This is a genomic window from Micromonospora sp. SL4-19, assembly GCF_047921475.1.
Classification (GTDB): Bacteria; Actinomycetota; Actinomycetes; order Mycobacteriales; family Micromonosporaceae; genus Micromonospora.
The window spans coordinates 1-113,403 of the sequence record NZ_JBLROB010000013.1 but is presented as its reverse complement, the minus strand read 5'-3'; the positions used below and the strand labels follow the sequence as shown (position 1 = coordinate 113,403).

Annotated in this window: 100 protein-coding genes, 2 pseudogenes and 1 riboswitch (1 of these 103 only partly in view); of the genes and pseudogenes, 52 read left to right on the top strand and 50 right to left on the bottom strand. The window is 72.9% G+C overall.

Annotated features, from left to right (window positions below):
- A protein-coding gene (locus ACNAVT_RS18135; RefSeq protein WP_416297718.1) for a 2'-5' RNA ligase family protein crosses the window boundary here: on the bottom strand, positions 1–181 show its beginning. Its footprint begins 335 nt before the window's first position; only the first 181 of its 516 coding nucleotides appear in the window; its start codon is at positions 179–181; its stop codon lies off the left edge, out of view.
- Positions 182–263: 82 nt separating this feature from the next.
- On the opposite strand from ACNAVT_RS18135, the gene ACNAVT_RS18130 reads away from it, so the two are divergent.
- From ACNAVT_RS18130 to ACNAVT_RS18120, 3 genes are all read left to right on the top strand, one after another.
- Positions 264–773: a mycothiol transferase gene (locus ACNAVT_RS18130; RefSeq protein ID WP_416297716.1), complete on the top strand. Its 510-nt coding sequence runs from the start codon at positions 264–266 to the stop codon at positions 771–773.
- A 111-nt stretch (positions 774–884) separates the two neighbouring features.
- Positions 885–1,283: an SCP2 sterol-binding domain-containing protein gene (locus ACNAVT_RS18125; protein WP_416297714.1), complete on the top strand. Its 399-nt coding sequence runs from the start codon at positions 885–887 to the stop codon at positions 1,281–1,283.
- Positions 1,280–3,337, top strand: coding sequence for a glycogen debranching N-terminal domain-containing protein (locus ACNAVT_RS18120; RefSeq protein ID WP_416297712.1), 2,058 nt, complete (start codon positions 1,280–1,282; stop codon positions 3,335–3,337). Before ACNAVT_RS18125 ends, ACNAVT_RS18120 begins: the two co-directional genes overlap by 4 nt.
- Before the next feature lie 5 nt (positions 3,338–3,342).
- Here ACNAVT_RS18120 and ACNAVT_RS18115 read toward each other — a convergent pair whose 3' ends face one another.
- From ACNAVT_RS18115 to ACNAVT_RS18095, 5 genes are all read right to left on the bottom strand, one after another.
- Positions 3,343–4,047: a hypothetical protein gene (locus ACNAVT_RS18115; protein ID WP_416297711.1), complete on the bottom strand. Its 705-nt coding sequence runs from the start codon at positions 4,045–4,047 to the stop codon at positions 3,343–3,345.
- A gap of 95 nt (positions 4,048–4,142) precedes the next feature.
- Positions 4,143–4,649, bottom strand: a complete 507-nt coding sequence (locus ACNAVT_RS18110) for a DinB family protein (RefSeq protein ID WP_416297709.1) — start codon at positions 4,647–4,649, stop codon at positions 4,143–4,145.
- Between the two features lie 147 nt (positions 4,650–4,796).
- Entirely contained in the window at positions 4,797–5,189 is a 393-nt protein-coding gene (locus ACNAVT_RS18105) for a hypothetical protein (RefSeq protein ID WP_416297707.1), read from the bottom strand.
- 116 nt (positions 5,190–5,305) lie between these two features.
- A complete protein-coding gene (locus ACNAVT_RS18100) occupies positions 5,306–6,034 on the bottom strand; it encodes a hypothetical protein (RefSeq protein WP_416297705.1) in 729 nt (242 codons plus the stop codon).
- 125 nt (positions 6,035–6,159) lie between these two features.
- Positions 6,160–7,014 (bottom strand): alpha/beta fold hydrolase, encoded by an 855-nt coding sequence (locus tag ACNAVT_RS18095; protein WP_416297704.1) that lies wholly within the window; start codon positions 7,012–7,014, stop codon positions 6,160–6,162.
- A 251-nt stretch (positions 7,015–7,265) separates the two neighbouring features.
- Between ACNAVT_RS18095 and ACNAVT_RS18090 the strand changes: the two genes are divergently transcribed.
- Both ACNAVT_RS18090 and ACNAVT_RS18085 read left to right on the top strand, forming a co-directional pair.
- Positions 7,266–7,595 (top strand): cupin domain-containing protein, encoded by a 330-nt coding sequence (locus tag ACNAVT_RS18090; RefSeq protein WP_416297702.1) that lies wholly within the window; start codon positions 7,266–7,268, stop codon positions 7,593–7,595.
- Positions 7,592–8,440 carry a YwiC-like family protein gene (locus tag ACNAVT_RS18085; protein ID WP_416297700.1) on the top strand — a complete coding sequence of 283 codons (849 nt, stop codon included), beginning with the start codon at positions 7,592–7,594 and terminating at the stop codon, positions 8,438–8,440. Before ACNAVT_RS18090 ends, ACNAVT_RS18085 begins: the two co-directional genes overlap by 4 nt.
- Positions 8,441–8,532: 92 nt before the next feature.
- Here the strand turns inward: ACNAVT_RS18085 and ACNAVT_RS18080 are convergent, their stop codons facing one another.
- Entirely contained in the window at positions 8,533–9,747 is a 1,215-nt protein-coding gene (locus tag ACNAVT_RS18080; protein ID WP_416297698.1) for a globin domain-containing protein, read from the bottom strand.
- Between the two features lie 164 nt (positions 9,748–9,911).
- Here ACNAVT_RS18080 and ACNAVT_RS18075 point away from each other — a divergent pair, with 164 nt between their 5' ends.
- Positions 9,912–10,349, top strand: coding sequence for an RrF2 family transcriptional regulator (locus ACNAVT_RS18075; RefSeq protein WP_416297696.1), 438 nt, complete (start codon positions 9,912–9,914; stop codon positions 10,347–10,349).
- A gap of 22 nt (positions 10,350–10,371) precedes the next feature.
- A complete protein-coding gene (locus ACNAVT_RS18070) occupies positions 10,372–11,001 on the top strand; it encodes a class I SAM-dependent methyltransferase (protein ID WP_416297694.1) in 630 nt (209 codons plus the stop codon).
- Between the two features lie 71 nt (positions 11,002–11,072).
- Here ACNAVT_RS18070 and ACNAVT_RS18065 read toward each other — a convergent pair whose 3' ends face one another.
- Complete coding sequence (locus tag ACNAVT_RS18065) at positions 11,073–11,726, bottom strand: class I SAM-dependent methyltransferase (RefSeq protein WP_416297693.1); 654 nt, start codon at positions 11,724–11,726, stop codon at positions 11,073–11,075.
- A gap of 97 nt (positions 11,727–11,823) precedes the next feature.
- Here ACNAVT_RS18065 and ACNAVT_RS18060 point away from each other — a divergent pair, with 97 nt between their 5' ends.
- The 4 genes and pseudogenes from ACNAVT_RS18060 (at position 11,824) to ACNAVT_RS18045 (ending at position 17,809) form a co-directional block, all read left to right on the top strand.
- Positions 11,824–13,992, top strand: a complete 2,169-nt coding sequence (locus ACNAVT_RS18060; RefSeq protein ID WP_416297775.1) for a DNA gyrase/topoisomerase IV subunit B — start codon at positions 11,824–11,826, stop codon at positions 13,990–13,992.
- A 31-nt stretch (positions 13,993–14,023) separates the two neighbouring features.
- Positions 14,024–14,287 (top strand): annotated as a pseudogene (locus tag ACNAVT_RS18055) (DNA gyrase subunit A); the annotation flags it as partial.
- 69 nt (positions 14,288–14,356) lie between these two features.
- Positions 14,357–15,085, top strand: a pseudogene (locus tag ACNAVT_RS18050) (LAGLIDADG family homing endonuclease); the annotation flags it as partial.
- On the top strand, positions 15,065–17,809 hold the full coding sequence (locus ACNAVT_RS18045; RefSeq protein ID WP_416297773.1) for a DNA topoisomerase (ATP-hydrolyzing): 2,745 nt from the start codon (positions 15,065–15,067) through the stop codon (positions 17,807–17,809). The pseudogene ACNAVT_RS18050 and the gene ACNAVT_RS18045, both read left to right, overlap by 21 nt.
- Positions 17,810–17,831: 22 nt before the next feature.
- On the opposite strand, the gene ACNAVT_RS18040 is transcribed toward ACNAVT_RS18045, so the two are convergent.
- Complete coding sequence (locus ACNAVT_RS18040; protein WP_416297691.1) at positions 17,832–18,467, bottom strand: alpha-ketoglutarate-dependent dioxygenase AlkB; 636 nt, start codon at positions 18,465–18,467, stop codon at positions 17,832–17,834.
- A 188-nt stretch (positions 18,468–18,655) separates the two neighbouring features.
- Here ACNAVT_RS18040 and ACNAVT_RS18035 point away from each other — a divergent pair, with 188 nt between their 5' ends.
- The 5 genes from ACNAVT_RS18035 to ACNAVT_RS18015 all read left to right on the top strand — a co-directional run bounded on the left by ACNAVT_RS18035 (position 18,656) and on the right by ACNAVT_RS18015 (position 23,786).
- Complete coding sequence (locus ACNAVT_RS18035) at positions 18,656–19,846, top strand: acyltransferase family protein (RefSeq protein WP_416297689.1); 1,191 nt, start codon at positions 18,656–18,658, stop codon at positions 19,844–19,846.
- Positions 19,847–19,943: 97 nt separating this feature from the next.
- Positions 19,944–20,465 carry a hypothetical protein gene (locus tag ACNAVT_RS18030; protein ID WP_416297688.1) on the top strand — a complete coding sequence of 174 codons (522 nt, stop codon included), beginning with the start codon at positions 19,944–19,946 and terminating at the stop codon, positions 20,463–20,465.
- A gap of 151 nt (positions 20,466–20,616) precedes the next feature.
- A complete protein-coding gene (locus ACNAVT_RS18025; protein WP_416297686.1) occupies positions 20,617–21,402 on the top strand; it encodes a hypothetical protein in 786 nt (261 codons plus the stop codon).
- A gap of 287 nt (positions 21,403–21,689) precedes the next feature.
- Positions 21,690–21,831: riboswitch (cyclic di-AMP (ydaO/yuaA leader) on the top strand.
- A 205-nt stretch (positions 21,832–22,036) separates the two neighbouring features.
- Positions 22,037–22,924, top strand: coding sequence for a C39 family peptidase (locus ACNAVT_RS18020; RefSeq protein ID WP_416297684.1), 888 nt, complete (start codon positions 22,037–22,039; stop codon positions 22,922–22,924).
- 109 nt (positions 22,925–23,033) lie between these two features.
- The gene (locus ACNAVT_RS18015) at positions 23,034–23,786 is read left to right on the top strand and encodes an alpha/beta fold hydrolase (RefSeq protein ID WP_416297682.1); all 753 of its coding nucleotides are present in this window, start codon (positions 23,034–23,036) and stop codon (positions 23,784–23,786) included.
- A gap of 7 nt (positions 23,787–23,793) precedes the next feature.
- Here ACNAVT_RS18015 and ACNAVT_RS18010 read toward each other — a convergent pair whose 3' ends face one another.
- The 4 genes from ACNAVT_RS18010 to ACNAVT_RS17995 all read right to left on the bottom strand — a co-directional run bounded on the left by ACNAVT_RS18010 (position 23,794) and on the right by ACNAVT_RS17995 (position 28,918).
- Positions 23,794–25,497, bottom strand: coding sequence for a CDP-glycerol glycerophosphotransferase family protein (locus tag ACNAVT_RS18010; RefSeq protein WP_416297681.1), 1,704 nt, complete (start codon positions 25,495–25,497; stop codon positions 23,794–23,796).
- A gap of 30 nt (positions 25,498–25,527) precedes the next feature.
- The gene (locus ACNAVT_RS18005; RefSeq protein ID WP_416297679.1) at positions 25,528–27,084 is read right to left on the bottom strand and encodes a D-ribitol-5-phosphate cytidylyltransferase; all 1,557 of its coding nucleotides are present in this window, start codon (positions 27,082–27,084) and stop codon (positions 25,528–25,530) included.
- A gap of 138 nt (positions 27,085–27,222) precedes the next feature.
- The gene (locus ACNAVT_RS18000; protein ID WP_416297677.1) at positions 27,223–28,023 is read right to left on the bottom strand and encodes an ABC transporter ATP-binding protein; all 801 of its coding nucleotides are present in this window, start codon (positions 28,021–28,023) and stop codon (positions 27,223–27,225) included.
- Entirely contained in the window at positions 28,016–28,918 is a 903-nt protein-coding gene (locus ACNAVT_RS17995) for an ABC transporter permease (RefSeq protein ID WP_416297676.1), read from the bottom strand. Before ACNAVT_RS17995 ends, ACNAVT_RS18000 begins: the two co-directional genes overlap by 8 nt.
- A gap of 163 nt (positions 28,919–29,081) precedes the next feature.
- On the opposite strand from ACNAVT_RS17995, the gene ACNAVT_RS17990 reads away from it, so the two are divergent.
- The 3 genes from ACNAVT_RS17990 (at position 29,082) to ACNAVT_RS17980 (ending at position 32,009) form a co-directional block, all read left to right on the top strand.
- On the top strand, positions 29,082–29,714 hold the full coding sequence (locus ACNAVT_RS17990; RefSeq protein ID WP_416297674.1) for a TetR/AcrR family transcriptional regulator: 633 nt from the start codon (positions 29,082–29,084) through the stop codon (positions 29,712–29,714).
- A gap of 160 nt (positions 29,715–29,874) precedes the next feature.
- Positions 29,875–30,984, top strand: a complete 1,110-nt coding sequence (locus ACNAVT_RS17985; protein WP_416297672.1) for a DegT/DnrJ/EryC1/StrS family aminotransferase — start codon at positions 29,875–29,877, stop codon at positions 30,982–30,984.
- Positions 30,981–32,009 (top strand): Gfo/Idh/MocA family protein, encoded by a 1,029-nt coding sequence (locus tag ACNAVT_RS17980; protein ID WP_416297671.1) that lies wholly within the window; start codon positions 30,981–30,983, stop codon positions 32,007–32,009. The genes ACNAVT_RS17985 and ACNAVT_RS17980 overlap by 4 nt, the downstream gene beginning before the upstream one ends.
- 110 nt (positions 32,010–32,119) lie before the next feature.
- On the opposite strand, the gene ACNAVT_RS17975 is transcribed toward ACNAVT_RS17980, so the two are convergent.
- Together ACNAVT_RS17975 and ACNAVT_RS17970 are read right to left on the bottom strand one after the other, a co-directional pair.
- Positions 32,120–32,968, bottom strand: coding sequence for a hypothetical protein (locus tag ACNAVT_RS17975; protein ID WP_416297670.1), 849 nt, complete (start codon positions 32,966–32,968; stop codon positions 32,120–32,122).
- The gene (locus ACNAVT_RS17970) at positions 32,965–34,392 is read right to left on the bottom strand and encodes a glycosyltransferase (protein ID WP_416297668.1); all 1,428 of its coding nucleotides are present in this window, start codon (positions 34,390–34,392) and stop codon (positions 32,965–32,967) included. The genes ACNAVT_RS17975 and ACNAVT_RS17970 overlap by 4 nt, the downstream gene beginning before the upstream one ends.
- Before the next feature lie 545 nt (positions 34,393–34,937).
- Here ACNAVT_RS17970 and ACNAVT_RS17965 point away from each other — a divergent pair.
- The 4 genes from ACNAVT_RS17965 to ACNAVT_RS17950 all read left to right on the top strand — a co-directional run bounded on the left by ACNAVT_RS17965 (position 34,938) and on the right by ACNAVT_RS17950 (position 41,715).
- Positions 34,938–36,602 carry a glycosyltransferase gene (locus tag ACNAVT_RS17965; protein WP_416297666.1) on the top strand — a complete coding sequence of 555 codons (1,665 nt, stop codon included), beginning with the start codon at positions 34,938–34,940 and terminating at the stop codon, positions 36,600–36,602.
- An 89-nt stretch (positions 36,603–36,691) separates the two neighbouring features.
- The gene (locus ACNAVT_RS17960) at positions 36,692–38,284 is read left to right on the top strand and encodes a glycosyltransferase family 4 protein (RefSeq protein WP_416297664.1); all 1,593 of its coding nucleotides are present in this window, start codon (positions 36,692–36,694) and stop codon (positions 38,282–38,284) included.
- 152 nt (positions 38,285–38,436) lie between these two features.
- Positions 38,437–39,693, top strand: a complete 1,257-nt coding sequence (locus ACNAVT_RS17955; protein ID WP_416297663.1) for a nucleotide sugar dehydrogenase — start codon at positions 38,437–38,439, stop codon at positions 39,691–39,693.
- 108 nt (positions 39,694–39,801) lie between these two features.
- Complete coding sequence (locus tag ACNAVT_RS17950) at positions 39,802–41,715, top strand: hypothetical protein (RefSeq protein WP_416297661.1); 1,914 nt, start codon at positions 39,802–39,804, stop codon at positions 41,713–41,715.
- Between the two features lie 39 nt (positions 41,716–41,754).
- Here ACNAVT_RS17950 and ACNAVT_RS17945 read toward each other — a convergent pair whose 3' ends face one another.
- Complete coding sequence (locus ACNAVT_RS17945) at positions 41,755–42,933, bottom strand: hypothetical protein (protein WP_416297660.1); 1,179 nt, start codon at positions 42,931–42,933, stop codon at positions 41,755–41,757.
- Between the two features lie 295 nt (positions 42,934–43,228).
- Between ACNAVT_RS17945 and ACNAVT_RS17940 the strand changes: the two genes are divergently transcribed.
- From ACNAVT_RS17940 to ACNAVT_RS17925, 4 genes are all read left to right on the top strand, one after another.
- The gene (locus ACNAVT_RS17940) at positions 43,229–44,788 is read left to right on the top strand and encodes a glycosyltransferase family 4 protein (RefSeq protein ID WP_416297771.1); all 1,560 of its coding nucleotides are present in this window, start codon (positions 43,229–43,231) and stop codon (positions 44,786–44,788) included.
- Positions 44,785–46,365 carry a glycosyltransferase family 2 protein gene (locus tag ACNAVT_RS17935; RefSeq protein WP_416297658.1) on the top strand — a complete coding sequence of 527 codons (1,581 nt, stop codon included), beginning with the start codon at positions 44,785–44,787 and terminating at the stop codon, positions 46,363–46,365. The genes ACNAVT_RS17940 and ACNAVT_RS17935 overlap by 4 nt, the downstream gene beginning before the upstream one ends.
- Positions 46,362–47,645, top strand: coding sequence for a nucleotide sugar dehydrogenase (locus ACNAVT_RS17930; RefSeq protein WP_416297657.1), 1,284 nt, complete (start codon positions 46,362–46,364; stop codon positions 47,643–47,645). Before ACNAVT_RS17935 ends, ACNAVT_RS17930 begins: the two co-directional genes overlap by 4 nt.
- A 198-nt stretch (positions 47,646–47,843) precedes the next feature.
- Positions 47,844–49,589 carry a CDP-glycerol glycerophosphotransferase family protein gene (locus ACNAVT_RS17925; protein ID WP_416297655.1) on the top strand — a complete coding sequence of 582 codons (1,746 nt, stop codon included), beginning with the start codon at positions 47,844–47,846 and terminating at the stop codon, positions 49,587–49,589.
- 60 nt (positions 49,590–49,649) lie between these two features.
- Here the strand turns inward: ACNAVT_RS17925 and ACNAVT_RS17920 are convergent, their stop codons facing one another.
- Together ACNAVT_RS17920 and ACNAVT_RS17915 are read right to left on the bottom strand one after the other, a co-directional pair.
- Positions 49,650–50,192: an acyltransferase gene (locus ACNAVT_RS17920; protein ID WP_416297653.1), complete on the bottom strand. Its 543-nt coding sequence runs from the start codon at positions 50,190–50,192 to the stop codon at positions 49,650–49,652.
- 151 nt (positions 50,193–50,343) lie between these two features.
- A complete protein-coding gene (locus ACNAVT_RS17915; protein WP_416297651.1) occupies positions 50,344–50,682 on the bottom strand; it encodes a DUF952 domain-containing protein in 339 nt (112 codons plus the stop codon).
- 111 nt (positions 50,683–50,793) lie between these two features.
- On the opposite strand from ACNAVT_RS17915, the gene ACNAVT_RS17910 reads away from it, so the two are divergent.
- The 3 genes from ACNAVT_RS17910 (at position 50,794) to ACNAVT_RS17900 (ending at position 53,286) form a co-directional block, all read left to right on the top strand.
- The gene (locus ACNAVT_RS17910) at positions 50,794–51,105 is read left to right on the top strand and encodes a hypothetical protein (RefSeq protein ID WP_416297649.1); all 312 of its coding nucleotides are present in this window, start codon (positions 50,794–50,796) and stop codon (positions 51,103–51,105) included.
- Positions 51,106–51,183: 78 nt separating this feature from the next.
- Positions 51,184–51,840: a response regulator transcription factor gene (locus ACNAVT_RS17905; protein WP_416297648.1), complete on the top strand. Its 657-nt coding sequence runs from the start codon at positions 51,184–51,186 to the stop codon at positions 51,838–51,840.
- Positions 51,841–51,849: 9 nt separating this feature from the next.
- Positions 51,850–53,286 (top strand): ATP-binding protein, encoded by a 1,437-nt coding sequence (locus ACNAVT_RS17900; RefSeq protein ID WP_416297646.1) that lies wholly within the window; start codon positions 51,850–51,852, stop codon positions 53,284–53,286.
- 36 nt (positions 53,287–53,322) lie between these two features.
- Here the strand turns inward: ACNAVT_RS17900 and ACNAVT_RS17895 are convergent, their stop codons facing one another.
- The 4 genes from ACNAVT_RS17895 to ACNAVT_RS17880 form a co-directional block, all read right to left on the bottom strand.
- Positions 53,323–54,222 (bottom strand): TAXI family TRAP transporter solute-binding subunit, encoded by a 900-nt coding sequence (locus ACNAVT_RS17895; RefSeq protein WP_416297769.1) that lies wholly within the window; start codon positions 54,220–54,222, stop codon positions 53,323–53,325.
- Between the two features lie 133 nt (positions 54,223–54,355).
- A complete protein-coding gene (locus tag ACNAVT_RS17890; protein ID WP_416297644.1) occupies positions 54,356–55,024 on the bottom strand; it encodes a hypothetical protein in 669 nt (222 codons plus the stop codon).
- A 94-nt stretch (positions 55,025–55,118) separates the two neighbouring features.
- The gene (gene yaaA / locus ACNAVT_RS17885) at positions 55,119–55,916 is read right to left on the bottom strand and encodes a peroxide stress protein YaaA (RefSeq protein ID WP_416297642.1); all 798 of its coding nucleotides are present in this window, start codon (positions 55,914–55,916) and stop codon (positions 55,119–55,121) included.
- Between the two features lie 22 nt (positions 55,917–55,938).
- Entirely contained in the window at positions 55,939–57,543 is a 1,605-nt protein-coding gene (locus ACNAVT_RS17880) for an ArnT family glycosyltransferase (protein ID WP_416297640.1), read from the bottom strand.
- A gap of 119 nt (positions 57,544–57,662) precedes the next feature.
- Between ACNAVT_RS17880 and ACNAVT_RS17875 the strand changes: the two genes are divergently transcribed.
- Positions 57,663–58,703 (top strand): App1 family protein, encoded by a 1,041-nt coding sequence (locus tag ACNAVT_RS17875; RefSeq protein ID WP_416297638.1) that lies wholly within the window; start codon positions 57,663–57,665, stop codon positions 58,701–58,703.
- 23 nt (positions 58,704–58,726) lie between these two features.
- Here ACNAVT_RS17875 and glgB read toward each other — a convergent pair whose 3' ends face one another.
- From glgB to ACNAVT_RS17855, 4 genes are read right to left on the bottom strand one after another with little or no spacing between them, the layout of a single operon-like run.
- A complete protein-coding gene (gene glgB, locus ACNAVT_RS17870) occupies positions 58,727–60,829 on the bottom strand; it encodes a 1,4-alpha-glucan branching protein GlgB (protein WP_416297636.1) in 2,103 nt (700 codons plus the stop codon).
- Positions 60,817–62,910, bottom strand: a complete 2,094-nt coding sequence (locus ACNAVT_RS17865) for a maltotransferase domain-containing protein (RefSeq protein ID WP_416297634.1) — start codon at positions 62,908–62,910, stop codon at positions 60,817–60,819. The genes glgB and ACNAVT_RS17865 overlap by 13 nt, the downstream gene beginning before the upstream one ends.
- A gap of 38 nt (positions 62,911–62,948) precedes the next feature.
- Positions 62,949–64,001, bottom strand: coding sequence for a hypothetical protein (locus ACNAVT_RS17860; protein ID WP_416297633.1), 1,053 nt, complete (start codon positions 63,999–64,001; stop codon positions 62,949–62,951).
- The gene (locus ACNAVT_RS17855) at positions 63,998–64,342 is read right to left on the bottom strand and encodes a PadR family transcriptional regulator (protein ID WP_416297631.1); all 345 of its coding nucleotides are present in this window, start codon (positions 64,340–64,342) and stop codon (positions 63,998–64,000) included. Before ACNAVT_RS17855 ends, ACNAVT_RS17860 begins: the two co-directional genes overlap by 4 nt.
- Before the next feature lie 165 nt (positions 64,343–64,507).
- On the opposite strand from ACNAVT_RS17855, the gene ACNAVT_RS17850 reads away from it, so the two are divergent.
- Complete coding sequence (locus ACNAVT_RS17850) at positions 64,508–64,747, top strand: AbrB/MazE/SpoVT family DNA-binding domain-containing protein (protein WP_416297629.1); 240 nt, start codon at positions 64,508–64,510, stop codon at positions 64,745–64,747.
- A 13-nt stretch (positions 64,748–64,760) separates the two neighbouring features.
- The gene (locus ACNAVT_RS17845) at positions 64,761–65,192 is read left to right on the top strand and encodes a type II toxin-antitoxin system VapC family toxin (protein WP_416297627.1); all 432 of its coding nucleotides are present in this window, start codon (positions 64,761–64,763) and stop codon (positions 65,190–65,192) included.
- A gap of 264 nt (positions 65,193–65,456) precedes the next feature.
- Here ACNAVT_RS17845 and glgA read toward each other — a convergent pair whose 3' ends face one another.
- Entirely contained in the window at positions 65,457–66,665 is a 1,209-nt protein-coding gene (gene glgA, locus ACNAVT_RS17840; protein WP_416297625.1) for a glycogen synthase, read from the bottom strand.
- 95 nt (positions 66,666–66,760) lie between these two features.
- Between glgA and glgC the strand changes: the two genes are divergently transcribed.
- Together glgC and pgm are read left to right on the top strand one after the other, a co-directional pair.
- Complete coding sequence (gene glgC / locus ACNAVT_RS17835; protein ID WP_416297623.1) at positions 66,761–67,993, top strand: glucose-1-phosphate adenylyltransferase; 1,233 nt, start codon at positions 66,761–66,763, stop codon at positions 67,991–67,993.
- A 52-nt stretch (positions 67,994–68,045) separates the two neighbouring features.
- Positions 68,046–69,689, top strand: coding sequence for a phosphoglucomutase (alpha-D-glucose-1,6-bisphosphate-dependent) (gene pgm, locus ACNAVT_RS17830; RefSeq protein ID WP_416297621.1), 1,644 nt, complete (start codon positions 68,046–68,048; stop codon positions 69,687–69,689).
- A gap of 75 nt (positions 69,690–69,764) precedes the next feature.
- Here the strand turns inward: pgm and ACNAVT_RS17825 are convergent, their stop codons facing one another.
- Positions 69,765–70,694 (bottom strand): NAD(+)/NADH kinase, encoded by a 930-nt coding sequence (locus tag ACNAVT_RS17825; RefSeq protein ID WP_416297619.1) that lies wholly within the window; start codon positions 70,692–70,694, stop codon positions 69,765–69,767.
- A gap of 178 nt (positions 70,695–70,872) precedes the next feature.
- On the opposite strand from ACNAVT_RS17825, the gene ACNAVT_RS17820 reads away from it, so the two are divergent.
- Positions 70,873–71,883, top strand: coding sequence for a DUF389 domain-containing protein (locus ACNAVT_RS17820; RefSeq protein ID WP_416297617.1), 1,011 nt, complete (start codon positions 70,873–70,875; stop codon positions 71,881–71,883).
- On the opposite strand, the gene ACNAVT_RS17815 is transcribed toward ACNAVT_RS17820, so the two are convergent.
- The gene (locus tag ACNAVT_RS17815) at positions 71,846–72,277 is read right to left on the bottom strand and encodes a hypothetical protein (RefSeq protein ID WP_416297615.1); all 432 of its coding nucleotides are present in this window, start codon (positions 72,275–72,277) and stop codon (positions 71,846–71,848) included. The genes ACNAVT_RS17820 and ACNAVT_RS17815 overlap by 38 nt on opposite strands.
- Positions 72,278–72,353: 76 nt before the next feature.
- Entirely contained in the window at positions 72,354–74,801 is a 2,448-nt protein-coding gene (locus tag ACNAVT_RS17810; protein WP_416297613.1) for a Tex family protein, read from the bottom strand.
- A 170-nt stretch (positions 74,802–74,971) separates the two neighbouring features.
- Between ACNAVT_RS17810 and ACNAVT_RS17805 the strand changes: the two genes are divergently transcribed.
- Complete coding sequence (locus tag ACNAVT_RS17805; protein WP_416297611.1) at positions 74,972–76,483, top strand: deoxyguanosinetriphosphate triphosphohydrolase family protein; 1,512 nt, start codon at positions 74,972–74,974, stop codon at positions 76,481–76,483.
- 26 nt (positions 76,484–76,509) lie between these two features.
- On the opposite strand, the gene ACNAVT_RS17800 is transcribed toward ACNAVT_RS17805, so the two are convergent.
- The 4 genes from ACNAVT_RS17800 to ACNAVT_RS17785 all read right to left on the bottom strand — a co-directional run bounded on the left by ACNAVT_RS17800 (position 76,510) and on the right by ACNAVT_RS17785 (position 81,661).
- Positions 76,510–77,649, bottom strand: a complete 1,140-nt coding sequence (locus ACNAVT_RS17800; protein ID WP_416297609.1) for an MBL fold metallo-hydrolase — start codon at positions 77,647–77,649, stop codon at positions 76,510–76,512.
- A gap of 586 nt (positions 77,650–78,235) precedes the next feature.
- Positions 78,236–78,997, bottom strand: a complete 762-nt coding sequence (locus ACNAVT_RS17795) for a succinate dehydrogenase/fumarate reductase iron-sulfur subunit (RefSeq protein WP_416297607.1) — start codon at positions 78,995–78,997, stop codon at positions 78,236–78,238.
- On the bottom strand, positions 78,994–80,928 hold the full coding sequence (locus ACNAVT_RS17790; protein ID WP_416297605.1) for a fumarate reductase/succinate dehydrogenase flavoprotein subunit: 1,935 nt from the start codon (positions 80,926–80,928) through the stop codon (positions 78,994–78,996). Before ACNAVT_RS17790 ends, ACNAVT_RS17795 begins: the two co-directional genes overlap by 4 nt.
- 1 nt (position 80,929) lies before the next feature.
- Positions 80,930–81,661 (bottom strand): succinate dehydrogenase cytochrome b subunit, encoded by a 732-nt coding sequence (locus ACNAVT_RS17785; protein ID WP_416297603.1) that lies wholly within the window; start codon positions 81,659–81,661, stop codon positions 80,930–80,932.
- Positions 81,662–81,690: 29 nt separating this feature from the next.
- Between ACNAVT_RS17785 and ACNAVT_RS17780 the strand changes: the two genes are divergently transcribed.
- On the top strand, positions 81,691–82,629 hold the full coding sequence (locus ACNAVT_RS17780; protein WP_416297768.1) for a LysR family transcriptional regulator: 939 nt from the start codon (positions 81,691–81,693) through the stop codon (positions 82,627–82,629).
- Here ACNAVT_RS17780 and hrpA read toward each other — a convergent pair.
- Positions 82,626–86,663 (bottom strand): ATP-dependent RNA helicase HrpA, encoded by a 4,038-nt coding sequence (hrpA, locus tag ACNAVT_RS17775; RefSeq protein ID WP_416297602.1) that lies wholly within the window; start codon positions 86,661–86,663, stop codon positions 82,626–82,628. The two genes, ACNAVT_RS17780 and hrpA, sit on opposite strands and share 4 nt — an antisense overlap.
- A gap of 182 nt (positions 86,664–86,845) precedes the next feature.
- On the opposite strand from hrpA, the gene ACNAVT_RS17770 reads away from it, so the two are divergent.
- Complete coding sequence (locus ACNAVT_RS17770; protein ID WP_416297600.1) at positions 86,846–87,313, top strand: cytidine deaminase family protein; 468 nt, start codon at positions 86,846–86,848, stop codon at positions 87,311–87,313.
- A 35-nt stretch (positions 87,314–87,348) separates the two neighbouring features.
- Here the strand turns inward: ACNAVT_RS17770 and ACNAVT_RS17765 are convergent, their stop codons facing one another.
- Both ACNAVT_RS17765 and ACNAVT_RS17760 read right to left on the bottom strand, forming a co-directional pair.
- Positions 87,349–87,708, bottom strand: a complete 360-nt coding sequence (locus ACNAVT_RS17765) for a YciI family protein (RefSeq protein WP_416297598.1) — start codon at positions 87,706–87,708, stop codon at positions 87,349–87,351.
- Between the two features lie 37 nt (positions 87,709–87,745).
- Entirely contained in the window at positions 87,746–88,684 is a 939-nt protein-coding gene (locus ACNAVT_RS17760; protein ID WP_416297596.1) for a MerR family transcriptional regulator, read from the bottom strand.
- A 131-nt stretch (positions 88,685–88,815) separates the two neighbouring features.
- Here ACNAVT_RS17760 and ACNAVT_RS17755 point away from each other — a divergent pair, with 131 nt between their 5' ends.
- The 4 genes from ACNAVT_RS17755 to ACNAVT_RS17740 are packed head-to-tail and all read left to right on the top strand — an operon-like array spanning position 88,816 to position 92,757.
- On the top strand, positions 88,816–89,862 hold the full coding sequence (locus tag ACNAVT_RS17755) for a FecCD family ABC transporter permease (protein WP_416297595.1): 1,047 nt from the start codon (positions 88,816–88,818) through the stop codon (positions 89,860–89,862).
- Positions 89,863–89,917: 55 nt separating this feature from the next.
- Positions 89,918–90,958: a FecCD family ABC transporter permease gene (locus ACNAVT_RS17750; protein ID WP_416297593.1), complete on the top strand. Its 1,041-nt coding sequence runs from the start codon at positions 89,918–89,920 to the stop codon at positions 90,956–90,958.
- 5 nt (positions 90,959–90,963) lie between these two features.
- Complete coding sequence (locus ACNAVT_RS17745; RefSeq protein ID WP_416297767.1) at positions 90,964–91,779, top strand: ABC transporter ATP-binding protein; 816 nt, start codon at positions 90,964–90,966, stop codon at positions 91,777–91,779.
- Positions 91,780–91,812: 33 nt separating this feature from the next.
- The gene (locus ACNAVT_RS17740; protein WP_416297592.1) at positions 91,813–92,757 is read left to right on the top strand and encodes an ABC transporter substrate-binding protein; all 945 of its coding nucleotides are present in this window, start codon (positions 91,813–91,815) and stop codon (positions 92,755–92,757) included.
- A 112-nt stretch (positions 92,758–92,869) separates the two neighbouring features.
- Here the strand turns inward: ACNAVT_RS17740 and ACNAVT_RS17735 are convergent, their stop codons facing one another.
- The 4 genes from ACNAVT_RS17735 to trmB all read right to left on the bottom strand — a co-directional run bounded on the left by ACNAVT_RS17735 (position 92,870) and on the right by trmB (position 97,616).
- Positions 92,870–93,223 (bottom strand): endonuclease domain-containing protein, encoded by a 354-nt coding sequence (locus ACNAVT_RS17735; RefSeq protein ID WP_416297590.1) that lies wholly within the window; start codon positions 93,221–93,223, stop codon positions 92,870–92,872.
- Positions 93,224–93,523: 300 nt separating this feature from the next.
- Positions 93,524–94,171, bottom strand: coding sequence for a hypothetical protein (locus ACNAVT_RS17730; protein ID WP_416297588.1), 648 nt, complete (start codon positions 94,169–94,171; stop codon positions 93,524–93,526).
- Positions 94,172–94,291: 120 nt separating this feature from the next.
- Positions 94,292–96,796, bottom strand: a complete 2,505-nt coding sequence (locus ACNAVT_RS17725; protein WP_416297586.1) for a DEAD/DEAH box helicase — start codon at positions 96,794–96,796, stop codon at positions 94,292–94,294.
- 115 nt (positions 96,797–96,911) lie between these two features.
- Entirely contained in the window at positions 96,912–97,616 is a 705-nt protein-coding gene (gene trmB, locus ACNAVT_RS17720; RefSeq protein WP_416297584.1) for a tRNA (guanosine(46)-N7)-methyltransferase TrmB, read from the bottom strand.
- 180 nt (positions 97,617–97,796) lie between these two features.
- On the opposite strand from trmB, the gene ACNAVT_RS17715 reads away from it, so the two are divergent.
- Both ACNAVT_RS17715 and ACNAVT_RS17710 read left to right on the top strand, forming a co-directional pair.
- A complete protein-coding gene (locus tag ACNAVT_RS17715; RefSeq protein WP_416297583.1) occupies positions 97,797–98,381 on the top strand; it encodes a hypothetical protein in 585 nt (194 codons plus the stop codon).
- Between the two features lie 8 nt (positions 98,382–98,389).
- On the top strand, positions 98,390–99,049 hold the full coding sequence (locus ACNAVT_RS17710; protein ID WP_416297581.1) for a class F sortase: 660 nt from the start codon (positions 98,390–98,392) through the stop codon (positions 99,047–99,049).
- Here the strand turns inward: ACNAVT_RS17710 and ACNAVT_RS17705 are convergent.
- The 4 genes from ACNAVT_RS17705 to ACNAVT_RS17690 form a co-directional block, all read right to left on the bottom strand.
- Positions 99,001–99,423, bottom strand: a complete 423-nt coding sequence (locus tag ACNAVT_RS17705) for a hypothetical protein (protein WP_416297579.1) — start codon at positions 99,421–99,423, stop codon at positions 99,001–99,003. The genes ACNAVT_RS17710 and ACNAVT_RS17705 overlap by 49 nt on opposite strands.
- A 71-nt stretch (positions 99,424–99,494) precedes the next feature.
- On the bottom strand, positions 99,495–99,815 hold the full coding sequence (locus tag ACNAVT_RS17700; RefSeq protein WP_416297577.1) for an antibiotic biosynthesis monooxygenase family protein: 321 nt from the start codon (positions 99,813–99,815) through the stop codon (positions 99,495–99,497).
- 49 nt (positions 99,816–99,864) lie between these two features.
- The gene (locus tag ACNAVT_RS17695) at positions 99,865–100,662 is read right to left on the bottom strand and encodes an exodeoxyribonuclease III (RefSeq protein WP_416297575.1); all 798 of its coding nucleotides are present in this window, start codon (positions 100,660–100,662) and stop codon (positions 99,865–99,867) included.
- A 65-nt stretch (positions 100,663–100,727) separates the two neighbouring features.
- Positions 100,728–101,648: a proteasome assembly chaperone family protein gene (locus tag ACNAVT_RS17690; protein ID WP_416297573.1), complete on the bottom strand. Its 921-nt coding sequence runs from the start codon at positions 101,646–101,648 to the stop codon at positions 100,728–100,730.
- Between the two features lie 422 nt (positions 101,649–102,070).
- Between ACNAVT_RS17690 and ACNAVT_RS17685 the strand changes: the two genes are divergently transcribed.
- Together ACNAVT_RS17685 and ACNAVT_RS17680 are read left to right on the top strand one after the other, a co-directional pair.
- Positions 102,071–103,000: a peptidase M23 gene (locus ACNAVT_RS17685; protein WP_416297571.1), complete on the top strand. Its 930-nt coding sequence runs from the start codon at positions 102,071–102,073 to the stop codon at positions 102,998–103,000.
- A gap of 199 nt (positions 103,001–103,199) precedes the next feature.
- Positions 103,200–103,937 (top strand): EcsC family protein, encoded by a 738-nt coding sequence (locus ACNAVT_RS17680; RefSeq protein ID WP_416297569.1) that lies wholly within the window; start codon positions 103,200–103,202, stop codon positions 103,935–103,937.
- A gap of 39 nt (positions 103,938–103,976) precedes the next feature.
- Here the strand turns inward: ACNAVT_RS17680 and ACNAVT_RS17675 are convergent, their stop codons facing one another.
- Positions 103,977–104,591 carry an antibiotic biosynthesis monooxygenase gene (locus ACNAVT_RS17675; protein ID WP_416297568.1) on the bottom strand — a complete coding sequence of 205 codons (615 nt, stop codon included), beginning with the start codon at positions 104,589–104,591 and terminating at the stop codon, positions 103,977–103,979.
- Between the two features lie 227 nt (positions 104,592–104,818).
- On the opposite strand from ACNAVT_RS17675, the gene ACNAVT_RS17670 reads away from it, so the two are divergent.
- The 4 genes from ACNAVT_RS17670 to ACNAVT_RS17655 all read left to right on the top strand — a co-directional run bounded on the left by ACNAVT_RS17670 (position 104,819) and on the right by ACNAVT_RS17655 (position 108,413).
- Positions 104,819–105,082, top strand: a complete 264-nt coding sequence (locus ACNAVT_RS17670) for a DUF6343 family protein (RefSeq protein WP_416297566.1) — start codon at positions 104,819–104,821, stop codon at positions 105,080–105,082.
- Positions 105,083–105,094: 12 nt separating this feature from the next.
- Positions 105,095–106,507 carry an NADP-dependent succinic semialdehyde dehydrogenase gene (locus ACNAVT_RS17665; protein WP_416297564.1) on the top strand — a complete coding sequence of 471 codons (1,413 nt, stop codon included), beginning with the start codon at positions 105,095–105,097 and terminating at the stop codon, positions 106,505–106,507.
- 71 nt (positions 106,508–106,578) lie between these two features.
- Positions 106,579–108,156 (top strand): Na+/H+ antiporter, encoded by a 1,578-nt coding sequence (locus ACNAVT_RS17660; protein ID WP_416297563.1) that lies wholly within the window; start codon positions 106,579–106,581, stop codon positions 108,154–108,156.
- On the top strand, positions 108,156–108,413 hold the full coding sequence (locus ACNAVT_RS17655; protein ID WP_416297562.1) for a UBP-type zinc finger domain-containing protein: 258 nt from the start codon (positions 108,156–108,158) through the stop codon (positions 108,411–108,413). Before ACNAVT_RS17660 ends, ACNAVT_RS17655 begins: the two co-directional genes overlap by 1 nt.
- An 8-nt stretch (positions 108,414–108,421) precedes the next feature.
- Here the strand turns inward: ACNAVT_RS17655 and ACNAVT_RS17650 are convergent, their stop codons facing one another.
- Both ACNAVT_RS17650 and ACNAVT_RS17645 read right to left on the bottom strand, forming a co-directional pair.
- Positions 108,422–108,955, bottom strand: coding sequence for a GNAT family N-acetyltransferase (locus tag ACNAVT_RS17650; RefSeq protein ID WP_416297560.1), 534 nt, complete (start codon positions 108,953–108,955; stop codon positions 108,422–108,424).
- Between the two features lie 64 nt (positions 108,956–109,019).
- Complete coding sequence (locus ACNAVT_RS17645) at positions 109,020–109,622, bottom strand: HAD family hydrolase (protein WP_416297558.1); 603 nt, start codon at positions 109,620–109,622, stop codon at positions 109,020–109,022.
- A gap of 77 nt (positions 109,623–109,699) precedes the next feature.
- On the opposite strand from ACNAVT_RS17645, the gene ACNAVT_RS17640 reads away from it, so the two are divergent.
- Complete coding sequence (locus tag ACNAVT_RS17640; protein WP_416297556.1) at positions 109,700–110,212, top strand: GNAT family N-acetyltransferase; 513 nt, start codon at positions 109,700–109,702, stop codon at positions 110,210–110,212.
- Positions 110,213–110,294: 82 nt separating this feature from the next.
- On the opposite strand, the gene ACNAVT_RS17635 is transcribed toward ACNAVT_RS17640, so the two are convergent.
- Together ACNAVT_RS17635 and ACNAVT_RS17630 are read right to left on the bottom strand one after the other, a co-directional pair.
- Positions 110,295–110,615 (bottom strand): DMT family transporter, encoded by a 321-nt coding sequence (locus ACNAVT_RS17635; protein WP_416297555.1) that lies wholly within the window; start codon positions 110,613–110,615, stop codon positions 110,295–110,297.
- A gap of 173 nt (positions 110,616–110,788) precedes the next feature.
- Entirely contained in the window at positions 110,789–113,398 is a 2,610-nt protein-coding gene (locus ACNAVT_RS17630) for a glycoside hydrolase family 9 protein (protein ID WP_416297765.1), read from the bottom strand.
- Positions 113,399–113,403: the final 5 nt, after the last annotated feature.

Here is a 113,403-nt window from a genome sequence, read left to right as displayed (position 1 = left end):
GGGCCTCGGACACCTGGTCCGGGTCGAAGCGCGGCGCCACCGCCAGCGAGACGTGCGGTCGGTGCCGCTGTTCCAGCAGCGACCGCATGCTCTGCACGCCCTCGGACTCCAACGCGTCCCAGAGCACCCGGATCCGCCGGCTGGCGTCGGTGTCGAGATACAGCTCCAGCGCCGCGACCACGCGATCACCCTAGAGGTCAGGTTTGCCCGGCCCGCTGGGCGGTACAGCCCGGGTGGCACCAACGGTGGAGGAGCGTGGACCCGTGGACGTGAACGACCTGCTGACGGAGGCGTACGACCGGCTGCCCGACCTGGTCGAGTCGGCCGTCGCCGGGCTGAGCCCGGAGCAACTGCGCCGAGCCCCGGCGGCCGGGGCGAACCCGGTCGGCTGGCTGGTCTGGCACCTGACCCGGATCCAGGACCACCACGTCGCCGACCTGTTGGGGGAGGAGCAGCTCTGGGTCACCGGCGACTGGGCGCCACGGCTCGGGCGGAGCGCGGAGCCGGACGACACCGGCTTCGGGCACGGCCCCGAGCAGATCGCCGCCCTCCGACCGGAGAGCGGCCAGGTGCTCCTCGACTACCACCGCGCGGTGGCCGACCGGACCCGGGCGTACCTGCGCGGGCTGCGCCCGGCCGACCTGGACCGGGTGGTCGACGAGAACTGGGATCCGCCGGTCACCCTCGGCGTCCGGCTGATCAGCGTGCTGGAGGACGACCTCCAGCACGCCGGCCAGGCCGCGTACGTGCGCGGGCTCGTCGAGCGGGGATGACCGCCGGTACGCCGTCCGTGGGTCAATCCCGACTCACCCGATTCGGGTGAGTTGAGCTCACCCGTCGGGCGGGGAAGCTGCTGCGGACCATCGGACACGGGGAGGGGACGGATGGGCGGTTCGATCACGGAGCACCTGATAGAGCAGGTCGCCGGCCGGCACCCCGAGATCCCGGAGAACACGGCCGGCACGGTCCGCCTCGACCTGCACGACGGCGGAAGCACCGAACACTGGTATCTGACCATCGACCACCAGGACGTCCGGGTGGCCCGCGCTGCCGGCGACGCAGACATGGTCGTCCACGTCGACCGCGAGGTCTTCGAGCGGATCGCCACCGGCAGCCCACGACTGGTGTCGGCGTTGCTGCGCAACGACATAACCGTGCAGGGCGACGTGCGGCTGCTGTTGACGCTGCGCCGGCTCTTCCCGGGCCCGCCCGGGGCCCAGGACCCGCGCGGGGCCGGCCGGGGCGCGGGGCGCACGCCCGCGCCCGGGGCGGAGGCACGATGAGCACGGACCTGGTGCACGTCCTCGCCGGCAACTCGTTCGCGCTCAGCGACACGGAGGGCGACATGGAGGTCGACCCGCGGGTGCCGGCCGGCCTGTTCTCCTTCGACACCCGGTTCCTGTCCCGCTGGGTACTCACCCTCGACGGGGAGCGACTGCACGCCCTGTCGCGGGACGACCTGGCCTACTTCGAGACCCGGTTCGTGGTGGTCCCCGGGGCGGCCAGCCACTACGTGGACGCCGACGTGTCGGTGATCCGGCACCGGATCATCGACCGCGGCCTGCACGAGCGCATCACCGTGCTCAACCATTCGGCGGAGCCCGCCGAGATCACCGTGCGGATGGCGATCGCCAACGACTTCGCCGACACCGCCGAGATCCGCCAGCCGCGGCCGCGCCGACCGGTGGTCACCGCCAATTCGGCCCGCAGGCAGCTGCGGCTCTGCTACCAGCGCGATCGGTTCGTGCGGGAAACCGTCGTCACCAGCACCGCCGAGGTGGACGTCGACCAGGACGGCATGACCTTCCGGATCCGCATCGACCCGGACGGCGAGTGGCACACCGACCTGCAAGTCGAGATGATCATCCACGGTGCCGGCGACGAGGACGTGCGACGCAGCCTGGCGGCCCACCGCCAGGGGGTACACGATGACATGCACGAGGACCTCGGGCGGTGGCTCGGCCGCGCGCCGCAGCTCAGCGGCGAGCGGAAGGCCCTCGTGACGGCGTACGACCAGGCGCTGGCCGACCTGGCGGCGCTGCGCTACCTGCCGTGGTCGTTCGGCGAGCGGGTGCCGGTGGGCGGGCTGCCCTGGGCGATGGCGCTGTACGGCCGGGACGCCATCCTCACCTGCCTGGAGACGCTGCCGTTCACCCCCGAGCTGGCCCCCGCCACGCTGCGCATGTTGGCCCTGACCCAGGGCAGCCAGCTCGACGACCTGCACGACGAGGAGCCGGGCAAGATTCTCGCCGAGCTCAGGTACGGCGAGTCGGCCGCCTTCGAGGAGCAACCCACCGCGCCCTACTACGGCGCGGTCGACACCACCCCGCTCTTCGTTGTCCTGCTCGACGAGTACGAGCGCTGGAGCGGCGACACCGACCTGGTCCGGGAGCTGCGCCACCCGGCCCGGATGGCGCTGGACTGGATCGACGAGTACGGCGACCCGATCGGCGACGGTTACCTGCGCTACCAGCCGCGCAACACCGTCAGCGGGGTGGCCAACCAGGTGTGGCGGAACTCGCCGGACGCCGTCGTCGACCGGCACGGCCGCCAACCCGCGTTCCCCCGGGCCACCTGCGAGCTGCAGGGGTACGCGTACGACGCGAAGATCCGGGGCGCCCGGCTGGCCCGGGAGGTCTGGGGCGACCCGGCGTACGCCGACCGCCTGGAGGCCGACGCGGCGGCGCTGCGCAGCCGGTTCGACCGCGACTTCTGGCTGCCGGAGCAGGGGTACTACGCCCTCGCACTGGCCCCGGACGGGGAGCCGGTCGACGCGCTCACCTCCAACATCGGCCACCTGCTGTGGAGCGGGATCGTCGAGCCGGAGCGAGCCGATCCGCTCGTCAGGCACCTGTTCGGACCGGACCTGTTCTCCGGCTGGGGGGTGCGGACGTACGCCGTCGGCCAGCGCCCGTACAACCCGGTCGGCGCGCACCTGGGGGCGGTCTGGCCGTCGGACAACGCGATCGTCGCCGCCGGCCTGCGCCGCTACGGGTACGACGCCGAGGCGGCCCGGGTCGCGGCCGGGATGTTCGCCGTGGTGGAGACGCTCGGCGGCTCGGTGCCCGAGGCGATCGCCGGCTATCCGCGCCAGCTGACCAAGTACCCGGTCCAGCTCCCGATGGCCGGTCGGCCGCAGTCGTGGTCCTCCGGTGCGCTGCTGATGCTGCTCGCCACCATGCTCGGGCTGCGCCCCTGCGGCGACGACCTGCTGGTGGACCCGGCGCTCCCCGAGGAGTACGGCCTCATCGAGCTGCTGGACGTGCCGGGCCGCTGGGGACGCGCCGACGCGTACGGCCGGGGCCGGGCCACCCGCCGGCGCCCGTCGGTGCGCTGAGTGGGTCAGGGCCGGCCGTTGGCCTGGCCGGGCGGATCGGGGTCGGACCGCTCAGTCGGGTCGGCATGTGGCCCCTGTTGCTTGTCCCGCCCGTCGAGCAGCCGGTCGCAGTACCCGGCGACCTTCTCCGGCCCGCCGGCGGCCGAGACCAGGTCGGCGAACGGTGGGGCCTCCAACGGATGACGTCGCTGGCCCACCTGTGCCCGGTACGCCGTGCAGAGCCCGGCCAGCGACGCCGGCCTGCCCGGCCGGTCGGACGGGCCGGGGGCCGGGGTGGGTGGGGAGGGATCCGGTGCCGGCGAAAGGTGCGGGCCGGCTGCCGGCGCGGATCCGCTCCCGGTGCCGGCGCTCGGCGTCGCCGTGGCGTCATGGGCACCACCTGAAGGCCAGGGCCGGGCGCCGGTGGTGGCGGCCACCGCCACGCCGGCGGTGGTGGCCGCCAGCAGGGCGGCGAGCGTGACCTTCGCGCTGAACCAGCCGGCGCGGAACCGGTGCGCGGGAGGAGACACGACCACCGGGGCCGATCCGTCGAGCATCGCCCGGAACCCCCGCACGGCGGCAGCCTCGCCGCTGAGTTCATGCGTGCGGGGGGCGGACCGGACGGCGGCGAGGAGACGGATGAGCACCTCCGGACCCTGTTGCGGCGCGTCGCCGACAGGGCCGACGAGCAGACACTCGGCCTGCTCCTGGTCCATGTGGTGTGTGTCCATCTCGTGTCCCTCAGCGCCGGCACCGGTCGCGCCGTCACATCGGAAACCCGCTTGAACCCCCGGGCCAGGCAGTGAGATCGGTCACCCGGTGCGGCTCAGCCCATCGTCTTCGCCCCGTCGATCGCCTCGCGGATGATGTCGGCGTGGCCCGCGTGCTGTGCGGTCTCGGCGATGACGTGCAGCAGGACCCGGCGCACCGACCAGCTGGCCCCGGGCTCGAACCAGGGGGCGACCGGCAGCGGGTGGGCGGCGTCCAGGTCGAGGGTGGCGACCAGCGCATCGGTCTCCCCGGCAACCCGGTCGAACTCGGCCAGCAGCCCGGCGAGGCTCTCGCCTTCGGCCATCCGGAACTGCCCGACCCAGTCGATCGGCTCGCTCTGCATCGCCTCGGCGCCGCCCACGGCGAACCACATCCACCGTTCCTCTGTGGTCGCCACGTGCTTGATCAACCCGCCGAGGCAGAGCTCGCTGACCGTGCTGCGCTGGGCGGCCTGCGCGTCGGTCAGGCCCTGGACGGTCTGCCGGAGGAAGCCGCGGTGCCGGCGCAGGGAGGCGAGCAGATCCGCCCGCTCACCGGTGATGACCTGTTCGGACACGCTCATGCCGCCCGCCTTTCGATTGAGGACCGCGGACACCGTACGGCCCGCCACCGACAGTTTCCGCACCCCGCACAGATCGAGGAGGTCAACGCCGCGTACGCGTCGAGCCCGCCCGGGAGCGGGCGGGCTCGACGCGTGACCGGATGGGGTTCAGCCGCGCCAGGTGACCCCTTCCGAGTGCATTCCGGTGGCTTCCTCCAGCGCGTTGTCCGGCAGGTCGCCCTCGGCTTTGTCGTCGGGGAAGGTCCGTGTGGACGGCGCCGGATCCGGCGGTGCGCCCGGTCCCGCCTCGGCGACGCGGGTGGGCTCCACCGAGCCGAAGCCGTGCCGGCCGGCCGGCCGGCCGCCCTTCGCCGCCCCGGCCGCCCGGCGCTCACCGCGCCGCCCCTCGGGAACGGCCGGTTCCTCGCTGCCCTCGTCCATCGGTGCGTCCTCGCCGGCGCCCCACGGCGGATCGGCGTCGAAGCCGTCGGTGGTGCCCCACGGCGCGGCCGACTCCGGCCCCCGTCCCTCGCCCCTACGTGGGCGGTTCTTGCTGCTCATCGCCACCTCACCTGGCTGGGTTCCCGTGAATGCCCGTTACCGGCCGGGTCATGCCGGTTCGGCGTTCCCACCGCGCGGCCGGCGACCACGCCGTTGTGTGCCGCCGGCCGCGCGGGTCAGCGGCCGGCCCCGACCAGGTGCCGGGTCGCCATGCCCATGGCAGCCACCTTGCCGATCTTTGGGGCGCCGAACGCGGCGGCCTTGCCGATCTTCGGGGCGCCGAACGCGGCGGCCTTGCCGATCTTCGGGGCGCCTATCCCGATGACCTTGGCGACCATCACCGGCGACGACATCAGCCCTCCGGCCCGGAGGAGCATGCCCCGGAGCACCTGGCCCGGCTTCTGCTGCTCGCTCATGTAGGCGGTGACCACCACCAGCGCGCCGGTCAGCGCCGGCACCGCCCACTGGAGCAGCTTCATCTGCCGCTGACAGGAGGCGATGTTCGCCGGGGTCTGGTGGTTCGGTTCGGTGATTCCGTCGACCGGTGGGCCACCAGCACTCTGCAGCTTCATGCCGAGGAATCGGCTGTATCCGGTCACCGCCAGCGCGCCCAGGGTGAGCGCGGTCTTCACCGCGGTGGCCTTGCCGACCCCGGCCTGCCGGGCCATCCGCGGGGTCTCCGTGACCAGCTCGCCGACCGCGCCGGCGAGGTGCGCGCCGATCGCCGCCGCGTTGACCGGGGTCCAGCGCGCCCAGCCCGCCGACGCCACCGGCAGCCGTTGCGTGGCGTCGTCGATCTTCGCCGCCGCGCCGTTGACGCCGAGTGCCCCCATCAATGATCCGCCGAACCAGGCCGCCAGGCCCAGATCGTGCATCGAGCGCAACGCCGTGTGCCGTTCGGACATCTGATCCCCCTCCGCCGTGTTCGGGCGGTGCGGCTTACCCAGGTTCCGGCCGGCTACGCCCCCGGTCACCGAACGCTCCCGCCGCGGGTCACGTCGTCCGCACCCGCCCGTCGGGGGCGTCCGACTCAGCGTGGCAGGGTGGCGGCGAACGCGGCGACCCGGGCGGCCAGCGGGGCGGCGGCGCGTACCCAGGTGAAGTGGTCCAGCGGGGCGCCCGCCTCGGCCACGGTGTAGCGGTGCCGGGTCACCGGGGCGGCGGTGAGCTTGGCGCAGATGTGGTCCAGCGTTTCGTGCGGGGTGTACTGGTCGTCGTCGACGCTGACCGCGAGGACCGGGGTGCGCACCCGCCGGACCGCCGTCTCGGTGTCGACCCCGTCGAGCATCGGGAACCGGCCGGTTCGAGCCGTGTACGCCCAGTCCCGGATCACTCCGCGCGCCTGCCGGCCGCCGAACCCCCAGCCCGGCCAGACCCCGAGCAGCCGGGCCGCCGCCGCGATCCCCTGGGTGTACGGCAGGACACCCCACCCGCGCAGCCCCGGGTACCCGCGCCACCAGGGCAGGCCGACCGCCACCAGGGCCAGGCCGTCCACCGCGTCGGCGTCGTGCAGGGCCTGGTGCAGCACCGCGGCCTGCCCACCGAGGGAGTGCCCGAGCAGCATCCGGGCGCGCCCGTCGAGTCGGGGCTTGAGCGCGTCGAGCACCGCGCCCACGTCGGCGGCGAGTTCGGCGTACCCGTACCGGCAGGTGCGGGCGGGCGGCGGGGTGCTCTCGCCGGTGCCGCGCAGGTCGGCCACGATCACGGCCAGGCCGGCGTTGCGCAGCGCGGCCGCGAACGGCCGGTAGTAGCGGGCCCGCACCCCCATGGCCGGCCAGATCACCACCACCGGCGCGCCGGGTGGCCCGTCGGGCTCCGGATAGACCTGGACGCCGAGGCGCGCCCCGTCGACGTCGACGTACTCCTGCACGTACTCCCGGCTCATCGGCCCAGGCTACGGCGGCAGGCTACCGCCGGGTAGCCAAGGGTGCGCCGGCGTGCGCGGCACCCGTGCGCGAGCGGCGGGTCCGCCGGGTCGGCCGGCTCCGGCGGTGCGACAGGATCCGTCGGGTCGGAGATCTGATTCGGGGACCAAAGCCCCTGGTCGGAAGCGCGCGAAACGACGAAGCTAGAAAAGAGGAACAGGAGGCTCCTGTTTTGTGGCCCCTGGCCCGAACCCATCTCCGGGAGGTGCCCGTGTCCCCGTCATCGCTCTCCGCGCTGTCCGAGGAGCAACTCACCCTGGCCTACGCGACCGACAGCGGACGCAGCGCCCGGACCGTGCACGGCGGCGCGGCCTCGCCGCTGCGGCAGACGCTGATCGCCCTGGTCGCCGGAAACGCGCTGGCGGAGCACGCCAGCCCCGGCGACGCGACGCTCCAGGTGCTGCGCGGCCGGGTCCGGCTGGTTGCCCAGGACCGGTCCTGGTCCGGGGAGGCAGGGGACCTGCTGGCGATCCCGGACGCCCGGCACGCGTTGCACGCCGACGAGGACTCGGTGGTGCTGCTCACGGTTGCCCGCGGATGAGCGCCCCGCTGCCCCGGCCGGCCGGTGACGTCGTCGGCCGCCCTGCCGCCTCGCCGGCCCGGCCCGCCCCGCCACCGGCGGCGGCCCGGCCGGCACCGCCACCGGGAGCCGCCCGACCCGCCCGGTCCCGCCGGCACCGCTTCCTGCCGCCGCAGCACGGCGCCTGGGCGATGCTGCTCCTCCCGTACGCCGCGGCGGTCTGCGTCACCGGCCTCCGGTGGCCGGATCTTCCGCTGCTCGGTGCCTGGCTGGCCGGCTACCTCTTCTCCTACTACGCCCTGCTGGCCGTGAAGACCGGCCGCACCGACCGGGTACGCCCGCAACTGCTCGCCTACGGCGGCGCGGCCGCGCTGCTCGCGGCACCGGTGCTGCTCGCCCGGCCCGCGGTCCTCGGCTACGCCCCGCTCTACGCCCTCCTCGTCGCGGTGAACGTCTGGTACGCCCGGCGGCGCCGGGAGCGGGCCCTGGCCAACGACCTCGCCTCGGTGGCACAGAGCGTGCTGATGGTGTTCGTGCTGGCCACCGTCGCCGGGGTGTCGCCCGCCGCCCTGACCGGCGTCGCCGGCGCCGTGGCCGCGTACCTGGTCGGCACGGTCCTGTACGTCAAGACGATGATCCGGGAGCGCGGGAGCGCCGGCTACCGGTGGGCGTCGCTGGCGTACCACCTGGCCGCGCTGCTGGTCGCGGTGGTCTGGTGGGGGCTGGCGGTGGCCGTGGTGTTCGCGCTGCTGCTGCTGCGCGCGGCGGTGCTGCCCGGCCGGCGGCTGACCCCGGTCCGGGTCGGGATGATCGAGCTGGTCGGCTGCCTGTCGGTGCTCGCCGTGGTCGTCGGGCACTGGGCCTGACGGCCCGGCGTGACGGCCGTCGACAACGCGAAGGGCCGGTGCCGGGCACGTACGCCCGGCACCGGCCCCGACCACTGCGGGGGCGACGGAACTCAGCCGCGCAGCATGCCCGGACCGAACACCTCGTAGGCGATTCGCTCCGTGGGTACGCCCCGGCGCAGCAACCCGCCCCGCACCGTGGCCATGAACGGCACCGGTCCGCAGAGGTGCACCTGCGCCCCGGGGGAGAGCGGGATCAGGTCCGGGTCGACGAGGCCGCCGGCGACGTCCGCCTTCAACCCGGCCAGCTCGCCGTCGGCGGCGTCCTCGTACCAGAGGCGCACCGACAGGTTCGGCAGCCGCTCCTGGAGCCCGGGCAGCTCGTCGCGTCGGGCATGGGTGGCGCCGGCGCGGTCGGCGTGCACGAGCACCACCGGGCGCTCGGGCTCGGTGGCGGCCAGGTGCTCCAGGGCCGCCATCGCCGGGGTGACGCCGATGCCGGCGCTGACCAGTAGCAGCGGTTCGCCCTCGCCGATCGCGCTGACCTCACCGAACGGTGGGCTGAGCCGGAGCGTGTCGCCGACGGACACCTGCTCGTGCAGGTGGGTGGAGACCATGCCGTCGGGCGCGCCGGCGGTGCCGCGTACCCGCTTGACGGTGATCTGCCAGTGATCGACGCCGGGCCGGCCGGAGAGGCTGTACTGCCGGATCTGCTGCCCCCGGTCACCGTCCAGGTCGACCGCGACCGAGACGTACTGGCCCGGGGTGAAGGTGGACACCGGGGCGCCGTCGGCCGGGACCAGGGTGAACGACACGACGTCGGCGGTCTCCCGGGCCTTCTCCGCCACTCGCCAGTCCCGCCACACCGCGCCGTCCTCCGCGACCCCGGCGACGGTGTAGAGCCGCGCCTCCCGGGCGATCAGCTCGCAGGCCAGCAGCCAGTACACCTCGTCCCAGGCGGCGGCGACCTCCGGCGTGACGGCGTCGCCGAGCACCTCGCCGACCGCGGCGAGCAGGTGCCGCCCGACGATCGGGTACTGGGCGGCGGTGATGCCCAGCGAGGCGTGCTTGTGCGCGATCCGGTCCAGGATCGGGCCCCACGGCATGCCACTGCTGCCGCCGGTCAGGTGCTCGGCGTACGCGGCCACGGCGGCGGCGAGCGCGGCCTTCTGCTGCCCGGTGGCCTGGTTGCCCCGGTTGAAGATGTCCAGCAGCTCCGGGTGGGCGTCGAACATGCGCTGGTAGAACCGGCCGGTGATGGCCTCACCGTGGGCCTGCACGGCGGGCAGGGTCGCCGCCACCACCGCTGCTGAGGATTCCGAGAGCACTACTACTCCTTCGGGCTTCTGACTGGGTCGAGCCCCACTGAACAGGCATCTAGGATTCCTCTTCAGGGTCGAAGGTCCCGGGTGCCGCGTAGCCCTGGTCACATCGCCGCAGCCGACCAGGTCGGCCGGTGTCGCGGGTTGCCGCCGCTGGTTAGGGTCGAGCGGTGAAGCTCAACCGGTCGACGGACATGGCGTTGCGGATCGCGATGCTCACCGCCGCGTCTCCGGCCCGGACGACCGTCGACGAGATCGCCACCCGGCTGGCGCTGCCCCGCAGCCACGTCGCCAAAGTGGTGCAGCGGTTGCAGCGGCTCGGCGTGCTGGTGACCGTCCGGGGCCGCTCCGGCGGCGTGGCCTTCGCCGAGCACGCCGGGGAGCTGACCGTCGGGCAGGTGGTCCGGGCCTTCGAGGGGGACGACGAGGTGGTCTCCTGCCAGCAGTCGGCGTGCCCGCTGATCCCCGGCTGCCGGCTCCGCGGGGAGCTGCGCCGGGCCCAGGCCGCCTTCCTCGGCGTGCTCGACGGGGTACGCCTCGGCGACCTGGTCGACGGCGCGGCCGGTCCGCTACTGCTCGCCCTCGGCGCGTCGGCGGCACGCGGCTGAGGCTTCGACCGTGGGAGGATCAATGAGCGTCTCGCATCCGGTGTTCGCCCGGGCTTTCATCCGGGCCAGTGTGGCGATGGACCAGGCCGGCGTGGCCGAGCACCGCCATCGCCTGGTCGCCGGATTGCGGGGCCGGGTGGTCGAGGTGGGCGCCGGCAACGGCCGGAATTTCCCGCACTACCCGTCGACCGTCACGAGCGTGCTCGCGGTCGAGCCGGAGCCGCGGCTCCGCGCCGCCGCCCGCGCCGCGGTGGCCGACGCCCCGGTCGCGGTCACCGTGACCGACGGCCTCGCCGAGGCGCTGCCGGTCGCCGACGCCTCCGTCGACGCGGTGGTGTTCTCGCTGGTGCTCTGCTCGGTGTCGGACCAGGCCGTCGTGCTGCGTGAGGCGCGTCGGGTGCTGCGCCCGGGCGGGCAGCTCCGCTTCTACGAGCACGTCGTCGCCGACACCCCGGGGCTGCGTCGCGCCCAGCGCTGGGCGGACGCGACGATCTGGCCGCTGTTCTGCGCCGGCTGCCACACCGGCCGCGACACGGTGGCGGCGATCCGGGCCGCCGGCTTCACCGTCGGTGAGCTGGACCGGTTCCGCTTTCCGCCCTCGGGGATCCCGATGCCCGCGTCGCCGCACGTGCTCGGCACCGCGCGCACCTGACATCGTCGCGTCCGGCCGCCGGCTCGACCCTCGCGCCACCCGGCCTGGGGGCGGCCCGCCCGTCACCAACCTCAGGCCCGGTGGAACTCCGCGCGCCAGCGGATCCCACCGTCGGTGGCGACGATCTCCTCGACCCCTGCCGGGGTCAGCGGGCCGGCGGCGAAGGCGTCGACCTCGGCCCGGATCAGCGGCCAGGGCGGGCCCTCGACCGCCTCGTCGTCCCGCCGGCCGGCGGCGATCACCAGCAGCGTCCCGCCCGGCGCGACCAACCGGCCGACCGCCGGGATCGCCCGCTGCCGCAGCTCGGCCGGCAGTGCCTGCACGTTCATGCTCTCCAGCACGAAATCGAACCCGTCCAGCCAGCCACCGGGCGGGTCGAGCAGGTCGGCGGTCTCGTACCGGACGGGCGAGCCGGGGTGGCGGCGGCGGGCCGCCCGTACCGCCGTGGGAGAGATGTCGAAGGCGACGGTGGCGAAGCCGAGGCGGGCCAGATGTTCGGCGTCGCGGCCGAAGCCGCACCCGACGACCACGGCACGCCGACCGGATCCGTCCGGCCGGGTCCGGTCGGTCCATTCGCTGAGCAGGGAATGCGCCCGCTCGAGGTCCCACGGGACGACCGCCTCGCCCCGCTCGGCGTCGGCGTACAGCCGCTCGAACCAGCCGGCCGGATCGCTCTCGGTGGTGACCGGGGAAGACAACCGGTGGGTCGGATTGTTGTCGTGCACGGACGCCTCCTTGCTTTGAGAAGCCCTGGATTGGGCGGCAGCACGGATCCCGCGCCGCAGCCTAACCGGACGGCGCACCGCACCCGGTGCCACAGCTCTGTCGGGGTGCCGGGCTAGGCTCGCTCCGGCGCGCCGCGCGTGGCGATCGAGTTGGGGGTATCGACACGGTGAGCGGCACCACACCGCCGAGACCTGGGAGTACGACCAGTTGACCGCACAGCCTGAGACCCTGTACGGGGCCGACGACCTGACGCACCTGGAGGGGCTGGACGCCGTCCGCAAGCGCCCCGGCATGTACATCGGCTCGACCGACAGCCGTGGCGTGGGTCACCTCGTCAACGAGATCCTTGACAACTCCACCGACGAGGGTGTCGCGGGTCACGCCACCAAAGTCGAGGTGATCCTGCACGCCGACGGCTCGGTGCAGGTCGACGACGACGGCCGGGGCATCCCCACCGATGTGCACGCCAAGTCCGGCATCTCCGGTGTCGAGCTGGTGTTGACCCGGCTGCACGCGGGCGGCAAGTTCGGTGGCTCGGGCTACAAGACCTCCGGCGGTCTGCACGGCGTGGGCGCCTCCGCGGTCAACGCGCTCTCCCGGCGGTTCGACGTCACGGTCCGCCGCGGCGGCAAGATCCACTCGATGTCGTTCCGGCACGGCGTGCCGGGGATCTTCGAGGGGGACGGCCCGGACGCGCCGTTCACCCCCGGCCCGGGCCTGCAGATCGTCGGCGCCATGAAGCGCCGCCAGCCGACCGGCACCTCGATCCGCTGGTGGCACGACCCGCGTTACTTCGAGACCGGCGCCAAGCTCGACACCGAGGCGGTCCGGCTCAAGCTGCGCAACACCGCCTTCCTCGTCCCCGGCGTGGCGTACCGGCTGCGCGACGAGACGGGGGAGGAGGTCGTCGAGGAGAACTTCCACTTCCCCAACGGACTGACCGACATGGTGGAATACCTCGCCCCGGCCGGTGACCGCCCGGTCTCCGGCGCGCTGCTGGTCACCGGCGAGGGGACCTACCGGGAGAACGCCGCCGACGCCAACGGCGTGATGCAGTCCAACGTGCAGCGCCGGGCCGAGGTCGAGGTCGCGTTCCGCTGGGGCACCGGATACGAGCGCACGGTGGAGTGCTTCACCAACACCATCCGCAACGCCCACGGCGGCACCCACCGCAAGGGCTTCGAGCGTGCCCTGGTGCGTACCCTCGCCGAGGCCGCCCGCAACACCCGCGGGCTGCTCAAGCCCAAGGAGGACGCGCCCACCCTGGACGACGTGCTGGAGGGCATGACCGCGGTGGTGCACGTCCGGATCCCGGAGCCGCAGTTCACCTCGCAGACCAAGGACGAGCTCTCCACCGCCGGCATCACCAAGGTGCTGCAGGGCCTCGTCGAGCAGCACCTCAAGGCCTGGCTGGAAGACCGCAGGACCAAGGCCGAGGCCCGTACGGTGCTCCAGAAGATCGTCGACGCGGCCCGGGTCCGGCTCACCCAGAAGCAGCAGAAGGACGCCGCTCGGCGCAAGACCGCCCTGGAGGGCGCGTCGATGCCGGCCAAGCTGGTCGACTGCCGCGCCACCGGGGTGGACCGCAGCGAGCTGTTCATCGTGGAGGGTGACAGCGCCCTCGGGACGAGCCGGATGGCCCGCTCCTCGGAATACCAGGCTCTGCTGCCGATCCGGGGCAAGATCCTCAACGTGCAGAAGGCGAACCTCCAGCAGGTGCTGGACAACGCCGAGTGCGCGGCGATCGTGCAGGTGCTCGGCGCCGGGTCGGGGCGTACCTTCGACCTCTCCGCGATGCGCTACGGCCGGGTCCTCATCATGGCCGACGCGGACGTCGACGGCGCGCACATCCGTACCCTGCTGATCACGCTCTTCGCCCGCTACATGCGCCCACTGATCGAGGCGGGTCGGCTCTTCGCCGCGATGCCGCCCCTGCACAAGATCACCACCAAGGGGCGCAATCCGCAGACCGTCTACACCTACACGCAGGCCGAGATGGAGGCGACGGTCCGCAAGCTGGAGAAGGCCGGCAAGCAGATCGTCACCCCGATTCCGCGCTTCAAGGGCCTCGGCGAGATGGACGCCGACGAGCTCTGGGAGACCACCATGAACCCGGCCACCCGCGCGGTCCGCCGGATCACCCTCGACGACGTCGAGGCCGCCGAGCGGATCCTCGAACTGCTCATGGGGGAGAAGGTCGAGCCCCGCCGCAACTGGCTCATCGAGTCGGCCGACCGGGTCGACCGGGAAGCCATCGACGCCTGACCACCGGGTTCGTTCGGAAGGAAGCTGAACCATGGCACGCCGCAAGGAAGACCGCGCCAAGGCGGACCTGTCCGCCTTCGACCAGGCCGGTGCGCGGGTCTTCGACAACCCGCTGGTCACCGAGGTCTCCGACTCCTACCTGGAGTACGCCTTCTCGGTCATCCACTCCCGTGCCCTGCCCGACGCCCGGGACGGCCTCAAGCCGGTGCACCGGCGCATCCTCTGGTCGATGTACGAGCAGGGCCACCGCCCGGACCGCGGCCACGTGAAGTCGGCCCGGATCGTCGGCGACTGCTTCGTGGCGGGCACGCTCGTCTCGGCACCCGCGGGTCTGCGCCCGATCGAGGATGTCGAGATCGGTGACATGGTCCTGGACGGCGACGGGAAGGCTGTCCCGGTGACGGCCGTCTACGAGAACCCGAACTCGGACCTGGTCCGAATCACCTGGAGCAACGGCCACACCATGACCGTGACTCCCGGGCAGCGGTTCCGTGTCGTGGGCGAAGACCTGAGTTTTCGTTGGGTCGAGGCCCGAGACCTTGCGGGCCATCTCACGGTGGCGTACGGCAGGAGTCGTTCGACAGCGGCGTCGTCGCGCGGTGACGTCTACGGCTATGTCCGTGGACTGGTGGTCGCCGAAGGCTTCGCCGTCGACCGGTCCCGCACGGCGGATGGCCGCGTACGGGTACACATGTGTGACGTCGAGCCACTCGATGTCGCGCACGGGTGGGCCATCGCGAACGGCTTGAACGCCTCGCGTGGCAAGCGTGAAGCACAGGAGCCTGGTCATCGGGATCAACACATCCTGACCTTTGCCCGTCACGAGGGCCTGCTTGAGGTCGCCACGCCGCTCAGCCACGACAAGCGGGTACCGGCCGACATCCTTGAGGACCGCTCGGCGTGGGCGCCGTTCCTCGCCGGCTTCTTCGACGGAGACGGCTATGTCCGCAAGCGGTTCCGGGAGCTCGTCTTCGTGAGCACCAGCCAGGTACTGGTGCGTCAGATCTACGCCATGCTGTCCGATCTTGGGCTGCACGGTCACCACTGGACCAGCCGACGGAGCAACCACCGAATGCTGCTCGGCGTGTCCGTGACCGGACGGGACGCTGCGGTCCTTGCTGAGCTGCTCCTGCCTTGGGTGCGGATCGGGTACAAGGGCGACGGTCTTCGGCGGGTGATGGAAGTCGGATACCAGTACGGCGGCAAGCAGGGTAACGACCGGCTGCCCTGCGGGCCGGTGATGCAGGAGTTCTCCGCCGCCCACCAGGGAGGCGGTTGGTTCCGGGACGAGGCGGGTAACGCCTTCCGAGCCTCACTGTCTGGGGCTGGCGGCGTGCGCTACGGAAAGGACCGCAACGGCGTGCCGCTGGCTGAGCGGTCGTTCCCTCTCTGGCGGGCCGAGCGGGACGGGTGGATCCATAAGCTTCGGCGGATCGGCTCGCCTGTCGCCGAGCGCCTCGAACACCTCACGGGCCGCTCGTTCCTTCGAGTGGTCTCGGTCGAGGCGGTGGCACCGGCCACCACGTACGACATCCAGGTCGGCTCCGACGAGCATGCCTTCGTCGCCGAGGGCTACGTGGTGCACAACTGCATGGGTAAGTACCACCCGCACGGCGACACTGCCATCTATGACGCAATGGTCCGCCTCGCCCAGGACTTCTCGCTCAACGTGCCGCTGATCGACGGGCACGGCAACTTCGGCTCGCCGGACGACGGCCCGGCCGCCGCCCGCTACACCGAGGCCCGGATGTCCCGCGAGGCGATGCTGCTCGTCGGCGAGCTGGGTGAGGACACCGTCGACGTCGAGCCCAACTACGACGGCTCGCTCACCCAGCCCACCGTGCTGCCGGCGGCCTTCCCCAACCTGCTGGTCAACGGCGCGTCCGGGATCGCGGTCGGCATGGCCACCAACATGATCCCGCACAACCTGGGCGAGGTCGTCCAGGCGGCCCGCTGGCTGATCAACCACCCGGACGCCACGCTGGACAAGCTCATGGAGTTCGTCCCCGGCCCCGACCTGCCCACCGGCGGGCTGCTGCTCGGCCTCGACGAGGTGCGCCGGGCGTACGAGACCGGGCGCGGCGTGGTGCGGATGCGCGGCCGGGTGCAGGTCGGGCCGCTGGAGGGCAGCCGTGGCCGGCAGGCCATCACCGTCACCGAGCTGCCGTACGGCATCGGCGCGGAGAAGGTCATCGCGGCGATCACCAACGAGGTCAACAAGACCAAGCGGCTGTCCGGCATCGCCGACGTCAAGGACCTTACCGACCGGGAGAACGGCACCCGGCTGGTCGTCGAGTGCAAGGTCGGGGTCAACCCGCAGGCGCTGCTGGCCGACCTCTACCGGCTCACCCCACTGGAGCAGTCCTTCGGTGTGAACAACCTGGTCCTGGTGGACGGCCAGCCGCAGACCCTGGGGCTCAAGGAGCTGCTGGAGGTCTTCCTCGCCCACCGGTACGAGGTGGTGACCCGGCGCAGCGCGTACCGCAAGCGCAAGCGGGAGGAACGGCTGCACCTGGTCGACGGTCTGCTGATCGCCCTGCTCGACATCGACAAGGTGGTCAGGCTGATCCGGGCCAGCGAGGACGCCCAGGCCGCCAAGGACGGCCTGATGCAGAAGTTCAAGCTCTCCGAGATCCAGGCGACCTACATCCTGGACACCCCGCTGCGTCGACTCACCAAGTACGACCGGCTGGAGCTGGAGGCCGAGCAGGAGAAGCTGCGCGCCGAGATCGCCGACCTGTCGAAGATCCTCGACGACCCGAAGGTGCTGCGGAAGCTGGTCTCCGACGAGCTGGCCGCCGTGGTCAAGCAGTTCGGCGCCCCGCGCCGCACCACGCTGGTCGACGGGGATCTCAAGGAGGTGCTGGCCGCCTCCGTACCGGCCGGGCCGCTGGAGGTCGCCGACGACCCGTGCCAGGTGATCCTCTCCGCGACCGGGCTGGTCGCCCGGACCGCGGCCGAGTCGGAGGAGGCCACCGAGGGGCGCCGGCGCAGCGGCCGGGTCAAGCACGACGCGGTACGCGCCGTGGTGCACTCCACGGCGCGTGGCCGGGTGCTCCTGGTCACCAGCGCCGGGCGGGCCTTCAAGATCGACGTGCTGCCGCTGCCGGTGCTGCCCGAGCAGTCCGGCACGGTGTCGCTGCGCGGCGGCATGTCCGCTGCCGAGCTGGTGCCGCTGGAGCCGGGGGAGACGGTGGTGGGTCTGGCGCCGCTCGGCCCGACCGCCGAGGGCTCGCCGGGCCTGGCGCTGGGCACCCGGCAGGGCGTGGTGAAGGTCTGCGCACCGGAGTGGCCGGTCCGCTCGGACGAGTTCGAGGTGATCTCCCTGCGCGACGGGGACGAGGTGGTCGGGGCGACCTGGCTCACCGACGGCGGCGAGACCCTGGCGTTCATCTCCTCGGAGGCGTCGCTGCTGCGGTTCGCGGCGTCCCTGGTGCGACCGCAGGGCATCAAGGGCGGCGGCATGGCCGGCATCAGCCTGACGGCCGGGGCGAGCGTGGTCTTCTTCGGCGCGGTCCGCACCGACGACCCGGGGCGCGGCGAGCCGATGGTGGTCACCTCGACCGGCGCCACGGTCAAGGTGACGCCGTTCAAGGCGTACCCGGCGAAGGGGCGGGCGACCGGCGGGGTGCGCGCGCAGCGGTTCCTCAAGGGTGAGGTGGACCTGGCGGTGGCCTGGGTGGGCCCGCGTCCGGTCGGCGCGACCGCCACCGGCGACCCGGTGGAGCTGCCCCCGGCGGATCCGCGCCGGGACGGCTCCGGCTTCGCCGTGATGCTCGGCCCGACGGTCGTCGGTCACGTCATCGAACGCGACTGACCCCGCCCCGCTGTTGCCGGCGTCAGGCCACCCCGGCGGGGCGGAACTGGACGCTGACCCGGGGGCCGACCGGCCGGGCGGTCTTCGGGACGGCGTGCTCCCAGGTGCGCTGGCACGACCCGCCCATCACCACCAGGTCGCCGTGGCCGAGCGGGAAGCGCAGGCTCGCCGCGCCGCCGCGGGGACGCAGCAGTAGCGGGCGCGGGGAGCCGAAGGAGACGATGGCCACCATCGTGTCGGTGTGCGCCGAGCGGCCCAGGGTGTCGCCGTGCCAGGCCACGCTGTCCCGGCCGTCCCGGTAGAGGCACATCCCTGCGGTGACGAAGGGCTCGCCCAACTCGGCCGCGTAGTGCCGGGTGAGCGCCTCGCGTGCCTCGGTGAGCACCGGGTGGGGCAGCGGTCGGCCGGTGCCGTACCAGCACAGCAGGCGGGGGACGTCGACCTCGGTGTCGTACATGGTGCGGCGCTCGGCCCGCCACGGCACGTCGCCCAGCAGGATGTCGAGCACCGGGTCGGAGCCACGCACCCAGCCGGGCAGGTGGTCGACCCAGGCGCCCCGGCTCAGCTGGTGCCGGCGCAGCTGGCCGGCGAGCGGACCCAGGGCCGGCCCCTGCGCGGCGAAGTCGAGCATCGAGGGCTGGTAGGCGACGTCGGACACGTCGCTGATCCTACCGCGCTCTCGAACAGGCGTACGAGGATCAGCGGCTCGGGGTGTCAACGGGTAGGGTCCCCGGCGGCGGCGCCACCGTGGGTGCCGTCGCGGGCGGCGCTCCGATCCACCCGCCGACGACCCGCCTAGGAGGAGGCGCGCGTGCTGGTGATCCTGCTGACGGTCGGGTTGCCGGCATGACCAGCGCCCCGACGGTCACCCCCGCCGTCCGGCTGCCGTCGCTGACCGGGCTGCGCTGGATCGCCGCCCTGCTGGTCTTCGGCTTCCACGTCGGGACCATGCGGATCATCGCCGAGCCCGACTACCAGGCGGTGGTGGGCCGAGTGTTCAGCCTCGGCCTGTCCGGCGTGGAGTTCTTCTTCATCCTCAGTGGATTCGTGCTGGTCTGGTCGTACCGGGACGGCGAGCCCCGGTGGACCTTCCTGCGCCGGCGGCTGGCCAAGATCTATCCGAACCACCTGGTGACCTGGGCGGCGGCGCTGCTCGTCGCGTTCTGGTTCGCCGACCCGGTCGCCCTCTGGGCCGCGCTCGGCAACCTCGCTCTGGTGCAGGCATGGAACCCCGCTCCCGGCTACTTCTACAGCATCAACACGGTGAGCTGGTCGCTCTCCTGCGAGCTCGCCTTCTACCTCTGCCTGCCGTTCGTGCTGCCCCTGCTGCGTCGGGCCCGCGGCGGCCTGCTGTGGGCGGTGGTGGTCGCCGCGCCGTTGCTCATCGTGGCGCTCTGGCCGGGCCAGCTCCTGGTGCCCGAGGAGAGCCGGTGGTGGTTCACCCAGATCTTCCCGGTGGTGCGGTCGCTGGAGTTCTGGATGGGCGTGGCCGCGGCCGAGCTGATGCGCCGGGGCCGCTGGCGGGGACCCGGGCTGACCCTGGCCAGCCTGCTCTTCGTCGCCACCTGGGTGGTCGCCGCGCAGTGGATCCGCGCGGAACTCTGGGCGGCCCTGCTCGCGGTGGCGTACCTCCTGGTCATCACCGCGGTGGCGGACGCCGACGTGCATGGTCGGCGCACGCCGTGGCGGTCGCGTCCGATGGTCTGGCTCGGTGAGGTCTCCTTCGCCTTCTACCTGGTGCACGTGCTGGTGATGCAGACCGTGCTGCGGCTCACCGGCCACTGGGACGCGGGGGCTCGGGGCTGGCGCGGCTGGTGGGGACTGCTCGCCGTGCTCGGCTTCCTGCTGGTCAACCTGCTGCTCGCCGCTGCCCTGCACCGCTGGGTGGAGATGCCGATGATGCGCCGGCTCGGCCCCCGCCGGGTCCGCGCGCAGGCCCGCCCCGCCGCGCCGTCGCCAGCCGCCGTCGGGCCGGTCGAGGCCCGCGTGCCGCGGCCCAGATCGATCGAGTACGCCGGGCGGCGCGACCCGGACTGAGCCGGCACCACCGTCCACGCTGGTCGGTGGCCTGGTCCGGGTCGTGCGACACGCCCGGCCAGGTGCCGTACGGCAGCCTCGACGGTAGGTTGGGGACGTGCTTCCGATCGCGCTCACCTGTCCCGTGTGGTGGGTGGCGCGCTGGGCGGCCCGTGTGTTCGCCAGCCTGGCCGTGGTCGTCGCCTGTTCGCTCGGTGCCGCCACGCTGCCCGTCGCCTCGGCCGTGGCGGCGCCGGCGGCTCCCCGCACCGCCGCCGGCCCGGTCGACACCTCGGCCCTCCGGGCCGGGCACCTCGTGGCTCCCGGCGCCGACCCGGCTCTCCGGGCCGTGATCCACTGGTCCGACCGGGCCGCCGACCCCGTCGGTCAGCGGTCGCCCTCGCCGGAGCCGCCGACCGGGGCCGGTTCGGCCGGGGCCGCGACCGGCTCCGCCGAGCGGATCGGGCCGAGGGCATCCCACACCGGCGCGGCCGGCACCGGCGAGCGGCAGGTCGTCCCGGTCGGCGCGCCGGACCCGGTGGCCCAGCGGGGCGTCGTGGTCGTTCCGGTCGACCGGCTCCGCGTCCTGGTCGGGCTGCTCCCGGCGACCGTCGGCTCCCGGGCCCCGCCCGCCCGCTGACGAGCCGGGTGGGCCTCCGGCCCGCCCTCGCCGCACCACCGAACCTCACCCCGCACCCCCTGTGGCCCGGCGGCGCCCGGTACCCGGCCGCGCCCCCGCCCCACGGGCCGTGCGGACCTCTCCACCACGCCTGTCCCGTGAGGTGCCGATCATGAAGCAGACCGTTCTCTACCACTTCCTGACCAAGGTCCCCGAGGCCGTCGCCATCTGGTCGGCCCTGCTCGTGCTCGCGCTGGGCGTGCTCGCCGCCCTGCTCGCCCGGCCGGAGCGGGACACGCCGCCCGATGTCGCCCCCGATCCGGCCGCCGAGGAGGCGGCCCGCCGCGCCGACCTGAGCCGGTACGCCGATGAGGTGGCGGTGGCCGCCAGCGGTGCCGCGCAGACCGCCCGCCGGCGCCGCGAGCAGTGGCTGGCCGCCCAGGACGCGGCCGACCGGGCCTGGCAGGGGTACGACGAGGCCGAGGCGGCGGCCCGCCGCCTCGCCGGCACCGCCGTGCTGCCCGCGCCGCGTACCCCGCGTACGCCGGCCGAGTACGCGGCCCGGGAGCGGTGGTTGCACCACGCCGCGATGGAGGCGCACTGGCGGGGCGACCTGACCGCCCGGCAACTCGCCGACGTCCTCGCCCATCGCAACGGATGGGATCCGCGCCGGCACCCGGCCGAACAGGAGATCGTTCTGGCCCGGGCGGTACGCGACGGCCGGCGGGCCGGCTGGCGGGCCGCCGCCGAACGGGAACAGCGGGCCTGGCGCGACGCCGAGCTGGCCGCCGAGGCGGCCCGCACCCTGGCCGCGGAGGCGTACGCGGCGGCCGAGGCCCTGCGGCCCGGCCGGATCCCGGTACGCCGTACCGAGCCGGCGAGCCGGGCCCGCACGTCGGTGCCGGCCGGCGCGGCCGGTGCCGGGGCCACCCGTTGGCGTCCGGCGCGGGTCGGCTGAATCGTTACGAAATTTGGGTGATCCCCGTCACGCTGGTTTCGGAAACGGTCATCCGGATCAGCTCGGACGATCGACCCCCGCAATTCAGGTAGGTCGTCCACCCGATGTCTGATTCTCGCCCGTCAGTCCCGTGATAACTGCTCGTCCCATTGAGTGAAATCAGTTACCAGCTGTTCTGGTCGACGGCGTGATTTGGATGTTTAAGCAGGTGGGAGTGCTTGGCAGGGGGCGTACCCACCGGTACTGTCGGCGCGTCCGGTGCGGTTTTCGATCGCAAGAGGCGACGCCGCTCCGACCCGCTTAATCGTGATCTTACGAACCGGGGACCCATTGCAACACGGGGGTGAATCCGCGAGCTGCGGCCCGCGGTAGGGCGTACTTCCCGCCCGAATCCGTCAGCTAACCCGGTAGGCGGCCGTGGAAGGAGTGCCATCCTCGTGCCATCGACCCCCCGATCCTCCCCCCGCCTCCACGGCGTGGTGGTGCCGTTGCTCGCCTGACCGGCGAGTCGACCACCGGTAACCGCCCCCGCAGCCCGGTCCACCGGGCTCGTCCCCTTCCCGCGGCACCCCGCCCAGGAACGCGCGTGAGCTCCTCCGCGTGTCGGGCCGGCGTGTGCCCGCTCAGGAAAACCGTGGAGGAACACGTGAAGCATCGTCTGAACCGTCAACCGCGGCTGAACCGTCAACTGCGGCGCCTCGCGACCCGGCGCTCGTACCAGATCGTCGCCGGCTCCGCCGCGGCGCTCGTGCTGGCCGGCGGGACCGGTGCCGCGCTGGCCAACGGCCACGACGCGCCCGTCCGCCAGGAGCACACGGCCGCCGTCGCCGAGCTGGCTCCCCAGCCCGCTGAGGTCGCGACCAACGGCGAGGCGCTGGCCGCCGCCGCTGCCCCGTCCCCGTCCGACTCGCCGTCCGCGTCCCCGTCCGACTCGCCGAGCGCGTCGCCGTCGGCGAAGCCCAGCACGACCAAGGCGGACCCGGACGTGACCCCCAAGGCAAAGCCGAAGCCGCCGTCGACCAAGGTCCTCGACTACAGCTACGAGGCGCAGACCGCCTACTGGAACTGCGGCCCGGCCGCGGTGCGCAACGCGCTGAGCGCGAGCGGCGTCGAGACCACCCAGGACGCGATGGCCGGCCCGCTGAACGCCGGCGAGAACGGCACCAACTCGGCCGAGGACACCACCCGCGGCCTCAACCAGATGGTCAAGGGCAGCCCGTACAAGACGCACATGATCCCCGGCCAGGCCGCGACCCCGGCCCAGATGGACCAGCTCCAGGCCGACCTGGTCAAGGCGATCACCGACGGCCGTGGTGTGGTGGTCAACATCGCGGGCTCCGCCACCGACACCGACGGCGGCTGGCACTCGTTCCCCGGCGGCCACTACATCGCCGTGGTCGGCTACAAGAACGACGGCCGGACCGCCCGGATCGCCGACTCGGCGAACCCGGCGCTCCCGTCGTACTGGATCAGCACCATCGACCTGGCGAACTGGGCGGCCACCCGAGGCTACTCGGCCTGATCCCTCGCACCCCGCTCCTCCGTCGGGCACCGGCTCCTGTGAGCCGGTGCCCGACGTCGTACCTGCCCGGTCTCGCGCGTGGTGTCCGTCCGGTGGCACACTGCGCCGTATGGCCGACGAGACGGGTACCCGCCATCTGTTGCTGCTGCACGGCATGGGCGCCACCGGCGAGGTGTGGCTGCCCTGGGCGCCGCTGCTGGAGCACCGGTGGGCGGGGCGCTGGCTCGCCCCCGACCTGGCCGGCCACGGCTGGTCGCCGCCGCTGCCGGCGTACTCCTTCGACGCGCTGGCCCGCCGGGTGCTGGAGGGGCTCGGCCCGGTGGCCGAGCGGCTCGGCCCCCGAGACCGGCTGGTGGTGGTCGGGCACTCGCTCGGCGGGGTGGTGGCGCTGGCGCTGGCCGCGCGGTCGCTGCGGTTGCCGGTGGACGCGGTGGTCGGGCTCGGCATCAAGGTCGCGTGGACCCCGGCCGAGCTGGACAAGGCCCGCGAGCTGGCCCAGCGGCCGGTGACCTGGTTCGCGAGCCGGGACGAGGCGGCCCGCCGCTACCTGCGGGTCTCCGGACTGGTCGGGCTCCTCGCACCCGACCACCCGGTGGTGGAGGCCGGGCTGCGCCGCGAGGACGGCCGCTGGCGGCTGGCCATGGACCCGGCCGCGTTCGCGGTGGGAGAGCCGCGGCTGCCGGCCCTGCTCGCCGCAACCGATGTGCCGGTGCTGCTGGCCCGGGGCGAGCAGGACCAGATGGTGACCGACGCGCAGCTCAAGGAGCTGGGTGTCCCGGTCGCCACGCTGCCGGGGCTCGGTCACAACGCACACGTCGAGGACCCGGAGGCCCTGCTCGCCCTCCTCGACCGGTACCGCTGACCACCGGTCAGGTGACGGGGGCGAGCGGCGAGCCGTCCTGGGCGGCGCGCGCGCCCGGCGGGTTCCAGTCCGCTTCGAGCTGCCGGCGGGCCGCGCCGAGGAACGCCTCGGCGTACGACTCGGCGGGGAAGTCGCCCAGGTAGCGGGTGCGGGTGGCCCAACGGTCCGCCCCCTTCGGGTCGGTGTCGAGCAGCTCGGTCAGCACCTCGTCCACGTTGGACATGTCCCGCCGCAGCACGTAACCCGAGCCGGCGAGGGGGAAGCGCTCGACGAACTGCGCGCCGTCGGCACCCATGTCGGTGACCGCGTACGGCTTGCCGGAGTAGAGGTAGTCGGAGATGACCCCGGAGACGTCCGACACCAGCGCGTCCGAGCGGTTGACGCACTCGGTCAGGCTCAGCTCGCGGCTGGCCGCCGCCCCCCACAGGTGTCCCCGGCCGGTCTTCGCCCGATCCGCCGCGAGCAGCTCGGTGAGCCGGGCCAGCTGCCGCGCCGAGGCAGGATTCTGCGCGGTGTACGGGTGGGCCCGCAGGATCACCGTCGCACCCCGGTCCAGCAGGCGGCGGATCACCGTCTCGGCCACCGGCAGGGAGCAGTAGTTCGCGTCGGCGTGGTGCCCCGTCCAGGTGGGGGTGTAGAGCACCGTCGGGTTGGTCAGCCCGCGGGCCGGCTCCCGGCGTACCTCGATCGCCTCCACCTGGGGCCGGCCGACCACGACGAACTTCTCGGCGGGGATCTCCACGCCGGCCCGGGCGTACCGCTCGATCGCCGCCTGGCCGGCCACGAAGATCCGGTCGAAGATCGCCGAGACCGGGTTGGCGCTCGGCGCCTTGTCGCTGTCGCCGTGGTGCAACTGCACGTGGGTGAGCTGCGAGAAGCGGATGCAGTGGCTGTTCTTCGCGCCGTGGTTGACGTAGAAGGCGACCCGGAGGCTCGGCACCAGGGCCTCGTCCATGGTCTTGAGCGTCGGGCAGAAGACCACGGGCGCGCGGGTCGCGGCGGCGACGGCCGGCAGGAACTCCGGCTCCCGCAGCAGCACCATGAACGGCCGCCCGATCCGCTCCAGGTACGGCAGCCACATGGTGACCTGGTACTCCGAGCCGGGCGGGGCGGAGAAGTAGAGCACGAACTCGGGCTGGTGCCGGCGCAGTGCCCGGCCCACCGGGCCGCCCCCTGCCGTCGGCCGGAACCGGCGTCGGGCCAGGTCGAGCCCGACCACGCCGCAGCCGGCCCCGACGAGCAGGGCGGCGACCAGCGCCACCCAGGCGGGCAGGGCGAGGCCGGCGGCCAGCGCCACCACGGCGAGCAGCACCAGCAGCGCGTCACCGAGCCGGGCGGCGACCAGTGGGGTCCAGGAGCGGACCGGAAGGTTGGCCGCGCGGATCTCCAGGGCGCCGGCATCGCGCAGCGGCCCCACCAGCAGCACCAGGCCGAGCAGCACCAGCGCGGTGGCGGCCAGCGCCGGGTCGAAGCCGGCGTCGAGCCGGCGGGCGTACCCGACCAGGATCCCGGCGGCGACGAGCACCGACTCGGCGACGCCGTCGGCGCTCGGCCGGATCCGGCGTTCCCACGCGGCGGCGGCGAGGGCGGCGACCGCGATCGCCAACCCCCAGCCGGTCGCCCCGGTGAGCGCCACCACGAGGAAGGCGAGCACCGCCAGCCCGGTGGTCAGCACCCGGGCGAGCAGCTTCCGGACCAGGTCACCACGCATCTGAGTCGTCCCGTTTCGCTGATTGCCCGGTCAGGCGCGGACGTCGCTGGGCTGCGACAACTCCAGCTCGGCGCGTCTGGCGCCGCCCTGCGACCTGGAGCCGTCGTCGGACTGTGCGCCGGGCTGGGCGGGCACCGTGGCGGCCTGCTCGCCGGGTGCCCGGCGGACGTCGATGACCTGGCCGGTCAGCTCGGAGACGAGCACGTCCAGGGAGGCCTGCGCGACGGCCTCGGCGGAGAGCAGTGTGTGCTCCGGCTCCTCGCCGAACGCCTTCGTGCGCATGGGGGTGGCGGTGCGTTCCGGGTTGACGCAGTTGACCCGTACGCCGAACTCGGCCCACTCGTCGGCGAGCGCCTGGGTCAGGTTGACCAGCGCGGCCTTGGTGGCCGAGTAGAGCGCGTACCGGGCCCGGCCCCGGGTGTACGAGCTGGAGGTGTAGAGCAGCAGCTGGCCCTTGGTCTGCTGGAGGTACGGCAGCGACTGTCGGGCGATGGTGACCGGGCCGACGAAGTTGACGTGCAGGAGCCGGTCCATCGTCTCCTCGTCCATCTCCGCGAGGGCACCCTTTTCCAGGATGCCCGCGGTGACCACCACGTGGTCGATCCGGCCGGTCGCCTCGAAGGCGGTCTTCAGCGCGGCGGCCACGTCCTCGGCCCGCTCGACATGGGTGCCGGTGGTGGAGCGGCTGAACGGGAACACCTGGGCGCCGTAGCCGCGGGCCAGCTCGGTGAGGTCGTGGCCGATGCCGTAGCTGCCGCCGAAGACCACGATGGTCCGGCCGGTCAGCTCCTCGGTGTAGCTGCGGTGGTCGCTCACCCGGGGCGCCTGCGCGGCGGCGAGCTGGAAGAGCTTGTCCGCCAGGTGCACGTCGACCGGGTGGGTGACCTTGATGTTCTCGTCCGAGCCGTCGATCACCTTGATCGGCGTGCCGGGCAGGTAGCGCAGCACCACGCCGCAGTCGTCGGTGGCGGCGAAGTCGAGGTCGCCCTCGGCGAGCCGGTACGCCTCCCGGATGGTGCCGGACCGGAACGCCTGCGGGGTCTGGCCCCGACGCAGGGTGGAGCGGACCGGGATGTCGGTGATGCAGTCGTTCTCGTCGACCTGGATGATCGTGTCGGCCGACGGGATCGCCACGTCCACCGCCGAGTACGTCCACAGCGCGTTCACGCACTCGCGCACGATCCGGGCGTTGACCAGCGGGCGGACCGCGTCGTGGAAGAGGATGTTGACGTCGCCCTCGCCGACCGCGTCGAGCGCGATCCGGGTGGTGTCGTTGCGGGTCTCGCCGCCTTCGGCCACCTTGCTGACCTTGCGGAAGCCCGCCTTGGCGACGATCTGCTCGGCGTCCGCCACGTGACCGGTGGCCATCAGCACGATGATCTCGTCGATCTCCGGAGCGGCCTCGAACACGGCCAGGGTGTGCTCGATGATCGGCTTGCCGGCGATCTTCAGCAGCTGCTTCGGGATGCCCAGCCCGAGGCGGGTCCCGGTCCCCCCGGCGAGGATCACGGCCACCGTCCGCGAGGGGCGCCAGGGTGCCGGGTCCACCGGCGTGGCGTCCGGCGCGGTGGTGTGGTCCTGCGTCATTACCGTTCCTCACTGTGGGGGATGGGGGGTTTACGGCTCGGTGACCGGCTGGCGAATTTTGGTCGGTGCCGAGGAAAACACTAACGCGTACGACGGAGCGCACCGACCGGGCGGACCCGGGCGATGCGCTCCGTCGTACTACTTGTGGTTCTCGTACGCGTTGCAGACCTCGTCGGTCGGGCCGTCCATCTTCAGGACGCCGCCCTCCAGCCAGATGGTCCGCTCGCAGGTGTCCCGGATCGAGCCGATGGAGTGGCTGACCAGGAAGACGGTGCCGGCGCTCTCGCGCAGCTCCCGGACCCGCTGCTCGCTGCGGACCCGGAACTTCCGGTCACCGGTCGCGAGGGCCTCGTCGATCAGCAGCACGTCGTGCTTCTTCGCCGCGGCGATGGCGAAGCGCAGCCGGGCGCCCATCCCGGAGGAGTAGGTCCGCATCGGCAGCGAGGCGAAGTCGCCCCGCTCGTTGATCCCGGAGAACTCGATGATCTCCGGGGCCAGCCGCTTGACCTCCTCCGGTGGCATGCCCATGGCCAGGCAGCCGAGCACCACGTTCCGCTCGCCGGAGAGGTCGTTGAGCAGGGCCGCGTTCACGCCGAGCAGGGAGGGCTGTCCCATCGTGTAGACCGCGCCCCGAGCCGGCGGGAGCAGCCCGGCGATGGCCCGCAGCAGCGTGGACTTGCCGGAGCCGTTGCTGCCGATCAGCCCGATCGCCTCGCCCTGGTAGGCGGTGAAGCTCACTCCCTTGACCGCGTGCACCTCACGGATGTTGGGCGCGTTGGTCCGGGACACGATGCGCTTGAGGGCGGAGACCGGGCTGGCGCCGCCGGTGGCCCCCTTGTGGATCCGGTAGATCACGTGCACGTCGTCCACCACGACGGTGGGGATCCGCCCCGAGTCCACCACGGCGGTGTTCACCGCCGGTTGGGTCTGCTCAGCCACGGCCGTACTCCTCTTCTCCGCGCCAGAAGTAGACGAACCCACCGATACCCATGACGATCGCCCAGGCCAGGGCGAGCGTCCAGAGCCACAGCGGGGAGGCCACCAGGTGCGGCTGGTGGGAATCGAGCAGCGCGTAGCGGGCCAGCTCGATGAAGACCAGCGGCGGGTTGGCCTCCAGCAGGGTCGCCGCCCAGTTCGGCAGCTGCTCCCGGAACAGCGCGACCGGGTAGAGCACCCCGGAGGCGTACATCCAGGTTCGCAGCACGAACGGCATGACCTGCTTGAGGTCGGTGATCTTCGAGCCGAGCCGGGCCACGGCCATGGTCAGCCCGACGTTGAAGACCGACTGCAGCACCAGCGCCGGCGCGAGCAGCAGCCAGCGGAGGGTGAGCGGCTCGCCGGTCAGCAGGACGATCGCGGCCAGCACCACCATCGACATGAGCAGCTGCTGGAACTGCACCATCGTGACGGTGATCGGCAGCGCGGCCCGGGGGAACTGCAGTGCCCGGATCAGGCCCAGGTTGCTGGTGATCGCCTTGGTGCCGTTCAGCGCCGCGCTCTGGGTGAACATGAAGATGAAGACACCCGTGCAGAGGTACGCGATGAAGTTCGGCACGTTCTTGTGCTGCGCGATGATCACGCCGAAGATCAGGTAGTAGACCGCCGCGTTGGTCAGCGGTGTCAGCACCTGCCAGAGCTGGCCGAGCTGGGTGCTGCTGAACGAGGACGCCACCTTGGCCCGCGAGTACGCGGTCATGAAGTGGCGGTACGCCCACAGCCTGCGGGTGTACTCGGCCAGGGACGGTCGTTCCCCGGCGACCCGCAGTCCGTACCGCTTCGCGAGCTGGGCCTGGGTGAGCCCGGAGTCGGGGGCGGCCACCGCGGTGTTGGCCATGATCAGGTGCTCCGATCTTTCGTGCCGAGGGGGAGCAAAGAGAAGATGTCGCGGCGATGAAATCTAGCGCGACGGGGCGGGAACGTCGCCTCGCTGCTGCGTGGAAGGTAGTCCAAAACACGTCGGGACGCAACCGTAGCGTCGTTGCGCTACATTGTCCCACGTGACGACCGAGAAGAGGCGCGCTCCGGCCGGTGCGGCGGTGCTGCGCGGCGAGATCACCACCGCCATCCGCGCCGCCGTGATGCAGGAGCTGGCGGAGGTCGGCTACGGCCGGCTCTCCATCGAGGCGGTGGCCCGGCGGGCAGGAGTGAGCAAGACGGCGATCTATCGCCGTTGGCGCTCGAAACTCGACCTGGTGCTGGACATGGTCTCCGCCGTGGCCGGGCGCAACCTGCCCCTGCTCGACACCGGCAGCCTCCTGAGCGACCTGGAGATCCTGCTGCACGTGATGGCCCGTGCGCTGCGTCACCGGCTGGCTTCGCAGATCATCCCGGACCTGCTCGCCGAGGCCGCCCGCAACCCGCAGATCGCCGAGAAGCTGCAGCAGGCGCTCGACGACTATCAGCAGGCCGTCGGCCGGATCCTGATCGGCCGGGCGGTCGAACGCGGGGAGCTTCCGCCGGACACCGACCCGCGCGTCGCGGTCGACCTGATCGTCGGCCCGGTCTACTGGCGGCTGGCCATCGCCCGGGCTCCACTCAGCGCCGCCGAGGTGCCCCGAATGGCGACCGCGATCGTCGCGGCGCTCCGGGTAGCATGCGTGGGGCCTGCCCGCGACGAGGTGGAAGTCTGATCCCCGGCGCCGTCGTCCCTCACCAGCCGCACCGAACGCGCGGTGAATCGGCCGGGCTGGACGGACAAACAACGCAATCCGTGACAATTCATCGAGACCAGCTAACATCCCCCAAGCCGGAAGATCCACAATGAGCATTCTGTCGACAGGAGGAAGCCCCATGGCTGGGCCGCACCCAGAGTTCATCCCCCCAGCGCGACCGATCATCGGTGAGGCCGAGATCGAGGCGGCTGTCCGGGTGCTGCGCAGCGGCCGGGTCGTGCAGGGCCCGGAGGTGGCGGCGTTCGAGGAGGAGTTCAGCGAACTCGTCGCCGGCCGGCACTGCGTGGCGGTGAACTCCGGCACGTCCGCTCTGCAGCTCACCCTGATGGCGCTCGGCCTCGGCCCCGGTGACGAGGTCATCGTGCCCTCGTTCTCCTTCGCCGCCAGCGCCAACGCCGTCCGGCTGGTCGGCGCCGAGCCGGTCTTCGTGGACATCGAGCCGGGCAGCTTCTGCGTCGACCCGGAGGCGGTCGCCGCCGCGGTCACCCCCCGCACCGTCGCCATCATGCCGGTGCACCTGTACGGCCACCCCGCCGCGATGGACCAGATCATGGCCATCGCCGAGCGGCACGACCTGGCTGTGGTGGAGGACGCCGCCCAGGCGCACGGCGCCACCCTGCACGGCGTCCCGGTCGGCGCCTTCGGCACCGCCGGCTGCTTCAGCTTCTATCCGACGAAGAACATGCACGCCCTGGAAGGCGGCATGGTCACCACCGCCGACGCCGAGCTGGCCCGGACCCTGCGGCTGCTGCGCAACCAGGGCATGGAGCAGCGGTACGCCAACGAGATCGTCGGCGCCAACATGCGGATGACGGACGTTGCGGCCGCGATCGGGCGGGTGCAGCTGGGCCAGCTGCCGGAGTGGACCGAGCAGCGCCGGGCCAACGCCAAGTACCTCGACTCCGCGATCACCGGCATGGTCACCCCGCCGGTGGCGGACGGCGCCAAGCACGTCTACCACCAGTACACGGTGCGGGTGCGGGGTGACCGGGACGCCGCCATGGCCCGCCTCACCGAGTTGGGCATCGGCAACGCCGTCTACTACCCCACCCCGATCCACCGCCTCAAGCCCTACCTCGCCGAGGACGGCAAGCCCGGCCCGTGGGAGCTGCCGGAGACCGAGCGGGCCGCGGCCGAGGTGATCTCGCTGCCGGTGCACCCGTCGCTGAGCCAGGCCGACCTCGACCGGATCGCCGAGGGCGCCAACCTCGCCGGCGGTGCCCGGTGAGCGGCGTTCGGAAGCTGCGCGCCGGCCTGATCGGCCTCGGCGCGATGGGGCGCAACCACGCCCGGGTGCTGTCCAACCTGGACGGCGTCGAGCTGGTCGGCATCGTCGACCCGGCCGGCGACACCACCGGTACGCTCCGCGCGCCGGTGGTCCCCGCGCTGGGTGACCTGCTGGCGATGGGCATCGACTACGCGGTGGTCGCCTGCCCGACCGCGCTGCACGAGCAGGTCGGCCTGGAACTGGCCGCCAACGGGGTCTGCGCGCTGATCGAGAAGCCGCTGGCCCAGTCGGTCGAGGCGGCCACCCGCCTGGTCGACGCCTTCGAGGCCGCCGGCCTGGTGGCCGGCGTCGGGCACATCGAGCGCTACAACCCGGCCCTGCAGAGCCTGCGTACCCGGCTGGAGGCCGGCGAGCTGGGCGAGGTCTTCCAGGTCGTCACCCGGCGGCAGGGGCCGTTCCCGCACCGGATCGCCGACGTCGGCGTGGTGATGGACCTGGCCACCCACGACATCGACCTGACCAGCTGGGTCACCGGACGGGAATACACCTCCGTCGCGGCCCGCACGGTCTCCCGCAGCGGCCGGCTGCACGAGGACATGGTCGCCGTGGTCGGCCAGCTCGCCGACGGCACGATGGTCAACCACCTGGTGAACTGGCTCAGCCCGCTCAAGGAGCGGTCCACTGTGATCACCGGTGACCGGGGTTGCTTCGTCGCCGACACGCTCACCGCCGATCTCACCTTCTATGCCAACGCCGCCATCGACACCGAGTGGGAGGCGCTGCGCGCGTTCCGCGGCGTGGCCGAGGGCGACATGGTCCGCTACGCGATCCCGAAGCGGGAGCCGCTGCTCGTCGAGCACGAGCGGTTCCGGGACGCGGTCGAGGGCAAGCAGAGCGACATCGTCACCCTGCGGCAGGGCCTGCGTACCGTGCAGGTCGCCGCAGGGCTGCTGGAGTCCGCCTCGGACGGCAAGGTCGTCTCCGTGGCGCCGGACGCGCTCGCCGCGCCGGCCGTCGCGCGCTGAGCGGCGGATCGCCACCCAGCCACTACGCTGACGAGCGCCGGGACCGACTGGTCCCGGCGCTCGTCACATCCGGTGCCGTTGGCGCCCGCGGCGCGTCGGCGACCCTGCCGTCAGGGGGTGCGCGCGGGCGGCGCGGTGATTGTCGTCACGTCGTCAGTGACCTCCGGTGACAGCTGCTCCGACACGTTGTCCTCGGCGGGCACCGTCTCGGCCAGCGGGACGAGCAGCTTCGCCTTGACGGCCGGGTCGGAGAGTTTGGCGCTGGCGGCGGCGACGATCCTGCTCGCACTCTCCGGATATCCCACCCGGTGCATGCTGGTCTGCACCCGGCGAGCCACCTCGGCCCGATACCGCTCCGGCAGGCCGGGCGCCGCGACGGCCCGTTCCCAGAACCAGCGCACCGCGCCGCTGCGCATCGCCCGCTTGCCGCTGACCCCCTGCAGGAGCGCCTTGGCGGTGTCGAGCGCCTGACCACGAGCGGTGGACACGACCAGCACCGGGGACGGACCGGTCGTGCCGAGCCGCCGGCGGCGGTACCGGGCGGGGTCGGCCGAGCGCCGCTCGACCGCCCGCAGGGCCGGCGCGATGCCGTACACGGCGTCGGCGCCGCGGTGCCGGTGCGCGAGCTGCCAGACGGTGTGCAGGGCGCGGCCGTCCATGGCGACCAGGACATCGGCCTGCCGCGCGTACCGGCGCACCCACGGGTCGTGCTGCGCGCGTAGCCAGGGCCGGCGGGCCGAGCTGGTACGTGCCAGCTTCCGGCGCAGCCGCGGTGACAGCTCGGCGGTGACCGGAAGCATGTGCAGCTCGGCGAGATCACCCAGGTCGGGGATCAACTCCGGATCGAAGGTGCTGGCGATGCGTACCCGGGCACCGGCGGCACGGAACTTCTCCAGGGCGTCGACGAGGACCGTCACCCGCCCCGGGACGTTTCCGGTGACCATCAGAACCTCGATCATGACCTGTCTCCCCCAGTGGGTACGCGGCTGCTCCGGGACTGGGTCGGCACCGTCGGTGCCCGCTGCGGCCGGACCAGCCCGGTCACCTCCCGGACGGCCGGGACGAGCTGGGCCTGCCGGGCGTACTGGCGGGCCTGCTCACGGGCCTTCTCCCGGTCCGCCTCCGTGGTGTTGACGGCCAGGTCGGCGGCCCGGCGGAACGCGCCGGCGAGGTCCGCCGGCTCGAGGCCGACCGCCCCTGTCCACAGCGGGTACGTCGACAGCACCGTCGAGGCGTCGTGTTCGACCTCGTGCGCGGAGACGACGGGCAGCCCGGTGGCCATGTACTCGTAGACCTTGCCGGAGGTCATGTAGCGCCCACCCGTGACCATCAGCACAACGGCGTCCCAGCAGCTGTACAGGGCGGGCACCTCGGCCCGCGGCACTGAGCCGCCCACGATCACCCCGTCGTCGGCTGCCGCCTGCAGCAGCTCCGCGTGCGCGTTGTCGCCCCGTGCCCAGGCGGCACCGATGTGTCCGCGCACCTCGAAGGTGGCGTCGGCCAGCAGGGGGTCCTCCCGTCGAGCGGTCCGCCAACCCTGCAGCACCGCGTCGAGCAGCTCCACGGGCAGGTTCAGCGCGCCCAGGTAGCCGAAGACGAGGGGGCGGCCCTGGACCGGCCCGGCCAGCGGCGGGATGGCCGCGGCGTCGTACCCGTTGCGCACGATCCGCATCCGGTCGGCCAGCTCGGGGTAGCGCTGCCGGTAGAACCGGGAGATCGGCTCGTTGACGTGCCAGACGGCGAGCGCCTGGGAGAGCACCTTGCTCTCCCAGCGGCCGGCGACGGAGTCCTTCGGGAACGACTCGCCGTCGTTCACCACGTCGACGGACCAGCCGTCGCGGAAGTCGATCACGTACGGCACCCGGTGGGTTTCCCACAGCTTCCAGGTGGCGGCCAGGTTCACGTACGGGGAGCAGGTGGTGACCAGCAGGTCGGCCGGATGCTCCCGGTGCACCTGCACCAGCGCCTTCTCCAGTGCCGGGCGCCAGCCGCCGAAGACCGGCTCGGGGAACACCGACAGGCTGCGGCGGCGCAGGTTGGAGAGCCAACGGCGGTGGGCGAGCGCGCGCCCCTCGGAGAAGGCCCGTACGTCGGTCTCCAGGTCCTCACGGAACAGCGGCAGCTTGACGACGCGCAGCGCCGGGTCGAGGCCCTCGGCGAGGCTGTGGTCCAGCCCGTACTCCCGTTCCCACGCCTCGTCGACGATGGTGACCACCGTCACGTCCCATCCGGCGGCGGCGAACTGGTTGGCCGTCTCGCGCATCCGGTAGGCGCTGCTCTTGGCGGCCGGCGGGAACCCGATCGCCAGATAGATGACGTGTGGCCGGGCGCCACCCCCGGAGGAGGGTCGCCCGGGTTCCCCGAACGTTCTTCCGTTGTTCATCGCTTCCGATCCTGGGAGGGTGGGCGGACGCGGCGCCCCCGCACGGGAGGCTGGCCCGACGAGCGGGCACGACGGTGTCGGGGCGCGAGCGCGCTTGCCGGTCCACCACGGGGGACCATCGCCGGCACCTTCCCATCTTCAATCAAGGACGAGCAGTTCCGGCCGCGCACGTGCGCGGACCGCGACGTCACAGGCCGGCCGGACGCCGCGTGGTCGCGCCCGGAGCGCTCCCCACAATAGCGTCGGCCGCGGGCAGGGGCCCCCCACGTGTGCGGCGCGTTGCGGACGGCTCCGTCACAGCCGACCAGGCGGCAGCGGCGGCGGATCATGCTCCGGGCCGGGCGGCGCTGCCCCGCCCGGCGAGCCCTCAGAAAGCGCCCTTCCCGCCCGGTTCTGGGGGTTTGCCGGACGATCCGGCCCTGTGGCAGACTCGTTCCGGTTCACGCCGGGCGCTGGTGCAGCCACACATTTTCGATTGCAGGGGGCTCTCGCCCGATGGTTCTCGATTCTCTCCGTGACCGTGTGCCGCAGCCGGAGGTCGCACGATGAGCGCCGGCAGTTCGGCGCGACGTGCCGCGCGGCGCTCCCTGGAGCGGGCCCTGCGTCTCACGACGTCCCCCCGCGCGTTGCGGTCCGGTGCGTTGACCGGCCTCTGGAAGGTCGTCCTCGCCGCCCCCGCCATCCCGGACCGCACCCGCGTCCGGCTCGCCGACGCGGTGCACGCCGGCCTGCTGCGGACCGGGCGCCCGGAGCGGGCGGCTCGGACGTCGGCCGTCGCGGCGGCCCGGTTGCGCGACCCCCGGTTGCGCGCCACCGTGCTGGCCCGGCAGGCGAACGCCGAGCTGGCGGACGGCACCCCGCCCAGCCTCGCTGCCGCCGTCGCCGCCGAGCTGACCCTCGCCGATGCGGCCCTGGCCCGTGGTGACGTGTCCGGCGCGGTCACCTCGGTGCAGGCCGCGCAGCGGCGGCTCTTCGACCGGCGGCTGCACTTCGACCGGCTGACCTCCCCGCTCGCCGACGCTCCGGCGGAGTTTCTGGCGGGGTGGCACGCCTCGACCGCGGTACGCGCGTTGTCGGCGCCGCGGGGCAGGAGCGCGTCGGTGGCCGCGGCGCCGGTCGACCGGCCGCTGCGGCTGCTGATGGTCACCTACGGCAACCACGGCTTCCTCGACCTCATCCGGCGCCACTTCGACGACCGGCCGGACGTGGAGCTGCGGTTCCTCGACCCCGGGGAGACCGGCACCCATGTCCCGCTGATGGGCAAGTCCCAGGCGATGATGGAGCACGTCCTGGCCGGGCGCTCGGAATACGGTGACGCGGTCGCCGAGTGGCTGGCGCCGCAGGTCGAGTGGGCCGACGTGGTCTTCGTCGACTGGTGTGCCGCGCTGGCGGTCCTGTTCACCCTGATCGACCCGGGCTCGACCCGGGTCATCGTCCGGCTGCACAGCTTCGAGGCGTTCGCCGCCTGGCCGCATCTGGTGGACTACACGCGGGTCGACGACATGATCTTCGTGTCCGACCACCTGCGCGACCTCACCGTCGCGGCGGTTCCGGCGCTGGCCGCGGCCGACACCCGCCGGCACGTCGTCAGCAACGCGATGGACCTGCGGTCGTACCGCCGGCCCAAGACCGAGGACGCGCGGTTCACCCTCGGCCTGGTGGGCATCAAGGCGGTCGCGAAGGACCCGCGCTGGGCGGTGGAGGTGCTGCGGGAGCTGCGCGCCCATGACGAGCGGTACCGGCTGCTGCTGATCGGCCGGGACCTGGACGCGGACGCCACCGCGGACAGCCGGCGCTACTGGGACGGGTTCCTGGCCGACATCGCCGAGCTGGAGCCGTCCGGCGCCGTGGTCCGCCTCGGCCAGACCGACGACGTGCCGGGTGCGCTGACCGAGGTCGGCGTCATCCTGAGCAGCTCCGTGCGGGAGAGCTTCCACTGCGGCCTGGTCGAGGGCGCGGCCAGCGGCGCGGTACCGGTGGTCCGGGACTGGCCGTTCTTCGCCGGGCGGCCCGCGTCGGCGCGCACCCTCTTTCCGGCGGACTGGATGGTCGACACGCCGGCGGAGGCGGCCCAGCGGATCCTCGCGGTCACCGCGACGGAGGATTCGTGGCGCAAGGCTGGTGAGGAAGCCGCCGAGCACGCCGTCGAGACCTGGGACTGGCAGCGCGTCAAGCGCGAGTTCGACCAGATCGTGGCGGGTGGCAACTGACGACGCAGGGCGTCGTCCGATCGTGGGTCACCGGGCTTCCGGGTGCCGGTCACGCCGGTGCCCGCCGGCCGAGACAGAGGAGAAGAGCAATGGCCGCGATGAGGGATGGTGCCCCGACGGCGCCCGCCCGGATCGTGATACTCGTCGACAACGGTGTGAATGGCGACTCGCGCGTGCAGAAGACCGCGAAGTCCGCCGCCGATGCCGGCTGGGACGTGATCCTGCTCGGCCGTTCCCCGAACGGGCAACCGCAGAGCTGGCAGCTCGGGGAGGCGCAGGTGCGGTTGCTGCCGATGCCGACCCCGTTGCTCAAGCGCCGCCACGAGTTCCGTCGACGGTGGTTCGCCGGCCCGCTGGCGTACCCGCCCACCGGCGTGGCCGCCATGCGCCAGCAGGAGGTCCGCGCCTGGCAGACCGACCTGAGGGTGCGCCGGGCGCAGCTGACCTCGGCCGGCGGCTCGCCGCTGGCCAGCCGCACGCTGCGGGTGCAGGAGCTCGCGGCGAAGGCGATGCGCAAGTGGGTGTCGTTCCGCCACTGGCAGCTGACCCAGGCCCAGCGGCAGCGCAAGACGCTCCGCACCCCGCCTGACCGCGCGTACACCTGGCTGCAGCAACGGCTGCGGGGTGACCGGGCGTGGCGCAAGCTGGAGCCGGCCCTGTGGGACTACGAACTGGCGTACGGCCCGACGGTCGACGAGCTCGCGCCGGACCTGATCTACGCCAACGACTTCCGGATGGTCGGCGTGGGCGCCCGGGCCAAGATCCGTGCCGCCGCGAAGGGCCGCAAGGTCAAGCTGATCTGGGACGTGCACGAGTACCTGCCGGGCGTGAAGCCGCGGGCCGACAATGCCCGCTGGATGGCGGCCAACCGTGCCCACGAGCACGAGTACGCCCGCCACGCGGACGCCGTCATCACGGTCTCGGAACGGCTGGCCGAGTTCCTCAAGCGGGACCACGCCCTGCCGGAGCTGCCCTCGGTGGTGCTGAACACGCCGCACGCGGCGGACGCGCTCGGTGCCGCCACGGGTGGTGGCCCGGACATCCGCAGCGCCTGCGGCCTCGGCCCGGACGTCCCGCTCGTGGTCTACAGCGGCGCCGCCGCCGCCCACCGGGGCATGGGCGTGATGGTGGAGGCCATGCCCCGGCTGCCCGGCGTGCACGTCGCGTTCGTGGTGAACGCGCCGACCGGCCCGTACCTCACCAGCCTGAAGGCGCGGGCAAAGGAGCTGGGCGCCGCCGACCGGCTGCACGTGCTGCCGTACGTGGCGCCGGCCGAGGTGGTCGGGTTCCTCTCCACGGCCACCGCGGGCGTCATCCCGATCCACCACTGGCTCAACCACGAGATCCAGCTGATCACCAAGTTCTTCGAGTACTCGCACGCGCGCCTGCCCATCCTGGTCAGCGACGTGGAGACGATGGCGGCCACGGTCCGGGAGACCGGGCAGGGCGAGGTCTTCCGGGTCGACGACGTCGACGAGTACGTCCGCGCGGTCGAGGCGGTGCTGGCCGACCCGGAGCGCTACCGGAAGGCGTACGCGTCCATGAACCTCGCGGCGTGGACGTGGGAGGAGCAGGCAAAGGTGCAGGACGGCATCTACCACCGGCTCGCGCCGGAGGGCCGGCGTCCGGACCTGCCCCCGCAGGACGGGACGGCAGGCACGGAGCAGCTGACCCGGGTCTGACCGAACCTGCCCGGTGTGGGCGGGTTCGCACCGGGCCGCGGTCCGTCGCACGTCGCCCGGCCGGGCGAGGCAGGTAACATTCGCACCGCTGTGGAGGGCGGAGGCGCTCGATCCTCCTCCGCACGACACCACCCACTGGCAAGGGGCAAACTATGACAGATGTCGTGATTCTCGGGCTGGGCTACGTCGGGCTCCCGCTGGCCCGCGAAGCCGTGCGCGCCGGCACCTCGGTGCTCGGGTTCGACGTCAAGTCGAGCGTCGTGGACGCCCTCAACGCCGGTCGGTCGCACGTCGACGATCTCTCCGACGCGGACATCGCCGAGATGTGTGCCGCCGGCTTCCGGGCGACCACGGACGAGACCGAGATCGCCACCGCCGCGACGGCGGTGATCTGCGTGCCCACGCCGCTCTCCGACGACGGCGGGCCGGATCTGGCCGCCGTCGAGGCGGCGACCCGCGCGGTTGCCCGCAATCTCCGCGCCGGCATGCTGGTGGTCCTGGAGTCGACCACCTACCCGGGCACGACGGACGAGATCGTCCGGCCGATCCTGGAGGAGTCGGGCCTGCGCGCCGGGGTCGACTTCCACCTGGCCTTCTCGCCCGAGCGGATCGACCCGGGCAACGCCCGCTTCGGCCCGCGCAACACCCCCAAGGTCGTCGGCGGTCACACCCCGGCCTGTGCCGACCGGGCCGCCGAGTTCTACGGCCGGTTCGTCGACACCGTCGTCCGCACCAAGGGCACCCGCGAGGCGGAGACGGCGAAGCTGCTGGAGAACACCTACCGGCACGTCAACATCGCGCTGGTCAACGAGATGGCCCGGTTCTGCCACCAGCTCGGCATCGACCTGTGGGACGTGATCAACGCGGCGAGCAGCAAGCCCTTCGGGTTCCAGGCGTTCTATCCGGGGCCGGGCGTCGGCGGGCACTGCATCCCGATCGACCCGAACTACCTCAGCCACAACGTGCGGGCCAAGCTGGGTTATCCCTTCCGTTTCGTGGAGCTGGCCCAGGAGATCAACGCGACCATGCCGGAGTACGTGGTCCGCCGGGCGCAGGACATCCTCAACGACGCCGGCCTGGCCACCAACGGCTCCTCCGTGCTGCTGCTCGGCGTGACCTACAAGCCGGACATCGCCGACCAGCGGGAGTCGCCGGCCGTGCCGCTGGCCCGGCTGCTGCACGGCCTGGGCGCGAAGCTGAGCTACCACGACCCGTACGTGGAGCACTGGCACGCCCTCGGTGGCGGCGTGCCGCGCGCCGAGGACCTGGAGGCGGCGGTCGCCGAGGCGGACCTGGTCATCCTGGTGCAGAACCACAAGGCGTACGACGCGGACCAGCTCGCCGTCCAGGCGAAGCGCTTCTTCGACACCCGCGGCGTGACCACGGGCGACACCGCGCACCGGCTCTGATCCACTGGGCGGGCCGGTGACCCCGGCCCGGCCCATGGCCTGCGCCCCGCCCGTCGTGAGCACGACGGGGCCCGCAGTCGTTCCGTCCCTTTCGTAGAATCTTGCGTCATGACTGTCCACCGGTCCGATGCCCCGGGCCCGCTCGGTGACACCCCTGGCAGCTCCGACCGATCGACCACCGACCCGCCGCCGACCGCCGAGAACGGGCGCTCCTCGTCCGTCGATGTGGCTCCCGCCCCGGCGACCACCGCCACCAGCGATCCGTCCGGCGACGCGGCGGCCGGGCCGTATCGGCCGCGCCGCTCCCGGTACGACCTGTTCGCCGCCCTGGTCTACCTCGCGGGCGCGTTCCTCGTCGCCGGGCGCGGGTGGGTGGACGCCGACGGCCGGTTGCTCGGCAGCCGTCCCAACGACCAGGGCTTCAACGAGTGGATGCTGGCCTACGCGGCACACGCGGTGACGCACCTGGAGAATCCGTTCTTCACCACCCTGCAGAACGCTCCCGACGGGGTCAACCTGATGACCAACGTCGGGATGCAGTTGCCCGGCCTGGTGCTGACCCCGGTGACGGTCCTCTTCGGGGCCTCGGTCGCGTACCTGCTCTTCATCACGGTCAACCTCGTGGGCACGGCGTACGCCTGGTACCACGTGCTGTCCCGGCACGTGCTGCGGTCCCGCGTGGCTGCCTTCATCGGCGGGCTGTTCTGCGCCTTCGCCCCGGCGTTGGTGTCGCACAGCAACGGCCATCCGCACATCACCGCCCAGTGGCTGGTGCCGTTCATCTTGTGGCGGGTGGTGCGGCTGGCGCGGGACGGCCGGGTGCTCCGCGACGGCCTTGTGCTCGGCGCGTTGCTCGCCGCGCAGTTCTTCATCGGCCTGGAGATCCTGTTCCTGATCGCCCTCGGCTGCGGGATGGGTGTCCTCGGCTGGCTGGTGGTGCGGCCCCGGCAGGTGCTCTCCGCCGCCCGCCCGCTGCTCGCGGGCCTCGCCGTCGCCGGGCTGATGGTGCTGCTGGTCGGCGCGTACCCGCTGTGGATGCAGTTCGCCGGTCCGCAGCACCGCGTCGGCCACCCGGGCAACCCCGACGCCTACGCGCTCAAACTCGGCTCGTACGTCGCCTACGCCACCGAGTCGGTCGGCGGTGGTCCGCTCAGCGCGAAGGGCCTGGTCGCCAACACCACCGAGCAGGCGAGCTTCTACGGCTGGCCGCTGCTGGTCCTGGTGCTCGCGGTGGTGCTGTGGCGGCGCCGGGAGGTGCTGGTTCGGGTGCTCGCCCTGGTCGGGCTGGTCTCCGCCGTCTTCTCCATCGGCACCACGTGGACGTGGGGGACCCGGCGCACCGATGTGCCGGCGCCGTTCGCCCTGTTCAAGGACCTGCCGGTGTTCGACTCGTTGGTGGTGTCCCGGTTCGCGCTGATCACCACCGTCGTGGTGGGCGTGCTGCTGGCGCTCGCCGCCGACCGGCTGCTGGTGGTCGGCCGGCAGCGGACTCCCGAGGCCCGGCTCGTCGTCGGGTTGGGCGCGGCCGCGCTGCTCGCCGCCCTGGTCCCGGTCGCGCCCACGCCGCTGGAGGCAACGGGTCGGGTGCCGGTTCCGGACTTCGTCACCTCGGGCGCGTGGCGTGACCACGTGACGCCGGGCCGGACGCTGGTGCCGGTCCCGGTGAACAACATGACCTCGTTGTACTGGAGTTCCGCCGCGCTCGCCGAGTTCGCCGTGCCGCAGGGCTACTTCCTGGGCCCGGTGTCCAGCACCGACGCGACCGGGCGGTGGGGCGTGGACCCCCGGCCGACCGCCGCCCTGCTCACGGCAGTGGCCGAGGGGGAGCGCCCGCCCGTGGTCGCTCCGGTCGAGCGCGAGCAGGCCCTCGCCGACGTGCGGTACTGGAAGGCGGACGCGGTGGCGTTGCCGGCGGCGCACCCGCGGGAGGCGCAGCTGCGTATCGTGCTCGACGCGCTGTACGGGCCGGGCCGCCGGGTCGACGACGTCTGGCTCTGGGACGTCCGGCCGTACACCCGCTGACCGGGGCGGCGCGGGAGACCTCGTCCCCCGCGCCGCCGGTCACGGCGAGAAGCGCCAGACCAGCAGGAGGTATCCGCCGAAGTAGGCGGAGATGAGGGCCAGCGCGGTCAGCACGGTGATCGCGCGAGCGCGCCCGGCCCGTGCCAGGGCCACGGCGGCCGGCAGCAGCAGCGGAAACGCGGGCAGCAGGAACCGTGCCTTGGAGTGGTAGAAGCCGGCGGCGCCCAGCGTGGTGACCAGCAGCAGCCCGCTGTAGAGCAGTAGTTGCCAGGGCTGCCGGTCGAGCACGCTGAGCACGAACAGCATGATCGCCAGCACCGCCACCAGCGACACCACGTAGAACTCCAGCTCCGACGGGCGGGTGAGCACCTGCTGAGCGCGCTGCAGGGTGTTCACGCCGAGGTCGAAGGACGAGCCCCAGCCCTCGCCCTGGATCCGGAACCAGCCGTCCGGGCGGCCGGTGCGCCAGCCCACCCAGGCCAGGTAGCCGATCCAGCCGGCCGGGGCGAGCAGCATCGCCGCCCATGGGCGCCAGCCGTCGCGCCGGCGGACCACCGCGATCAGCGCGGCCAGACAGACCACCCCGATCAGCGAGGAGCCGGTCGGCCGGGTCAGGCCGGCGAGCAGGCAGAGCGTCCCGGCGGTCAGCCACCGTCCGCGCAGCAGCGCGTACAGCGACCACACCGCCAGCGCGGTGAACGGCCCTTCGCTGTACGACATGAGCTGCACCACGGAGTGCGGCAGGACGCCCCAGAGCGCGGCGAGTACGACGCCCACCCGGCGGTCGTACAGGTGGGCGCCGATGGCGAACAGCCCCCAGGCGGCGGCGAACCCGCCCAGCCACGACACCAGCAGGGCGCTGTGCTTCAGATCGAGCGGAGTGACCGCCTCCACGGCCGCGGTGAGGCCGGGGTACAGCGGGAAGAAGGCCATGTTGCTGTGCAACTGCTCGGCCGCGTCGTAACCGTCGCGGGCGATGCCGAGATACCAGGTGCCGTCGGCGCGGGTCAGCGCGGAGACGGGGCTGCGGCCGTTGTGGCGGGCCCACAGCCAGACCGTCAGCAGGCCGAGCAGGCGTACCGCGGTCCAGGCGGCGAGGGCGGGCCACGCGTACCGGAGGGCGGCGCGGACGCGGGCGGCCGACCGGGCGGCCGGGGACGGGGAGGCAGCCGGGCCTGGAGCCGGCGGCCGGCGCTCGTTGGTCGTCACCATGTCCATTTCTGGTCCTGTCCGGGGGAGGCTGAGCGAGCCGGCCGTTGCTCGCCGACGGCGCGCCCAGGAGAGGCAGACGCAGGTCCGCCCGGGGTGGGGTGCGCCCCGGCCGTTGCCAAGGATGCAGGTTAGCAATCCGTTGGCCGGCACGGGGAACACCGACGGCCGGGAGCCCTACCGGCTGCCGGGGTTGACGTAGACTCGCCGGGGTTCTCGGGCCGAGGTGCTGACGGGACGGAGACGGGCGGTAATGGGATCTGCGGGCACAGACATGACGGAGAACACCCGGGGACGGGTCGTCATGCTGGTCGACAACGGGGTCAACGGTGATTCGCGGGTACAGAAGGCGGCCCGCTCCGCCGCCGATGCCGGCTGGGAGGTGATCCTGCTCGGCCGGGCCCCCACGGGCACGCCGGAAACCTGGCATCTCGGCCGGGCGGAGGTCCGTCTGCTCAAGGCGCCCCTGCCCTTGAGCAAGCGCCCGCACGAGTTCCGCCGGGCGTGGCTGCGCGCGCCGCTGGCGTACCCCCCGTCCGGGATCGCCGCTCACCGCGCCCAGGCCGTCAAGGCGTGGCGCGCCGACCTGCGGGTACGCCGGGCGGAGCTGACGGTCGCCGACCGGGAGGCCGGCTCGTCGGCGCTGCGCTGGCAGCTGCTGCGGGCCGAGGAGCGCTTCTCGGGGCTGGTGCGCCGCTGGGTGTCGCTGCGGCAGCGGGAGCTGGGCCGGGCCCGGCGCGGGCGCAAGCTCGACGGTCCGTGGGACCGCGCCTACACCCTCTTCTGGCAGAAGGTGCAGGGTGGCGGTGCCTGGCGGCGACTGGAGCCGGGCCTGTGGGACTACGAGCTGGCCTTCGGTCCGGTGATCGACCAGCTCAAGCCGGACCTGATCCACGCCAACGACTTCCGCATGATCGGGGTGGGCGCCCGCGCCAAGATCCGCGCGGCCGCCAAGGGGCGCCGCGTCGCCCTGGTCTGGGACGCCCACGAATACCTGCCCGGCGTGCAGCCGTGGCGCGACAACGCCCGCTGGCTGCCGGGCAACATGGCCCACGAGCGGGAGTTCGTGCCGTACGCGGACGCCGCGATGACCGTCTCCGACGGCCTGGCCGACCTGCTGCAGGCCGAGCACGGGCTGGCCGTACGGCCGGACGTGGTGCTCAACGCGCCGGCGGTGGACGAGCTGGCCGTCGACCCGGCCGAGCCGGTGCCGGACATCCGGGTCCGGTGCGGCATCGGTCCCGACGTTCCGCTGCTGGTCTACAGCGGCGTCGCCGCCCCCAAGCGTGGGCTCGGGGTGATGATCGAGGCGCTGCCCGAGCTGGCCGGGGCGCACGTCGCCCTGGTCGTCAACAAGCCCGACTCCGACTATGTGCGTGGCCTGGTGTCCCGGGCCCAGGAGCTGGGCGCGGCCGACCGGGTGCACGTCCTTCCGTACGTGCCCCACCACCAGGTGGTGCGGTTCCTCTCCGGCGCGCAGGTCGGGGTGATCCCGATCCAGCACTGGCCGAACCACGAGATCGCCCTGATCACCAAGTTCTTCGAGTATTCACACGCCCGACTGCCGCTGGTCGTCTCCGACGTCCGGACGATGGCGGAGACTGTGCGGTCGACCGGCCAGGGCGAGGTGTTCACGGCCGAGGACGTGGCGGACTACGTACGGGCGGTGCGGGCGGTGCTGGCGGATCCGGAGCGGTACCGCGCTGCGTACGACCAGCCGGGGCTGCTGGCCAACTGGACGTGGGCGGCGCAGGCGGAGGTCCTCGACGGGGTGTACTCCCGGCTGCTGCCGGACCGCCCGCGGCGCTCGGCCGGCGACGGCACGTCGACCGTGGCGGTGGCCTCGGCGGGGGCTGGCAGGTGACCCAGCCGGACGTGACCGTGGTCACGGCCGTCTACAACACCATGCCGGACCTCACCACATGCCTCACCTCGCTGGTCGACCAGACCATCGGGCTGGACCGGCTGGAGATCGTCGCGGTCGACGACGGCTCGACCGACGGTAGCGCCGAGGAGCTGGACCGCTTCGCCGCGCGCTACCCCGGCACCGTGAAGGTGCTGCACCAGCCGAATTCGGGCGGGCCGGCCGCGCCGAGCAACCGCGCGCTGGAGCAGGCCACCGGCCGGTACGTCTTCTTCATCGGCTCCGACGACCACCTCGGTCCGCAGGCGCTGGAGCGGATGGTGGACGCGGCCGACCGGTGGGGTTCGGACGTGCTGCTCGGTCGGCTGGTGGGGGTCAACCGCCGCTACGTCCACCAGGCGATCTTCGAGAGCACCGAGCCGCGGGTGGACCTCTTCACCTCCGCACTGCCGTTCGCGCTGTCCAACACCAAGCTGTTCCGGCGCGACCTGGTGGAGAAGTACGGCCTGCGCTTCCCGGAGGACATGCCGGTCGGCAGCGATCAGCCGTTCACCCTGGAGGCCTGCCTGCGGGCCGAACGGATCTCGGTCCTCGCCGACTACGACTACTACTACGCGGTCAAGCGGACCAACGCCAGCAACATCACCTACCGCAGCACCCACCTCGCCCGGCTGAGCTGCGTCGAGCGGATCGTCGCCTTTGTCGCCGAGCACATCGAACCGGGGGCGCGCCGCGACGCCGTCCTGCGGCGGCACTTCACCTGGGAAATCGCCAAGCTGCTCCAGGCCGACTTCCTCAAGCTCGACCGAACGACCCAGGAACGGGTGCAGGAGGGCGTCCGGCGGCTCGTCCGCGAGCACCTCACCGAGGGGATCCGCGCCCAGCTCGAGGTGACCGCGCGGGTGCGCATCGGCACGGCCGCCTACGGCACCCTGGACGACCTGGTGGCCGTGATCGGGCAGGACGCCCGCGACAGCGGGCCGCCCCCCGTGCTGCGGGGGACGCGCTGGCTCGCCCGCTATCCTGGCTTCGGGGACCCCCGCCTGGGCCTGTCCGACGACTGGTACGAGCTCACCGGCCCGACCGCGAGATGGTTGGCCCGGCTGGAGACGATCGCCGTGCGCTGGACGGTCGACGGTGCGGGTTCCCGGGTGGTGACCATGACCGCCCGCAGTTTCCGCTCGGACCTGGCGGAGCTGGTCGACGGCCGGATCAGCGTCTGGGCGGGCGGGACGGCCGGCACCGTCGACCGGATCGAGGACGGCCCGGCCGGTGCGATGGTGACCATGTCGTTCCGGGCGGCGGATCTGCTCGACGGGCTCAAGCCCGGCGGGGAGACCCGCACGGTGAAGGTGACGGTCGACCGGGACGGTGACAGCGGCTCGGCGTGGTTGCGTGGCCCCCGCCCATCGGTGACGCACCGGGCGTTCCACCGGGAGGACGGCCGCCTCTTCGCCTTCGCCAGCAGCACGAACCACAAGGGTCACCTGGTGCTAGCCGTCTTCCCGGTGACGCTGCGCCGCATGATGGCCGGCCTGCGACGCCGGCTCCCCCTAGGAGGAAAGAACCAGTCATGAACATCTGCGTCGTCGCGCTCGGAAAGATCGGTCTGCCGCTCGCCGTGCAGTTCGCGACCAAGGGGCACCGGGTGATCGGTGCCGACGTCTCCGAGCGGGTCGTCCAGTTGGTCAACGACGGGGCCGTGCCGTTCCCGGGCGAGGCCGACCTGGACGTCAAGCTGAAGGAGGTGGTCGCCGCCGGGCTGCTGTCGGCCACCACCGACACCGCCACCGCGGTCGCCGAGTCCGAGGCGGTCGTCGTGGTCGTGCCGCTCTTCGTGGACGCCGAGGGCGTGCCGGACTTCGGCTGGATGGACGATGCCACCCGGGCCATCGCCCGCGGCCTCAAGCCGGGGACCCTGGTCAGCTACGAGACCACCCTGCCGGTCGGCACCACCCGCAACCGCTGGGCTCCGATGCTGGAGGAGGGCTCCGGGCTGACCGCCGGCACGGACTTTCACCTGGTCTTCAGCCCGGAGCGGGTGCTCACCGGCCGGGTCTTCGCCGACCTGCGCCGTTACCCGAAGCTGGTCGGCGGCATCGACGAGGCGTCCGCTGCGCACGGGGTGCGCTTCTACGAGGCGGTGCTGGACTTCGACGAGCGGGCCGACCTCAACCGGCCCAACGGCGTCTGGGACCTGGGCTCGGCCGAGGCGTCCGAGCTGGCCAAGCTCGCCGAGACGACCTACCGGGACGTGAACATCGGCCTGGCGAACCAGTTCGCCCGGTTCGCCGACACCGTCGGCGTTGACGTCACCAAGGTCATCGAGGCCTGCAACACCCAGCCGTACAGCCACATCCACTCGCCGGGCATCGCCGTCGGCGGCCACTGCATCCCGATCTACCCGCGGATGTACCTGTGGAACGACCCGGCCGCCACCGTGGTCCGCTCGGCCCGTGAGGCCAACGCCGCCATGCCGGATTACGCCGTCGACCTGCTCGCCGCCGCGTACGGCGACCTGACCGGCGTGGGCGTGCTGGTGCTGGGGGCGTCCTACCGGGGTGGTGTCAAGGAGACCGCCTTCTCCGGCGTCTTCCCGACCGTGGAGGCGCTGCGGAAGCGGGGCGCGAAGCCGTACGTCTCCGACCCGATGTACACCAACGAGGAGCTGGCCGCGCACGGCCTGCCCGGCTACGACGGCGAGCCGGTCGGCGCCGCCGTGATCCAGGCCGACCACGCCGAGTACCGCACCCTCACCCCGGCCGACCTGCCGGGCGTGACGGTGCTGGTCGACGGCCGCCGGGTCACCGACCCGACCCGCTGGACCGGTGTCCGCCGGGTGGTCATCGGCGGCTGACCCGTCCGCACGCCCGTGGGCCCCGGCCGTTTCGACGGCCGGGGCCCACTGCGTTGCGCGGTCACCCGGAGTGAGCGGCGCCGTTACCCGCTCACCGGCCCGACACCCCGGTAATACTTGTGTTACCTGCCCCGCTTAGGGTCGCAGCACCCGGTATCGGAGCTTATCGACGCCGGTGAGCAGACACGGAGCGTGTCGTTGTTCAACAGAGCACGAAGCCAACGGGGTGTCGCCACCAGCGGTGCGACCCTGGCCGGCTACGGGATCATGGTCTTGGCCGGAGTCCTCGGCCAGGTGATCCCGTACGCGGTCGCCGCCCTGGTTGTCATCGCCGCTGAGCTGGCCCTCGCCACCCGGTACGCCGCCACCGACGAGCTGCTCGAGAAGACCGGCCTCGGGCTGGTCCCGAGGCGGCTCGTGCGCGACCTGTCCGTCGTCCTGCTGGTCGTCGCCGCGGTCCGTCCGGGAGCCGGCCCCACCGTCGTGGTCCTGCTGCTGCCCGCCGCGTTGTGGACCGTGGCCGTCGGCACCAACGCCCTCACCCGGATCGTCAACGGGCGGGCCGCCACCCCGGCGTTCACCCGCAACATCGAGCTCGGCGCACTGCGCCGGGTGCCGGTACCCCCGGCCTGGGCCCAGCTGCTCGCCGACCTGCGGCTGCCGCTGCTCAACGTGCTCCTCGTGCCGGCGGCCGTGCTCTCCGCATTGACCGACCGGATCACCCCGGTGGTGGTGACCGGGCTTGTCACCCTGGTCGCAGGGCTGGTCACCGCGGCGGTGCTGGCGTTCACCCGGCTGCGTGGGCGCGGCCGGACCCCGGGTGTGCTGCCCGCGGTGCACGACTGGATGGCCCGGGAGCGGCCCGAGGTGGCGCTCTATTTCGCCGGCCCGGCCAAGGACGTCTACCAGGCCAACATGTGGCTCGCCCCGGTCGAGGCGGCCGGCCGCCGGGCGGTGGTGCTGCTCCGGTCGGGGGACGCGTTCCACGAGCTGGCCGACACCCGGCTGCCGGTGGTCTGCGTACCGGCCGGCGTCGACTTCATGAACCTCGACCTGAGCTCGATCCGGGTCGCCCTGTACGCGGCGAACGTCGGCGCCAACATCCACCTGCTGCGCGAGCCGGGTGTGAAGCATGTCTTCGTCGGCCACGGCGACAGCGACAAGCAGGCCAGCGTCAACCCGTACAGCAAGGTGTACGACGAGGTCTGGGTGGCCGGGCCGGCCGGCCGGGAGCGCTACGCCCGGGCCGGTGTGGGCGTGCTGGACCGCGACATCGTGGAGGTCGGCCGCCCGCAGCTCGCCGGGGTGCACACCTTCGGCTCCGGGGCCACCGGCCGCCCGTTCACGGTCCTCTACGCCCCGACCTGGGAGGGCTGGCATGACGACGACCCGTACCACACCTCGCTGGTGCTGATGGGGGAGCAGATCGTGGCCGGGCTGCTCGCCGCCGACGTCCGGCTGGTCTACAAGCCGCATCCGCTGACCGGCACCCGGTCGACGAAGGCCCGCGCGGTGCACGAGCGGATCGTCGCCCGGATCCGGGCCGCCGGCGGCCAGACCGACCCGGCCTCGCTGGACGGCACCGCGCATCTCGCGGTCACCGGCCGGACGCCGGCCCTGTTCGACTGCTTCAACGTCACCGACCTGCTGATCAGCGACGTGTCGAGCGTGGTCTCCGACTTCGTGCAGAGCGAGCGGCCGTACGTGGTGGCCAACCCGGCCGGCCTGCCCGAGGACGAGTTCCGCCGGACGTTCCCGACCGCGCGGGCGGCGTACCTGCTCTCGGCGGACTGCGGCGAGCTGGGGAAGATTCTCGCCGTCACCCGGGCCGGGGACGACCCGATGACCGAGGCGCGGCGGGAGCTGAAGGAGTACCTGCTCGGTCCGGCCGGATCGAACCCGATGGACCGGTTCCGGGAGGAGATCGACCGCCTCTGCGGCTGACCGGCGCGTGGGTGCCGGCGGGGGCCGACGGCCGGGCGGCCGTCGCCCCCCGCCGCGCGTTCAGCCCCGCTGCGGCGGGGTGTCGACGTCGCGGGAGACGACCTCGCCCTTCTCGTCGACCCAGCCCTTCGGCCGGGCCGGGTTGCCGGCCACCAGCTGGTACGGCTTGACGTCCCTGGTCACCACCGAGCCCGCGGCGATCATCGCGTACTCGCCGACCTCGATGCCACAGACCAGGGTGGCGTTGGCGCCGATCGAGGCGCCCCGGCGGACCATGGTGGGCGTGATGGTCCAGTCCGGGTTCTGGGCGCGCGGGCGGAAGTCGTTGGTGAACACCGCGGAGGGGCCGACGAAGACCTCGTCCTCGATCGTGACGCCCTGGTAGACCGAGACGTTGTTCTGGATCTTCACCCGGTCGCCGACCGTGACGTTCGCGTCGACGTACACGTTGCGGCCGATCACGCAGCCGGCGCCGACCTGCGCGCTCGACCGGATGTGGGCCAGGTGCCAGACCTTGGTGCCGTCGCCGACCTCGGCGCCCTCCTCCACATCGGCGGTCGGGTGGACGAAGACGGAGGCGGACCGGTCGTTGGTGTCAGTCATGTCAACTCGCATCGTCACAGGGCGCGTCGTCGCGCCGTCGGTGCCGGATGACCGCGCCGGCTGACCGCCGCCGCCCCGCCCGGGCCAGGACCGCCCGGGCCAGGACCGGGCTCCCGGTGCCGGCGCGGGCTCGACGCAGCATAACGAGCCGTCAGCCCAGCAGCTCCGCCACCGCGTCGGCGGCGGGCCGGTCCGCCGGCAGCGGGTGCGCCGCCACCACCGCGTCGACCGGCAGCACCGCGTACAGGTGCGGGAAGAGCGCCCCGCCCCGGGACACCTCCCAGCGCAGCGCGTCGCCGAGCCGGTCCGGGTCCACGGCCAGCACGGTGAGGCCGGTGACCCCGGCGAAGAACCGCTGGGCCGTCTCCACCACCTGGTCGGCCGCGGAGAGGTGGATGAACCCCGACTGGTGGTCCATCGCGGTGCCGGCGAAGTGCCCCGCCGCCTGCGCCTGCTCCCACTCGCCGCTGGACAGAATCTTGTAGATCACCACCGCAGCCTAGTGTCGCTCCGCCGGACGCGGCGGGCCGGTTCCGGCGTACGCCCGCGCTTGTACTGCGGGAGCGGCATGCTCGGGTGGAGGGCTCGCGGAGGGATGGCGATGCAGAGCTACGACGACGACTGGACCGACGGCCAGCGGGCCGTCTACGACGAGTGCTACCAGGCCGGCGCCGAGTGGGCCGGCGACCCGGACACCCCCAGCGAGGACGTGCAGCACGTGATCAACCTGGCGGAGGCGGACGACGACACCTTCGGCGACGCGGAGACCGACTACCCGCCGCTGGTCGACGCCGTCGCCCAGGCCACCGGGGAGAACGTGACGAGCGTGCCGGCCAGCCATTCCGACCCGGGCTTCAAGGGCTTCGCCGACGGTGTCCGGGACGCGACCGCCGGCGAGGTCTTCGGTCTGTGACCGGACCCTGAGGCTCCCGCCCCGCCGACACTTCTGCCACCATTCCAGGGCAGTACGTCGAGCGGATTGGGGACACAGGTGCGGATCCTCCTGGTCGAGGACGATCGTCGGGTGGCCGCCGCCCTGTCGTCCGCGCTGACCCGGCGCGGCTACGAGGTGGAGCACGCCGCCACCGTCGAGGCCGCGCTCTCCGCCGCCCCCTGCGACCTGGTGCTGCTCGACCTGACCCTGCCCGACGGGGACGGCACCGACCTGTGCCGGGAACTGCGCCGGCGCAGCAGCCAACTCGGCATCATCGCGGTGACCGCCCGGGGGGAGGAACGCGACCGGGTGCTCGGCCTGCGGCTGGGCGCCGACGACTACGTGGTCAAGCCCTTCTCCATGGTCGAGCTCCAGGCACGGATCGAGGCGGTGCTGCGACGGGCGGCGCACACCGCGCCGGAGCGCAGCCTGATCGAGGCGGGCGCGGTCCGCATCGACGTGGGCGGCCGGACGGTCAGCGTGGCCGGCCGGACGGTGGCGCTGACCCGCAAGGAGTTCGACATCCTGCTCTCCCTGGCCCGGCAGCCCGGTGTGGCGGTGCCCCGGGACCGGATCCTGCTCGACGTCTGGGGCACCACCTGGGCCGACCGGCACACGGTGGAGGTGCACGTCGGCTCGCTGCGCGGCAAGCTCGGCGACCCGACGCTGGTGGAGACCGTACGCGGGGTCGGGTACCGGCTCCGGGGCGAGTAGGGGGCCGCGGTGCGCCGCCGGCTGGTGATCAGCTATCTGCTGCTGATGGTGCTGGTGCTGTTGGCCCTGGAGACACCCCTGGCAGCCACCCTGGCCACCCGGGAGACCGAGCGGGTCCGCGCCGACCGGCTCGCCGACGCCACCCGGTTCGCCTCGCTCGCCGGTCCGGCGCTGCGTGGCGGCGGGGCCGGCCTGCTCGACGGCGAGTTGACCGCCTACGACGACCTGTACGGCATCGGGGCCGCGGTGGTCGACCGGGACAGCCGGACCGTGACCGCCTCGGCGAGCTGGGAGCCCGGCCCGGGCACCGCGACGGCCCTGGACACCGCACTGGCCGGGCAGCAGTTCAGCGGGCCGGATTCGGTGTGGCCCTGGGTGAACGTGCCGCTGGTGGTGGCGGTCCCGATCAACGACGGCGGGGAGGTGCTCGGGGCGGTGGTCACCGCCACCCCGTCGGACAAGGTGCGGCGTACCGTCACCACCTGGTGGCTGGTGCTCGCGGCGATCGGTCTGCTCGCGGTGCTGGCCTGCATCTCCACCGCGTTCGGGCTGGCCGGCTGGGTGCTGCGTCCGGTCACCGAACTGGACGCGGTGACCCACGAGATCGCCGAGGGCGACCGCGGCGCCCGGGTACGCCCCCGGCTCGGCCCGCCGGAGCTGCGCCGGCTCGCCGCCAGCTTCAACAACATGGCCGACGTGGTCTCCGACGTGATGGACCGGCAACGGGCGTTCGTGGCGCACGCCAGCCATCAGCTGCGCAACCCGCTGACCGCGCTGCGCCTGCGGGTGGAGGAGCTGGGGCCGAGCCTGACCGACGCCGACGGCCGCACCGAGCACCGGCTCGCGCTGGAGGAGACCGACCGGCTGGCCACGCTGCTCGACGCGCTGCTCACCCTGGCCCGGGCCGAACGCGAGGAGAACCAGCGGGTCACCGTCGACGCCGCCGAGGTGGCCGCCTCCCGGGTGGCCGCCTGGCTGCCGCTGGCCCGGCACCGGTCCGTCACCCTGCGGCTCGACACGGTCGAGGCCCCCGCGTACGCCCGGACCGTGCCGACCGCGATCGATCAGGTGCTCGACGCGCTGATCGACAACGCGGTCAAGTTCAGCGGGGCCGGGGGAGAGGTGACGGTGACCGTACACGCGGCCGACGGCGGAACCGTGCTGCGGGTGCGGGACAACGGACCCGGCATGACGACGAGCCAGCTCGACCAGGCCACCGAGCGGTTCTGGCGGGCGCCGGACGCGCAGAACGTCGACGGCGCCGGACTGGGGCTGACCATCGTCGCGGTGCTGGTCGACGCCTCCGACGGCCGGCTGACGATGCGCCAGGGCGAGCCCCGGGGGCTGGTCGCCGAGCTCTGGTTCCCCGCCCCGGGCGACCTCCTGGTCGAGGACGGCGCCGCCGGCGCGGCCGAACCGGTGGCCTCCGACGCCGGCCAGCCGTGACCCGCGAATCTCCGTCCCGCACGGGCGGAGAGAACGTCAGGGCTTGTTCGCCCGGTACCAGTCCGCCGCGCCGGGATGCAGGGGCAGCGGGGTGGTGACGATCGCCGACCGGGGGCTCATCCGGCCGCCCGCCGGATGCATGGCGGCCAACTCCTCCCGGCGGTCCATCAGCAGCCGGGTCACCTCCCGGACCAGCGCCTTCGGCAGATCGGCGCGGACGATCAGATAGTTGGGGTTGGCCACGGTGCTGACCGGTTCCGCCCCGTACACCGAGCTGGGGATGTCCCGGGTCACGTAGACCTCGTAGGCGCTGCGCAGCGGCTCGGTCCACTCACCCAGGTCGACCATCCGCACGGGCATGCTTCCGGCCAGCTCCGCGACGCCGCCTACCGGCAGCCCCCCGGAGAAGAAGAACGCGTCGATCCGGCCGTCGCGCAGCGCCGCCATCGAGTCGTCCAGGCCGAGGTGCTTCCGCAGGACCTTGTCGCCGCCGAGCTGGGCCACCTCCAGCAGCCGGGTCGCCGTCACCTCGGTGCCGGAGCCGTTGGCGCCGACCGACACCCGCCGTCCGTTCAGGTCGGCCAGCGTGTGTACCGGGCCGCCGGCGGTGGTGACCAGGTGCAGCAGGTCGTCGTAGACCCGGGCGACGGCGAGCACGGTGGGATGCTCCGGGGAGCGGGGCGGCAGCACGTCGGCCTGGGTGAAGCCCAGTTCCGCCTCGCCGGAGCCGACCAGCCGGACGTTCTGCGCGGAGGCGGCGGTGACCACCACGCTGGCCCGTACCCCGGGCAGCTCGCGGTTGAGGATGGTGGCCAGCGACTGACCGAAGGCGTGGTAGACGGCGGTCGGGCTGCCGGTGGCGATCCGGATCCGCACCGGCGGGGTCGGCTCGTCCCGGCAGGCGGCGAGCCCGGCGACGGCCGACATCAGCAGCATCACCAGCGCCACCGGCGCGGCGACCCGGCACCGGCCGCGCACAGACCAGTGTCGGCTCACGGGCTGCACTGTGCGCTGCGCACCGCCCGTCGCGCAAGCCCGGCCGGTCAGCCGCCCGTACTGGGCGGACGGCTCAGCACGCCACCGCCGGCGTGAGGGTGGCGCTGCCCATGATCCGGGCGCGGTCCGGGCCGTTGGAGACGCTCACCAGAAGGCAGCCGGCGCCGGGCCGGAGCACCGCCGGGACCTCCAGCAGCGCCGCGCCGCGTACCAGCACCGCGGCCAGGTCCCGGTCGAACAGCCGGACGCCGAGGCTGTGCCGGCGCACGTGTCGGCCGCCGGCCAGCAGCGCCGCGCGCCAGGCGGCCGCGGCCAGCCGGGACCGCCACAGCCGGCGGGTGTTGGAGGCGCCGGGGGCCGGGCCGCCGAGCAGCTCCCGGCGGCCCTGCCGCCAGCCGGCCTCCAGCATGGTCGCGTACGTCGACCGGTGCTCCCGGGGCACGGACAGCCGGTGCAGCTCGTAGCGGCGGCGCAGGCCGCCGGTGGCCAGCTCGTGCTCCACCGGCACGTCGAGCCGGCCGAGCAGCTGCCGCATCCGGTGTGCCGCGTCCTCGCGGTTGAACTCGGCGACCCCACCCCGGTACGTCTCGCTGCCGACCCGGCGGGCGCCGGTTGCCGGGGGCGGGGTACATCGCACCAGGCAGGCGACCTCGAACGCGTCGGCCAGGGTCTGCCAGTCCAGCGGTGGGGGCGTCGACGACGGGCGGGCCCGGTCGAGCAGCGGGGTGGGTTCGGGAACCATGGACCGCTCCTTGTCGGCGTCGGGGTTCCCCTACCGTCGCCCCGCCACCGGCGCGGCGAAACCGCTGCGCCCGAGCCTTGAGCAAAATTTGCGGCTACAGCTCTGTCACCACGATGTCGACCTGGCGTGATCGGCCCAAAACGGGCGGTTGCTCCTCGACCGTGTACTTGAGGTCCCGCAGCGTCCCGACGAGGGCGTCGGCGGTGCGCGGCCGGACGCCGGCGGTCAGCAGGTCGCGGACGAGCCGCCCCTTGGTGGCCTTGTTGAAATGGCTCACCACCGAGCGGGTCGGTACGCCGTCGACGTCGCGCTCGTGCAGCACCCGCACCGTCACCGTCCGCTCCGCGACCACCCCGCGTGGCGCCCAGGTGGCCGCGTACGCGCCGGAACGCAGGTCCAGCACCGGCCCGTTGCCGGCGGCCGCCACCATCGCCGGGCCCAACGCCCGCCGCCAGTACGCCGACAGCGCCCCGATCCCCGGCAGCTTCGTTCCGACCGGGCAGCGGTACGGCGGGATCCGGTCGGTGAGGCGTACCGCGCCCCAGAGGCCGGAGCTGATCAGCACCGAGCGGCGGGCCAGCCGCTCCGCCGCCGGCGGCAGCGAGGGCAGGTCGAGCGCCTCGTAGAGCACCCCGGTGTAGATCCGCCCGGCCGGGGCGGTGGCCGCCTCGCGCAGCCGGGCGTTGCGGCGCAGGTCGCCGCGCTGCCCCTCGCTCAGGCCCAGCGCGGCCCGGGCCGCGGCCTCGTCCGGCCCGGCGCAGAGCCCGACGAGGGCGGTCAGCACCTCCTCCCGGGCCGGGGTCAGCTCCGGCAGGGAGAGCCGGGACGGGTCCAGTCGCCGGCCGGTGCCGGCGTCGGCCTTCCCCTCGGACGGGGGCAGCAGGATGAGCATCGGCTCAGCGTACGGCCCGGGCTCAGCGCCACGGTCGCACGGCGATCTCCGGGTGGTACACGCGATAGCCGCCGACCTCGGCGACCACGGCCGCGTCGGCCTGGGCGAGCCGCAGGCGCAACCCCAGCTCCGCCGGCGATCCGACCGCCAGCACGTACCCGGGCCGGGCCGCCCGCCCCACCTGTTTCCAGTACGCCGGGTAGCGGTTCTGCCCCGGGGTCAGGGCGCCGTCCAGCACCCCGCAGACCACCGACTCGCCGGTGTTGAAGATCAGCCGGTTGCAGGTCCAGTAGTCCCCGTACACCTCGTGCAGGCCGGCCCGGCGCACCGCCTCGGCCAGCTCCCGGGACTGCCGTTCCTCGGCGCGCCGCGACGGCGCGTCCGCCACGAACGCCACCGTGGCCGCCACCGTGGCGGCGGTCAGGGCGGCCAGCACGAGTCCCGCCGCCGCGCCCCCGATCCGGGCCGCCGCGCCCGCCGTGCCCCGCCACGCGTGCGCGGCGGCCAGCCAGAGCGGCCAGAGCACCACCGGCAGCGAGATCTGCAGCACCGACAGGTAACGGGCGTTGCCCAGCGGCTCGGTCGCGGACAGCGGGCTGCGCACGTACCCGAGCAGGGTGAGCGCGGCCCCGGCGACCAGGGCGAGCTGCGCGACGGCCCGGATCCGCGTGCCGCCCGTCGCCCGCCGGTACGCGACCAGCCCGAGCACGGCGGCGGCCACCAACAGCACCGGATAGAGCAGCGCGAACCACTCCTGCCACCGGGTGCAGCCGGTCGCCGGGCAGAGCCCGCCGGCCAGCGGCACCCCCTCCAGCAGGCCGCCGCGCACCCGCTCCGGCCAGGACGGCGTCGCGCCCGCCCTCGTGCTGATCTCGCGGAACACCGACAGCGAGTCCTGCCCAGGCGGGGCGTCGACGTTGTCCTTGATCATCGGAGCGACCCCGAGCAGGAACCCGGCCACCAGCAGCGCCCCCGGCCAGCCGACCAGGTCCCGGGGCGCCGCCCACACCAGCACCACCCCGGCCACCGCCAGGTAGGGCACGATCAGCCAGTCCGACCAGAGCGCCAACCCGGCGAGCAGGCCGAACACTCCGGTGGCCAGCCAGCGGTGCCGCACCCGGCGCTCGCCGAGGGCCACCGCGATCAGCAGCATCGCCACCACCGCCGGCTTCACCTCCGGCCGGCCGCCCACCACGGTGAGCTGGTCCCGGACCACCCGCTCGGAGCCGAGCGCCAGCAGCCCGACCACGAAGGTGGCCAGCCAGGGCGAGAAGAGCCGCCGGGTCAGCCGGTAGGTCAACCAGAGGAAGACCGCGTACAGCGCCAGCACCGGCAGCCGCAGCACCGGCCAGCTCGGCCCGGCCAACCCGACCAGCGGGGCCGCCAGGTACGACTCCAGCATGCCCATGTAGCGCTGGCCGTACAGGAAGACCGGTCGCTCGTGGCCGGTGGCGATGTGCAGGGCGGCGAGGCCGAACGTCGCCTCGTCGCTGTTCGAGGTGGGCAGCGTGAACAGCGTCAGGACCAGCCGGTAACCGACCCCGGCCACCCCGAGCAGCAGCGCGACCAGCGCCGGCCGGTCGAGCGTCGGACGCCGCCGCCCCGGGTTCCGCACTGGTGTCGACACGACCAACGCCCCCGTCGTCGCCTGCGACCGCAGTCTGTCACGACGCCGGCCGACCCTGGGGTGGATCGGCGGAGTCGACCCTCGTGGCTACGGGCGTCCGGTTGTGGCAGGGTTGCACCGTGCCACCGATACCCGCCGAAGATCTTGCCGTGCCGCGGCTGCATCGGGCCGCGCGGATCGAGGACGCCGTGCACGGCCTGGTGGAACGCCGGCTGCGCCGGACGGGTTGGAAGATCAACATCATCGCGTACGCCGGCTACGGCGCCCCGGGCTGGGCGCGGGTGCTCTGCCGGGTGTTGCTGGGCCGCCCCGACACCCGCCAGCGGGCCCGGTTGGAGAAGGTCCGCGGCTGGCGAAGCTTCGCCACCCTGCCCGCCAAGTACGCGAAGGTGACCATCGAGGTCGACGGCGTCCGCAAGGAGGCGACCGCGGATCGCAGCGGCTTCGTCGACACCGTCATCGAGGCCGACTTCACCCCCGGCTGGGGCTGCGTACGCCTCAGCGTCCCCGACGCCGAGCCGGTCGAGGCCCTGGTCCGGGTCCTCGACCCGGACGTCCGGTTCGGCATCCTCTCCGACATCGACGACACGGTCATGGTCACCACGCTGCCCCGGCCACTGCTCGCCGCCTGGAACACCTTCGTCCTCGACGAGCACGCCCGGGCCGCGGTGCCCGGCATGGCGGTGCTGTACGAGCGGCTGGTCACCGCCCACCCCGGCGCCCCCGTCTTCTACCTGTCGACCGGCGCCTGGAACGTCGCGCCCACGCTCACCCGGTTCCTGTCCCGGCACCTCTACCCGGCCGGGCCGCTGCTGCTCACCGACTGGGGGCCGACGGCCGACCGGTGGTTCCGCAGCGGCAAGGAGCACAAGCGGGCCACCCTGGCCCGGCTGGCCCGGGAGTTCCCGGACGTCCGGTGGCTGCTGATCGGCGACGACGGGCAGCACGACCAGGAGATCTACCGCGAGTTCGCCGCCGCGCACCCGGACAACGTGGCCGGGGTGGCGATCCGCCGGCTCTCACCCACCCAGTCGGTGCTCGCCGGCAGCCTGCCCGCCCCGGCCGGCCGCCCGTCCGCCGGCCCGGTGGGGCAGAAGTGGCTCTCCGCCCCGGACGGCGCCGGCCTGTGGAAGCTGCTGCGCGACGCGGGACTGGTCTGACGACCTGAGTCGCGGACGAGGGGTCAGTCGCGGCGGAGCCAGAGGGCGCCGAGTGGCGGCACCCGCACTGCCGCTGACGCGGGCATGCCGTGCCAGGGCACGCTCTCGGCGTGGACCGCGCCGAGGTTGCCGACGCCCGACCCGCCGTAGTGGTGGGCGTCGGTGTTGACCACCTCGGTCCAGACGCCGCCGGCCGGCAGGCCGATCCGGTAGCCCTCCAGCGGCAGGGCGGAGAAGTTCGCCACGCAGACCATGGTCTGGCCGTCGGGGGCGATCCGGACGAACGCGATGGTGTTGTTGGCGGCGTCGTCCCCGACGATCCAGCGGAAGCCGATGGGATCGGTGTCCTGCGACCACAGCGCCGGGGTGGCCCGGTAGACCCGGTTCAGGTCGCCGACCAGGCGCTGCACGCCGGCCCGTGCGGGGTCGTGCAGGAGGTACCAGTCGAGGCCGCGTTCCTCGCTCCACTCCCGGTCGTCGGCCAGCTCGCAGCCCATGAAGAGCAGCTGCTTGCCGGGGTGCGCCCACATGTACGCCAGCAGCGCCCGCACGTTGGCCAGGCGCTGCCAGGCGTCGCCGGGCATCTTGGCCGCCAGGGAGCCCTTGCCGTGCACCACCTCGTCGTGGCTGATCGGCAGCACGTAGTTCTCGCTCCAGGCGTACGCCAGGGAGAAGGTGAGCTGGTGGTGGTGGTGCTGCCGGTAGATCGGGTCCTTCGAGGAGTAGAGCAGGGTGTCGTGCATCCAGCCCATGTTCCACTTGAAGCCGAAGCCCAGCCCGCCTTCCGCGGTGGGGCGGGTGACACCGGGCCAGGCGGTGGACTCCTCGGCCACCATCACCACTCCGGCGTGGTGCTGGTAGACGGTGGCGTTGACCTCCTGGAGGAGCGCGATGGCCTCCAGGTTCTCCCGGCCGCCGTGCACGTTGGGCACCCACTGCCCCTCCTGGCGGGAGTAGTCCAGGTAGAGCATGGAGGCGACCGCGTCGACCCGCAGCCCGTCGGCGTGGAACTGGTCGCACCAGTAGAGCGCGTTGGCGACCAGGAAGTTGCGCACCTCGCGGCGGCCGAAGTCGAAGACGTACGTGCCCCAGTCGGGGTGCTCGCCGCGGCGCGGGTCGGGGTGCTCGTACAACGGGGTGCCGTCGAAGCGGCCGAGCGCCCAGTCGTCCTTCGGGAAGTGCGCCGGCACCCAGTCCAGGATCACCCCGATGCCGGCCTGGTGCAGCCGGTCGACCAGGTAGCGGAAGTCGTCCGGGTCGCCGAACCGGGCGGTGGGGGCGTAGTAGCCGGTGACCTGGTAGCCCCACGAGCCGCCGAACGGGTGCTCCATCACCGGCAGGAACTCCACGTGGGTGAAGCCGAGCTCGGTCACGTACGCGGTGAGCTGCTCGGCCAGCTCCCGGTAGCCGAGGCCGGGCCGCCAGGAGCCGAGGTGCACCTCGTACACGCTCATCGGCTCCTGGTGCGGCTGCCGCTTCGCCCGCCGCTCCAGCCAGGCCGCGTCGCCCCACTCGTACGTCGACCGGTGCACCACCGAGGCGGTGGCCGGCGGCACCTCGGTGCGCGCGGCGAGCGGGTCTGCCTTGTCCCGCCAGTGCCCGTCGGCGCCGAGGATCCGGTACTTGTACCTGGCGCCGGCGGACGCGCCGGGGACGAGGATCTCCCAGACGCCGCTGGCCCCGAGCGAGCGCATCGGCCAGCCGTCGTCCGGCCCCCAGCCGGTGAAGTCGCCGACGACCCGCACCCCGCGGGCGTTGGGCGCCCAGACCGCGAACGCCACGCCCCCGTCGACGACCCGGGCGCCGAGCGCCTCCCAGAGCCGCTCGTGCCGCCCCTCACCGATCAGGTGCAGATCCAGCTCGCCGAGGGTGGGCGGATGGCGGTAGGGGTCGTCGTGCACCGTGCCGTCGACCTCGACCCGGTAGTCGAGCACCGCACCGGGCAGCACGGCCTCGAAGACGCCGACGTCGTGCACCCGCTTCATCGGGTGCCGTTCGTCGCCGACCAGCACGGCCACGTCGGCCGCGCCCCGGCGCATCGTCCGGATGGTGGTGCGCCCGTCGGCCGGGTGCGCGCCGAGCACGGCGTGCGGGTCGTACGCCTCGCCGGCGATCAGCTGGTCCATCGTGCCTCGTCCTCCGGGGCCGGTGCGGTCGGGGCGGTGCCGCCGGAGAGGTCGGCGGGTACGGCTGCGACGGTCAGGTCCGGCACCGCAGCCCTCGGCTCGGGTACGGCCGGCGGGTCGGGGCGCCGCACGGTGAACACGTGCGCGGGTTGCAGGTACGGGTCGAGCCGGACGGCGTTGCGCTGCCCCCAGTCGTAGCTGGCCCCGATCAACTCGTCGTGGACGGTGAACCGCTCGTGCCAGTCGAAGCCGAGCGCCGGCATGTCCAGTGTGGTGTTGCCCCACTGCACTTCGCGTGAGTCGAACGAGCAGACCACGATCACCGTGTTGCCGGTGTCCGAGTCGTGTTTGGACCAGCAGAGCAGCGCCGGGTTGTCGATGTCGTGGAAGCGCAGGTTGCGCAGCCGGTGCAGGGCAGGGTTGTCGCGGCGGACCCGGTTGAGGGTGGCGATGAACGGGGCGAGCGAGCGGCCCTGCGCCTGGGCGCCGGCCCAGTCCCGGGGCCGCAGCTCGTACTTCTCGTTGTCCAGGTACTCCTCGGCGCCGGGGCGGGCGACGTGCTCGAACAGTTCGTAGCCCGCGTACACGCCCCAGGAGGGGGAGAGTAGCGCGGCCAGCACCGCCCGGATCTTGAACATCGGCGGGCCGCCGTGCTGCAGCGACTCGTGCAGGATGTCCGGGGTGTTGGGCCAGAAGTTGGGGCGCATGTAGTCGACCGCCGCCACCAGTTCCTCGCAGTACGCCCGCATCTCGGCCGCGCTGGTGCGCCAGGTGAAGTAGGTGTACGACTGGGTGAAGCCGATCTTGCCGAGCCCGTGCATGATCGCTGGCCGGGTGAACGCCTCGGCGAGGAAGAGCACGTCCGGGTCGACCTGCTTGACCTCCCTGATCAGCCAGTGCCAGAAGTCGAACGGTTTGGTGTGCGGGTTGTCCACCCGGAAGATCCGGATGCCCTCGCCGACCCAGTGCAGCACCACCCGCAGGATCTCCGCCCGGATGCCCTCCGGGTCGTTGTCGAAGTTCAGCGGGTAGATGTCCTGGTATTTCTTCGGCGGGTTCTCCGCGTACGCGATGCTGCCGTCGGCCCGGGTGGTGAACCACTCCGGGTGCTCGGTGACCCACGGGTGGTCCGGGGCGCACTGCAACGCCAGGTCCATCGCCACCTCGAGCCCGACGTCGGCGGCGGCGGCGATGAACGCGCGGAAGTCCGCCGGCGTGCCCAGGTCGGGGTGGATGGCGTCGTGCCCGCCCTCGGCGGCGCCGATCGCCCACGGCGAGCCGACGTCGTCCGGGCCGGCGGAGAGCGAGTTGTTGCGCCCCTTGCGGTTGATCCGGCCGATCGGATGGACCGGCGGCAGGTAGAGCACGTCGAAACCCATCGCCGCGACGCCCGACAGGCGATCCGTGGCGGTGCGGAGGGTGCCCGACCGGGCGGGCGTGTCGGCGGTGCCCGTAACCGCCCCCTCGGAGCGGGGGAAGAACTCGTACCACGCGGAGAAGAGCGCCCGGGGGCGGTCCACCCAGAGCCGGTGCTCGTCGCCGGTCGTGACCAGCTCGCGGACCGGGTGCGCCCAGAGCAGCGGGGCCAGGTCGAGCGCCGGGCCGACCCGCCGGGGCAGCTCCCGGTCGTCGTCGCGCAGCGCGAGCACCGCGGCCCGGACCCGCTCCCGGTCGGCGTCCGGGACCAGCTCCAGGGCCGCCTCCAGCACCCGGGCGCCCTCGGCCAGGTCGTTGGCCAGCTCGGCCGGTCCCTGGCCGGCGGCGAGCTTCTTGGTGACCGCGTTCTGCCAGGTCAGGTACGGGTCCTGGAACGCCTCGACGGCGAACCGCCACTCGCCGACCGCGTCGGGGCGGATGGTCGCGTGCCAGCGGTCCTGGCCCGGTTCGCCGGGACGCATCCGGGTGAACGGGCGGGCGGCGCCGTCCGGCCCGAGCCAGACCACGTTGCAGCCGAGCGCGTCGTGCCCCTCGCGATAGGCACGGGCCGACACCGGCACCAGCTCGTCGACGACCGCCTTGGCCGGGTAGCGACCGCAGGCGACGACGGGAGACACGTCCTCAATGGGGAAGCGACCGGTCACCGGTTCAACCTACTGCGCGAGATCGCCTCGCGCTCGGGTCAACCGGTGGTCGGCATGCCTTGGGTGACTACTTCGCCCGCCGCGCCCGACGGCACCGTGTCGCGTAGTTCCGAGGCCACGGTCGGCTGCCTGGCGGCGGCGCGGGCGGCGGCAGCAACCGCGACCGCGAGGGTGAGGGCGATCATCCCGGCCATGGTCAGGTGGGCGTACCAGGTGTACCAGCTCCAACTTGGGAGCTTCGGTGCCCACGGGTCGACCGGTTCGGCGTAGAGCGCGAGCAGCTCGTCGTAGGTTGCCACTGCGGGACGTGCCAGCGCCGCAAGGCCGACGGCGGACAGTAGGCCGAGCGCGGCACGGTAAAGCGGCGGACTCCAGCGCAGAGTGCCGTTCGTCGTCTGGACCGCGATGCGGGGCCGTGGTCCGCTACCCCGCGCCGCGTACCAGGCCCAGCCAACCAGCAGCCAGCCGCTGACCGCACCGGCGAGCCAGCCGGCAGCGGTAGCGATCGGGACCCAGGGCGGCTCGACCTGGTAGAAGACGACGTCCACCACGCCGTCGTGCCCGAACACCCGTACCCGCAGACCGCCTTGCGTCGCGGCAAACCAGTCGTTGCCACCCGGCTCGATCCGCCAGCCTGCGAACCGGGCGCGTGCATCCGCCGCTGACCACGCCGCAGTGCGCACCGGGGCGTAAGTCATCATCGTGTGGCCCGACTCGAGCAGTCCTTCGTTGCGGTAGAAGGTGTCGATGTACGGCTGGCCGAGCGCCATGGTGGTGATCGAGCGGGCGGCAGGGTCTGCCGGAAGCGGAGCTGCCGCGCGCCAGCCGAGCCAGGCGCCGGCAGCGCTGCCGAAGGCGCCGACGATTAGCGCAGTCAGCACCGCCACGACGAGCGGAGCCTTGCCGACCGGGAGCCGGAACCGCTGCCGCAGCCCACCCCGCAACAGGTCGACGACCTCACGGAAGGTCGGGCGGGCCCGGCCCGGCGGGACCGCGTCGAGCAGGATCGTGACCAACTCCTCGCCGTGGCTGCGTCGGTAGCCACGCGGATAGGCCAGCATCAGGCAGCGGTACCAGCCCTCGAGTGTCATGCGGCACCGATCGCGAACCCGCCGGCGGCCCGCCGCCGCAACCCGGCCGCGGCGGCGTTGGCGTTGCGGCGTAGGCGCTCCACCTCGACGGCGAGCCGCGAGGCGCCGTCGTCGGTGAGGCGGTAATAGCGACGTAGCCGGCCGTCGATGGCCTCTTCTCGATCGACCGCGATGAGACCCTGCTCGGCGAGCCGGTCGAGCGCGCCATAAAGCGTGCCGGCACCGAGCACGACATCGCCGCCGGACAGGTCGCCCACCTGCTGGAGAATGCCGTAGCCGTGCAGCGGCGCTCCAGCGAGCGCGGTAAGGATGAGAAACGTCGGCTCCCGCAGCGCTGCCATCCCGCAAAGCTACAGTCACCGTGATATCTCGTCAAACGTACTATCCGGTCGAGGGTCAGTGGGGGCAGACGCCACATCCGGGCACCCCTGCTCAGCTGCCAACGTTCCACGGGCGGAGGGCGGCCAGCGACACGTATCATCTGTAATACGTATCAGGAGGCTGCCATGAAGTTGAACAGCAAGGGGCAGGTGACCATCCCGGCCGACCTACGCGCCCGGCACAACCTGCACGAGGGCGACGAGGTCGATGTGATCGAGGAGGGCGGCGCACTACGCATCGTGCGCGTCAGTAACGCCGAGACCCGTGGCCGGCGCCTGGTTCGGCACATGCGCGGACGAGGCGGTGCCCGAGAGGTGGAGAGCATGTCGACGGACGAGCTGATGGACCTGCTCCGTGGCGAGTGAACGGATCCGGGCCGTGGCCGGACGGGCGACCGACACGGTTACCACCCTGGTCGACACCAACGTCCTGCTGGACATCTTCACCGAGGATCCGCAGTGGGCCGACTGGTCGGGCGAGGCGCTGGCCGCAGCGCGTGATGCCGGCGTCCTGGTGATCAATCCGATCGTATACGCCGAGGTGTCCGTACGGTTCGCGCGCGTCGAGGAACTCGACGACGCCCTGCCCGCCACGGACTTCCTCCGCGAGGAGCTGCCATTTCCCGCGGGCTTCCTGACGGGCAAGGCGTACGCGCGGTACCGCGCTCAGGGCGGCACCAAACGTTCGCCGATCGCCGACTTCTACATCGGCGCGCACGCTGCGGTCTGCCGCTACCGCCTGCTGACTCGCGACAGCAGCCGCTACCGGACCTATTTCCCGACCCTGACGCTGATCGCGCCCGAGGCGTAGCGGATCGCCTCCCGAGCGTCCCTGGTGCTGGCGCACGTGACGATGCCGGCCGGATGGATCCCGGTCCGCAGCGCACCGGCAGCGCCCGCGCGCGGTAGGTCCCGCCTGTCGATCATCGTAGGTGCCCTCGGGAGACGCGCCGGGGAGGTGATCGCCCCCGGGCTCATCCTCCAACCCGGCGTGGTCGCCGTCGTGCTGGTCCGGCGCGTTTCACGTGTTGTGACGACGGTGGAGCCGGCCGATCGCGCACGGGGTGGCCGCAGGTCAGCCGGCGGCGCCCACCGAGCGGTACACCTCCAGCGTCCGCTGGGCGATGGCGTCCCAGGAGAAGTGCTCGACGGCCCGGCGGCGGCCGGCCCGGCCCAGCTCGGCGGCGCGTGCCGGGTCGGCGAGGACGCCGTTGACCGCGGCGGCCAGGTCGGCCACGAAGCGCTCCGGGTCCAGCGGCCGGCCGCTGCCGTCGGTGGCCTGCTCGATCGGCACCAGCACGCCGGTCTCCCCGTCGGCCACCACCTCCGGGATGCCGCCGGTGGCGGTGGCGACCACCGCCGTCTCGCAGGCCATCGCCTCCAGGTTCACGATGCCCATCGGCTCGTACACCGACGGGCACACGAAGATCGTGGCGTGGGTGAGCACCTGGATCACCTCGTGCTTGGGCAGCATCTCGGCCACCCAGACCACGCCCGAGCGGTTCGCCCGCAGCTCGGTCACCAGGCTCTCCACCTCGGCGGCGATCTCCAGGGTGTCCGGGGCGCCGGCGAGCAGCACCAGCTGCGTGTCGGCGGGCAGCTCCCGGGCGGCCCGGAGGAGGTACGGCAGCCCCTTCTGCCGGGTGATCCGCCCGACGTACGCCAAGCTGGGGCGGGACGGGTCGATGCCGAGCCGGTCCACCACGTCGGTGCGGTGGTCCGGGGCGTACTGGACGGTGTCGATGCCGTTGTAGACCACCCGCACCCGGTCCGGGTCCACCGCCGGGTACGCGGCCAGCACGTCCCGCCGCATCCCCGCGCTGACCGCGATCACCGCGTCGGCGGCCTCCACCGCGGTGCGCTCGCACCACGAGGAGAGCGCATAGCCGCCGCCGAGCTGCTCGGCCTTCCACGGGCGCAGCGGCTCGAGGCTGTGCGCGGTGACCACGTGCGGCACCCCGTGCAGCAGCTTCGCGGTGTGCCCGGCCAGGTTGGCGTACCAGGTGTGGCTGTGCACCACGTCGGTGCCGGCGCAACCGGCGGCCATCTCCAGGTCGACGCCCATGGTCCGCAGTGCCGCGTTCGCGCCGGCCAGTTCGGCCGGTTCGGCGTACGCGGTGACCCCCGGCTCGTCACGCGGCGCGCCGAAGCAGTGCACCCGTACGTCGGCGAGGCGGCGCAGCTCGCGCGCCAGGTACTCGACGTGCACCCCGGCCCCGCCGTACACCTCGGGCGGGTATTCCCTGGTCAGCAGGTCGACGCGCAGGCGTGCGGTATCGGTCATGTCCGGCACCCTAGTGCAGAAGCCGGCGGCGCACCCGGTGCGGAACTGTGCGCGTACGAGTGGTGAAGTCGGGGCGGGATGGATAGCGTCTGAGCATGGCTGCCAAGGTGCTCGCGATCGTCCTGGCCGGCGGGGAGGGCAAGCGCCTGATGCCCCTCACCGCCGACCGGGCGAAGCCGGCCGTCCCCTTCGGCGGGATGTACCGCATGGTCGACTTCGTCCTCTCCAACCTGGCGAACGCCGGCTATCTCAAGATGGTCGTGCTGACCCAGTACAAGTCGCACTCGCTGGACCGCCACATCACCACGACGTGGCGGATGTCGACCATGCTCGGCAACTACGTCACGCCGGTCCCGGCGCAGCAGCGTCGCGGCCCGTGGTGGTTCGCCGGCTCGGCCGACGCCATCTACCAGAGTTTCAACCTGATCTACGACGAGCAGCCGGAGCACGTGATCGTCTTCGGCGCCGACCACATCTACCGGATGGACCCGCGGCAGATGGTGGAGGACCACATCAACTCGGGTGCCGCGGTGACGGTGGCGGGCATCCGCCAGCCGCTTTCCATGGCGGACCAGTTCGGTGTGATCGAGGTCGGCGAGGACGGCCGGCGGATCCGGGCGTTCCGCGAGAAACCCACCGACGCGGTCGGCCTGCCCGACGCTCCGGACCAGATCTACGCCTCCATGGGCAACTACGTCTTTACCACGAAGGCCCTGATCGACGCCGTCGAGCAGGACGCCGAGGACAAGACCAGCAAGCACGACATGGGCGGCAGCATCATTCCGATGTTCGTCGAGCGGGGCGAGGCCAACGTCTACGACTTCAAGGACAACGAGGTCCCGGGCAGCACCGACCGGGACCGCGGCTACTGGCGGGACGTGGGGACGCTCGACTCCTTCTACGACGCCCACATGGACCTGATCAACGTCCACCCGGTGTTCAACCTCTACAACTTCGACTGGCCGATCTACAGCAACCAGCCGCCGTACCCGCCGGCCAAGTTCGTGCACGCCTGGGGCGAGCGGGTCGGCCGGGCGGTCGGCTCGTTGATCTCGCCCGGCTCGGTGATCTCCGGCTCGCTGGTGGAGAACTCGATCGTCTCGCCGAAGGTGAAGGTCCACTCCTGGGCGCACGTGGACGGCGCGGTGCTCATGGAGGGTGTCGAGATCGGCCGACACGCGGTGGTCCGCCGGGCCATCCTGGACAAGAACGTCTACGTTCCGGAGGGCGCCGAGATCGGCGTCGATCTGGAGAAGGACCGCCAGCGCTACACCGTGTCCGACAACGGCATCGTCGTGATCGGCAAGGGTCAGCGCGTCGAGCCCTGACCGCCCCCAGAGGTCCCGCAACCGCACCGCCCGCAACAGGAGGTTCCCCGCCGTGGCCCATCCCCGTGCCGGCCAGCCCGCCGAGCCCGCCGACCTGGTCGACGTGCCCCGGCTGGTCACCGCCTACTACGCCGAGCACCCGGACCCGGGCGACCCGGCGCAGCAGGTCTCCTTCGGCACCTCGGGGCACCGCGGTTCGAGCCTGAAGAACGCCTTCAACGAGGATCACATCCTGGCCGTCACCCAGGCCCTCTGCGACCACCGGCGGGAGCAGGGCCTGGACGGGCCGCTCTTCCTGGCCCGGGACACCCACGCGCTCTCCGCCCCGGCGGCGGCCAGCGCGCTGGAGGTGCTCGCCGCCAACGACGTGACCGTGCTGCTGGACAGCCGGGACGGCTACACCCCCACCCCGGCGCTGTCGCACGCGATCCTCACCCACAACCGTGGACGGACCGCCGGCCTCGCCGACGGCATCGTGATCACCCCGTCGCACAACCCGCCGGAGGACGGCGGCTTCAAGTACAACCCCACCCACGGCGGGCCCGCCGACAGCGACGTCACGAAGTGGATCCAGGACCGCGCGAACGCCATCCTCGCCGCCGGGCTCAAGGAGGTGAAGCGCATCCCGTACGCGCGGGCCCGCGCCGCCGACACCACCGGGGAGTACGACTTCCTCGCCCGGTACGTCGACGACCTGCCGGCCGTGCTGGACATCGCCGCGATCCGCGACGCCGTGGTACACGTCGGCGCCGACCCGATGGGCGGGGCGAGCGTGGCGTACTGGGGGGAGATCGCCGAGCGGCACCGGCTCGACCTCACGGTGATCAACCCGACCGTCGACCCGACCTGGCGGTTCATGACCCTGGACGGGGACGGCCGGATCCGGATGGACTGCTCCTCGCCGAACGCGATGGCCTCGCTGATCGCCGCCCGCGACCGCTACCAGGTCTCCACCGGCAACGACGCCGACGCCGACCGGCACGGCATCGTCACCCCCGACGGTGGCCTGATGAACCCCAACCACTACCTGGCGGTGGCGATCGGCCACCTGTTCCGTACCCGGGACCAGTGGGGCCCGTCGGCGGCGATCGGCAAGACCCTGGTCTCCTCCTCCATGATCGACCGGGTGGCCGAAGACCTGGGTCGACCGCTGCTGGAGGTGCCGGTCGGCTTCAAGTGGTTCGTGCCCGGGCTGCTCGACGGCGCGGTCGGCTTCGGCGGCGAGGAGAGCGCGGGCGCCTCCTTCCTGCGCCGCGACGGCAGCACCTGGACCACCGACAAGGACGGCATCCTGCTCTGCCTGCTCGCCTCCGAGATCATCGCCACCACCGGCAGGACCCCGAGCCAGCACTGGGCCGCGCTGGCCGAGCGCTTCGGCGCGCCCGCGTACGCCCGGCTCGACGCCCCGGCCGGCCGGGAGGAGAAGGCGGTCCTCGCCAAGCTGTCACCCGAGCAGGTGACGGCGACCGAGCTGGCCGGCGAGCCGATCACCGCCACCCTCACCACCGCACCCGGCAACGGCGCGTCGATCGGCGGGCTCAAGGTGACCACCGCGTCGGGCTGGTTTGCCGCCCGGCCGTCCGGTACCGAGGACGTCTACAAGATCTACGCCGAGTCGTTCCAGGGGCCGGCGCACCTCGCCCGGATCCAGGAGGAGGCGAAAGCCCTGGTCTCCGAGGTGCTCAAGCAGGCCTGAGGGGCACGCTGCCGGCCAGCGGCACCGGCGTGGTGCCCTGCCCGGCGGGTGCCGAACACCGCCTGCCGGGTCCGCTCACAGTGCCGGCGGCGACTGGCGGCGATCGAACTCCTCCCGCAACGGCGCGGGCAGCAGCTCCCGGAGCTGGTCGGGCAGGAGCGGCAGGTCCAGCAGGCTCAGCCGGAGCTGGCTGCGCTCCCGGTGCAGCCGTGGGTCGAGCCGGACCACCAGCCCCGCGTCGCGCCGGTAGCGGACCTCGACGACCGCGTCGTCGTCGATGTGTTTGATCACCCGCCCGTCCACCTCCACGGCGGCCCGTGCCGAGCCGCGACGCAGCTCCAGGCGCAGCAGTTCGTCGGGGGAGAGGACCACCGGACGCGAGATGCCGGCCATCGGCGCGGACGGGACCAGCACCGTCGCCTGGGCCGCCGGGGAGACCAGCGGACCACCGGCCGCGTAGCTGTAGGCGGTCGAGCCGGTCGGCGTGCTCACGATCAGCGAGTCGCAGCGGTAGTAGCCGTACCGCTGGCCGTCGATGACGAGGGTGGCCAGCACGAACCCCTCGCCGGGATGCCGGGTCAGCACGATGTCGTTGAAGGCCGTCACCTGGTCCCCGCACACCTCGCCGGTGAGGCAGCTGTGCGGCTCCAGGGTCACCGTGCCGGCGGCGAGCCGGTCCAGGGCGGCCGGCAGGTCCTCGGGCTGGACCTCCACCAGGAACCCGAGCTGCCCGAGGTGCACGCCGAGCACGGGGGTGGGCCTGTCCACGGTCAGCCGCAGCGCTCCCAGCATGGTGCCGTCGCCGCCGATGCTGATCAACGCGTCGCACTCGCGCGCCAGCGCGCTGGCCGGCAGCGCCGACACCTCCGCCGGCACCCGCTCGCGGTCCCCGGCCCGTACGGCCAGCCCGACGCCGTGCCGGCCCGTCCAGTCGATGATCGTCCGCACCACCTCGGAGACGTCCCGGGTGGGGTGCAGCACCAGTCCCCACCGCCAGCCCCGCATGCGTACAGCTCACCACAGACGGCCGGGGCCGGACATGCGGACCGGTCACGTAGCACGGCTCCGGACGACCTCGCCCCGCTGGCCCGCTTCGTGCCCTGACGATCCGGGGGCGCCGCCGGTAGAGTTCGGCCGGCCGCATCAGCTCAGGTGCGGGGACCGGCGCCGTGAGGAGCTGTCGATGCTGCACCTCCGGGTGATCGCACCCCCGGACCAGTCAGGTGCGGTCGCCGACCTGCTGGCGGCCGACGCCGGAGTGACCCACCTCGTGGTGCTGCCAGGTGCCGCCCGTCAGCCGGCCGGCGACTACATCACCTGCGACGTGGTGCGGGAGAGCGCGGACGGCGTGCTGCGCAGGCTCCAGGACCTGGGCGTCGAGGCACGCGGGGCAATCGCCGCCGACGACGTGGAGCTGACCCTCTCCGCGGCGGCGGACAAGGCCGCCCGCGACGCCCCGGGCAACGGGGAGGACGCGGTGGTCTGGGACGAGATCGCAGCGAAGACCGGCGAGCAGACCGTGCTGACCGGCACCTTCCTGGTCCTCATCATCGTGGCCACGATGATCGCCGGCATCGGGGTGCTGCTGGACCAGCCCATCCTGATCGTCGGCGCGATGGTGGTCGGCCCCGAGTTCGGCCCGCTCGCCGCGCTCTGCGTCGCCCTGCTCCGGCGGCAGCCGCAGGTCATCACCCGGTCGATCAAGGCCCTGGTGGTCGGTTTCCTGGCCGCGATGCTGGTCACCGTGCTGAGCACCTGGGCACTCACCGCGGCCGGCCTGGTCGGCCGGGACATGCTGCTGGCCGACCGGCCGCTGACCGACTTCATCTGGCGTCCCGACGCGCTCTCGTGGGTGGTCGGCGTGCTGGCCGGCATTGCCGGGATGATCTCGTTGACCTCGAAGAAGTCCGGTTCCCTGGTCGGTGTGCTGATCTCGGTGACCACCGTGCCGGCCGCCGCGAACGTCGCGGTCGCGGCGGCGTACGGGGTCTGGCCCGAGGCGGCCGGCTCGGCGCTCCAGTTGGTTATCAACCTGGTGGCGATCGTGCTGGCCGGCCTGCTCACCCTCGTCGTGCAGCTCTGCTGGTGGCGGCGGGTGGAGCGCGGGACGGACCGGAACGTGCCCCGGCAGCGGGCCGACCGGGAGCCGGCGCGGGTCACCGCCAGTCGTCGCCCGCCTCGAGACGCAGGCTGAGCAGCGCCGCCAGGGGCAGCGACTCCCCGTCCCGGCCGCCCCGCCCCACCACCAGCGGCGGCGGGGACGGCTCGGGATCGACCCCGAACAGCCGTGACCGGAGGCTCGGCGGCACCGTCAGCAGGTAGAAGCGCCCCTCGGTGTCGACCGCCCGGGTGCGGGCCCGGTCGACGTACCAGCCGGTGACGCGGGTGCGATACCGACCCCGTCCGGCGTAGGGCGCCGCGGTCAGCCGATCGGTGCGCAGGCCGCGCCGGTTGGCCTCGGCCGCGAACCGGGCCACCAGCTTTGTGGCCTCGGTCTGCTCGGCCGCCCGCTGCCGGGCGTCGGCCTCCGCGTGCGCCCGCACCGCGCGGCGCTGCCGCTTCCGCCACTCCAGGCCGTCCTCCGTCACGCCCGCCACGGTACGCGGGGCCGACCGGACCGCGGTGCGCCCCGGCCGGCCCGCGCTGTTCGCCGTGGGGCCGGGGTCAGGCCAGGCCGGCGCGACGCAGCGCGTCCGCCATCGCGCTGTTCGCCGGGGCCTGAGCCCCGCCGCCGCGCCCCGGCCGCTGCTGCGGTCCGCCCCGGGAGCTGCCCCGGTCCCCGCGCGGCGCGTCGCCCTGACCGCCACGCGGCGTACCGCCCTGACCGCCACGCGGCGTACCGCCCTGACCGCCACGCGGGCCGCCGCCCTGCCCACCACGCTCGCGGCGCCCGTCGCCGCCCTGCGGGCGGGCGCCGCCGGCCGCCGCCTCGTCGTCGAGCCGCAGGGTCAGCGAGATCCGCTTGCGGGGCACGTCGACGTCGAGCACCTTGACCCGGACCACGTCGCCGGACTTCACCACGTCCCGCGGGTCCTTGACGAAGGTGCTGGACATCGCCGAGACGTGCACCAGGCCGTCCTGGTGCACGCCGACGTCGACGAACGCGCCGAACGCGGCCACGTTGGTGACCACGCCCTCCAGCACCATCCCGGGCGTCAGGTCGCTGATCTTCTCGACGCCCTCGACGAACGTCGCCGTCCTGAACTCCGGGCGCGGGTCGCGGCCGGGCTTCTCCAGTTCGGTCAGGATGTCGGTGACGGTGGGCAGGCCGAACGTGTCGTCGACGAAGTCGGTGGCCTTGAGTCCGCGCAGGATCCGGTTCTGCCCGATCAGCGAGCGGACGTCCTGCCCGGTGTGGGCGAGGATCCGCCGCACCACCGGGTACGCCTCCGGGTGCACGCTGGACGAGTCGAGCGGGTCGTCCCCGCCGGGGATGCGCAGGAAGCCCGCACACTGCTCGAACGCCTTCGGGCCGAGCCGCGACACCTTCTTCAGGTCCCCCCGGGTACGGAACGGTCCGTTGGCGTCCCGGTGCAGCACGATGTTCTCCGCCAGCCCGGTGCCGATGCCGGAGACTCGGGTGAGCAGGGGAGCGGAGGCGGTGTTGACGTCGACGCCGACCGCGTTGACGCAGTCCTCGACCACCGCGTCGAGTGAGCGGGACAGCTTCACCTCGGACAGGTCGTGCTGGTACTGCCCGACGCCGATCGAGCGCGGGTCGATCTTCACCAGCTCGGCCAGCGGGTCCTGGAGGCGGCGGGCGATGGAGACCGCGCCGCGCAGCGACACGTCCAGCCCGGGCAGCTCCTGCGACGCGTACGCGGAGGCGGAGTAGACCGAGGCACCGGCCTCGGAGACCACCACCTTGGTCAGCTTCAGCTCCGCGTGCCGCTTGATCAGCTCGCCGGCGAGCTTGTCGGTCTCCCGACTGGCGGTGCCGTTGCCGATGGCGATCAGCTCGACGTGGTGCGCCGCGGCGAGCTTCGCCAGGGTGTCGATCGAGGCGTCCCACTGCCGGCGAGGCTCGTGCGGATAGATCGTGTCGGTGGCGACCACCTTGCCGGTGGCGTCCACCACGGCCACCTTGACGCCGGTGCGCAGGCCCGGGTCCAGCCCCATGGTGGGGCGGGTGCCGGCGGGCGCGGCGAGCAGCAGGTCGCGCAGGTTGGTGGCGAAGACCCGGACGGCCTCCTCCTCGGCCGCCTGCCAGAGCCGCATCCGCAGGTCCGCGCCGAGGTGGATGAGGATCCGGGTACGCCAGGCCCAACGCACGGTGTCGGCCAGCCACTTGTCGGCGGCGCGCCCCTGGTCGCTGACGCCGAACCGGCCTGCGACGGCCGCCTCGTACCGCGTCGGGCCGGTGGCCACGGTGTCGGAGTCGCCCTCCGGGTCCGGGTCCATGGTCAGGTCGAGGACGCCCTCCTTCTCGCCCCGGAACATGGCGAGGATCCGGTGTGAGGGGAGCTTGGTGTACGGCTCGGCGAAGTCGAAGTAGTCGGCGAACTTGGCACCGGCGGTCTCCTGGCCGTCGCGTACCCGGGCGACCAGCCGGCCCCGCGACCACATCTGCTCCCGAAGCGTGCCGATGAGATCGGCGTCCTCGGCGAAGCGCTCGATCAGGATGGCCCGGGCACCCTCCAGCGCCGCGGCCGCGTCGGCCACGCCCTGGTCCGCGTCCACGAAGCCGGTGGCCGTCTCGCGCGGGTCCCGCGTCGGGTCGGCGAGCAGCGTGTCCGCGAGGGGCTCCAGCCCGGCCTCCCGGGCGATCTGTGCCCGGGTCCGCCGCTTCGGCTTGTAGGGCAGGTAGATGTCCTCCAGCCGGGACTTCGAGTCGGCGGCCATGATCTGCGCTTCGAGGGCCTCGTCGAGCTTGCCCTGGGCGCGGATGGACTCCAGCACGGCGGCGCGTCGCTCGTCCAGCTCGCGCAGGTAGCGCAGCCGCTCCTCCAGGGTGCGCAGCTGCGCGTCGTCGAGCAGGCCGGTGGCCTCCTTGCGGTAGCGGGCGATGAACGGCACGGTGGCGCCGCCGTCGAGCAGCTCCACGGCCGCCCGCACCTGACGTTCGGCGACGCCGAGCTCGTCGGCGATCCGCTGATGAACAGACTGGGTCACGATCTTGATCCGCCTTCGCTGTGGGTTCCGTGCTGCATTCTGCCGTCTGCGTCCGACGGCGCTCGCCACCCCCGGCCGTGGCGTGGTGCCGTTTCCGGGCGGACCCGTCGGGCACCCCCGCCCGGTTGAGCCGTCGCTGCGACCCGGCCTGCTGCGCTAGCGTGGCGATCATGGAACAACCTGCGGATCCGCGGGGCCGGCGGCACTTCGGTGGCAGCGCCCGGGCGCTCGGCGACCTGGCCGCCAGTCCGTTCCGGGCCGACCGGGACCGGATCGTCGCGTCGCCGTTCTTCGCCCGGCTGAACGGGGTGACCCAGGTGATCAGCCCGGGCGGGTCCGGGCTGCTGGTGCACAACCGGCTCACCCACAGCCTCAAGGTCGCCCAGGTGGCCCGGGCGATCGCCGAGCGGCTCACCGCCGACCCGGCGCACCGCGAGCTGCTGGAGAAGCTGGGCGGCTGCGACCCGGACGTGGTGGAGGCCGCCGCGCTCGCCCACGACCTCGGCCACCCGCCGTTCGGGCACCTGGGGGAGCGGGTGCTGGACCGGCTGGCCCGCCAGCGCCTCGGGCTGCCCGACGGCTTCGAGGGCAACGCTCAGTCGTACCGGATCGTCACCAGCACCGAGATCCGCGGCGCGGCGACCACCGGGCTGGACCTGACCGCGGCGGTCCGGGCGGCGATGCTCAAGTACCCGTGGACCCGCCTGGACCACCCGGACCCGCACCCGCGGCACCTGGACCCGGCGCCGCGCGGCGCGGCCGCCCCGCCGGACGATACGGAGAGCGGGTCGGCGAAGTTCGGCGCGTACCGGACCGAGGTGGACGACCTGCGGCAGGCCCGGGAGCCGTTCGTCGGGCGGATCCCGGACTGGCAGCAGACGCCGGAGGCTTCCGTCATGGACACCGCCGACGACATCGCGTACGCCATCCACGACGTGGAGGACTTCTACCGGGTCGGGGTGCTCCAGCAGGGCGCGGTGGCCGCCGAGCTGATGGCCTGGCAGCGGGAGAGCGGGCACCTCCGCTCGATCACCGAGTCCGCCCTGACCGCGGCCGGCCGGCGGCCCGGCGCGGCCATCGAGCGGCTGCGTCGCCAGCTGCACCGCAAGGACGCCTGGATCGCCGACGACGAGGCGTTCGCCGCCGCCGTGGAACACGTCCGCGAGGAGTTGGTCGAGGGGCTGCTGGCGCTGCCGTTCGACGGCTCGATCGAGGCGGAGCAGTATGTGGCCCGTTTCTCCGCCCGCTGGTCCACCCGGTTCGTCGAGGCGATCACGGTGACCCCGGAGCCGGACATCCGGTCCGGGTACGTGCTGCTGGCCGAGGCGCAGTGGCACGAGGTCCAGGTGCTCAAGTTCGTCCACCACCGGTTCGTGCTGGCCCGCCCGGACCTGGCGCTGCACCAGCGCGGTCAGGCGCGGCTGCTCGGCACCCTGGTCGAGGCGCTCTGGGACTGGCTGCTCGACCCGGAGGAGGAGTCCCGGCTGCCGCGCCGGCTGCACGACCTGGTCGAGCTGGCCGAGGCGGAGCTGCACCCGCGTACGCCGGACCGGATCGGTCGGGCCCGCGGTCGGGCGATCGTCGACTTCGTCGCGCAGCTCACCGACGGTCAGGCGGTGGCCATGCTGGACTCCCTCTCCGGGCGTTCCGGCGCGCTCTGGACCGACGCCTTCGTGCTCTGAGCGACCGGGTTGGGAGGGCCAGCCCGTCAGGCGACGGCCTGCCACCAGCCGTCGACCGGCGGCGGGTCGTCCACCACGACCCGCTCGCCGGGGCGGGGCACCGCCAGCCGGACGTCGCGGGCCTTCGCCTCGGCCCAGAGCCGGTCCACCGGTTCGGACCAGTCGTGCAGGGCCAGGTTGAAGGTGGCCCAGTGCACCGGGATGAAGAGGCCGCCGCGCAGGTCGAGGTGAGCGGCGACCGCCTCCTCCGGGAACATGTGGATGCTCGGCCAGGCCCGGTCGTACGCCCCGATCTGCATCAGCGTGGCGTCGAACGGGCCGTGCTCGGCGCCGATCTCGGCGTAGCCGTCGAAGTAACCGGAGTCGCCGGTGTAGAAGGCCTTCCGGTGTGTGCCGGCCACGACCCAGGAGCTCCACAGGGTGCCGTCGCGGCGCAGCCCGCGGCCGGAGAAGTGCTGGGCGGCGGTGGCGGTGACGGTCAACCCGCCGATCCGGTGGCTCTCCGACCAGTCCAGCTCGATGATCCGCTCCTCCGGTACGCCCCAGCGGTCCAGGTGGGCGCCGACGCCGAGCGGGACGACGAACGGCGCGGACTGGTGGACGAGCAGCCCGCGCACGGTCGCCAGGTCCAGGTGGTCGTAGTGGTCGTGCGAGATGAGGATCGCGTCGACGCGGGGCAGCTCGTCGAGACGTACCGGCGGCTCGTGGATGCGGCGCGGACCGACCAGGGCGGACGGGGAACAGCGGTCGCTCCAGACCGGGTCGACCAGCACCCGGTGCCCCTCGATCTCGATCAGCGCGGAGGCGTGGCCGTACCAGACGATGCCCAGCTCGCGGGTGGTGTCCGTCGGGGCCGGATCGGCCGGTCGCAGCAGCGGGACGGAGCTGCCGGGTCGCCGCTTCTGCTTGCCGAAGAGCAGCTCCTTGAGCAGGTTGCGGCCCGGGTCGGCGACCATCGTCCGGGTGCCCGCCGGATTGTGGAAGGTGCCGTCGCGGAACTGGGCGGAGCGGGCGGCGCGGGCTGCCCGGGCGCCGCTGAGCCGGCCGCCGAGCTGCAGCGGCACGTCCCGGCCCACCCAGGCCACTCCGGCCAGCGCGGCCACGCCGGCCGTCCGCCACAGCCGGCGGCCCAGCGCCCGCTCGACCGCCCGTTCCTCGGTACCCATCGCGTCCCCTCCGTGTCCCCCAGGCCACCATTGCGGTCGGCCAGGCCGCCGCCGAGTAAACGGTAGCCATCCGGACGCCGGTTTGCTTCCGGGCTCAGCCCGGCCGCTCGATCTTGGGGTCCGGTACGTCCCCGACGCGGACGTCACGCTTGCCGTGCCAGATCGGTGCCTTCATGCCTGTTCGTCCCCTCTCCGGTGCCGTCCATAGGGCTGCTACCCGCGAGGAGGGACTTGAACCGGCCGTCGTCCGCAGCCCGGCCGAAACGGTGGGACCACCGGCACTGGCGCGGGAACGGGATGTGTGCGGGACGCTACGAACTTGATGACCCAAACGATTCGCCGCGGCTCGCCCCGGCTCGCCCCGGCTTCCGGCCCGGTCCCCGGGCTCTGCCGGCTCGCTGGGGCTGAATCGCATACGTCATCAAGTTCGTAGCGTCCTGGGGGGAGAGAGAATCATGCCGCTCGCTGCCGGGGTAGCCACAGCCGCCGCAGGCGCGTACCCCGAAAAAGAGGCCGACCGCCGCACCCCCGGTGGTGGGGTGCGGCGGTCGGTGGGATCGGACGGCGGGCGGACCCGCCGCGGGGCTCAGGAGCCCGGGGTGCCGGCGCGCTTGGCCGTCGCCGTGAGGTAGTCCCGGTTGAGCCGGCCGATGGTGTTCAGCGGGATGCCCTTCGGGCAGGCCGCCGCGCACTCGCCGATGTTGGTGCACCCGCCGAAACCGGCCTCGTCGTGCGCGTCCACCATGCCGATGACCCGGGTGTACCGCTCCGGCTGGCCCTGGGGCAGCAGCGAGAGCTGGGTGATCTTGGCGGCGGTGAACAGCATGCCGGAGCCGTTGGGGCAGGCCGCCACGCAGGCGCCGCAGCCGATGCAGGCGGCCGACTCGAAGGCGGCGTCCGCGTCGGACTTCGCCACCGCAGTGGCGTGCGCCTCGGGGGCGCTGCCGGTCGGCGCGGTGATGTAACCGCCGGCCGCGATGATCTTGTCGAAGGCGTTCCGGTTGACCACCAGGTCCTTGACGACCGGGAAGGCCCGGGCGCGCCACGGCTCGATGTCGATCGTGTCGCCGTCGGAGAACTGCCGCATGTGCAGCTGGCACGCGGTGGTGCCGCGCTGCGGTCCGTGCGCATCACCGTTGATCATGAGGCTGCACATGCCGCAGATGCCCTCGCGGCAGTCGTGGTCGAACGCGATCGGCTCCTCACCCTGAAGGATGAGCCGCTCGTTGAGCACGTCGAGCATCTCCAGGAAGGACATGTCCGGGGACACGTCGTCGACCTGGTAGGTCACCATCCGACCCTTGTCCTCAGGGCCGTGCTGGCGCCAGATGCGCAGGGTCAGGTTCACTTGTAGCTCCGCTGCGTGGGGTGGACGTATTCGAACTTCAGGTCTTCCTTGTGCAGCACGGGCTGGCCGGTGCCGGTGTACTCCCAGGCCGCCACGTAGGCGAACCGGTCGTCGTCGCGCTGCGCCTCACCGTCGGGGGTCTGGTGCTCGGCCCGGAAGTGGCCGCCGCAGGACTCCTCCCGGTGCAGGGCGTCGATGCACATGAGCTCGGCCAGCTCGAAGAAGTCGGCCACCCGGCCGGCCTTCTCCAGCGACTGGTTGAGCCCCTCGCCGTCGCCCGGGACGCGGACCCGCTGCCAGAACTGCTCGCGCAGGATGCGGATCTCGTCGATCGCCTTGCGCAGCCCGGCCTCGGAGCGCTCCATGCCGCAGTGCTCCCACATGATCTGGCCCAGTTCCCGGTGGAACGAGTCCACGGTCCGGTCGCCGTTGATGGAGAGCAGCCGCTGGATCCGGTCCTCGACCTCGGCGCGCGCCGCCACCGCGTCGGGGTGGCTCGCGTCGACCTTCTCCAGCGGGCCGGAGGCGAGGTAGTTGGCCAGGGTGTTCGGCAGCACGAAGTAGCCGTCGGCCAGGCCCTGCATCAGCGCCGAGGCGCCGAGGCGGTTCGCGCCGTGGTCGGAGAAGTTGGCCTCACCGATCACGAACAGGCCCGGGATGCTCGACTGGAGGTCGTAGTCGACCCAGAGGCCACCCATCGTGTAGTGCACGGCGGGGTAGATCCGCATCGGGACCTCGTACGGGTCCTCACCGGTGATCCGCTCGTACATCTCGAAGAGGTTGCCGTACTTCGCCTCGATGGCCTTGCGCCCGAGCCGGTTGATCGCGTCGGCGAAGTCCAGGTAGACGCCGAGCCCGGTCGGGCCGACGCCGCGACCCTCGTCGCAGACGTTCTTGGCGGCCCGGGAGGCGATGTCCCGCGGCACCAGGTTGCCGAAGGACGGGTAGATCCGCTCCAGGTAGTAGTCCCGCTCGTCCTCGGGGATGTCCTTCGGGCTGCGGGCGTCGCCCTTGGCCTTCGGCACCCACACCCGGCCGTCGTTGCGCAGCGACTCGCTCATCAGGGTCAGCTTCGACTGATGGTCGCCGGAGACCGGGATGCAGGTCGGGTGGATCTGCGTGTAGCAGGGGTTGGCGAAGTACGCGCCCTTGCGGTGCGCCCGCCAGGAGGCGGTGACGTTGCAGCCCTTGGCGTTGGTGGAGAGGTAGAAGACGTTGCCGTAGCCACCGGAGGCGAGCACGACCGCGTCGGCCATCTCGGTGGTGATCTCACCGGTGACCAGGTCCCGCACCACGATGCCGCGCGCCCGGCCGTCGACGATGACCACTTCGAGCATCTCGTGGCGGGCGTTCATCTCCACGTTGCCCAGCCCGATCTGCCGCTCCAGCGCCTGGTACGCGCCGAGCAGCAGCTGCTGGCCCGTCTGGCCCCGGGCGTAGAAGGTGCGCTGCACCTGCGCGCCGCCGAAGGAGCGGGTGTCCAGCAGGCCGCCGTACTCACGGGCGAACGGGACGCCCTGGGCGACGCACTGGTCGATGATGTTGACCGAGACCTCGGCCAGCCGGTGCACGTTCGACTCCCGGGAGCGGAAGTCGCCGCCCTTCACGGTGTCGTAGAAGAGCCGGTGCACCGAGTCGCCGTCGTTGCGGTAGTTCTTGGCGGCGTTGATGCCACCCTGGGCGGCGATCGAGTGGGCCCGGCGCGGGCTGTCCTGGTAGCAGTAGGACTTGACGTGGTAGCCCTGCTCGGCCAGCGTCGCCGCGGCGGAGCCGCCGGCCAGACCGGTGCCCACCACGATCACGGTCAGCTTCCGGCGGTTGGCCGGGTTGACCAGCTTCGCCTCGAAGCGGCGGCGGTCCCACCGGGCCTCGATGGGGCCGTCCGGGGCCTTGGTGTCGGCGATCGGGTCGCCTTCGGTGTAGAGATCCATGTCAGGACACCAATCCGGTGAGTACGGCGAACGGGACCACCAGGTAGCCGGCGCTGAGCGCGACGGCGAACACCAGGGCGGCCGCCCGGGCCCGGCGCTCGCCCTTCGGGGTCTGCTGGCCGAGGCTGCGGAACGCGCTGGCGGCGCCGTGGCGCAGGTGGAAGCCGAGCATGACGATCGCCAGCGCGTAGAAGAGCGTGACGTACCAGCGTTCCGGCGCGAAGTCGGCGACCACGTTGCCGTACGGGTTGCCCGGGTCGCCCTGCGGGTTCAGGTGACCGGTGGTCAGGTCCAGGATGTGATAGATCACGAAGAGCAGGATGATCACCCCACCCCAGCGCATCGTGCGAGCCGCGTAGTTGACGTGCACCTTCCTGCGGTGGGCGTACGGCACCGGGCGGGCGGCCCGGGAGCGCAGCGCCAGCACGGTGGCGGCCCCGATGTGGCCGAGCACGGCCACGGTCAGCACCGTCCGCTGGATCCACAGGTACCAGGTCGACGGCAGCAGCGGCGTCCCGATGTCGCGCAGCCAGTGCGCGTAGTGGTCGAACGAGGTCTCCCCCGTGAACACCTTCAGGTTGCCGAGCATGTGCGCGATGAGGAACAGCACCAGGAGAATGCCCGTCACCGCCATGACAGCCTTGAGGCCGACGTTGGAGCGGATGGGCGACCGAGTCTTCGTGATTACCACGCGACCGACGCTAGGAGCACTTTGATCAGTCGTCCAATGCATCGTCCCCCTAGTCTTGATAGCCATAAGCTATCCAGATGCAGCTCCATCAGCTCCGGTACTTCGTGGCGGTCGCAGAAGTACGACATTTCACCCAAGCGGCCGACCTGGTCGGCATTACCCAGCCCTCGTTGAGTAAGCAAATTCACGCCCTGGAGACCGACCTCGGAGCCCCGTTGTTCGAGCGGGTAAGGGGCAACATCACCCTCACCGCGGCCGGCGAGGTGCTGCTGCCGTTGGCCAAGCGGATCCTCGCCGACGTCGACACCGCCACCCGGGAGGTGCAGGAGCTGGTGGGGCTGCGCCGCGGTCGGGTCCGCCTCGGCGCCACGCCCAGCCTGGCCACCTCGCTAGCGCCGCAGGTGCTGCGCCGGTTCCGCGACGCCCACCCCACCGTCGACCTGCGGGTCGAGGAGGGCGGCTCCCAGGACCTGGTCCGCGACCTGCTCCGCGGCGACCTCGACCTCGCACTGATCATCATGCCGGCGGCGGGCACCGACCCCGGGCTGCGCACCGACCCGATCCTGCGCGAGAGCCTGGTGGTCGCCTCGGTGGACCCGCTGCCCGGCACTTCCGAAACCGGCGAGCTGGGCATCACCGACCTGCGCGACCAGCCGCTGGTCATGTTCCGCGAGGGCTACGACCTGCGCGACGCCACCCTCCAGGCGTGCCGGGAGGCCGGCTTCGAGCCGACCCTGTCGGTGGACGGCGGGGAGATGGACGCCGTGCTCAGCTTCGTCGAGGCGGGGCTCGGCGCCGCGCTGGTGCCGGGCATCGCGGTGGCCCGGCGGGCCGGCATCCGGGTCACCCGGCTCGCCCGGCCCGGCGTACGCCGGACCATCGCGGTGGCCCGCCGCCGCGACGTGGTGCCCACCCACGCCGGCCGCGAGCTGCGCCGCATCCTGCTGGAGTACGTCCACGACGCCACCGTCGGGAACGAGCTCCCGCCGGGCGTGGAGCCGCTTCCCTAACGCCCCTCGGCCTCGTCCATCGCGCGGTAGATGCGCTGCTCGGAAACCGGGTACGGGGTGCCGAGCGCCTGGGCGAAGACGTTCACCCGCAGCTCCTCGAGCATCCAGCGGATCTGCCGGACCGCCGCCGACTGCCGTCTCGCCGGCGGCAGGGCGGCCAGCATGTCCTGGTACTCCCGCTGCACCACGGCGATCCGGTCCTGCTGCTGCTTGTCCCGCTGCGGGTTGCCGGGCAGCCGGTCCAGCCGGCGCTCGATGGCGGTGAGGTAACGCAGCAGGTCGGGCAGGCGGGCGTACCCGGCCTCGGTGATGAAGCCCTTGTGCACCAGACCGCCGAGCTGGTTGCGGATGTCGGCCAGGGCGGCCACCACGGCCAGGTTCCGCGTCGCGCCGAGCCGCTGCTCCACCGCGTACCCGGCGGCGAGCACCTGGCGGACCCGGCCCATCACCTCGACCACGGTGTCGACCAGGTCGGCCCGGACCTTGTCGCGCAGCGCGGCGAAGCCCTCGGCGTCCCAGGCGGGGCCGCCCGCGTCCGCCGTCAGCTTGTCGATCGCCGCGCCGGCCGCGTCCTCGATCAGGGCCTGCACCCCGCCGTGCGGGTTGCGGCTGAGCGCCAGCTTGGCCTCGTTGGACAGGCGTCCCTGGAGGAACTTCGCCGGGGACGGCACGGTCAGCCGGAGCAGTCGACGGGTACCGGCCCAGTGCGCGGCCTCCTGCTCGGCCGGCGAGTCGAACACCTTCACCCCGACGGTGGTGCCCTCGTCGACCAGGGCCGGGTACGCGGTCACCGCGTATCCGGCGCGGACCTGCTCGATGGTGCGAGGAAGATCGTCGATGCTCCACTCACGAAGGCCCGTCCGGGCGATGTCGGGCGCGGCGGCGGCGACGACCTGGCGTACCTCCTGGCGGAGTTGGCGTTGCAGGGCCGGCAGGTCCTTGCCCTCGGCGACCGGTTTGTCGTCCTCGCCGAGCACCCGGAAGGTGACCCGCAGGTGCGGCGGCAGCTTGCCCAGGTCCCAGGCGTCCGGCGGCACCGTCACCCCGGTCATCCGGCGCAGTTGGCGGGTGAGCGCGTCGAGCAGCGGCTCCTCGCCGGGGGTGATCGCGGCCAGGGCCGCCCGGGCGTAGTCCGGCACCGGGACGAAGTTGCGCCGGACCGCCTTCGGCAGCGACCGGATCAGTGCGATGATGAGCTCCTCGCGCAGCCCGGGCACCTGCCAGTCGAAGCTCTCCGCCGGCACCTGGTTGAGTAGCGGCAGCGGGATGTCCACGGTGACGCCGTCGGTCGTGGTGCCCGGGTCGAAGGTGTAGGTCAGCGGCAGGGTGACCCCTTCGGCCCGCCACTCGTCCGGGTAGTCGGCCTCGTCCACCCCGCCGCGACCGGCGTTGACCAGCAGCTCGCGGGTGAAGGTGAGCAGGTCCGGCCGCTCCGGGCGGGTCTTCTTCCACCACGAGTCGAAATGCCGGCCGGAGACCACCTCGGCCGGGATCCGCTCGTCGTAGAACTGGAAGATCGTCTCGTCGTCGACCAGGATGTCCCGCCGCCGGGCCCGGTTCTCCAGCTCCTCCACCTCGGTGAGCAGCTTCTGGTTGTCCTTCCAGAACTGGTGGTGGGTCTGCCAGTCGCCCTCGACCAGCGCGTGCCGGATGAACAGTTCACGGCTCAGTGCCGGGTCGATCCGCCCGAAGTTGACCTTGCGGGAGGTGACGATCGGGATGCCGTACAGGGTGACCTTCTCGTACGCCATCACCGCGGCCTGCCGCTTCTCCCAGTGCGGCTCGCTGTAGCTGCGCTTGACCAGGTGCTGGGCGAGCGGCTCGACCCACTCGGGCTCGACCCGGCCGGCCACCCGGCCCCACAGCCGGGAGGTCTCCACCAGCTCGGCGGCCATCACCCAGCGCGGCGGCTTCTTGAACAGCGCCGAGCCGGGGAAGATCGCGAACTTCGCGCCGCGCGCCCCCAGGTACTCGTGCTTCTGGGCGTCCTTGAGCCCGACGTGGGAGAGCAGGCCGGGCAGCAGGGACTGGTGCACCTTCGGGGTGTCGATCTCCTCCGGCAGGTCCGCGCCGGCGCCGCGCCGGCCGCCGTCGGCCTCGTCGGTCGCACCGCGCCGGCCCCGCCGCCCGTCGCCCTGCTCGGGGGTACGCAGCACCTGGCGCAGCTGGCTGACGATGTCCTGCCACTCGCGGACCCGCAGGTAGTTGAGGTACTCCGCCTTGCACATCCGGCGGAATGCGCTGGACGACAGGCTCCGCTGCTGCTCGCGCAGGTACCGCCACAGGTTGAGGTACGCGACGAAGTCCGACTCCTTGTCGGCGAACCGGGCGTGCGCCTGGTCGGCCTGGGCCTGCTTGTCGGCGGGGCGTTCGCGCGGGTCCTGGATGGAGAGCGCCGCGGCGATCACGATCACCTCGGTGGCGCAACCGTTCCGCTCGCCCTCGAGCACCATCCGGGCCAGCCGCGGGTCGACGGGAAGCTGGGCCAGCCGCCGGCCCAGCAGGGTGAGCCGGTTCGCCGGGTCGGGCTCGGTCGGGTCGAGCGCGCCGAGCTCGTGCAGCAGGTTGACGCCGTCGGTGATGTTGCGCCGGTCCGGCGGGTCGATGAACGGGAACGCGGCGATATCGCCGAGCCCGATCGAGGTCATCTGCAGGATGACCGAGGCGAGGTTGGTGCGCAGGATCTCCGGATCGGTGAACTCCGGCCGGGAGTCGAAGTCCCGCTCGTCGTAGAGGCGGACGCAGATGCCGTCCGAGGTGCGGCCGCAGCGTCCCTTGCGCTGGTTGGCCGACGCCTGCGACACCGGCTCGATCGGCAGCCGTTGCACCTTGAGCCGGCTGGAGTAGCGGGAGATCCGGGCGGTGCCCGGGTCCACCACGTACTTGATGCCGGGGACGGTCAGCGAGGTCTCCGCGACGTTGGTGGCGAGCACCACCCGGCGCCTGGTGTGCGGGGCGAAGACCCGGTGCTGCTCGGCGGTGGACAGCCGCGCGTACAGCGGGAGGATCTCGCTGCCCAGCAGCGACCGCTTCTTCTCCACCAGCTTGCCGAGCGCCTCGGCGGTGTCCCGGATCTCCCGCTCGCCGCTGAGGAAGACCAGGATGTCGCCGGGCCCCTCGGCGGCCAGTTCCTCGACCGCGTCGCCGATGGCCTGGATCTGGTCGCGGACGTTCTCGTCGTCGGCCTCGTCCTCCTCCTCGGCCTCGGTCACCTCGACCAGCGGTCGGTACCGCACCTCCACCGGGTACGTCCGCCCCGACACCTCGACGATCGGGGCGGGGTTGCCCTCGGCGTCGGCGAAGTGCCGGGCGAACCGGTCGGTCTCGATGGTCGCCGAGGTGATGACCACCTTGAGGTCGGGGCGACGGGGGAGGAGCTGCCTGAGGTAGCCGAGGATGAAGTCGATGTTGAGGCTGCGCTCGTGCGCCTCGTCGATGATCAGCGTGTCGTACTGGCGCAGCATGCGGTCGGTCTGCAACTCGGCCAGCAGGATGCCGTCGGTCATCAGCTTGACCAGGCTCCGCTCGCTGACCTGGTCGGTGAAGCGCACCTTGTAGCCGACCACGTCGCCCAGCTCGGTGCCGAGCTCCTCGGCGATCCGGTCCGCCACCGTCCGCGCGGCGAGCCGGCGGGGCTGGGTGTGCCCGATCAGCCCGTGCACGCCCCGACCCAGCTCCAGGCAGATCTTGGGCAGCTGGGTGGTCTTGCCGGAGCCGGTCTCACCCGCCACGATCACCACCTGGTGGTCGCGGATCGCGGCGGCGATGTCGTCCCTGCGCTCGCTGACGGGCAGCTGCGCCGGATACGTGATCGCCGGCACGGCGGCTCGCCGGCTCGCCAGCCGGGCCTCGGCCCGGGCCACCTCGGCCGCGATCTCGGCCAGCGCCGCCTCGCGCCGCTGCGGATCGCGCAGCTTCCGGACCCCGTCCAGCCGCCGCTGGAGCCGGCGCTGGTCGCGGAACATCAGGGGGGAGAGACGGCGGTGCAGGTCGCGGGCGGTCTCGGGCGCGGCGGGTGCGGCTGGATTCTGCATGTCGTCGCCAAGGATAGGCAGGCGTGCGCCGGAGCGCTCCCGGGTTACCGACCGGCCGTGGGCCGGCCGGACCGGCCAGGTGGGAGCGGGGGACCGCACCACCTTCCGCGCGTGCCGCCCCGGGCCTGGACCCCTTGCCCGACTAGAGTGGCCGCCGACGTCGACGACGGGAGGGGATGATCATGCGGGACACCGACCGGGCGCTGGTGCAGGCCGCCACGGCCGTCGCCAAGCTGCGCTGTCGCGGCGAAAACCACACCGTCGCCGCCGCCGCGCGGACCACCGACGGTCGGGTGTTCACCGGCGTGAACGTCTACCACTTCACCGGGGGGCCGTGCGCCGAGGTGGTGACGATCGGGGCCGCCGCCACCCAGGGCGCCGGGGACCTGGAGACCATCGTCGCGGTGGGGGACCGGGGCCGGGGTGTCATCCCGCCGTGCGGCCGCTGCCGTCAGGTGCTGCTCGACTACTTCCCGTCGATCAAGGTGATCGTCGGCCCGATGGACGCGCTGCGCGCGGTCCCGGTGGCCGACCTGCTGCCCGAGACGTACGTCTGGGCGGACCACCAGGTGGCCGTGCCGGCCTTACCGCGCACCGGGGTGTGGCCGATGCCGGTGGTGCCGGGCAGCCGCCCTGCCGCGGAGGACTGAGTCGGCTTTCCCGGCGGCGACCGCCAGGGGCCTGGTCAGTCCCCGGTGGCGGCCTCCAGCATGGAGGTCGGCACCGGCACCTGCTCGAACCGGAGGACGCCCTCCGGCACCATCCAGCTCATCACCCGGGCGACCAGCCGCCCGGCCCGGACGGCGGGATCGTTGGCGTAGAGCTCGCGGGCCATCTGCGGGTCCACCGAGAGCACGGCGAAGCCGCGGATCCGCTCGTCGTCGCCGCCGAGGAACGGGCCGGCGGCGAGCACGGCACCCTGCTCCACCAGCCCGGCCTGGTGGGCCAGGTGTGTGTCCTGCAGCCGGTCGGCGACGTCCCTGGGCAACTCGGGCGGGTCGTCGGGACGGACCAGGAGGACCACGGTGTGCTGGTCGAATCGCATGCTCCCAGGGTAGGGGTGCAAACCGGCAGAAAAGGGACTACGCCGAGGTCCGGGCCCGCAGGGCGCGGATCGACCAGTCGAGGACCGGGGTCAGGCTTTCCGTCGTCGGCCAGCCGTTGATCACCGAGAGCAGGTGCAGGTACCGCTCCCGGCGGGGGTCGTTCGCGGACTCCAGCCGGAGTAGCAGCCACCGCCGGAGGTCGGCGTCGTCCGGGCGGCCGCAGAGCTGCGCGTACCGCGCCAGCGCCGTCCCGATGACCGGATCGGCCCGAGGTGAGACCGGGTCGATGCCGGCGGCCAGGGCCGGCCCGACCTGGTCGCGGACCACCGCCACCGCGTCCCGTCGGACGCCCGGGATGTTGCCCTGGGCGCGGTCGGCCGCATGCTGCTCCGCCATCCGCCGCATGCCGGCGCGAAAGTCCGGGTCCTGGGACAGTTCGGCGAGCTCCACCCACGCCTCGACCTGTTCGGCTTCGGGGTGGTCAGGCAGTTCGGGGGTCAGGGAACGCCTGACCCCCGCGAACTCGGGATTGGCCGACAGGCCGGCGAAGGCGGCGTCGAGGAATTCGTCGATCAGGCGCCGGCGCTCGTCGTCGGAGAGCCTGGCCAGCTTGTGCATGAGCTCCATCTCCTCGGGTGTGGATCCGCGTCGGGCCACCGCCGCCAGCACCGCGCGCCGCAGGCGCAGCACGCGGATCTGTGCCGCCAGTGCTTGGGCGTGCGCCGCGGCGACCTCGGGAAGCGAGACCTCCCGGTCCACGACCCGGCGGATCGTGGGCAGGTCCAGCCCGAGGTCGCGCAGCGTCCGTACGAGGTCCAGGCGGGCGACGGCGTCCAGCCCGTAGCGGCGGTGGCCGGTCGGGCCCCGGTCGGTCGGCGGCACGATCCCGCGGTCGGAGTAGAACCGGATGGTCTTGACCGTCAGCCCGGTCCGGCGGGCCAGGTCGCCGATCGAGTAGAGCGTCTCGCCGTTCATGTCCCTCACCCTCCCGCCTCCCCCTGCTGGAGGCGCAACTCTTCGCCTCAAGATCGATGATCCCGAGTTAGGTATGCCTAACCTTCTCCGCTAAGGTAAGGCGAACCTAAGCCGATAGGGACGGGAGACCCGTGACCACCGTCGCCGTCCGGCCCGAGCGGGCCGGCACCCCGAGCCGCCGAGGCGTCGGCCGCCGCCTCGCGGTCGCCCTGGCGGCGGCGCTGCTGCTCATCGTCGCGCTGCTGGCCAGCCTGGCGCTCGGCAGCCGTCCGCTTCCGGTCGACCAGGTGTGGGCCGCGCTCACCGCCCCGGACGGCGGGGAGGCCAGCACGATCGTGCGGGAACTGCGGCTGCCGCGTACCGCCCTGGGGCTGGTCGTCGGGCTCGCCCTCGCCCTCGCCGGAGTGCTCTTCCAGGCCGTGACCCGCAACCCCCTCGCCGAGCCGCGCATCCTCGGCATCAGCGCCGGCGCGTCCTTCGGCGTGGTGCTGGCCATCGCCGTCTTCGGCGTCGGCACCCTCACCGGGTACGTCTGGTTCGGCGTCGCCGGCGCGCTCCTCGCCGGCCTGCTGGTCTTCGCCGTCGCCAACCACACCCGCGACGGCGCCAGCCCGGTCACCCTCGCGCTGGTCGGCGCGGCCGTCGACGCCAGTCTCGCCGCCGTGGTGTACGCGCTGCTCAGCATCGACGCCCGCACCTTCGAGGAGTACCGCTTCTGGGTGGTCGGCGGCCTCACCGGCCGGGACGCCGGCGTCGCCGGGCAGGTACTCCCGTTCGTCCTCGCCGGGACCGTGCTGGCGGCCCTGGTCGCCCGGGGACTCGACGCGCTCGCCCTCGGCGACGACGTGGCCCGCGGCCTGGGCCACCGGATCGCCCTGGTACGCCTCGGCGCCGGCGCCGCCGGCGTGCTGCTCACCGGTGCCGCGGTCGCGGCGGCCGGGCCGATCGCGTTCGTCGGGCTGGCGGTGCCCCATCTGGCCCGGGCCCTGGTCGGCGCCGACCACCGGTGGACCCTGCTGGTCGCCGGGCTGCTCGGGCCGGCCCTGCTGCTCGCCGCCGACATCGCCGGCCGGCTCGTCGCCCCGCCCGGCGAGATCCCGGCCGGCATCGTCACCGCGTTGATCGGCGCCCCGCTGCTCGCCTTCCTGGTCCGCCGCGCCCAGGTGGTGACCGCGTGAGCGCGAGGAGTGAGCCGGTTTTGCGAGCCCCGCAGTCGCGAACAGAGGAGACACCGTGAGCGCGCCGCCCATCGCCCTGCCCGGGCGGTCGCTGCTGCGGGTCGGGCCGGTGGCCGTGCAGGTCCGCCGCCGCCCGGTGCTCGTCGCCGTCATCCTGTTCCTGCTGCTCGCCGCCGCCGTCGTGCTCAGCCTCTCGCTCGGCACCCCGTACGTCGCCCCGATCGACGTGCTGCGCGCCCTCTCCGGGGCCGGCACCCCGTACGACCTCGTGGTGCTCGACCTGCGACTGCCCCGCGCGGTGCTCGCGGCGCTGGCCGGGGCGGCGTTCGGGATGGCCGGCACGCTGATCCAGAGCGTGGCCCGCAACCCGCTCGCCAGCCCCGACGTCATCGGCGTCACCCAGGGCGCCGGGCTGGCCGCGACGGTGGCCCTCACCAGCGGCGCCGCCGCGATCCTGGTGGCGCCGGCCGCGCTGCTGGGCGGCCTGGTCGCGGCGGCCCTGGTGTTCGCCCTCGGGGCCCGGCACGGCCTGGCGGCGCAACGCTTCGTCCTCGCCGGGGTGGCGGTGGCGTTCGCGTTCCGCGCGCTGACCGAGGTGGTCATGCTCACCGCCGACCCGATCGACGGGCTGCGCGCCCAGCTCTGGCTGATCGGCACCCTGGCCGGCAAGGGCTGGACCGAGGCGACCTGGATCGGGGTCACCCTCGCGGTGCTGCTGCCCGTGCTGGCCTGGGCCGGTTGGGCACTGCACAGCACCGCCCTGGACGACGACACCGCCCGGGGCATCGGGCTGCGTCCGGTGGCCCGGCGGATCGGGCTGGCCGCCACCGGTGTGCTGGTCGCCGCCACCGTCACCGCCCAGGTCGGCGCGGTGGACTTCGTCGCCCTGGTCGCGCCGCAGGTGGCTCGCCGGCTGGTCCGGGCGGAACGGCCACCGCTGCTCTGCGCCGCGCTGCTCGGGGCGCTGCTGCTGGTGCTGGCCGACCTCGCCGGTCGCCGACTGTTCGCGCCCACCCAGCTTCCCGCCGGTGTGCTCACCGCTGCCATCGGCGGGCCGTACCTGCTGTTCCTGCTGCTCAGAGGGAGGCGGTCGTGACCGCGATGCTGTCCACCCGCGACCTGGTCGTCGGCTACGACGGCCGGACCGTCCTGGACGGGCTGGATCTCGACCTGCCCGCCGACGCGTTCACCGTCATCGTCGGCCCGAACGCCTGCGGCAAGTCCACCCTGCTGCGCACCATGGCCCGGCTGCTTCCGCCGCGGCGCGGCAGCGTGCTGCTCGACGGCGCGGTGATCCGGGACCTGCCCACCCGGGAGGTGGCCCGGCGCCTCGGCGTACTGCCGCAGAGCCCGCTCGTGCCCGAGGGGATCACCGTCGCGGACCTGGTCGGGCGGGGGCGGCAGCCGTACCAGCGCTGGTGGCGGCAGTGGTCGACGGAGGACAGCCGGGCCGTCGAGCGGGCGATGGCGCTGGCCGACGTCGCCGGGCTCGCCGACCGGCCGGTGGACACCCTCTCCGGCGGGCAGCGGCAGCGGGTCTGGATCGCGATGACCCTCGCCCAGGACACCGAGGCGCTGCTGCTGGACGAGCCGACCACGTTTCTCGATCTCGCTCACCAGGTGGAGGTCCTGGACCTGCTGCACCGGCTGCGCGTCGAGCGCGGTCGGACCGTGGTCGCCGTGCTGCACGACCTCAACCAGGCCGCCCGGTACGCCGACCACCTGGTCGCCATGCGGGCCGGCGCGGTGGTCGCGGCCGGCCCCCCGCGCGAGATCCTCACCGCTGACCTGGTCCGGGAGGTCTTCGGGCTCGACTGCGTGGTCGTGCCCTGCCCCGTCACCGGCGCCCCGCTGGTGGTGCCCGCCCTCACCCAAGCCGCCGCCATACCGGCCGGCTCCTCTGTCGGCGACGCCTGAGCGCGCCGACTCGTACCGCAAGAAAGGACCCTGATGCGTCGTCTCGCCGCCGCCCTCACCGCGGCCCTCGCCCTCGGTGTCGGCCTCACCGCCTGTGGGAAGAGCGACCCCGCCCCCGGCACGGCCACCGGGGAGACCCGGGAGATCACCCACGCGATGGGCACCACCAAGGTTCCGGCCGAGCCGAAGCGCGTGGTGGTGCTCGACACCGACAAGATCGACACGGCCCTCTCACTGGGGGTCACGCCGGTCGGCGCGGCGACTGCCGGTGAGGCGAAGAGCTGGCCCACCTACTTCGGGGCGGACAAGCTCGCCGGGATCACGGAGGTCGGCGTGCTCACCGAGCCCGACCTGGAGGCGATCAACGCGCTCAAGCCCGACCTCATCCTCGGCAGCAAGTTCCGCCAGGAGAAGTTCTACGACGAGCTGTCCGCGATCGCGCCGACCGTCTTCACCGAGCAGGTGGGCGTCACCTGGAAGGAGAATTTCCTCCTCGACGGCCAGGCCCTCGGCAAGGAGCAGCAGGCGAAGGACCTGCTGGCCACCTACGAGAAGCGGGCCAAGGAGTTCGGCGCGAAGATCGGCGACGCCGCGTCCCGGGAGATCTCCATCGTCCGCTTCATGCCGGGCAACATCCGGGTGTACGGCCCGGACTCGTTCTCCGGCATCGTCGTCGGCGACACCGGGCTGGGCCGCCCGGAGCGGCAGCGCCTCGACGGCAAGAAGGAGAAGCGCTTCGACATGGTCAGCCACGAGCGGGTCAACGAGGTCGACGGCGACGTCATCTTCGTGACCGCGTACGGCGAGCAGGCCGCCGCTGAGCAGGCGAAGGTTACGACGGGGAGCCTCTGGCAGGGCCTGTCCGCGGTCAAGGCCGGCAAGGCCCACGTCGTCTCCGACGAGACGTGGATGACCGGCATCGGCGTCACCGCCGCCAACAAGATCCTCGACGACCTGGAAAAGCACCTCTCCGCCTGACCCACCAATCTCCGCTCAAGATCCGCGCAGCTTCGGGGAAGATGCTGCCTCGCCTCGGAAAGAGGCGGCAGGATCCCTGAAGTTGCGCGGATCTTGCCGCTTTGAGCGCGCATCAGCGGGCGCGGGAGCGGATGGCTTGGCGGACCTCCACGAGGAAGCCGGGGAAGTCTTCCTTGAAGCGTTTCGCCGTCAGGCGGAGGACGATCCAGTCCGCACCGACAAGTTGGTTGAGGCGCTGGCGGTCGCGGTGGAACTGGTCCGGATCGTGATGCCAGAGGCCGTCGTACTCGACGGCGATCTTCCATGCCGGCCACGCGAGGTCCAGCCGGGCGACGAATCGGCCGTCGCGCTCCAGCACGTACTGGGTGACAGGTGCCGGAAGGCCGGCCAGGACCAGTCGGACCCGTAGCCGGGACTCCTGCGGCGATTCCGCTCCAGCGTCGGCCAGGCTGGCGACTCGCCGCATGCGTTTCCACCCACGTGCCCCGAGCCGCGCGTGGGCGAGTTCCCGGAGCTTGTCGGCGGTGACGAGGTGTTGCCGTAGCAGCCCGTCGACAACCGCGCCCCTGCAACTGGACCGGTCGCCGAGGAGGAACGGGCATCCACCCACCCTGGCCGACCGCCGCACCCGCCACCATCCCCTGTGGATAACCCCGACGTCACCCGAGGCAACGCCAGATCCGCTCAACTTCAGGGCACCTGCTGCCTCCTGGCCGGTTGAGGCAGCAGGCTCCCCGAAGTTGCGCGGATCTTGAAATGGGGTGGGTCAGGCGGCGGTGGACCAGATGGCGCGGAAGGCGGCGGCTTCGCCGGCGAGCCACTGTTCGAGTTGGTCGGGGCGGGCCGTGGCGGGCATGCGGTGGGCCTCGCCGCGCCGGACGTCGACCAGGACCGGCTCGGCGTGTGGGAGGACCGCGTCCATGTGCCGGGCCATCAGGTGCAGCGTCGCCAGGGCGGCCTCCTCGCTGGGCGGAGCCTCGTCGAAGTGCAGGCGGATCGCCTCGGCGTGGCCGTCGGCGTATCGGACGCCGAAGTGCGGGTTGATCTTGACAGGCAGGTCGCCCAGCATGGCCAGGGCGTCGCGGGTCTGGGCCAGGTCGACGCCGGACGGCTCGCCGAGGGAATGCAGCCAGGTGGTCGCGCCGGGCACGAGGGCCTCGTAGAGCGGGCGCCAGCGGGGCTTGACCAGGTCGGCGACCTGGGCCAGGTGGGTGCCGCCGGTGTGGAAGGCGACGTCGGCCTTGAGCGCCTTGACGAACTGACCGTGCGGGTTGAAGCCGGACCGGCTAGCCCGCTGCTTGCGCAGGCCCCCGACGAAGGTGGCCTTGGTGGGCCCGGTGCGGTCCACGTACCGGGTGAAGCCGAGGAGGGTTGCGTAGGGGGTGAGCGGGGCGGTGGAGGTGGGCGCAGTCACGAGCATCCTCCCAGGTCAGCAGCTCGATTAGTACATACATTCTAATCGACGGGGCTGACATCGCCCAGGGAACGAAAAGGGCCGCCCGGACATCCCGGGCGGCCCTTCCGGCGACAGGTTCTACAGCTGTCCGACGGCGGTGATCCGTACGACCGCGGCACCCACCTCGTCGGACGCCGCGAGGTCCACCTCGGCGCTGATGCCCCAGTCGTGGTCGCCCTCGGGGTCGTCGAGGATCTGGCGTACGGTCCACCGCTCCCGGCCCTGCTCGATCATGAGCAGTGCCGGCCCGCGCGCGTCGGGTCCGACCCCGATCCCGTCGTACGCCTCGAAGTACGGCTCCAGCGCGTCCGCCCACGCGTCCGCGTCCCAGCCCGAGGAGGCGTCGAGTTCGCCCAGCTCGTCCCAGCGGCGCAGGGCGGCCAGCTCGACCCGGCGGAACAGGGCGTTGCGGACCAGCACCCGGAACGCCCGGGCGTTCCGGGTGACCGCCGGCGGCCGGTCGTCCAGCGACGCGGCGACCTGCTCGACGTCGGACGGGTTGCGCAGCCGCTCCCACTCGTCGATGAGGCTGGAGTCGACCTGGCGGACCAGCTCGCCCAGCCATTCGATGAGGTCGACCAGTTCCTCGGTCTTGGCGTCCTCGGGGACCGTCTGCCGCAGCGTCTTGTACGCGTCGGCGAGGTACCGCAGCACCAGCCCCTCCGACCGGGACAGGCCGTAGAACTGCACGTACTCCGGGAAGGTCATGGCCCGCTCGTACATGTCGCGGACGACCGACTTGGGGGAGAGCTGGTGGTCGGCGACCCACGGGTGGCCCTGCCGGTACATCTCGTACGCGTTCTCCAGCAGCTCCGCGAGGGGCTTGGGCCAGGTCACCTCGTCGAGCAGCTCCAGGCGGGCCTCGTACTCGATGCCTTCGGCCTTCATCGCGGCGACCGCCTCGCCGCGCGCCTTGAACTGCTGCGCGGAGAGCACCTGGCGCGGGTCGTCCAGGATCGACTCGATCACCGACAGCGCGTCGAGGGCGTACGACGGGGACTCCCGGTCGAGCAGCTCGATGGCGGCCAGGGCGAGCGGCGACAGCGGCTGGTTGAGCGCGAAGTCGAGTTGGAGGTCGACGGTGAGCCGGACGCGGCGACCCTGCTCGTCCGGCTCCGGCAGCTCCTCGACCACCCCGCCGGCCCGCAGCGCCCGGTAGATGGCGATGGCCCGACGGATGTGCCGCCGCTGGGCGGCCCGGTCCTCGTGGTTGTCGGTGAGCAGGTGGCGCATCGAGGCGAACGCGTCGCCGGGCCGGCCGATGACGTTGAGCAGCATCGAGTGGCTGACCTGGAAGCTGGAGGTCAACGGTTCCGGCTCGGCCTCGACGAGGCGCTGGAACGTCGGCTCGCCCCAGCCGATCGAGCCCTCCGGCGGCTTCTTCCGCACGACCTTGCGGCGCTTCTTCGGGTCGTCGCCGGCCTTGGCCAGGGCCTTCTCGTTCTCGATGACGTGCTCGGGGGCCTGCACCACCACCCGGCCGAGGGTGTCGAAGCCGGCCCGCCCGGCCCGGCCGGCGATCTGGTGGAACTCGCGGGCCTTGAGCAGCCGGGTCCGGGTCCCGTCGTACTTGCTCAGGCCGGTGAAGAGCACGGTGCGGATCGGCACGTTGATGCCGACGCCGAGCGTGTCGGTGCCGCAGATGACCTTGAGCAGCCCGGCCTGGGCCAGGGTCTCCACCAGGCGGCGGTACTTCGGCAGCATGCCGGCGTGGTGCACGCCGATGCCGTGGCGGACCAGCCTCGACAGGGTCTTGCCGAAGCCGGAGGTGAACCGGAAGTTGCCGATCGCCTGGGCGATCATGTCCTTCTCGGCCCGGGTGCAGACGTTGACGCTCATCAGCGCCTGGGCGCGTTCCAGCGCGGCGGCCTGGGTGAAGTGCACCACGTACACCGGGGCCTGCTTGGTCTCCAGCAGTTCCTCCAGGGTCTCGTGCAGCGGGGTCATCGCGTACGAGAAGAGGAGCGGGACCGGCCGCTCTGCCGAGCGGACGACGGCGGTCGGCCGGCCGGTGCGCCGGGCCAGGTCGTCGACGAACCGGGTGGTGTCGCCGAGCGTGGCGGACATCAGGACGAACTGAGCCTGCGGCAGCTCGATCAGCGGCACCTGCCAGGCCCAGCCCCGGTCCGGCTCGGCGTAGAAGTGGAACTCGTCCATGATCACCTGACCGACGTCGGCCCGGGTGCCCTCGCGCAGCGCGAGGTTGGCCAGGATCTCCGCCGTGCAGCAGATGATCGGGGCGTCGGCGTTGACGCTGGCGTCGCCGGTGAGCATGCCGACGTTCTCCGCGCCGAAGACCTCGCAGAGCGCGAAGAACTTCTCCGACACGAGGGCCTTGATCGGCGCGGTGTAGAAGGTGGTGCGGTCGTCGGCCAGGGCCGCGAAGTGCGCCGCGATCGCGACCAGGCTCTTGCCGGACCCGGTCGGCGTGTTCATGATCACGTTCGCCCCGGAGACGATCTCGATGACCGCCTCCTCCTGGTGGGGATAGAGGTCGAGGCCGCGCTCCTTCGCCCAGCCGGCGAACGCGTCGAAGAGGGTGTCGGGGTCGGCGCTTGCGGGCAGCGCGGCGGTGAGCGTCATAGCGCGTCCATGGTGCCTGGATCATGGCCCGCGCGCCAACCCGGCCCCGCCCACCGGGTGGCTGTCGACAAGGGCTCCCTTCACCACGCCAGGCGTCGACAGGGACCCCTCGCTTTCACCGTCGGCGGTGGATGAGGTCGAAGATGTCGCGGCCGGCGGTGAGGGCGCGGCGCTCGAACTTGGTCACCGGGCGGTGCGGCGGGCGGGGGGCGTAGTCGCCGTGCACGTCGACCAGTTCCGGGTCGGCGGTCAGCGTCTCCCGCATCGACGCGGCGTACTCGGCCCAGTCGGTGGCGCAGTGCAGCGTCCCGCCAGGGGCCAGCCGGGAGCGCAGCAGCGCCACGTGCGCCGGCTGGATGATCCGGCGCTTGTGGTGGCGCGCCTTCGGCCAGGGGTCGGGGAAGAACACGTGCACCGCGGCCAGCGAGCCCTCCGGCATCATCCGGACCAGGTCCAGTGCGTCGCCCTGGGCCACCCGGACGTTGCCCAGCCCGTGCCGTTCGACCAGGTCCAGCAGGTTGCCGATTCCGGGCGTATGTACCTCTACCGCCAGATAGTGTCGGTCCGGGTCGGCCGCCGCCATCGTGGCGGTGGCGTCGCCCATGCCGGAACCGATCTCCAGCACCATCGGAGCCCGCCGCCCGAACAGCGCCGTCGGATCGAACGGTCCGTCGAGGTCGGCGATCTCCACGCCGTACGTGGGCCAGAGCCGAGCCAACGCGTCGCGCTGTCGCTCGCTCATCCGGCCGCGGCGCGGATGGAAGGTGCGGATGCCGGCGGCGTGGGCCGGCGGCGCGGGGTTCTGGTCGATGGTGGTCACAGCGACCCGAGCGTACGCGACCGTTGCCGCCGATCGGATGTGATGTTCGACCTGGGATGAGAGGATTCATCCACGGCAGGACGGGTGGCTCGCCGCTCGACACCGCCGACGCGACGGCTCCGGTCGCGGCGCGGCGTCAGACGCGCCGAGCTGGAGTTGTCGGGGAGCCCGGGAGGGGTCATGGTGTCAGTCACACGACGGGCGGCGCTGCTGATCGCGGCGGCCGCGGGCACCGTCCCCCTGCTCGGGGCGGCGCCCGCACTGGCCGGTCCGCCTCCCGCCGCGCTGCCCGCCGCCGGGCCGACCGCCGATCCGCAGGATCAGGACCAGCGGCCGTCCGGTGACGTCGTCTTCGTCGAGGTCACCCCCAGCACTGTGGAACCCGGTTTCCTGGTCGGCATCCGGGCGAGCTGTCGGGACAACTCGGTGCCGGCGATCGTGATCTCCGACGCCTTCGGCCGGGTCCAGGTGCAGCCGCAGCGCGGGCTGCTCACCGCCTCGCCGATGGTCAGCGAACGTACCCGCCCCGGCAACTACCGCGTCAAGCTGGAGTGCCCGAGCGGGCAGACCGCCTCGACGATGCTCCAGGTCGTCAAGGCCGTACAGCCCAGCCGCGGGCCGGCGACCGGCTTCGGCGGGACCGCCGGGATCGGCCTGGGTGGCCTCCTGGTGCCGGTCGGGCTGGCGCTGACCGTGGCCGGGGCGGTCGTCGGCGTGGCGGCCGCGCGCCGCCCGCGTACCGTCCGCGATTCCGTGCACCGCTGAGCCGCGCCATGGCCGTCCACTCCGCCCCACAGCCGTCCACCGGGGGCCGGCCGAGCGGGCGCCGTCCCTGGTCGGCGCCGCTCGCCGTGGTGCTGGTGCTGGTCGGGGTGTTCGCCACCGGGGCCGGGCTGGGCCGTACCGTCGGCCCGTTCGACTGGGCGGCGACCGGTTCGACGCAGCGCCCGGCCGAGCCGGCCCGGAGCCGACCGGCGGCGAGCCGACCGGTGAGCCTCTCCGTGCCGGCGATCAAGGTGACCGCGCCGATCACCCCGGTCGGCCAGGCGAAGGACGGCTCGGTGGACGTCCCGCCGCTGAGCCAGCACAACCAGACCGGCTGGTACGACCGCGGCCCGGTTCCTGGTGAACCGGGTCGGGCGATCATCGTCGGGCACGTGGACACCAAGCGCGGGCCAGCCGTCTTCTATCGCCTGCGCGACCTCAAGCCCGGTGACCGGATCGAGGTGACCCGAGCGGACCAGAGCGTGGCGACCTTCAAGGTCGACACCGTCGAGTTGTTCGACAAGGCCGACCTCCCCGCCGACCGCGTGTACGGCGACCAGGGCCCGCCCGGCCTGCGTCTGATCACCTGCGGCGGCGACTGGGTCGGCGGGCGGACCGGCTACCAGGACAACGTGATCGCCTTCGCGTCCCTGCTCGACGACGCCTGACCGGCCCGGCGGGCGAGCGACCCCAGCGCGAGCAGCTGTGCCACCACCAGCAGCGTGACCGGGGCCAGCCACCACAGCCCGAGGTCGGCGCGGATCGTGACGGCCAGGAGAGCGCCTCCGGCCAACGCCAGGCCGCCCAAGAGCCAGCCGATGAGGCCACGTAGCGCCGCCCGGTGACGCCAGATCAGCCAGACGACCGGCAGCCACGCGACCACCGCGATGACCATCCCGAGGAAGTCCACCAGGGAAGGCCCGTGCGCCCGGCTGAACGAGAACAGCCGGGGCCCCGAGTCCGGCAGCGCGATCAACAAGCCACCCGCAGCCGACCCAACCAGCCAGACAAGGATGCGACTGAGCACCGGGGGAGGCGTCATGTCGGCATCGTCGCACCCCGCCCCCACCACAGCCCGCCCCGCGCGGCCGCTCCACGCCTGGTTCGGGTTGCTCAGCCCTTGCCCGGCACCTGCTGGACCACCTCGAACTCCAGCAGCGCGGCACCGGTGGCGACCGGCTTGCGTGGCTCGCCACCCTCACCGCCGGCGTGCGCGGCGCGCGACGGCCCCTGCGCCCACGCCTGGTAGGCGTCCTCGGACTCCCACCGGGTGTAGACGAAGTAGCGGTTCTCCCCGGAGACCGGGCGGAGCAGCTCGAAGCCGAGGAAGCCGGGGGAGTTCTCCACCGCGCCGGCCCGGGCGGCGAACCGCTTCTCCAGCTCCGCGCCGGCGCCCGGCGGGACGTCGATCGCGTTGATCTTCACGACTGCCATGGCTCCACCCTAACCAGCCGAGCAGGGCGTGGTCCGGCTCGCGCGCTGCTCAGAACGCCTCGACTGCCGGCACCAGGTCGGCGTCCACCACGATCGGGGCGTGGTCCGAGGGGCCCTTGCCCTTGCGCGCCTCCCGGTCGACGTACGCGGAACGGACCGCGCGGGTGAACGGGGCGGAGGCGTAGACCAGGTCGATCCGCATGCCCTTGTTCTGGTGGAACATGCCCGCCCGGTAGTCCCAGTACGTGTACGGGTGCGGGCCCTTCATCGGGGTGGGCACCACGTCGCTGAGCCCGAGGTCGCGCAGCGCGGCGAGGGCCGCGCGCTCGGGCGGGGTGACGTGGGTGGCGGCGACGAAGAGCGCCGGATCCCAGACGTCGGCGTCGGTCGGTGCGACGTTGAAGTCCCCGCAGACGGCCAACGGCGCTCCGGCGGTCAGCTCCGGTTCCAGCGCGTCCCGCAGCGCCGCCAGCCAGGCCAGCTTGTAGACGTAGTGCGGGTCTTCGGGGGCGCGGCCGTTCGGCACGTACACCGACCAGACCCGCAGCCCGTCGCACGTGGCCGAGATGGCCCGGGCCTCCGGCAGCGGGAAGCCCGGCTCGCCGGGGAAGCCGACCGCCACGTCGGCCAGCCCGATCCGGGAGAGGACGGCCACCCCGTTCCACCTGCCGTCGCTGTGGCTGGCCGCCTCGTAACCCAGCTCGCCCACCTCGGCGACCGGGAACGCCCCGTCGGGGCACTTGGTCTCCTGCAGGCAGACGACATCGGGCTTCGTGGTGGCCAGCCAGTCCAGCAGCCGCGGGAGGCGGGCCTTCACCGAGTTGACGTTCCAGGTCGCCAGGCGCATGCCTCCAGCCTGCCGCATCGCCGGCCGGCTTGCCGGGCCGGCGGTGCGGGCTGTCGCGCGGATGCTCAGCGCTCCGGGGCGTCGCCCGGACGGGTCTGCTCGGCGAGGAAGCGTTCCAGCTCGGCACCGAGTTCGTCGGCGGTGGGCAGCGGGCCGGTCTCGGCCGCGAGCAGGTTCTTCTCGCCGCGCCCCCGGGCGAACGCGTCGTACTGCTCTTCCAGGGCCTGGACCAGGGTGGCCGCCTCCTCGGTCTGGGCGACCTGGCGGTCGATCTCCACCCGGACCACCTCGGCGGCGGAGCGCAGGCCGTCCGAGGGCAGCAGCAGCCCGGTGCCGCGGGACACCGCGGCGAGCAGCGCCTCGGCGGCGGCCGGGTACTCGGCCTGGGCGACGTAGTGCGGCACGTGGGCGGCGAAGCCGAGGGCGTCGCGGCCCTGCTCGCCGAGGCGGTACTCCAGCAGGTGGCCGACGCTGCCGGGCACCTGGACCCGCTGGAGCCACGGCTCGTGCCCGGCGATCAGTTCGCGGCGGGTCGCGTGCGCGGTGACGCCGCTGGGCCGGGTGTGCGGCACCGCCATCGGAATCGAGTTGAGCCCGACGGTGAGCCGGACGCCGAGCCGGCCGGCCAGGCCGGCGACCGCGGCCACGAAGCGTTCCCACTGCAGGTCCGGCTCCGGGCCGGTGAGCAGCAGGAACGGGGTCTCGGCGTCGTCGTGCAGGAGGTGCAGCTCCAGTGCCGGTGCGTCGTAGTCGGCCCAGTGGTCCTCGACGAAGGTCATCACCGGCCGGCGGGAGCGGTAGTCGAAGAGCTGGTCGATGTCGAAGCGGGCGATCGGCCGCGCCTCGAGGGAGGTGAGCAGCTGCTCCCGGGCCAGCCGGGTGGCGCTGCCGGCGTCGACGAAGCCGGTGAGCGCCTGGATCAGCACCGGCTGGCCGAGGTCGGGCAGATCGTCGGTGAGTTCGTAGAGCTCGTGTGGGTCGAGCACCGGTGGAGACCTCCCTGGGAACGCGCGTACGGGTGGGCCGTGTGGCACGACCTTCCCGTCCGGGCCAACGTACCGGCCGCCGTGGTCCATTCCGTTACGGGCCGGAGGATGATCACGATTTGGCCACGCCGCACGCTGGGTGGCTCGAAAACCCTGATCTTGCTCGTTCATCCGCCGATAGGGCGATGTTGGCATTCGGCCGAAAGGCTGAGTTTGTCGATCATTGAACAGCGTCCGGGTCGTTGCGAGGTTCCTGCCTCGAGGGGTGCAGCTCCGTACGGACCGGAGGTTCGACCGCTTCGCGAAGGCTCACCCGAGCCGCCCCGGGCTGTGGCGGCGCGTCCAGAATGGGAGCCGGGAAGTGTGGCAAGGGTCACGCCGCCATCCGCTTTTGCGGGGATTTCTCCCCTTAGCCTCGTCGAATGCGTAACGACGGCACCCTCGACGACCAACACGGCCTCGACGGATCGATTGACCGTTCGGACGATGATTGCTTCACCGTTCGGTCAACCGGTTCCCTGGAGTCGGCCACCCCCCGGCGCTTCTCCCTCGGCTCCCTCCGTACCCGCTCCGGGAAGCTCGCTAACCCCCTCGCCGCCCGGCCCGGGCGGACCCGGCTGGCGGTCGCCACCGGCGCGGTCTGCTGCCTCGGCCTGCTCGGCGGCGGCCTGATCGGCGCCGGCGGCAACGACCGCTCGGAGACCCCCGCGGCGGCGCAGGAGATCGCCCAGCGGGCGGTCGCCGACGCCGCCTCCCGCGGCATGGCCCGCCAGGCAACCGACCCGAGCACACCGACCGCCGACCCGGACGTCGCCTCGGCGGCGACGGCGCAGCCCACGCCGACCGCTAAGCCCACGCCGACCGCGAAGCCCAAGCCGAAGCCCAAGCCGAAGCCGAAGCCCAAGCCGACGCGGATCGCCCCGGTGGCCGGGCTGGACCAGGACCAGATGAACAACGCCACCACGATCGTGCGGACCGGCCGGGACATGGGCGTGCCGCGCCGCGGCCTGGTCATCGCGGTGGCCACCGCGATGCAGGAGAGCAACCTCTACAACTACGCCAGCGGCGTGCTGCCCGAGTCGCAGAACTACCCGCACCAGGCCATCGGCTGGGACCACGACTCGGTCGGGCTGTTCCAGCAACGGCCGAGCAGCGGCTGGGGCGCGGTGGGCGACCTGATGAAGCCGGCGTACGCCACGAGGCAGTTCCTCTCCGCGCTGCTGGAGATCCCCGGCTGGCAGGACATGGCGCTCACCGATGCCGCCCAGGCCGTACAGGTCTCCGCCCTCCCGTGGGCCTACGCCCAGCACGAATGGCGGGCCACCGAGGTCGTCAACGCGGTCCTCGGCTGACCGGGCGGGGCTCGGCGGTCACCATGGACGGTTGGCGGGAACGGCGATCCCCGGGTTCCGGGGATCGCCGGTCCCGGGTAAACATGACGGAGGATCGCGGACCGGAGGGACGACATGTTGCTGAAGCAGCTCGCCAGCCGGCCGGCCCTCCGTCGCTGACCCGCAGTACGCCCCGCAGCTCGACCATCGGGAGCCCCTCGTGACCGACCCCGTACCTGTCGACGGCGAGTCCCTCCTGCCCACGCCGCCGGTGGCGCCAGAGGACGCCCCTGAGGCACCACCGGCGACGCTCTGGGATCGGATGCGGGACGACCCGCAGTACGCCCCGGAGCACCTGGCCCTGGAGGCGGTCCGCCGGCTCGGGCCGGAGGCGGCGCAGTGGGCCGCCCGGGAGCGGGCGCAGCGCCCGGACCTGGCTGCCGACGCGCTGGCCGACCAGGCGGTCCGTAAGTTCATCAACCAGGCCCGGCTCTCCGGCGCCGTCTCCGGCGCGGCCGGGCTGCCCGGCGCGGTGATCGACGTGGGCGTGCTGGCCTGGACCCAGGCCCGGCTGGTGCTGCACGTGGCCGCCGCGTACGGCGTCGATCCGGTCCACCCCGACCGGGCGGCCGACCTGCTCGTGCTGCAGAAGGTGCACAAGGTCGCCGAGAGCGCCCGGCTCGCCCTCGGTGTGGCCGCCGGGCGGGAGCGGGCCGTCGCCCTGTTCGGGATGGCCGGGGCGCGCCCGCTCGGCAAGGTGATGCTGCAGTTGGGCGTCCGGCTGGCCCGGATGGCCGGCGTGCGCGCGGCGAAGCGGATCTTTGCCAAGGTGGTCCCCGGCGCCGCGATCATCCTTGGCACCTGGGCCAACTCCTCGGCCACCCGGGACCTCGCCGACCGGGCCCGGGTGCTGTACCGCGGCGACCCGGGGCGCCTGCCCGGGCAGCGCCGCCCCTGACGACCGGGCCACCCACCGCGCCGGGAGCCGTCGGTCAGGTCAGCGCGCGGGGCGCCGCCACGGCACCGGCTGGCCGTGCAGCCACCAGTACAGCGCCCGGGTGATCCGGGGCAGCACCAGGTAGGTCATCAGCGGGGTCAGGCAGAGCGTCATCAGCAGCGTCCGGACCGCCAGCGGCACGTCGGCGATGAACCTCGCGCTGAGCAGGGTCGCGGTGAGGCTCAGCGGGAAGAACGCCAGCCAGATGGTCACCGCCTGCTTCCACCGGGGCGGGGTGGCCGCCACCGCCGGCGAGGAGTCGCCCGCCATCAGGGTCTCCACCACGTGGTCCACCGGCGGGTCGAACCAGCCCTCGATGCCGGTGCGACGCTCGACCCGGGTGTGCTCGACCATGCCCTGCGCCGAGGTCAGCCACCAACGTCGCTGCGGCGACTCCTCCCAGCGGCGCAGCGTCTCGTCGTCGGCGAACCGGTACATCACGTGCCACTCGGGCGACCCGGGAGCGCTGCGTACGAACCCGGCGCCCAGGAAGCCGGGGAAGCTCTCGGCCAGCGCCGTGCCGGCTCGCATCCACGCCACCATCTCGTCGGTGCGCGCGGGGTCGGCGCGTCGGGCGACGGCGACGGTCACCGGCGCCGCGTGCGTCATGGTCATGCCCTCATCCTTCCCGCCGCCGTCGATATCGGCACCGGCTTGTAACGCACCCCACCGGGCCGTCACATCCACCGGACACCGCCTCGGTGGCCGGGATCACCCGCCGCGCCCGGGCGGGGCCTGTCCCCTGCGGGCGGCCCGGCGAGAAGGGCCGGCCGCGGTGGGGTCGGTGGCCGGCAGCCGGGGGGAGTCGGTTAGCGCCGCCCCTGCGGGGGTAGCTCGGAAGGATGACGCGATCACAGCCTCGCCGTGCCCGTGGCACGGTCGGCCACGCGTACAGTGCCCTGAACCTGCGGCTCGCGCTCGCCCTCTTCGGGCTGGTCATCATGACCCTCTTCGCGGTGCTCGCCTTCGCGGCCCACGTGGCCTGGTTGGGCGTCGTCTGCGCGGTCTTCGCCGTCGTGGCCGCGGTCGACCTTGTCGTCATCCAGCGCCGCCGCGCAGCCCGCCGCCGCGAGGAGCCGGGTGCGCGGCACTCACTGTTCGAGTGACAGGAGTACGCCATGCCCATCGCCACCACCAATCCCGCCACCGGACAGGTGCTCAAGACGTACGACCCGATGTCGGACGAGCAGGTCGACGCGGCCATCGGACGGGCCGACCTGGCCTTCCGGCAGTTGCACGGCACCACCATCGCCCAGCGGGCCCAGTGGCTCACCGCCGCGGCCGACCTGCTGGAGGCCGAGCGGGACGAGACCGCCCGGCTGATGACCACCGAGATGGGCAAGACGTACGCAGCGGCCCGGGCCGAGGTGACCAAGTGCGCCACCGCCTGCCGGTTCTACGCCGGGCATGCCGAGCGGATGCTCGCCGACGAGCCGGCCGATGCGGGAGCGGTCGGGGCGAAGCGGGCCTTCGTCCGGTACCAGCCGATCGGGCCGGTACTCGCGGTGATGCCCTGGAACTTCCCGCTCTGGCAGGTCATGCGCTTCGCCGCACCGGCCCTGATGGCCGGCAACGCCGGCCTGCTCAAGCACGCCTCCAACGTGCCGCAGGTCGCCCTCTACCTGGAGGATCTGTTCCGCCGGGCCGGCTTCCCCGAGGGCGCGTTCACGACGCTGCTGGTCGGCTCGGACGCCGTCGACCGGATCCTCAGCGACCCCCGGGTCCGCGCGGCCACCCTCACCGGCAGCGAGGGCGCCGGCCGCTCGATCGCCAAGATCGCCGGTCGGGAGCTGAAGAAGACCGTGCTGGAACTCGGCGGTAGCGACCCGTTCGTGGTGATGCCCTCGGCCGACCTGGACCGCGCCGCCGAGGTGGCCACGACCGCCCGCTGCCAGAACAACGGCCAGTCCTGCATCGCCGCCAAGCGGTTCATCATCCACTCCGACGTCTTCGACGCCTTCGCGGAGAGGTTCGCCGCGAGGATGTCCGCGCTCACGGTCGGCGACCCGATGGACGACGGCACCGACGTCGGCCCGCTGGCGACCGACCGGGGCCGCGCGGAGGTGTACGGGCAGGTCCAGAACGCGGTGGACAACGGCGCGACGATCCTCTGTGGTGGGGAACTGCCCGCCGGGGACGGGTGGTTCTACCCGCCGACAGTGGTCACCGACCTGCGGCCGGAGATGCGAATGTGGTCCGAGGAGGTCTTCGGCCCCGTCGCCGGCCTCTTCCGGGCGTCGTCGTACGAGGAGGCGATCGAGATCGCCAACGGCACCAAGTTCGGCCTCGGCTCGAACGCCTGGACCACCGACCCGGCCGAGCAGGAGCGCTTCGCCGCCGACCTGGACGCCGGCAGCGTCTTCATCAACGGCATGACCACGTCCTATCCCGACCTGCCGTTCGGCGGCGTGAAGAACTCCGGCTACGGGCGCGAGCTGTCCGCCGTGGGCATGCGGGAGTTCTGCAACACCAAGACCGTCTGGCTGGGCGAGGGCGCGCCGTCGGCAGGTGCCGGCGCCCACGCCGAGTAGCCGGGACCGGCGGTCGCCTCTCGGGAACGGCGATCGGGGAACGACTGCGCCGACACCTACGCTCGTATCCCATGGAACCCCTCATCGAGGTCGTGGTCTTCCTCGCGATCGCGACGTTCGGCGCGGCGCTGGCCCGCCGGCTCGGCGTGCTCGCGCCGATCCTGCTGGTGGTGCTCGGTCTCGTCCTGTCCTTCCTGCCCGGCTTCCCGCACGTGCGGCTCGACCCGAACCTGGTGCTGGTGGGCATCCTGCCGCCGTTGCTCTACGTGGCGGCCCTGGAGACGTCGGTGCCGGCGTTCCGGCTCAACCTGCGGCCGATCCTGCTGCTCGCGATCGGGTTGGTGATCTTCACCGCCTTCGTGGTGGGCACCGTGGTGCACCTGCTCCTGCCCGGCCTGCCGTACGCGATATGCCTGGCCCTCGGCGCCGTGGTGGCGCCGCCCGACGCGGTCGCCGCCACCGCGGTGGCCCGCAAGGTCGGGCTGCCCCGGCGGATCGTGACCATCCTCGAAGGCGAGAGCCTGGTCAACGACGCCACCGCGCTGGTGCTGCTCCGGGTCGCGACCGTCGCCGCCACCACGGCCTCCGGGCACGTCGGGGCCCTCGACGTGGGCCGGGAGGTGCTGGTCGCCGCCGGCGGGGGCATCCTCGTCGGCCTGCTCGGCGTGGTGGTCTTCGGTTACCTGCACAAGCGGATCACCGACCCGGTGCTGGACAACGCGCTGTCGCTGATCGTGCCGTTCGCGGTGGTCTTCGCCGCCGAGGAGATCCACGCCTCCGGGGTGGTGGCGGTGGTGGTGACCGGCCTCGGTATCGGCCACCGGATGCCGCTGCTGATGTCGGCCGCCTCCCGGCTCCAGGTCGACGCGTTCTGGCGACTGATCCGGTTCCTGCTGGAGGGGCTGGTGTTCCTGCTGGTCGGCCTGCAACTGCGGGAGGTTGTCCGCAACCTCGACGAGCCGTTCGGCTTCCTGTTCTGGATCACCGCGGCCGTGCTGCTCGCGGTCGTCCTGGCCCGCTTCGTCTGGCTCTTCCCGGCCACCTACCTGGCCCTGCTGGCGCCCCGGATCCGGGGCAGGGAACCCGAGCCGAGGGCGGTGTTCCCCATCGTCATCGGCTGGGCCGGGATGCGTGGTGTGGTCACCCTCGCCGCCGCCCTCGCCCTGCCGCTCACCCTGGCCGACGGCCGGGCGTACCCGCGGCCGCTGTTCATCTGGCTGGCGTTCGCGGTGATCGTGGTGACCCTGGTCGGGCAGGGCGCCACCCTGCCGGCCGTGGCCCGGAAGGTCAAGCTGCCGCCCGACGACCCGGTGCAGGACGCCCTCTCCGCCGCCGCCGTGCAGCAGCAGGCCGGCCGGGCGGCCCGGGAACGCCTGGAGGAGCTGGCCGAGGGCGCGCCGGCGGCGGTCGTCGACCGGCTGCGCGGGCTGGTGCGCAGCCGCACCAATCTGGCCTGGGAACGGCTCGGTGGCACCGAGCGGGAAACCCCGTCCCAGGCGTACGGCCGGCTGCGGCAGGAGATGATCGACGCCGAGCGGGAGGTCTTCCGGGCCGCCCGCGACGCCGGAAAGATTCCGCAGGAGGTACTGGTCCGCGCCTATCGTGACCTGGACCTGGAGGAGTCGTTGCTGCGACGGGAGAGCGACTGATGAGCTGCCAGCACCTGGCCGAGGCCGGCGACGTCCAGCCGCGGACCATCACCGAGTGCCCGGACTGCGTGGCCGTCGGGAACCCCGACTGGGTGCACCTGCGGTCCTGCCTGACCTGTGGGCACGTCGGCTGCTGCGACTCCTCCCCGCACCAGCACGCCACGACGCACTTCGAGGCCACCGGGCACCCGGTGATGCGGTCGGTCCAGCCCGGGGAGTCGTGGCGTTGGTGCTTCGTCGACGAGGAGATCGGCTGAGGCGGCCGTCAGTCGAGCCGGCGTTCCAGCACCTGGCCGGGCCACGGCTGCCGGCCCGGGCGGTCGACCGTGAACGGGTCGGTGGCGGTGAAGCCGCAGCTCTCGTAGAAGCGCACCAGCGCCCGGTCGTCGCCGCCGTAGCAGTCCACCCGCAGCAGCCCCAGGCCGCGCTCGCGGGCCAGGTCCGCCGCGTACGCCAGCAGCCGCGCCCCGATCCCGCGGCCCGCGTGCGTCCGGTCGGCGACGAGCAGGTTGACGTACAGCTCCGGCCCGGTGGCCGGCGGCACGTAGTCGGTGGCCGCCCCCACCACCAGGGCGCCCACGGCGGTGTCGCCGAGCATGGCCAGGTACAGGCCACCGCCGGCCGCCCATGCGTCGGCCTGGGCGATCCGGCGCGGATCGGCCGACGCGGGCTCGGTGCCCCACTGGCCGGTCCGGCCCTGCGCCGCCAGCCAGGCGGTGGCGGTGTCGAGCAGCCGCAGCACGGTGGCGGCGTCGTCCGGCCCGCCCGGTCGGATGGTGATGATCTGCTGGTCGGTCATGCGGCCATGCTGCTACACCGTCACCGGACGCCTGTCGGCGGAAGGGGGTACGCGGCTGACGGCGTCACGCCGCCGCGGCCCGCTTCCACGGCTGCGGTACGCGGACCGATGCCATGCCCGCCGCCGTCGCCGCCTGGATGCCCAGGTCGGTGTCCTCGAAGACCAGGCAGTCCGCCGGGGGTACGCCGAGCCGCTGGGCGGCGAGCAGGAACGCCTCCGGGTCGGGCTTGGCCCGGGTGTAGTCCCCGGCGCAGACCAGCGTGTCGAAGCGGTCGAGCAGATCCAGCGTGTGCAGCGAGGCGGTGACGGATTCCCGGGTGCTGCCGGAGACGACGGCGAAGGGGACCCGTCCGTGCGCGTCCTCGATGTGCGCCAGCACCTCCGGCACGGCGGTCAGGTCGGGCAGCGACCGCTGGTACAGCTCCTCCTGGCGCCGCGCGACCGTGTCGACCGGCATGGCCAGCCCGTGCCGCTCGTTGAGCGTGGCGATGATGTCGGCGATCGGCCGGCCGCCCCAGGCGTAGAAGAGTTCCTCGGGGAACTCGCAGCTCCACTCGTCCAGCGCCGAACACCACGCCGTGTAGTGCAGCGGCATCGAGTCGGCGATGGTGCCGTCGCAGTCGAACAGGTACGCGCGGAAGTCGCCGGGCGGCAGGGGGATGGCCATCGGTGCAGGGTACTGGTACTGCGGTCGCCGGAAATGCGGTGGCCCGGACCCGTGCCGCTCTGCTTGGGTCGGGCAGCGTGGAGCGCAGCAGGATCGCCCGGGCCGACGAGTTGACCGAGGTGCAGCGGATCGAGGTGGACTCCGGGGCGCCGTTCCGGGAGATCGGCATGGCTGACGTCGCCGACATGCCACCGCTGCCGCTGGACGTGCTGGCCGACTGCCAGCGGGCCGGCCGGGTGTTGGTGGCGGTGGACGCCGGGGACCGGCCGGTCGCCTTCGCGGTGGTCGACCTGGTGGACGGCTGCGCGCACGTCCAGCAGCTCAGCGTGGATCCCGCGTACGCCCGGCGGGGGATCGGACGGGGGCTGCTCGACGAGGTGGCCGGGTGGGCCGCCGTGCGGGGGCTGCCGGCGTTGACGCTGACCACGTTCCGCAGCGTGCCGTGGAACGGGCCGTACTACGCACGCTGCGGGTTTCGCGAACTGACCGGCGGTGAGGTCACCCCGGGGCTGGCCGAGCTGCTGGCGGTGGAGGCGGCGATGGGGCTGGACCCGGCCGACCGGATCGCCATGCGCCGGCAGGTCGGCTGACCGTCAGCGGGCTCGCCCGAGTCCATGGGCGCCACCATCGCCTACGCACCGGAGGGCGACCACCGGGTTTCGCCCGGCTGCCTCAGTGGGCGCCACCGAGGTTGAGCACGACCACCCCGGCGATCACCAGGCCGGCGCCGGCCACCTTGGCGACGCTGAGCGGCTCGCCCAGGAAGGCCGCGCCGATCGCCATGATCGCGGCGGTGCCGAGCCCGGACCAGATCGCGTACGCGACGCCGACCGGGATCTCCTTCACCGCCAGGGCGAGCAGCCCGAACGACGACACGTACGCCACCGCCAGGCCGACCGTGGGCCAGAGCCGGGTGAAGCCGTCGGTCGCCTTGAGCAGGCTGGTGCCGATCACCTCGGCGGTGATCGCGGCCAGCAGGAACACGTATGCCATGACTTTCCTTCGCGTCGAGGGTGCTCCCTACACTGCCGCATGCTGTTCGATGCGCAGCCCACCCTGTCGGCGCGACCCGGCCGGCTGACGGGCGACAACTTCGGGGAAGGTGCTGGGTCTGCCCACGGTGGTGGCAGCAACTTGCCCGAAGTTGCTGCCACCACGACCGTTCCTCAGGACACGGTGCAGGCCACCCCGTTGAGGGTGATCAGGGTGGGGGCGGGGTTGGGGCCGCCGGAGGTGGCACCGAGCAGGCCGAAGGTGACCGTGCCGCCCGGGGCGATCTTCGCGTTCCACGACTCGTTCTTCGCGGTCACCGTGGCGCCGGACTGGGTGAGCTTCGCCGACCAGAAGTCCCGCACCTGCTGATCGCCGGTGAAGGCCCACCGCAGGCTCCAGCCGTCCACCGGCGAGGTGCCGGTGTTGCGGACGGTGACCTGGGTGTTGAAGCCGTCCGGCCAGCTCCCGTGGGTGGTGTACGTGACGGCGCAGGCCGGGGCCGGCACCGTCGCCGCGTCGCCCTGGTCGGCGAGGAAGGACGCCAGCCAGGCCAGCGCCGAGTTCCAGTTGATCGCCACCTCGTTGGTCGAGTACGAGTTGATGTCGTCGACGTAGCAGAACATCGGCTGGCAGCCGGCCAGCAGGTTGGCCGCGTACGGGTCCTGGAGGGCGGCGTTCGGGCCGCCGGCGAGGGAACCGGCGGGCGGGTGCGGCAGGTTCGGGTCCAACTGGTGGCCGTAGAGCCGGCTGTGCTGGTTCTGCGCCGCGTGCTCACCCCACCCGGTCACGTACGAGACGTTCAGCGCGTTGCGGCCGAGCAGGTAGTCGGCCGTCTGCACCGCCCCGTCCCGGTACTTCGCGTTCCGGGTCAGGTCGAAGGCGGTGCCGAGCACGACCGCGTTGTTGATGATGTTGCTGTTGCCGCCCCAGACGTACGCGCCGGCCGTGCCGGGCAGCGGCAGCCCGTACGCCTGGCCGCGCAGGGTGGCCAGGTAGCGGTCGGCGGCGGCGGTCACCGAGGCGCGGACCCGGGCCTGCTCGGCGGCCGGCAGCCCGTTCGGCACGGTGGCCAGGTCGAGCCGGCCCAGCGCGGCCACGCTCTGCCAGCCGAACGCGCCCCCGGCGTCGAAGACCTCGGCGGTGTGCAGCGGCGAGGCGGTGAGGTCGGTCAGGTACGCCCGCTCCCCGGTGGTCAGCCACAGCTCGACGGCCGCCCAGTAGAACTCGTCGGTGACGTTCGAGTCGTCGTACGCGCCGCCGCCGTTGCCGTCGGCCGCCGACGCGTAGATCGCCGGGTGCGCCTTGGCCGCCGCGTACCCGGTCTTCGCCGCGGTGCGGCAGCGGGCCGCGAAGGCGGCGTCGTACGGGGCGAAGAGCCGGGCGCACTGGGCGGCGACGGCGGCCAGGTTGAGGGTGGCCGCGGTGGACGGCGGGTGCAGCTCGCGCGGCTGCGGGTCGTCCTGCGGGGCGAGTGGCAGCCCGGTCCAGTTCCGGTCGTGGATCTTGTGGTGGGCCATCCCGGCGAGGGGCCGGCCGGCCGGGACCTGCATCCGCAGCAGGAACTCCAGCTCCCAGCGGGCCTCGTCGAGGATGTCCGGGACCGTGTTGCCCCGCTCGGGCACCCGCAGCGTGGCGTCGCCGAGCGGCGCGCCCCCGGCGGCGGTCTCCGCGGTCTTGCTCCGCTCGAACGCGTTGAGGAGCTGGTAGGTGGCGATGCCGCCGTTGACGACGTACTTGCCGTGGTCGCCGGCGTCGTACCAGCCGCCGCGCACGTCGAGCCGGTAGTCGCAGACGCCGGGCTGGCAGGGCACGTCGGTGTCGCCCTGGTTGGGTGCCACGCCGAGGTGACCGGCCGGGCGGGCGTACCCGGCGCCGATCAGATCACCGTCGATCGCGGTGCCGCTGCGCTGGGCGTAGAAGAACTGGAGCGAGTCGGCGCGCAGCCGGTCGTAGAGGGTGCCGGAGATGTCGAACGGGTGGCTGGCCTCCCCGTCGACGACCAGCGTGTAGCCGGTGCCCGGGGTGCGGTACGCCGAGAGGTCGACGGTCTGCACGTTCTGCTGCGAGGCCGCGTCCACGCCGCGCGGGGTGGTCTCGCCGCTGGCCACCACGGCCCCGACCGCGGACCTGAGCTGCCAGGTGAGCGGGTCGGTGGCGTCGGTGACCACGGTGGCGTTCTTGGGTCCGCCCGGCAGGTAGCCGACCTGGTTGACCCGCACCCGCGGCCCGGTGTCCGGCTCGTACGGCGGGGCCGCCTCACCGCCGCGCAGCGAGACGTTGTCCAGGCACACCGTCTGCGCCTGCGGGCTGCCGCCGATCTGGAAGATGAGCTGGGCGCCGGGGTTGTCGGCCGGGGCGGTGAACGTCTTGACGACGTGCTGCGCGGTGGCGGTCGCGGCGGCGCTGACGCTGGCGTACGTGGTGTAGGGCGCGCTGCCGAGCTGGAGCACCGCCGTGAGGGCCGTCCCCGGGGTGGCGGACACGTCGAAGGAGAGCTCGTACTCGGCGCCCGCGATCAGTGGCACGGCGTCCTGGCCGATGCCGGCGTCCCAGGGGTTCGCCAGGCCGCCGGGGACGGTGGTGCAGAGCCGGCCGTCGCTGACCCCGAGGTCGCCGGTGCCGTATCCGAACCAGGGGGACGTGCCGGCGCTGAAATCGCCGTTGCGCAGCTGTTCGGGGGCGTCCGGGGGTACCTCGGCGTGGGCGGGGCCGGCGGTGGCGCCGATGAGGACCAGGGTTGTGGTCGCGGCGAGCGCCGCGAAGTGACGTCGGGATGGGATCACGGAGG

Coding starts and splice junctions, on each gene's coding strand:
- ACNAVT_RS18125 (WP_416297714.1), top strand. CDS start 885: ATGGGCGGTTCGATCACGGAGCACCTGATAGAGCAGGTCGCCGGCCGG.
- ACNAVT_RS18120 (WP_416297712.1), top strand. CDS start 1,280: ATGAGCACGGACCTGGTGCACGTCCTCGCCGGCAACTCGTTCGCGCTC.
- ACNAVT_RS18115 (WP_416297711.1), bottom strand. CDS start 4,047: ATGGACACACACCACATGGACCAGGAGCAGGCCGAGTGTCTGCTCGTC.
- ACNAVT_RS18110 (WP_416297709.1), bottom strand. CDS start 4,649: ATGAGCGTGTCCGAACAGGTCATCACCGGTGAGCGGGCGGATCTGCTC.
- ACNAVT_RS18105 (WP_416297707.1), bottom strand. CDS start 5,189: ATGAGCAGCAAGAACCGCCCACGTAGGGGCGAGGGACGGGGGCCGGAG.
- ACNAVT_RS18100 (WP_416297705.1), bottom strand. CDS start 6,034: ATGTCCGAACGGCACACGGCGTTGCGCTCGATGCACGATCTGGGCCTG.
- ACNAVT_RS18095 (WP_416297704.1), bottom strand. CDS start 7,014: ATGAGCCGGGAGTACGTGCAGGAGTACGTCGACGTCGACGGGGCGCGC.
- ACNAVT_RS18085 (WP_416297700.1), top strand. CDS start 7,592: ATGAGCGCCCCGCTGCCCCGGCCGGCCGGTGACGTCGTCGGCCGCCCT.
- ACNAVT_RS18070 (WP_416297694.1), top strand. CDS start 10,372: ATGAGCGTCTCGCATCCGGTGTTCGCCCGGGCTTTCATCCGGGCCAGT.
- ACNAVT_RS18045 (WP_416297773.1), top strand. CDS start 15,065: ATGCTGCTCGGCGTGTCCGTGACCGGACGGGACGCTGCGGTCCTTGCT.
- ACNAVT_RS18035 (WP_416297689.1), top strand. CDS start 18,656: ATGACCAGCGCCCCGACGGTCACCCCCGCCGTCCGGCTGCCGTCGCTG.
- ACNAVT_RS18025 (WP_416297686.1), top strand. CDS start 20,617: ATGAAGCAGACCGTTCTCTACCACTTCCTGACCAAGGTCCCCGAGGCC.
- ACNAVT_RS18015 (WP_416297682.1), top strand. CDS start 23,034: ATGGCCGACGAGACGGGTACCCGCCATCTGTTGCTGCTGCACGGCATG.
- ACNAVT_RS18010 (WP_416297681.1), bottom strand. CDS start 25,497: ATGCGTGGTGACCTGGTCCGGAAGCTGCTCGCCCGGGTGCTGACCACC.
- ACNAVT_RS18005 (WP_416297679.1), bottom strand. CDS start 27,084: ATGACGCAGGACCACACCACCGCGCCGGACGCCACGCCGGTGGACCCG.
- ACNAVT_RS17995 (WP_416297676.1), bottom strand. CDS start 28,918: ATGGCCAACACCGCGGTGGCCGCCCCCGACTCCGGGCTCACCCAGGCC.
- ACNAVT_RS17985 (WP_416297672.1), top strand. CDS start 29,875: ATGGCTGGGCCGCACCCAGAGTTCATCCCCCCAGCGCGACCGATCATC.
- ACNAVT_RS17975 (WP_416297670.1), bottom strand. CDS start 32,968: ATGATCGAGGTTCTGATGGTCACCGGAAACGTCCCGGGGCGGGTGACG.
- ACNAVT_RS17970 (WP_416297668.1), bottom strand. CDS start 34,392: ATGAACAACGGAAGAACGTTCGGGGAACCCGGGCGACCCTCCTCCGGG.
- ACNAVT_RS17965 (WP_416297666.1), top strand. CDS start 34,938: ATGAGCGCCGGCAGTTCGGCGCGACGTGCCGCGCGGCGCTCCCTGGAG.
- ACNAVT_RS17960 (WP_416297664.1), top strand. CDS start 36,692: ATGGCCGCGATGAGGGATGGTGCCCCGACGGCGCCCGCCCGGATCGTG.
- ACNAVT_RS17955 (WP_416297663.1), top strand. CDS start 38,437: ATGACAGATGTCGTGATTCTCGGGCTGGGCTACGTCGGGCTCCCGCTG.
- ACNAVT_RS17950 (WP_416297661.1), top strand. CDS start 39,802: ATGACTGTCCACCGGTCCGATGCCCCGGGCCCGCTCGGTGACACCCCT.
- ACNAVT_RS17945 (WP_416297660.1), bottom strand. CDS start 42,933: ATGGACATGGTGACGACCAACGAGCGCCGGCCGCCGGCTCCAGGCCCG.
- ACNAVT_RS17940 (WP_416297771.1), top strand. CDS start 43,229: ATGCTGGTCGACAACGGGGTCAACGGTGATTCGCGGGTACAGAAGGCG.
- ACNAVT_RS17930 (WP_416297657.1), top strand. CDS start 46,362: ATGAACATCTGCGTCGTCGCGCTCGGAAAGATCGGTCTGCCGCTCGCC.
- ACNAVT_RS17920 (WP_416297653.1), bottom strand. CDS start 50,192: ATGACTGACACCAACGACCGGTCCGCCTCCGTCTTCGTCCACCCGACC.
- ACNAVT_RS17910 (WP_416297649.1), top strand. CDS start 50,794: ATGCAGAGCTACGACGACGACTGGACCGACGGCCAGCGGGCCGTCTAC.
- ACNAVT_RS17895 (WP_416297769.1), bottom strand. CDS start 54,222: ATGCTGCTGATGTCGGCCGTCGCCGGGCTCGCCGCCTGCCGGGACGAG.
- ACNAVT_RS17890 (WP_416297644.1), bottom strand. CDS start 55,024: ATGGTTCCCGAACCCACCCCGCTGCTCGACCGGGCCCGCCCGTCGTCG.
- yaaA (WP_416297642.1), bottom strand. CDS start 55,916: ATGCTCATCCTGCTGCCCCCGTCCGAGGGGAAGGCCGACGCCGGCACC.
- glgB (WP_416297636.1), bottom strand. CDS start 60,829: ATGGACCAGCTGATCGCCGGCGAGGCGTACGACCCGCACGCCGTGCTC.
- ACNAVT_RS17860 (WP_416297633.1), bottom strand. CDS start 64,001: ATGACACTCGAGGGCTGGTACCGCTGCCTGATGCTGGCCTATCCGCGT.
- ACNAVT_RS17855 (WP_416297631.1), bottom strand. CDS start 64,342: ATGGCAGCGCTGCGGGAGCCGACGTTTCTCATCCTTACCGCGCTCGCT.
- ACNAVT_RS17850 (WP_416297629.1), top strand. CDS start 64,508: ATGAAGTTGAACAGCAAGGGGCAGGTGACCATCCCGGCCGACCTACGC.
- glgA (WP_416297625.1), bottom strand. CDS start 66,665: ATGACCGATACCGCACGCCTGCGCGTCGACCTGCTGACCAGGGAATAC.
- glgC (WP_416297623.1), top strand. CDS start 66,761: ATGGCTGCCAAGGTGCTCGCGATCGTCCTGGCCGGCGGGGAGGGCAAG.
- ACNAVT_RS17825 (WP_416297619.1), bottom strand. CDS start 70,694: ATGCGGGGCTGGCGGTGGGGACTGGTGCTGCACCCCACCCGGGACGTC.
- ACNAVT_RS17820 (WP_416297617.1), top strand. CDS start 70,873: ATGCTGCACCTCCGGGTGATCGCACCCCCGGACCAGTCAGGTGCGGTC.
- ACNAVT_RS17805 (WP_416297611.1), top strand. CDS start 74,972: ATGGAACAACCTGCGGATCCGCGGGGCCGGCGGCACTTCGGTGGCAGC.
- ACNAVT_RS17800 (WP_416297609.1), bottom strand. CDS start 77,649: ATGGGTACCGAGGAACGGGCGGTCGAGCGGGCGCTGGGCCGCCGGCTG.
- ACNAVT_RS17790 (WP_416297605.1), bottom strand. CDS start 80,928: ATGGATCTCTACACCGAAGGCGACCCGATCGCCGACACCAAGGCCCCG.
- ACNAVT_RS17785 (WP_416297603.1), bottom strand. CDS start 81,661: ATGCATTGGACGACTGATCAAAGTGCTCCTAGCGTCGGTCGCGTGGTA.
- hrpA (WP_416297602.1), bottom strand. CDS start 86,663: ATGCAGAATCCAGCCGCACCCGCCGCGCCCGAGACCGCCCGCGACCTG.
- ACNAVT_RS17770 (WP_416297600.1), top strand. CDS start 86,846: ATGCGGGACACCGACCGGGCGCTGGTGCAGGCCGCCACGGCCGTCGCC.
- ACNAVT_RS17765 (WP_416297598.1), bottom strand. CDS start 87,708: ATGCGATTCGACCAGCACACCGTGGTCCTCCTGGTCCGTCCCGACGAC.
- ACNAVT_RS17760 (WP_416297596.1), bottom strand. CDS start 88,684: ATGAACGGCGAGACGCTCTACTCGATCGGCGACCTGGCCCGCCGGACC.
- ACNAVT_RS17745 (WP_416297767.1), top strand. CDS start 90,964: ATGCTGTCCACCCGCGACCTGGTCGTCGGCTACGACGGCCGGACCGTC.
- ACNAVT_RS17740 (WP_416297592.1), top strand. CDS start 91,813: ATGCGTCGTCTCGCCGCCGCCCTCACCGCGGCCCTCGCCCTCGGTGTC.
- ACNAVT_RS17735 (WP_416297590.1), bottom strand. CDS start 93,223: ATGCGGCGAGTCGCCAGCCTGGCCGACGCTGGAGCGGAATCGCCGCAG.
- ACNAVT_RS17725 (WP_416297586.1), bottom strand. CDS start 96,796: ATGACGCTCACCGCCGCGCTGCCCGCAAGCGCCGACCCCGACACCCTC.
- ACNAVT_RS17715 (WP_416297583.1), top strand. CDS start 97,797: ATGGTGTCAGTCACACGACGGGCGGCGCTGCTGATCGCGGCGGCCGCG.
- ACNAVT_RS17710 (WP_416297581.1), top strand. CDS start 98,390: ATGGCCGTCCACTCCGCCCCACAGCCGTCCACCGGGGGCCGGCCGAGC.
- ACNAVT_RS17705 (WP_416297579.1), bottom strand. CDS start 99,423: ATGACGCCTCCCCCGGTGCTCAGTCGCATCCTTGTCTGGCTGGTTGGG.
- ACNAVT_RS17700 (WP_416297577.1), bottom strand. CDS start 99,815: ATGGCAGTCGTGAAGATCAACGCGATCGACGTCCCGCCGGGCGCCGGC.
- ACNAVT_RS17695 (WP_416297575.1), bottom strand. CDS start 100,662: ATGCGCCTGGCGACCTGGAACGTCAACTCGGTGAAGGCCCGCCTCCCG.
- ACNAVT_RS17685 (WP_416297571.1), top strand. CDS start 102,071: ATGCGTAACGACGGCACCCTCGACGACCAACACGGCCTCGACGGATCG.
- ACNAVT_RS17675 (WP_416297568.1), bottom strand. CDS start 104,591: ATGACCATGACGCACGCGGCGCCGGTGACCGTCGCCGTCGCCCGACGC.
- ACNAVT_RS17670 (WP_416297566.1), top strand. CDS start 104,819: ATGACGCGATCACAGCCTCGCCGTGCCCGTGGCACGGTCGGCCACGCG.
- ACNAVT_RS17665 (WP_416297564.1), top strand. CDS start 105,095: ATGCCCATCGCCACCACCAATCCCGCCACCGGACAGGTGCTCAAGACG.
- ACNAVT_RS17660 (WP_416297563.1), top strand. CDS start 106,579: ATGGAACCCCTCATCGAGGTCGTGGTCTTCCTCGCGATCGCGACGTTC.
- ACNAVT_RS17655 (WP_416297562.1), top strand. CDS start 108,156: ATGAGCTGCCAGCACCTGGCCGAGGCCGGCGACGTCCAGCCGCGGACC.
- ACNAVT_RS17650 (WP_416297560.1), bottom strand. CDS start 108,955: ATGACCGACCAGCAGATCATCACCATCCGACCGGGCGGGCCGGACGAC.
- ACNAVT_RS17645 (WP_416297558.1), bottom strand. CDS start 109,622: ATGGCCATCCCCCTGCCGCCCGGCGACTTCCGCGCGTACCTGTTCGAC.
- ACNAVT_RS17635 (WP_416297555.1), bottom strand. CDS start 110,615: ATGGCATACGTGTTCCTGCTGGCCGCGATCACCGCCGAGGTGATCGGC.